The following is a 115,343-nucleotide window of genomic DNA, read 5'->3' as shown; positions in this document are numbered from 1 at the left end:
CACATGCACGACCCGTACGCCGCGCAGCCATGCCGCAGCGACCCATCCGCCGAGGTCCGTCACTGCGCCGCCACCGACGGTCACCACGGCATCATTGCGCGTGAACCCGGCGGCGCCCAGCGCCTCCCAGCACTCGCCCGCTACCGACAGTTGCTTACCGGCCTCGGCGTCCGGGACGACGATCGGGAGCACCTGGAAACCACTGCTGCGTAACGTGTCGAACACACCCGAGGCGTACGCCGCCAGCGAGTCGGTGTGCACGACGGCGACGCGGTCGGCGCCGCTGAGCATCTGCGGCAACTCGCGCATCAGGCCGTCGCCGATGACTACGTCGTACGGAGAAGCTCCATCAACCGTCACTCGAACGCTCACGATCGCGCCTCCAGGAAATCGGCCAAGCCTTCGGCGATTTCGTCCGCCGACCGCCCGGCCGTGTCGACCTCGATGGTGCTCACTTCGTCGTACAACGGTGTGCGCTGATCCAGCAGGAATTTCATCGTGGCGCGCGGGTTCATCGCCAGGACGGGACGGTTAGCACCCAAGCCGACCCGGCTCGCTGCGTCGGCGGCCGAGACCACCAGCCACACCACGGTGTGCCCACGCAATGCCTCGCGGGTGCGCTCGTCCAGCACCGCGCCGCCGCCGAGCGACAGTACGCCGGAGTGTTCGGCCAACGCGTCGAGCACGCCCTGGTGCTCCAATTCGCGGAAGTACGGCTCACCGTCGTCCACGAAGATGTCGCTGATCGGTTTGCCCTGCGCTGCCTCGATATCGTGGTCGACATCGCGGAACGCAACGCCAAGTCGCTGGGCCAACTTCAATCCCACGGTGGTCTTGCCCGAGCCGGGCGCCCCGACGAGTACGACGAGCCCGCTCACACGACGTCCATGTTCGCCAGGTACGTGGTGATGTTGCGGCGCGTTTCGCCCACGCTGTCGCCGCCGAACTTCTCCACGATCGCGTTCGCTAACTCGATCGCCACCATCGCCTCGGCCACGACACCGGCGGCGGGCACCGCGCACACGTCAGACCGCTGATTAATCGCGACGGCCTTCTCACCGGTGGAGATGTCGACGGTGTCCAATGCGCGCGGGACCGTCGAGATCGGCTTCATCGCGGCGCGCACCCGCAGTGGCTCGCCATTGGTCATCCCGCCCTCGATACCGCCGGCGCGGTTCGTGCGGCGCGCGATGTGCCCATCGGGCGACTCGATCTCATCGTGTGCGGCCGAACCTCGGCGGCGCGCAGTCTCGAAGCCGTCCCCGACCTCGACGCCCTTGATCGCCTGAATGCCCATCAGCGCTGCTGCCAGGCGCGCATCCAGTCGGCGATCCCAGTGCACATATGACCCGATCCCGATCGGCAGGCCGCTGACGACGACCTCCACGACGCCACCGATGGTGTCGCCGGCCTTACGGGTGTCATCGATTTCGGCGACCATCCGATCGCTGGTGTCGTCGTCCAGGCAGCGAGCCGGGCTCGCATCGACCTTCGCCAGTTCCGACGGCTGCGGAATCAACCCGTCGGGCGCCTTCACCGTGCCCAACTCGACCACGTGGCTGATCACCTCGACGTCGGCAACAGCGCGCAGGAACGACTTAGCGACGGTTCCCAGCGCCACCCGGGCCGCGGTCTCGCGCGCGCTCGCTCGTTCGAGCACCGGACGGGCGTCGTCGAACCCGTACTTTTGGATCCCCGCGAGGTCGGCGTGGCCGGGTCGCGGGCGAGTCAGCGGAGCATTTCGGGCTTGAGCGGCGAGCACGTCGGCGTCAACCGGATCGGCCGCCATCACCGTTTCCCACTTGGGCCATTCGGTGTTCGCCACGTGTACCGCGATCGGGGAGCCAAGAGTACGACCGTGCCGGACACCACCGGCGATCGTGACTTCGTCCTGCTCAAACTTCATCCGGGCGCCGCGGCCGTAGCCCAGTCGGCGCCGCGCGAGTTCGTCCTGAATCGCGGACGTCGTGATTGGCACGTCGGCCGGCATCCCCTCGATAATTGCCGTGAGGATGGGGCCATGGGATTCACCAGCGGTAAGCCAACGCAGCATTAGGGCATTCTCCCATTTACCGACGCGACGCGTCGTGCAGGGTCAGCGCCCACCGGCGGCCGCGGCCACCATCATCGTGATGTACACGGTCCACCACGCGAGAATGATCGGCGGACCGAAAGCGATGTGGCGTTTTAGCCACGGGACCTCCGGATCGGTGGCGCGATCCAGCCTCGGCGCGAGCACTAGCCACAGCAAGCTCGCCAACGCCAGCGCAAGCAGGAATAGCACCACGCTCGTCGGATCCAAGTGGCCGAGTCCGAGCCCGAGTACGCCGAACAGTTTCACGTCCCCCAGGCCCAGTCCCGTCGGTGCCAGCACCGCTAACAGGTAGCCGCCCAGCAACATCACCGCACCGGTCAGCAGCATCGGCCACCACCGCTGCCATGACCCCGAAACGAGCGCCGCGATGAACGCGACCAGCAGGATCAGCGCGGCGGCAGCACCGGTCAGGCGATTGGGCAGCCGGTGCTCACGCACGTCGTACACGATCAGCGGGATGCCGCAGGCGACCGCAACGCCGAACATCGCCACATCGGCGGCGCTCACGGCAGGGCGGCCCGCATCGCCTCAACGGACGGACGGAGTCCGGTCATCAGTCGGACCTGCTCGACGGCCTGATGCAGCAACATATGCACGCCACCGACCGCCGTAGCGCCGTCGGTCCGCGCCTGGCGTAACAGCGCCGTCTCGCCGCCGGCGTATACCGCATCCAGCACCATCTGACCGGCGCGCAGACCATGCCGAGCGATGGCATCGGCGACACCCGGCGGAACGGTGGAGGTAATGACATCGGCCTGGCGTATCGCCGCGGCCGCGGCGGCGAACGAGACCAGATCAACCCGAATGTCCAACTGCTCGCCGGTCGCCGACAACCCGGCCGCTTTCGCGAGGTTGCGAGCCACCACCGCGACAGACTGTGCCCCCATCGCGCGCAGCGCTGCCAGGGCGGCCGCCGCGGTGCCGCCGGCGCCGATGATGACGCATCGCTTCGAGGCGGCCTGCGTGAGCCCGTGCTGAGCGAACGCGCCGATGATGCCGTCGACGTCCGTGTTGTAGGCGCTCCACCCCACGACCGTCTCGTTGTCGAAACGGGGCACGAGCGTGTTTGCCGCGCCGAGCACCACGGCACGCGGATCACGCTCATCTGCGCGCGCTAGCGCTTCGGCTTTGCCGGGCATCGTGACCGACAGACCGCCGCACGCCAGGTCGTCGATTCCGTCGACGCTGAGCGCATCAACGAACCGCCCTAGTTCGCCGGCCGGAACGTCGCGACGCGTGTAACGCCATGGCAGCCCAAGGTCGGCGTACGCCGCCGTGTGCAGGGCCGGCGACAGCGAATGATCGATCGGTGAGCCGATCACCGCACACACCCGAGGCTGCATGCCGAATCAGCACCAACCCTTCTGCTGACAGACCTGCGCTGCCTCTTCGAACTCCTCGGCCGTGGTCACGAAGGCATGGTGCTGGTCATCGGAGTTCACCACGTAGTACAGCCACGACCCGTCGGCCGGATTCAACGCGCCGTCCAGCGACGGCAGCCCGACCGTGGCGATCGGCGTCGGCGGCAGGCCGGACACCACGCGCAGGTTGTACGGGTTGCTCTCGTCGTCCAAATCGGCCTGGGTGAGTTCGTTGCCCGGCTTGTCCAGGCTGTATGCGGTGGCCGCGTCGATCTGCAGCGGCATCGGCTTCTTCAGTCGGTTGTAGATCACTCGAGCGATCTTTGGCCGCTCGTCGTCCCAATACGCCTCCCGCTCGATCAGCGATGCGATCGTGAGCAGTTCGTACGGCGACTGGCCGACGGCCTTCGCGCCCTCGACGAGCCCGACCTGTGACGCGACCGCATTGAACTGAGCGACGAGCGTCTGCAGGATGCTCAGCGGCGTGTCCTCGGGGTCGAAGTTATAGGTCCCCGGCTGCAGGAAACCCTCGACGCGGCCTTTCTCCGGCGCCCACTCGGGAAGACCCAGGTTCGCGCGGTCTTCCTCGATCGCGGCCTCGAACTCCTCTGTGGTGATCCCCGTAGCTTCTTCGAGGGTGGCGAGGGTCTGCTCGACCGTCAATCCCTCCGGCAGCGTGACCTTGAGCGTCTGGATAGAGGTGGGATCGAGCATCGCCTCAAGCGCCAGGCTGGCCTTCATCTCCTTCTTCAGGGCGTACAAGCCAGGCTGCAACGCCTGCGACGCGGTGTTATCTTCCGCCGCGTCAAGGAAGGCCCGTTTGGACTTGACGACACCGGCCTCCTGCAGCGTGCCGGCGATGTCCGAGACCGTGTCGCCTTCCATGACGCGGACCGTCACCGCGTCGGTACCGGCACCGGCGTAGTCCTCAACCTCACCTATTCCGGAAAAGAGATCCTTGGCCAGGTACACAGCACCCGCCGCGATGGCAATCGCGATCAGCGCCGCGAGAATGGGCAAGATGTGCCGACGCTTCTTGCGCGGCGGCCGCCCGGATCGCGGGTGCTTTCCGTCGTCGATCTCGCCACGGATCAGCGCACCAAGGTCGTCGACCTCAGAGCCGGAATCGACGCCGTCCGCGTCGGATGGCTCGTCGTACGCATGTCGTGCCACGTGCTGATCACCGTGCTTTCGGATATCGGACCGTGGTGGGCCGGGCATTCAGAGGCCGGTGCGTAACACTAGCAACTGACCTGACGCCACCACCGGATATGGCCGCGTGCTCGTCGCGCTTACCCACGGCGCTCATCGAGCCAGGCTTGAAGCATCACCGCCGCAGCGGTCTGATCAATTACCGATCGTTGCTGCCGCGTGTTCATTCCCGCACGCTGCAATGCGCCGGCCGCGGACACCGTAGTGAAACGCTCGTCAACGCGACTGACCGGCACCGGCGCGATCGCGGCGGCAACCTGATCGGCGTACTCGTCGGCCACCTGCACGGCGCGTCCCGCGCCACCGGACAGACTCGTCGGGCGGCCGATCACGACCTCGACGGCCTCATACTCACTCACCAGCGCGGCGAGCTCAGTGATGTCGGAGCGTCCACGCTTATCACGCTTGAGCGTGGTGAGCCCGGTTGCCAACAGACCTTCCGGATCGCAGACCGCGATTCCGACCCGTACCGCGCCGGGATCCACACCGAGCCGACGTCCCCGGCTCAGCGGCACAGTGTCTGCGCCCCGATCACTCACGCGGATCCGGTGACTCGCTGGCCAACGTAGTGTTCGGCGGCCGCCAGACCGGCAGCTGCGCCAGACGGGTCAGTTCCGCCGCCCTGAGCCATATCGGGTTTGCCGCCGCCACGACCGCCCATCGGCTCGGCGAGCACCTTGATGATGTCGCCGGCCGCGAGTTGCCAGTCCCGGGCCTTCTCGTTCGTCGCCACCACGAACGAGGCGCCCTTGTCGTTGCTGGACGTCGCGGCGACCACGACCGGCCGATCTGCCGAGATACGGCCGCGGATGTCCTGTACGAGCGCTCGCAAATCGTTACCGCCGAGCCCCGCCGGAGCCTCCACTCCGACGAACGAGACGCCGAAGACGTTCTTGGCCGCATTCGCCAGTTCGGCGGCGTTGCCCAAAACAGCTTCGGACTTGAGTTTGGCGATCTCCTTCTCGGCTGCGCGCAGTCGCTCGAGTACGCCGTTGATGCGCTCAGGCAACTCCTCGCGAGGTGCCTTGAAACTCTCGGCGAGCTGGGACACCATCAGGTGCTCCTTTGCCAGGAACTGATATGCGTCGATGCCGACCAGCGCCTCAACGCGGCGAACTCCAGAGCCGATGGACGATTCCGAGACGACCTTGACCATGCCCAGTTGACCGGCGCGGGCGGCATGCGTTCCGCCGCAGAGCTCTCGGGAGTATGCCCCGCCGATCTCCACGACTCGCACCACGTCGCCGTACTTCTCACCGAACAGCGCCATCGCGCCCATCTTGCGAGCCTCATCCAGCGACGTCAGAAACGCGCCAACTTCCAGATCGTCCATCAGCATCGAGTTCACCTCGTGCTCAATGGTCTCCAGCGACTGCTCGGACACGGCGTTCGGTGTCTTGAAATCGAAACGCAGCCGGCCCGGCGCGTTCAGCGAACCGGCCTGGGTTGCCGATTCCCCCAGTTCGCCGCGCAGCGCACGGTGGATCAGGTGCGTAGCGGTGTGCGCGCGTGAAATCGCGCGGCGACGGGTCACGTCGACGATCGCGTGCGCGCTCGCCCCTCGCGCGATCTCGCCGTCGGTGACCCGGCCGCGGTGCACGATCAGCCCGCCGAGCGGCTTCTGCACGTCGGTGATCTGGATGTGCCCGCCGTCCACCTCGATCACGCCGTAATCGGGCTGCTGACCGCCGCCTTCGGCGTAGAACGGCGTGCCTTCCAGGACGATTTCAACCTCGTCGCCCTGTTTCGCGCGCTCGCTCTCGGCGCCATCGCGGATCAGTGCCGCAATCCGCGATTCTCGGGCGATCTGCTCGTATCCGCTGAACTCACTCGCGCCGAGGGTGTCGAGCAGTTTTCGGTACGCGGTCTGATCGACCGTGCCGAGTTTGCGTCCGGCCGCATCGGCCTTCGCCCGGCCACGCTGTTGCGACATTAATTCACGGAAGCCTGCTTCATCGACCTGAAGGCCCTGCTCAGCGGCCATTTCCAGGGTCAGATCGATCGGGAATCCGTACGTATCGTGCAGGGTGAAGGCCTGGTCGCCGGAAATCTGGCTGCTACCACTCTTCTTCGCGGCGCTGACCGCGGTGTCGAGGATCGTGGTGCCCTGACGCAGGGTGGAGGCGAACTGCTGCTCCTCGGCGAACGCGTAATTGGTGATCCGCTCGTAGTCGGTGGCTACCTCCGAGTACGACAACTTCATGCAGTCGCGCGCGGTGGCGAACAACTCGGGGAAGGCGTCGTCCTGGTATCCCAGCAGACGCATCGCGCGGACAGCCCTCCGCAGCATCCGGCGTAGAACGTACCCGCGGCCATCGTTCGTCGGCGTCACGCCATCCGACATCAGCATCAGGCCAGTGCGGATGTGATCGGCGACGACCCGCAACCGTACGTCGTCCTGGTGCCCGACGCCGTACCGCTTTCCGGTGAGTTCGGCGGCCTTATCGAGGATCGGGTACACCTCGTCGATCTCGTAGAGGTTGTCCACGCCCTGCAACTGGGTGGCGATCCGTTCCAGGCCGGCGCCGGTATCGATATTCTTCTGCGGCAACGCACCGACGATCTCGAACTCGTTGCCTTTGCCCAGGCCCTGTGCCGACGGCCCGCGCAGCGACTCCATGAACACCAGGTTCCACAGCTCAATGAACCGCTCATCGCCGCCGTGTGCCGGACCGCCGTCCGCACCGTGCTCGGGACCACGATCGACGAAGATCTCCGAGCTGGGACCGCACGGACCGGGCACGCCCATGTCCCAGAAATTGTCCTTGCCCAGGCGTTGCACTCGCGACGGGTCCACGCCGACTTCGCGAGTCCAAATATCGGCGGCCTCATCGTCCGAGGTGTGCACGGTGACCCACAGATCCCGCTCGGCGAACCCCAGCCCGCCCTCGGATTGCGGCTTGGTCATCAGCTCCCAGGCGAATGAGATCGCCCCAGCCTTGAAGTAGTCCCCAAAGGAGAAGTTGCCGCACATCTGGAAGAACGAGCCGTGTCGACTCGTCTTGCCGACCTCCTCGATATCGAGCGTGCGCACGCACTTCTGGACGCTCGTGGCGCGAGCGTACGGCGCGGTCTGCTCACCGAGGAAATAAGGCTTGAACGGCACCATGCCGGCATTTACCAGCAGCAGCGTCGGATCATCGCTGATCAGACTCGCGCTGGGCACGATGGTGTGGCCGTTGTTCTCGAAGTAGTTGAGGAACCGAGAACGTATCTGGGAGGTTTGCATGCTGGTTACTTAGATTTCCTTGATTGGATCGTTGCCGGTGACGTCGAGTCCGGCGCCCTCGCGGAGTTCTACCTCGCGCTGTTGCATTCCGGACTTCACATCGCGGGCGAACAGGCGCGCCTGCTCCATCAGGTCGGCCGCGCCGCGACCGGTGCGTTGCGCCAGGGCATTCGGCTTCATCGCTTCCGCGGCCGCATTCAGCCGGCGCACCACGAGCACTCCGATGGTGATCCCCATCGACAGCCAAAAGAGTCGACGCATCTAGTTCCTCCCGGACCGCTTCGCGGTGGCCCTGCGGACCCCGTAGGTAAACGACGCGACCTTGACCAGTGGGCTGCCAATGGTGCTGGAGACCAGCGATGTCACCGCCGCCGCGTTCTGCGAGATGTTCTCGGCGTTCGCGGTGATCCCGTCCACCCGGCCGAGGTTCGTGTTGACGTGTTTCACCGTGTCGACGGCGTTCTGCAGCAACGGCGTCGCTCCCTCATGGGCGATCCGCACCGCCAGGGTCGTCTCGTCGAGAGTACGGCCGAGCTTCAGGATCGGCACGGCTAACAGGAGCACCAGCAGCAGGAACGCACCTGCGGCGATTAGCGCTGCGATCTCTCCACCGGACACGGTGAACTCCTTCGTCGTACGACGGCATTGTCGGCGTCCCACACTACCGCGTGAGCGCGAGCGCCCCACCGGTGGCAAGATCGCGGGGTGTCACTCTTCATCGTGATCGCCTTGACCATCATCGCCGCCCTTCATTTCTGGTTCTACCGCCGACTCGCGCTCGCGCCACACTGGCCCCGCCGGGTACGCATTGGTATCGCGATCACGTTGGGGGTCCTCGGCTTATTGCTGATCGGCGCCGAATCGTCGGCGTGGGCTCCCGTGCTGTCGCCGGACGGAGCCCGCCCGTTCGCTTGGGTAGGCGTGATCTGGCTCGCTTTCGGTTTATACCTGGCTCTTGGGCTCTTGGTCGTTGCGATCGTCGCCGCGCTCGTGGCATGGCGAGGCGGGCCGCAATCACGTCCGCTTCGGCTGCGGATCAATCGCATCGGCGTCGTGCTCAGCGTCGCGGTTGCCGCGGCGACCACAAGCTGGGGCATCGTGGAGGCCGAAACCGTGGACGAGACATCGTTCGATGTCACCGCCGCCGATCTGCCCGCCGAGTTCGATGGAACCCGCGTCGTACTGATCAGCGATCTGCATATCGGAGCGGTGAACTCCGATCGCCTCGCTCAGCGCGCGGTGGACATGGCGAACGCCGCGGACCCCGACATCGTCATCCTCGCCGGTGATCTCATCGAAGGCTCGTCGGAGCGGTACGGCTACCAACTCGCACCGTTGAAAGACCTGCAGGCCGCTGACGGCGTGTATGCAGTCACCGGTAACCACGAGTTCATCAGCGGTGAACCGGAGGCGTGGATGCAACTGTGGGATGACCTCGGCGTGACGGTACTGCAGAACGAATCGCTGTCGATCGAGCGCGGCGACGCGAGCATCACCATCGCCGGCGTACACGACGCCAGCGGCGATGGTGACTTAGCCGCCGATCCGCAAGCCGCGCTCGCAGGCGTGGATCCCGATACGTTCATCCTTTACGTGGCTCATCAACCGTCGCAGGCCTATGACGCGCAAGGATTCGGGATCGATCTGCAAGTGTCCGGGCACACCCACGGCGGCCAGTTGTGGCCGATGCACTACGTCGTCGCCGCGAGCCAGCCGATGCTCGATGGCCAGGCCGACGTTGGCGACGTCCCGGTGATCACCTCACGAGGCGCTGCGCAATGGGGGCCGCCGGTGCGCGTCGGCGCGCCCGCCGAGATCCCGGTCATCACGCTGCACGCCGCGTAGCACCCGTTCAGTAGCAAAGTCGCTACCTGGTAGGAGACGCCAAGCAGAACTCGCGCACTTCGGCGTCCCCGCGGAAACTCGCAGCGTCAGCAGAAGTCAGCGGTCACGGAGGATGGCGCGGATCTTCTTCAGGCGCTGCCCGATGGCATTCTCCACACCCCGCGACGTCGGTTCGTAATAGTCCTTACCGTCGATCACATCAGGCGCGTACTGCTGAGCAGCGATGCCCTCATCAAGGGCATGCGGATAGATGTACTCCTGGGCATGACCGAGTTTCTTCGCGCCCGCGTAGTGACCATCGCGTAGATGCACTGGGACGGTACCTATCTTCCCAGCGCTGACATCGGCCATCGCGGCGTTGATCGCGGCGTACGCGGCATTCGATTTCGGTGCGCTGGCGAGGTGTACGACGGCCTGCGCCAGCGGGATGCGGCCCTCGGGCATACCGATGAACTGCACGGCCTGCATCGCCGCGATGGCGGTCTGTAGGGCCGACGGATCGGCCATCCCGATGTCTTCGCTCGCGGAGATCACCAACCGACGTGCGATGAATCGCGGGTCCTCCCCCGCCGTGATCATCCGGGCGAGGTAGTGCAGGGCCGCGTCGACGTCCGATCCTCGAATCGACTTGATCAGCGCGCTGGCGACGTCGTAGTGCTGGTCGCCGTCACGGTCGTAGCGCACCGCCGCGACGTCCACGGCACGGGCAACGGTGTCCGCATCGATGCTGTCCACCCCGGCGCCGTCGGCGATCTCCGCTGCTGCCTCCAGCCCCGTTAATGCGCGCCGCGCATCGCCGTTGGCGGTACGCACCACGTGATTGAGGGCGTCGGCAGCGATAGAAAATCGGCCGCCGAGGCCACGATCGTCACTCAGCGCTCGTTCGACGACCGAACGGATATCGGCGTCCTCAAGGGATTCGAGAGTGAGCAACAGCGAACGCGACAGCAGCGGTGACACGAGCGCGAAGAATGGATTCTCGGTAGTCGCGGCAATCAGCGCAACGGTGCGCTGCTCGACCGCCGCCAGCAGCGAGTCCTGTTGCGTCTTACTGAAGCGATGTACCTCATCGATGAAGAGCACCGTCTGCTCGTCGCCGCGACGGCGCCGCTTCTTCGCATCCTCGATAACCGCTCGGACATCCTTCACACCCGCGTTCAACGCGGACAGTTCGACGAATCGGCGGTTGGTGGCCCGGCCGATCACGTGCGCGAGGGTCGTCTTACCGGTGCCCGGAGGGCCGTAGAGAATCACCGACATAGCGGTGTCCCCCTCCACGACCCGGCGCAGCGCCGTACCCGGGCCAATCAGCTTGCTCTGCCCCACCACCTCGTCCAGCGACTGCGGCCGCATCCTGACCGCCAACGGCGCACCCGGATCGACCTGCATCGGGTCGTCGGGTTGATCGAGCTCGTCATGGATGTCGAACAGTGAGGCCACGGCGTCGATCCTAGGTCCGCTCGACGACAAAGGTCCGGTCAGGCGGTAACCCGCCCAACCGGACCTCTGAATTCCGTCATCGTTAGCACTCGCTGCCAGCTCGACAGCCGGCGGCTAACTCAACGGATCAATGACAAAAGCGACTACGCCGCCGAGTCCACACGCTCGATGATGATGGCCGGAGCCATGCCACCGGCAGCGCACATGGTGATCAAGCCGTAGCGGCCACCGGTGCGCTCGAGTTCGTCGAGGGCAGTGCCGATCAGCATCGAACCGGTCGCACCGATCGGGTGGCCCAGAGCGATCGAGCCACCGTTCGGGTTGACCTTCTCGCGCGGGACATCCATATCGCGGATGAACTTCTCGGTCACCACGGCGAAGGCCTCGTTGACCTCATACACGTCGATGTCGTCCTTCGACAGGCCGGCCTTCGCCAGAACCTTCTTCGCGGCCGGGACCGGCGCGTTCAGCATCAGCGTCGGGTCGTCGCCCATGTTGACGGTGGCGACGATGCGCGCACGCGGCTTCAGACCGTGCTTCTCGGCGTACTCCTTCGAGGACAGCAGCAGGGCGGCCGCGCCGTCGACGACACCCGAGGAGTTACCGGCATGGTGTACCGGAACGATGTCGACGTCGGGGAACTTGCGATTGATCTGCTTGCGGAAGGTGGTTCCTTCATCGTCAATCGGTGCATCCATCAACGCGGTGAATGCCGGCTTCAGCCCAGCGAGCGATTCCGCGGTCGTGTTGGGACGCGGGTACTCGTCGTGATCGAGCGCCACCGAACCGTCGTCGTTGATGACCGGAATGATCGAACCGTCGAAACGACCCTCCTCGATCGCGATCGCAGCGCGGCGCTGGCTTTCCAGACCCAAGGCATCGAGCGCCTCGCGGGAGATGCCCTCCATCGAAGCGATCGCGTCGCCACACACACCCTGGTGCGACTGCGGGTGCACCGCATCCAGGTGCGGGTTGTTCGAACCCATCAGGTTGGCCGGCAGGCCAGCCTCGCGCTTTTCGGCAGCCATGGTGCCGGTGAGGCTCATCATCTCAGTGCCACCAGCGATGACGAGGTCTTCCATCCCGGACATGACCTGCGCCGAGGCAAGCGCGACGCTGGTGATGCCACCGCCACAGAAGCGGTCAAGGGTGGTGCCGCTGACCGTGATATCGAAGCCGGCGTCGAGGGCAGCCATGCGGCCCATGTCGCCGCCCTGCTTGCCTTCCTGGGTCGAGGTCGACCAGATGACGTCCTGGACATCCTTGGTGTCGATGTTGTTGCGGTCGCGGATCGCGCCGAGCACCGTGCGCGCGAGGTGCTGCGGGTGCAGGTGCGCGAGCGAACCCTTGCCGACCTTGCCGATACCGCGCGGAGTGCGAACCGCGTCGATGATGTAGGCGTCTCCCATGTGTCTCTCCCAGCTAGAAGTTGATAGATGAGTCAACTTAAGAATACTTCGCACCGCCAACGAGTGCGACGTGACGGCGGTTAACCGTCGCTCCTAGGCTAACCCTGCGTGGTTGGCGCGTGTGGGCCGCCGCTTACTTCGTCGCGTCGATCGCATCGCGCAACGCGGCGAGGATGAGATCCACGCTGGCTTGGTTCGCGTTCGGCCCCATCAAACCGATCCGCCACACCGTGGACGCGAACTCCCCGACCCCGGCACCGATCTCGATGTCATAGGTCTCCAGCAGGTAGCCACGCACCTTCGCCGAGTCCACGCCCTCGGGCACCTTCACGGTCGTCAGTTCTGGCAGTCGGTAGCCCTCCTGGGCGAACAGTTCCAGACCCATTTCCTGCAATCCGGTCTGCAACGCGTCACCAGCTGCCTGATGCCGCGCCCACACGGTGGGCAGGCCCTCTGCGAGCACCCGCCGCAATCCGGCGTGCAGACTGGCGACCATGGCGACCGGCGCGGTGTGATGGTAGGTGCGCTTGCCCGTTGCCCCGCCGGTGTATCCACCGAGCATGCCAAGGTCGAGGTACCAGGACTGCGGCTTGGTGATGCGTCGCTCGAACGCGCGATCGTTGATCGTGAACGGCGCAAGACCAGGCGCGACGCCGAGGCACTTTTGGGTGCCGGCGTATCCGACGTCGATGCCCCAGTCATCGGCCTCGAGTTCGATTCCGCCGATCGACGTCACGGCGTCCACGAGTAACAGCGCATCCCCTTTACCGGCACCGAGCGCGGCGATATCCGAACGGACGCCGGTAGAAGTTTCGGCGTGTACGGCGGCGATCACTTTCGGTGACGGGTGCGCAGCCAGTACCCGCTCGGCATCGATCGGGGTACCCCACTGATGATCGACCCGAATGACCTCGGCTCCGGTGCGCGCCGCGACGTCACACATCCGCTCACCGAATAGTCCGTTAACGGCAATAACCGCCACGTCGCCTTCGCCGACGGTGTTGACGAACGCGGCTTCCATACCGGCCGAGCCGGTCGCCGATAGCGGCAAGGTACGAGCGTTGTCGGTCCCCCACACCGTGCGCAGGTGTTCGCACGCCTCGTCCATGATTTCGATGAACCGCGGGTCCAGGTGCCCCAGCAGCGGCAACCCGAGCGCAGCAGTGGCCTCGGGATAAGCGTTCGTGGGCCCAGGACCGAACAACCTGCGGTCGAGCACGATGTCAGAGGCAGAAGGAAGGCTCGTCATGCTTCCAATGTATCGGTGGTATTCCGCGTAGCGCCGACGGGTCGATAGTCGATCGTTGCGCGAGGAATATCGTCGTTCGAGGAACGCGCACGCACTACTTCGCTAGGGGGCGGCATGGTCGAGACCATCGCGATCGTCGTAGTCGGCGTACTCGTCGTAGCGGGCTCGGCCGTGATCTCGCCACGGCTCGGCGTCGCAGCGCCACTGCTACTCGTGCTGCTGGGCGTGGCCGCGAGTTTCACGCCCTGGGTCCCGGACATCAACATCGACCCCGAACTCATCCTGGCCGGGCTACTTCCGCCGTTGCTATACGCCTCAGCGGTATCGATTCCGACGATGAATTTCCGCCGGGAGATACGCGGCATCAGCGGGCTGTCGGTCTTGCTCGTGGTGAGTAGCTCGCTGGCCCTCGGGCTGCTGTTTCTCTGGCTGATACCCGACCTCGGGTTCGGCTGGGGTGTGGCTCTCGGCGCAATCCTGAGTCCGACGGACGCGGTTGCCACCTCGATCGTGAAGCAGACGCCCGTCTCACGCCGCGTCCTGGTGATGTTGGACGGTGAGAGCATGCTCAACGATGCGAGTGCGCTCGTCGTGCTGCGCACCGCGATCATCGCCGCGGGCGCTTCGTTCAACCTGTGGAGTGCGGTCGGGACGTTCGCGTACGCCGTCATCGTCGCCGTCGTCATCGGCGCCGTCGTGGGCTGGGGGAACCTCGTAGTACGTCGCCGCGTACTCGAACCGACCGTCAACACCATCCTGTCGTTCACGGTCCCATTCCTCGCCTCCGTACCCACGGAGTTACTCGGTGCTTCCGGGCTGGTCGCGGCCGTCGTAGCGGGCTTGATCACCGGCTACCGCGCCCCACGGGTATTGCCGCCTCAGCACCGCATGTCCGACTCGCAGAACTGGGCCAGCATCGAGTTAGTCGCCGAAGGCGCGATCTTCCTGACGATGGGACTCCAGATCTCCTCGGTCCTCGACACCGTGCACCGCGAGCACGCCGGGATCCCTTACGCACTCGGGCTCGCGTGCGTGGGTTTGTTCGTCGTCCTGCTCGTGCGGACGGCGTACGTCGCCTTGATGCTGTGGCGCACCGGTCGGCGCAACCGACGACACCGCGCGATTCAACCGCGGGTGGACGCCATCCACGCGGCGCTGACCGACGGCCAACCATGGCCGAATGCGCCCGCGACCGCCGGCCACCGACGAGCGCTGCGACGCCTCGACCACGAGGCGGTCACGCACCGCGTCACTCGGGTGAAGTCCGATATCGACTACTTCGTACGCAATCCGCTGACCGCAAAGGACGGTGTCGTCGTCGTATGGGCCGGCATGCGCGGCGCGATCACCGTCGCGGCCGCGCAGACGCTCCCGCCCGATACGCCGCACCGCGCGTTACTGGTCTTCATCGCCTTCGCTGTGGCGACGATGTCCTTGTTGCTGCAGGGCGGGACGATCAAGCCACTCGTCTCCAGGCTGACCACTGGGCAAGGAGCTAGTTCGCAGTTGACCGAGCGCGCCGCCATCCTGGCAATTCTGCAGTCCGCCGCCGATGAGGTCGACTCCGATGACGCGGACACGCCGCGACAGCACAAGATCGCCGTCCTCAACGCTCAACGATCTGCGCTGCTGGACGAGCGTGACAAGGGCGCCGTGGATGCCGACATGCTGACCCACGCCTTGTACAACCTCGATGCAGCCCAGATCGCCCTGGAGATGCGCGGTGATCCCGCCTGAGCATCTCCAGGCGGGATCGGACCTACTGATCACTGGTCGGCGGTGGCCTTCTCCGGCTTTTCCGACGTGTCCGCCTTGTCCGCCTTTTTCGGCTTGGCGTCCACGCCGGCCTCGCGGCGCTGTTGAATGGTGATGGGCGCCGGCGCCGCCGTCAGCGGGTCGTAGCCGTTACCGGTCTTCGGGAACGCGATCACGTCGCGGATCGAGTCCGAACCATGCAGCAGAGCGACGATCCGATCCCAGCCGAACGCGATTCCGCCGTGCGGCGGCGCGCCGTAGGCGAATGCCTCCAGCAGGAACCCGAACTTCTCCTCCGCGTCTTCCGGCGAGAGTCCCATCAGTTCGAATACGCGCTGCTGCACATCCTGGCGGTGGATACGAATCGACCCGCCACCGATCTCGTTGCCGTTGCACACGATGTCGTAGGCATTCGACAAGGCCGGGGCGGGATCGGTGTCGAAGGTGTCCAGAAACGCCGGCTTCGGCGCAGTGAACGCGTGATGGACGGCAGTCCACTTGCCGGAGCCCACGGCGACGTCGTCGGTCTCGGCGGCGAGCTCGAACATCGGTGCATCGACGACCCACAGGAACGACCACGCGTCCTCGTCGATGAGTCCGCATCGGCGCGCAACCTCGACGCGTGCGGCGCCGAGCAACTCGCGAGTCGACTTGATTGCACCCGCGCCGAAGAAGACGCAGTCCCCCGGCTGTGCGCCGACGTGTGCCGCCAGTCCCTGCCGCTCTGCTTCGGAGAGATTCTTCGCGACTGGACCGGATAGTTCGCCGTCATCACCGACGAGCACGTAGGCCAGGCCTTTCGCGCCGCGCTGCTTTGCCCACTCCTGCCACGCATCCAGGGTGCGTCGCGGCTGAGACGCGCCGCCGGGCATCACGACCGCGCCGACGTACGGCGCCTGGAAGACCCGGAACGGGGTATCGGCGAAGTACTCGGTGCATTCGACAAGTTCGAGGTCGGTGCGCAGGTCCGGCTTGTCGGAGCCGTAGCGACGCATCGCATCTTCGTAACTCAGCCGCGGGATCGGCTTGGGGATGTCGTAACCGATCAGTTTCCACAGCGCGGTGATGATCGATTCGCCGAGCTCGATCACGTCTTCCTGATCCACGAACGACATTTCGATGTCGAGCTGGGTGAACTCGGGCTGCCGGTCGGCGCGGAAGTCTTCATCGCGGTAGCAGCGAGCGAGTTGGTAGTACCGCTCCATCCCGGAGACCATAAGCAGTTGCTTGAACAGCTGCGGCGACTGTGGAAGCGCGTACCAGGACCCGGGAGCCAAGCGCGCCGGGACCAGGAAGTCGCGAGCGCCTTCCGGCGTGGATCGGGTGAGCGTCGGCGTCTCGATCTCGACGAAGTCGCGGTCGGCGAGAACGGCGCGGGCAGCAGCGTTTGCCTTGCTACGCAAGCGAAGCGCGTCACCGGACCGCTCGCGACGCAGGTCCAGGTAGCGGTGTCGGAGGCGGGTTTCCTCGCCGATCTCACCGGTGCCTTGCGCGTCGATCTGGAACGGCAGCGCCGCCGATTCGCTCAGCACGTCCAGGCTGTCGACGTACACCTCGATCTCGCCGGAGGGCAGGTTCGGGTTTTCGTTGCCCTCGGGGCGGATCTCAACCTTGCCGGTGATCGCGATACAGAACTCCGAACGCAGTCGGTGTGCGGCCTGCGCCATCTCCCCCTCGCGAAATACCACCTGGGCAACGCCACTGGAATCGCGCAGATCCACGAAAATCACGCCGCCGTGGTCTCGGCGCCGCGCTACCCATCCGGCGAGCGTGACGGTCTGCCCCGCATTCGCTGCGCTGAGGCTCGACGCGAGATGTGTTCGGATCACTTACTGCTCCTTGCGAATGAGGCGAGGCGTCTTGTCGTCCTCGCTCGGCGTCCAGGTCTGCGGGTCGACGTCGACCTGCTCGCCACTGCGAATGTCTTTGATCTGGTGACTGCCGTCGGCGTCGGTGAACCATACGAACGGAATGCCACGCCGATCGGCGTACTTGATTTGCTTGCCGAACTTGGCTGCCGATGGCGATACCTCGGCCGCGATCCCCCTGTGACGCAAGGAATCGGCGACCTGGCTGGCCTCGGCGCGGCGCTGCTCGTCGGCCACAGCCACCAGCACGCAGGTGGGCACGGCGCGGGATGCCGTAGCGATGCCGTCACGCACCAGCACCGCCATGATGCGCGATACCCCTACCGACATGCCGACGCCCGGGTAGGTCGTCTTACCGTCGTCGGCGAGTTTCTCGTAGCGTCCCCCCGAGCAGACGGAGCCCAACTCAGCGAAACCTTCGAGATTGGTCTCGAATACGGTCCCGGTGTAGTAGTCGAGCCCGCGAGCGATACTCAGGTCGGCGACCACGCCTGCGTCTGGGCGGGCCGTCACCGCGGCGATCAGCTCGGAGAGTTCGGCGAGGCCTTCATCGAGGAGTTCGTGCTGTACATCGAGCGCGCGGACGAGATCGACGAACGAGGTATCGCCGGTGCGAATCGCCGCGAGTGCCAGCACCTTCCGCGCGGCCTCGTCGTCCACCTCATCGGGTAACAGCGCGCGCACCTTATCGGGTCCGATCTTGTCGAGCTTGTCGACCGCGCGAAGCACCGCGGCCGTGTCCGCGATCCCCAACCCTCGGTAGAAGCCTTCCGGAATCTTTCGGGTATTCACCCGCACCGTGGCGACACCGAAATCCAGCCGGCGAAAAATATCGACGATCAGCGATACGATTTCGGCATCGAAGTGCGGTGCGAGGCTGTCGCGGTCGACGATGTCGGCGTCCGCCTGAATGAACTCACGAAAGCGACCGAATTGCGGGCGCTCGCCACGCCACGCCTTCTGCATCTGATAGCGCCTGAATGGGAACTCGAGTTTGCCGGCGTTCTCCAGCACGTACCGCGAGAACGGCACCGTCATGTCGTAATGCAGCGCCATCGGGTGCTTCTCGGCCTCATCGGCGTGAATGCGACTGACGCCGTAGACCTCTTTGTCGATCTCGCCCTTGCGCAGCAGGAAATCGACCGGTTCGACGGCGCGGGTTTCGATGCCGGCGAAGCCGTGCAATTCGAACGAATCACGGAGGACATCGAGGAAACGCTGCTCGACGATTCGCTCGCGCGGTAGCCACTCGGGGAAACCGGTGAGCGGGGTGATGCGGGACATGTAGACCTTTCGAAACGCGACTATTTGCCGCGCAAGTACTCCAGGATAAAGGGGTTCATCGCGCGTTCGGCGCCGATCGTGGTCTGCGCGCCGTGACCTGGCAGCACGACCGTCTCGTCGGGGTAGGTCAGGCACACGTTCTCGATCGAATGCATGATCGCCTCGTACGAGCCACCGGCGAGGTCGGTGCGTCCGATTCCTTGATTGAACAGCGTGTCTCCCGCGAGCATGACCGGCGCCTGCGGATGATCGAACGAGAAGATCACCGAGCCCTGGGTATGCCCAGGAGTGTGCCGCGCGGTGAGTTCCACGCCGACGATGCTGATCTTCTCGCCATCGCTGAGTTTGCGTACATCATCGATGGTCGGAATTTTCTTGATGTCGCCACCGACCAACTGCGCGATACCCGAACTGTGCCACCCGAGCGGATCGCGGACCATGTCCTCATCGTCGCCGTGCAGATACGCCGGGATGTCGTATCCGTCGACCAACGGCGTCACGGACCAGGTGTGATCGAGGTGTCCATGAGTCAGCGCGATCGCGACCGGCTTGAGTCGATGTTCCTCGAGTACCTGGGTGAGCGTCGGTACCGCTTCCATCCCAGGATCGACGACGATGCACTCCGCGCCCGGCTCACTGGCGAGCACGTAGCAGTTGGTTTGGAATACGCCTGCGGGAAATCCGGTCACTAACACCAGTCCAGGCTACCGGCGTGACACCAGGAACGACGCCGTGCCCCGCGCGTCCACCGGCGGCCGCTGCAGATGCAGGTCGTAGACTGACGTTGTTTTGTGCCCGGACCAGGAGATCGCCGAGTGTCGACAGCCAAGCAACGACGTGCCGCAGCCCATCGCAAGCTGGAAAAGCAGCTTGAGCGTCGCCAGGAACTCGAGCGGCAGCGCAAACAGCAAGGCATCGTGCTGAGCCTTGTCGCTGTCGTGCTCGTGATCGGGCTGGTGCTCTGGTTCGCTATCGCCAGTTCGGACGGCGACGAGGTTGCGGCGGCGGACTGCAACTACACCTCTGATGGCGGATCGTCGACCGTCGGCATGCCCGCCGAGGACGACGGTGAGATCGCCTCTACGGGCACCGTCAACCTGTCGATGGAGACCAACCGCGGCACCGTCGAGATGCAACTCGATCGCTCCGGCGCACCGTGTGCAGTCGAGAGTTTCGCGCACCTGGCCGCCGCCGGGTTCTTCGACAGCACCGTCTGCCACCGGCTCACGACCGGGAGCTTCGGGGTCCTGCAGTGTGGCGACCCGACCGGTACCGGCACTGGCGGCCCGGGGTACCACTTCAAGCAGGAACCGCCGACCGGTGATGACCCCTACCCCGCCGGCACGGTGGCCATGGCGAACAGCGGCCAGGAGAACAGCACCGGCTCGCAGTTCTTCATCTGCTACACGTCATGCTCCACGCTGCCACCGGACTACTCGAAGGTGGGCAAGGTGACTGGCGGACTCGATGTCGTCGAGGCGATCGGCGCCGACGGGACCGACAACGGCACCGATGACGGCGCGCCGGCCGAAGAGGTCAGCATCACCTCCCTCGCCCTCGCCTAAAGGTTCTCGATCGCTTTGTAGCCGGCGGTCGGCGGGCATCGCTCAGGTTCGCCAACGTGCTGCCGTGCGGCGGCGAAGTTTGCTCGCACCTCACGTGATCTCGGCGAGCATGGGTTTGGCCAGCGCGCGCGCCGTACTGATCCGCCCGGCCGCCAACGTGAGTACCGCGATGATGACGAGGATGAGCACGTAGGTGAGCGGGCCGGGCTCTATCGCCAGCGATCCGGTTCGACTGTAGGCGAACCCAGCAATCCCGACCGCGGCCGCAACGGTGCCCAGCACGATTCCGACGACTACCGCGCACACCGATTCCAGCATGGTCGAGCCTCGCAACTGGGCCGGCGTTGCGCCGATCTTGCGCGCTAGGGCGAATTCAGCGCGCCGCCCGAGCATGGTGGCGACACAGTTGTTGATGACCACGATCGCGGCAAAGACGGCGATCATGCCGACGATGATAAAGGTGAGGGTCTGCACGCCCTCGTCGTCGGCGCTCAGGACGAGACCATCAGCAACGTTGGCGCTGTTCTGGACTTTGAGGGTGTACAGCGAGACGGTGGCCAGAGCGGTGAAGATGATGACCGGCATCGTGATCGCCGCGGTCTGGTCCGTACGGCGTCGAATATTGGATGCGGCTAGGTATCCGGACGCTCCACTTACTCGACGGGTGAGGAAGTCGAGCGGGCCGATGACCGCGCGCAAGAAGACAGGTGACAGCAGCGCCAATCCGATCGCGCAGGCGATCCCGGCCTGCCCGGCGACACTCAGCGCCAGGAAGCCCTCCCCCTCGAGCACGGTCGCGGTCACCGCGGCGCAACTGATACCGACGAGAAGGATCGCGACCCCCACGACCACCCGGGTCTTGGTGATCTTCGAGCCGTCGGCGACAGGTTGGCTCAACGCGTCCTTGGCGCTGAGGTGTCGGGTTCGCCGCACAGTGATGACGGCGGCCGCGATCATGGCGAGCATGGTGATCGAGGGCCCAGCAGCTGTGGCGATCAGACCGAACGTGTAGTCAACCGACCCGGCGATCTGGCCGGTGGACTGGAGCGCGCTGAGGATGCCGCGACCGATCAGCACTGCGGGGCCGACCGCCAGAAGGGCAGCGATCAGCGCGACGACGATGGCTTCTCCGACGATCAGCCGCCCAATCTGCGCTGGCGTGGCGCCCGCAGCCTTGAGCAGCGCCAAATCACCCTGGCGCTGGCTGTTCGACAGACGCATCGTCGAGGCCAACCCGAAGACGACAATCAGCAGACCCCACCCGCCCACTGCAGCGGCGATCGTGTTCAGCGACGATGCGTCTGACGCCGAGACGCCAGATCCGGCTGCGGTGTCGAACAGCGAGGCGAACGCGGTGAGAATGACCGCGCCGAGGAATACATTGATGAAGGTCGCGGTGAATCTGCTCCATTGAAAACGCAATGAGTTCATTGCAAGGCCCAGCATGATCACGACTGACCCCCTTTCGCCCCGGACTTCTCGCGCGCTGCTTCCAACTGCAGCATCTGCTCGGAGACCTTTGCCGCGGTGGGTTTCTTCAGCGTGCCTACGATGTGACCGTCGGCCAGAAAAATCACCGAATCGGCATACGCGGCGGCGATGGGATCGTGGGTCACCATGACGACGGTCTGCTGATGCTCATCCACCGCTGTCCGTAGCAGCCTCAGCACTCCGGCGGCACTGGTGCTGTCCAATGCGCCGGTCGGCTCGTCCGCGACCACGATGGACGGCCTGGATGCAAGCGCACGTGCAATCGCGACGCGCTGCTGCTGGCCTCCCGACAACTCATGCGGCCGCTTATCAAGTTGACCTCCTAGCCCCACTTCCTTAAGCAAAGCGATGCACCGCGCGCGGTCAACTTTGGCGCCGGCGAGGCGCATCGGTAAGACCACGTTCTGCAGCACAGAGAGCGTCGGCAATAAGTTGTACTGCTGGAAGATGAACCCGATCCGGGTACGTCGAAAGCGGGTGACATCGGCTTCGCTGCCCTGTTTCAGTTCACGACCATCGACGTACACGACTCCGGTGCTCGGGCGATCCAGCCCGGACGCGCATTGCAGCAGGGTGCTCTTTCCCGATCCGGACGGCCCCATCACGGCGGTGAACCTGCCCCCGGGGAAGGACACCGTCACGTTATCGAGTGCCGTCACCGCGTTCGCGGCGGTCCCGTAGGTCTTGGTCAGGCCGCTTACGCTCAGCGGTGAGTGTCTGGTTTCCAGCGGCTGATAGCTGGCCACAATGTCCATCCAATCGTCGTGCGAATAAGTCGGCTCCAGCATCGGTGCGGTGCAACCGATTGCGACACCGTCACCCGGTGGACGATCAGACCGACTTTCGGCGGGGTCGATCGATCGACCTTTGACGGTGTGCGCATCGGTGAACCGCCAGTACCGTGGATAACCATGACGACGGTGGGCAGTTCACAGGCGCCGCCGACCGGGCGGCGTTGGCATCTACTCACCTATCCCGCTGCCCGCTCAGCGGGCCGAACAGCCCTGCGACGCCAACGGCTGGTGGACGTAGCGCTGATCATCAGCGCGCTCTTAGTGGGTCTGTTCATGCTGATCCCGACCGCTGAGATGCACAGCCCTCCGGCGTTGATTGCCGACATCTGCCTCGGACTTGCCGCGTGTGGATCGCTGGTCGTACGTCGGCGATTTCCCACGCACGTCGCAGCTTTCGCCGTCGTCCTATCAGCGGTCTCTGCCTTCGCCGCAGGTGCGTCACTCGTGGCGCTGTTCAATGCGGCGATACGGGTACGCCTCCGGGTACTCGCCGTGCTCACGCTCGGCGAGCTGGCCGCGGTGTTCTGCTTTCCGCTGCTGTATCCGGGCGCCGGGGACTTCAGTTACCTCGTCCAGGTCACGATCGGGAGCCTGCTGAATCTGGCTGTGGTGGGCTGGGGACTTATGGTTCGCGCGCAACGGAACTACCTACGTACGGTCGTTGCACGCGCCCGTGACCTTGAGGCCCGGCAAGAGATCCTTGCCGCGCACGCACGCGAGCAGGAACGTCGCCGGATCGCTCGGGAGATGCACGATGCGCTCGGGCACCGACTGTCACTACTGAGTGTGCATGCCGGGGCACTACAACTTCGTGCCGATCTAACGCCAGAACAAACCCGCACGATGGCAGGCGTCATCCGAGACACCAGCCACGACGCGCTCGAGGATCTTCAGGAGGTGATCGGGCTGCTTCGTGACGGCTCCAGTCACGGATCGACCCTGCTGGAACCGCACCGCGGTCTGGACGAACTGCCCGACCTCATCGCGGAGGCTCGCCGCGCCGGTACACAGGTGGAGTTCGTCCAGAATGCCCGATGCGAAACCTCCGGCAGCAAAGGCCACGCAGCCGCGACCACGGCATATCGGATCGTCCAAGAGGGCCTGACCAATGCGCGAAAACATGCACCGCATTCTGCGGTCAAGGTCGTGATTCAACAGGCAGCTCCGCACGAGATCATGGTGAGTGTGAGCACCTTCCGCGATCCGCAGTCCAGCACGGATCCAGCCATCCCGGGCACCGGCACAGGTTTACGTGGACTCGCCGAACGAGTCTCGCTACTGGGGGGAACGTTTAGCTCCACTACCGAGGGCAACCAGTTCGTGATCAGCGGCAGGCTTCCATGGACCACGTGAATAGTGAGACGCGGGTTGTCCTGGTCGACGATGACGCGCTGGTGCGGATGGGCCTGCGGGCGATGCTGGACGGTCTGGACGGTATACGCATAGTCGCGGAAGCTGCCGACGGTGATGAAGTGCCAGCCGCCGTCGCCCGTCATCGCCCGCACGTCATCCTGATGGATCTGCGGATGAAACGCGTCGACGGCATCACCGCGACCGGACGCCTGCAGGGCACAGCCGAGGTCCCGGCAGTCATCGTCCTGACCACCTTCGATGACAAGGAACTCGTCACCCGCGCCATCAGAGCAGGCGCCATCGGGTTCCTGCTCAAGCACGCCCCACCAGAAGACATCGTGCGCGCGATCGTGTCCGCGCGTCGTGGCGAGAGTCTCCTCTCCCCGGAGATCGCTTCCCAACTCGTCACCCTCGTCGCCAACAGCACCCATGATCTCTCCGAGCAATCCACCGCCCGCCACCGCCTGGAGCACCTCAGCGCACGTGAACTCCAGGTCGCGCGCGCAGTGGCACAAGGCAAGTCGAACGCGGAGATTGCGATTGACCTCAGCCTTACCGTCCCGACCATCAAGAGCTACATCAGCACCATCCTGAGCAAAACCGCCGCCGAGAATCGCGTGCAACTCGCGGTGCTTATCCACACCGCCAAGATTCCTATTCGGTGACCCGGTAGGCGTCGTACACGCCGTTGACCGAGCGCACATTGCGCAGCACATGCACGAGGTGCTTGGCGTCTGCGAGTTCGAACGTGAAACGGCTGGTGGCGATCCGGTCCTTACCGGTCTGCATGTGCGCCGACAAGATATTGACCTTCTCGTCCGAGATAACCCGGGTCATGTCCGTCAGGAGGCCTTGCCGATCCAGGGCCTCGACCTGGATCGCGACCAGGAACACCGCCTGTGAACCGGAGTCCCACTCGACGTCGATGAGTCGTTCGGGTTCGTTCCGCAGAGCCTTGGTATTGCTGCAATCGACACGGTGCACGCTCACCGCGCCGCCACGCGTCACGAACCCGAGGATCTGATCGCCCGGTACCGGCGTGCAGCAACGCGCCAACTTCACCCAGATATCCGAGTGGCCGCGAACGATAACACCCGAACTGCCCGTGTCGCGTCGCGGTCGACGAGTCGCGACAAGATCAGTTTCCTCAGCGGGCGCAGGTTCGGTGGCCTGATCGTCGTTCGCGATCTGGGCGACGATCTTCGCGGTCACGCTGGTCGCGGACACATGATTCTCGCCGATGGCCGCATACAGCGCGTTCGCATTGTCATAGGACAGTTTCTTGGCGACGGTATCCAGCACATTTCCGCGCGCCACCCGCTTGGTTGACACGCTCGCCTTGCGCATCGCCTTGCTGAGCGATTCGCGGCCGTTCTCGATCGCGTCCTCGCGCCGTTCGCGCGCGAACCAGTGCCGGATCTTCGTGCGGGCGCGTGGTGCCACCACGAAGTTCAGCCAGTCACGCGACGGTCCGGCCGTGTCGGACTTCGAGGTCAGGATCTCAACGACATCGCCATTGCTGAGGGTGGAGTCCAGCGGAACGAGCGACCCGTTCACGCGGGCACCGATACACCGATGCCCGACTTCGGTGTGCACCGAATAGGCGAAGTCCACCGGGGTCGCGCCACCGGGTAGGTGAATGACGGTGCCCTTAGGAGTGAATGCGAATACCTCGCCGGCGTTCAGGTCATCTTTCAGCGTCGAGATGAAGTCGCCGGATTCCTTGGTATCGCTCTGCCACTCCAGCATCTGCCGGACCCACTGCATATCGTCCGGGCCAGAGCCGTTCTTCCGATGCGACTTATACCGCCAATGTGCGGCGATACCGTACTCGGCGAGTCGGTGCATCTCATGGGTTCGGATCTGGATCTCTACCGGGCGACCCTTCGGGCCGATCAGCGTGGTGTGCAGCGACTGGTACAGGTTGTACTTCGGTGTCGCGATGTAGTCCTTGAAACGCCCGGGCATCGGTGTCCACAACGAATGCATCAGACCGAGCGTCGCGTAGCAATCGTTCACCGAGTCGACCATGACCCGTACGCCGACCAGGTCGTAGATGTCGTCGAACTCGCGCCCGCGTACAACCATTTTTTGATAGATCGAGTAGTAATGCTTCGGGCGGCCGGTTACCGCAGCGGTGATCCCGTTGTCCGAGAGTTTCTGCCGGATGTCATTCATGAAGGTGCTCAAGAAGCTATCGCGCGATGGCGTTCGATCCGCGACAAGGCGCGCGATTTCGTCGTACCGCTTCGGGTGCAGGGTCGCGAAGGCGAGATCCTCCAACTCCCATTTCACCGTGTTCATACCGAGGCGGTGTGCCAGCGGCGCCAACACCTCGAGGGTCTCGCGGGCCTTCTTGGCCTGCTTCGCCGGCGGCAGGTGCCGCAACGTGCGCATGTTGTGCAGCCGGTCCCCTAACTTGATGACCAGCACCCGGGGGTCCTTGGCCATCGCCAGGAGCATCTTGCGGATCGTCTCGGCCTGCGCCGCGTCCCCGTACTGCACCTTGTCGAGCTTGGTCACACCGTCGACGAGGTGAGCGACTTCCTGCCCGAATTCGTCAATCAGCTGCTCGAGTGTGTATTCGGTGTCCTCGACCGTGTCGTGCAGCAGAGCGGCCACGAGCGTGGTGGTGTCCATACCGAGGTCGGCGAGGATGACGCTGACGGCCAGCGGGTGGGTGATGTACGGGTCACCCGAGCGTCGGGTTTGGTCGCGGTGGTAATGCTCGGCGGTGGTGTACGCGCGCTCCAGCAACTGCAGATCGGCGTCCGAATGATGGGTCAGGTGCGCCCGGACCAGCGGTTCGAGGACCGATTGAACGCCGTAGCCGCGAGGGCCCGGGGAGAACGCGCGCGCCAACCGATAGCGCACTCGGCGACGACGAGTCGGCGGTACGTCGGCAGATGCCTCCGCGTGCGTGCTCATATCGCTCATGGTCACATCCTCGCCCGTGTTGCTGGGGGATCAGTCTACGACCTATGCTCTCCAGGCCGCGTTGAAAGGCACGCCGTGCTCACGCAGGAATGTTGCCCCGCCCAAAGCAGCGATCTCCAGCAACACCCACGAGTCGACGATCTCGGCGCCCAGACCACGTAATAACGTCGCCGCCGCGACCATTGTTCCGCCGGTCGCGAGCACGTCATCGACCAGCAGGATCCGCGATCCGGGATGCACCATTCCTTCGCGAATTTCGATCGTCGCCTCGCCGTACTCCAGCGAGTAGGACTGCGTCACCGTCGGCGACGGCAACTTGCCGGCTTTGCGAATCGGCAACACGCCAGCACCCAGGCGATACCCCAGCGCAGCACACAACAGAAATCCGCGTGCCTCGATCCCGGCGACGAGATCAATTCCGCCCTTCTCCTCGATCACCGAACACATCAGATCGACGGTTTCGGCGAACGCGGGCCCGTTGGCAAACAAGTCGGTGAAGTCGCGAAACAGCACACCCTCGGATGGGAAGTTAAGCGTCTCGGTGCAGTTCTCGCGAACTACCTGCTCCAACCGGCGTGCGGTCATCGCCCCTTCTTCCGGTCCCGCTGTGGTTTCGCGCCGGGCTTGGGCGCGGAGCCTGCCGTCCGCTTGACGACCGAGCGCGGCGCCGCGGCGCTGGACTCAGCCGTGCTGGACTGAGCGGCGCTGGGCTCAGCCTCGCCGGCCTCAGCGTCGGCACCGGCGCCCGGCGCAGCAGGCTTCGCCTTACGTGCGCGCCGCGCCTTCACCTTGCGAGCAAGTTCGATGTACTCCGGCTTGCGCTCGGCGAACTCAGCCGCGATCGGTGCGGCGAGGAACACCGACGAGTAGATACCGGCCGCCATACCGATCAGCAGCACGAGCGCGAGGTCTTTGAGGGTGCCGGCACCCAGGAGCCCGGCACCGACGAACAGCAACGCCGCCACCGGTAGCAGCGAGATCACGGAGGTGTTGATCGAGCGCATCAGCGTCTGATTGATGGCGAGATTAGCCGCTTCCGAGAACGTCATCCTGCTCCCGGCCAGCAGGGGCCGGGTGTTCTCGTCGACTTTGTCGAAGACCACCACCGTGTCGTACAGCGAGAAACCAAGGATCGTCAGCAGGCCGATCACGGTTGCCGGTGTGACTTCGAATCCCACCAGCGCGTACACACCGGCACTGATCACCAGATCGTGCAGCAGTGCGGCCATTGCTCCAACGACCAGACCCCATTGATACCTGAACCTCAAGAACACCGACACCACGATGAGGAAGACGATAAGAGCGATGATCGCCTGTCGCGAGACGTCGTCTCCCCAGGTGGGCGCGATCGACTGCGCGCTGACCTGAGCGAGGACTGACTCGTCCGTTATTTCGGTGCCGTTGGCGGTCAGCCGGTTCTCGATCTCTGGCCGGAACTCCTCGGCCAGGGACACTCGGATCGCTGAGGTGTATTCGGGATCAATCGCACTCGTCTTAACCAGGATCGAGGTGCTGCTACCGGAACCGACGACCTGCGTAGTGGCGATTTCGGCCTGCTCATCGCTGCTGGAGCGGTCCGCGTTGGCCTCGTCAAGACCCTGCTGGACGACATCCTCGGCCTCATCCTGTTCGTCCGCCGGCGCGGGCACCTCGAAAGTATTGCCGCCGGCGAAGTCGATACCGAAGGTGAGGCCCTTGGTAAACAGCAACCCGAACGTCGCGACCACGAGCAGGATCGAGACCACATAGGAGATCTTGCGCTTACCGACGAAGTCGTACCCAGACTCGCCGGTGTACAGCCGGTGCGAGAAACTGTTCCTGGCTTTCGACGTCACGGCGCCGTCGTCCCGCGTTGATTGCGCGTCGCTCATGTCGGCTCCTCGGTCGCCGCGTCAGCTTCTTGTTTCTCACGCGCGGCGGCCCGGCGGGCGGCAGCGCGCTCCTTGGCGGCGTCCTTGCTGGTGCGGTGCTCAGTGGCGACACGGCCGCTAGGCACGGCATGCCCGAGTCCGGAAATGATCGGCGAGGAGAAGATCGAGAATCTCGACAGCCACGACATCAACGGATGCGTGAAGAGGAAGACAACCAGCAGGTCGAGGATCGTCGACAGGCCGAGCGTGAAGGCGAAGCCACGCACCTCGCCCACGGTCATCAGATACAGGATCAGCGCTGCCAGGAAGCTGACGGCGTCGGCGGACAGAATCGTCTTACGAGCACGCGCCCACGCCCGCGGGACCGCGGAGCGCATGGTTCTGCCCTCGCGTACCTCGTCCTTAAGTCTCTCGAAGTACACGACGAACGAGTCCGCCGTGATGCCGATTGCGACGATAAAGCCGGCGATTCCCGACAACGTCAGGGTGAGCCCTATACCCCGCGAGAGCAACACCAGTACGGCGTACACCAGGACACCGGAGACGACCAGGCTCGCGACGGTCAGTAATCCGAGCAGGCGGTAGTAGGCCAGACAGAAGACCACGACCAGCGCGAGTCCGATACCGCCGGCCAACAGACCGGCCTCGAGCTGTTCTAGACCCAGCGTGGCCGACACCTGTCGCGCCTCGGACTGGGTGAAGCTCAGTGGCAACGCGCCATACTTCAACGAATTAGCGAGGTTGGTCGCCGACTCCTGATTGAACTGGCCAGTGATCTGGGTCGTGCCGTCGATCCGGTTGTTGATCGTCGGCGCGGTGAGCACACGCTGGTCAAGCACGAACGCGGTCTGCTTGCCGATGTTGGCGCCGGTGTAGTCGGCCCACGTTCCGCGCGCTTCATTGTTGAGGTCGAGCGATACGACCCATCCCTGACCGGTTTGGGTGTCGTACCCCGCGCCAGCGTCAGTGATCTGGGTGCCTTCGAAAATTACCGGCCCCAGGATGTACTTCTCGCCGGAATCACCACACGCGACCATGAACTGGTCGGCCTTCGGACGAGTCGCGTCGACGTTCACCTTCGCGCAGTCGAGTTCCGGCGCGATGGCCAGCGCACCCTCCTGCGTGTCGGCACCCTGGTTGATCGTCTGAGTGTTGCTGTCCTCGTCGACGACGTCACCTGCGTCGGGGACGTCGTCGGCGCTGCCCGACGCGGGCGCCTCGGAGGAGGGTGCCTCTGACGATTCGGGCGCCGGCGAGGAAGAGGCGTCGGCCTGCGACGGTTCGGAGGATGCGGCCTCCGATTCGTTGGACGCCGATTCATCGGATGCGGAAGCCTCAGAGCCCGATGCGGTTGCAGCGGCATCGGATTCGTCGCTCTGTTCGGTCGAATCAGGCGCCAAGACCTGCACGACGGAGCGCATCTCCAGCAGCGCGGTAGCGCCGAGCTGTTGCACCTGTTCGCCGCCGGCACCGGGGACCGAGATCACGATATTGCGATCGCCTTCGGTGGTCACCTCGGCTGACGCGACGCCCAGCCCATTCACGCGGTCTTCGATAATGCCGCGAGCGACCTCGAGATCTTCCGAGCGCGGCGCATCGCCGTCCTCGGTCAGTGCCCGCAGGGTGACGGTGGTGCCGCCGCGTAGGTCCAGGCCTAGTTTGGGCGTGTTGCTATCGCCGCCGAGAAACACACCGGCGTACAGCGCAGCGAGAAGAGCCATCAGCGCGAGGAAGTATCGCGCCACCGGCATATAACCGTGTGGTCGTGCCAAGAGACTGGTGCCCTTTCGTTAGGTCAGGGCTCAGCGCTCGTCGATTGGGGAGGCCGGTGGTTCGTCACGGCCAATAACATCGTCGCCGGGCAGCGACTCGCTACGGTCGATTCGCAAGATCGCGCGGGTGAGCACCGTGGTGACGACGCCGGGGGCGATTTCTACGTCAGCGCGATCGTCGTCAACGGACTGGATTGTGCCGAAGAAACCGCTGCCCAGCAGTACCCGCGTACCGGGGACCAGCTGAGTCACCATCGCGGCCTGCTGTGCAGCCTGCTTCTTTCGGCCGCGCATCATCAGAAAGATCATTCCGGCGATGAGCAGGAGGGGCAGGAGCAGAGTCAGGTTCGAAGCGAGTCCGGACTGTCCGTCGGCGGCGAGATACACAGGAGCTTCCTAGCGTGGATGGTCTACGTTGGCGGCATCCATCTGGGAGAACCGCCCAGGCCAGGATGCGCCGATTTCCTAGTCTAAGCCACATCGGTAACAGCTAGAACAGCGCGGATTCATCATTCGGCATGGCGACCCCCACATGTTCCCACCCCGAACGGGTCGCGATCCGCCCTCGTGGGGTTCGAGCCAGCAGGCCAGCGCGGACCAAAAATGGCTCGGCGACCTCCTCGACGGTCTGCATCTCCTCGCCTACTGCCAGCGCAAGGGTTGAGACGCCGACCGGGCCACCGTTGAACTGACGTACCAATGCCTCGATCACCATCCGGTCAAGCCGGTCGAGCCCTATTTCGTCCACGTCGTACACATCGAGTGCGGCGCGCGCCACCTCGCGGGTGAGGTGCCCGTCCGCGCGGACCTGCGCGAAGTCGCGCGCGCGGCGCAACAACCGATTGGCGATACGCGGCGTGCCGCGGCTCCGCCGGGCAATTTCGGCGGCGCCGGCGGACTCCATCGGGATCTGTAGCAGGTCCGCGCTGCGGGTGATCACCCGTTCGAGTTCGTCGTCCTCGTAGAAGTCCATATGTCCGACGAAGCCGAAGCGGTCTCGTAATGGACCGGTCAACAGGCCGGAGCGGGTCGTGGCGCCCACGAGGGTGAACGGTGCGACGTCCAGCGGGATCGCGGTGGCGCCGGGCCCTTTACCGACAACTACATCGACCCGGAAATCCTCCATCGCGATATAGAGCATCTCCTCAGCGGGTCGAGCGATTCGATGGATCTCGTCGATGAACAGCACATCGCCGGGCTCCAACGTCGACAGCATCGCAGCGAGGTCACCAGCACGCTGAATCGCCGGCCCGCTGGTTACCCGGATCGCCGCACCTAGTTCGGCGGCGATGATCATCGCCAGACTGGTCTTGCCCAGCCCTGGTGGGCCGGACAGCAGGATGTGATCCGGCGGTTGGTTACGCGCCTTCGCGCTATCTAGTACGACGCCAAGTTGTTCGCGAACGCGGACCTGACCGATGAACTCTTGCAGGACCGCCGGTCGAAGCGACGTCTCGACATCACGTTCGTCGATGTCGGCGTACGGCGATACGAGCTGCGGCAGCTCATCGGGGTGATCAGTCATCAGAGTCCAGTATGCCTAGTTGTCGGTCCTTCGACGTTGTCATTTGCTCAGTGCTCGAAGCGCGAGTCGCAGCAGCGCGCTGACCTCCACCCTGCCTTCAGTTTCCATCGCAGCGTCGGCGGTTGGTTCAACCACCGCGATCGCGTCCTCAGCCTCGGCGGAAGACCATCCGAGCCCCGTCAGCGCTCCCAGCAACTGATCGCGCCACGGCGCCACCGGCGCGACCTCGGCCGGCAGCGGCACCAGAGGGTCGCCGGATTCCGGCAGCATGCTGACCTTGTCGCGAAGGTCCAGCACCATTCGCTCGGCGCCCTTCTTGCCGATCCCCGGCACTCTGGTCAGGACCGCGATATCAGCGAGCGCGATCGCCGCGCGCACATCCCGTGGCGAGAGTGTTCCCAGCACGGCCTGCGCGACCTTGGGGCCGATACCGCTGGCGGTCTGCAACAACTCGAACAATTCCCGTTCGTCGTCGGTAGCGAAGCCGAAGAGCGTGAGCGAATCTTCGCGGACGACCAGGCTGGTGGAGATGTTGGCCTGCTCCCCCACCTGCAGTCGCGCCAGCGTGCCTGGTGTGCACTGCACCAGCATTCCCACCCCGCCGACCTCAACGACTGCTGAACTGGGTCCGAGACTGCGCACGAGGCCATGCACGCTCGCGATCATCGGGTCACCTTTCGGTGGGCCGACGCCACGGCGGCGGCAAGTTTGTCAGCGGTGCCGCCGCGCCAAATGTGGCAGCTCGCGATAGCTAATGCATCGGCGGCGTCGGCGGGTTTCGGCGCGGTTTGGAGTCGCAGGATGCGGGTAATCATCAGCTGCACCTGGGCCTTATCGGCGCGCCCAGAGCCGGTGACGGCGGCCTTGACCTCGGAGGGCGTGTAGAGCGCTACCGGGATGTCGGCTTCTGCGGCGCGCAGCATCGCTACGCCTGCGGCCTGGGCGACGCCCATCACGGTCCGCGTGTTGTGTTGGCTGAAGACTCGCTCGACCGCCACCGCCGCTGGCCGATAGACCTCGATGTGGTGCTGAATGGCGCGCGATAACAGTAGGAGTCGCTCGGCGACTTCCAGCGTGGTCGGGGTTCGCTCCACCGAGTGGTACAGATGGATGAGCGGCTTACCAGGTCGTCCTTCCACGACCCCGAATCCGCACCTGGTCAGTCCAGGGTCGACCCCGAGTACCCTCATCCGCGCCCCTCAACCCTCGCACACCTGTTCGAGGTCGAGAGTAGGCGATCGCCCGGTCATGCGCTGACAGCACACGCCGGGCGATCGGGGGTGGATCTATGACGCGTCGAGCTCGGCCATGATCTCGTCGGAGACATCGAAGTTGGCCCAGATGTTCTGTACGTCATCGCAGTCCTCGAGCGCGTCGACGAGTTTGAACACTTTCTGCGCGGCCTCGGCGTCCAACGGCACGTTGACGCTCGGTAGGAAGCTAGATTCGGCCGAATCGTAGTCGTATCCCGCTGCCTGCAGCGACGAACGCACGTTCACCAGGTCGGTGGCCTCGCTGACAACTTCGAAGGACTCGCCGAGGTCATTGACTTCTTCGGCACCCGACTCGAGTACGACCTCGAGGACGTCGTCCTCGCTGAGCTCGTTCTTCGGCACGATCACTACGCCCTTGCGGGCGAACATGTACGCAACTGACCCCGGGTCGGCCATCTGGCCACCGTTGCGGGTCATCGTGGTGCGCACTTCCATCGCCGCGCGGTTCTTGTTGTCGGTAAGACACTCGATCATCATCGCGACACCATTGGGGCCGTAACCCTCGTACATGATGGTCTGCCAGTCGGCGCCGCCTGCTTCTTCGCCGGCACCGCGCTTGCGAGCGCGTTCGATGTTGTCGTTCGGGACCGAGTTCTTCTTGGCCTTGGTGATCGCATCGTAGAGCGTCGGGTTTCCATCAGGGTCGCCGCCGCCAGTGCGTGCTGCGACTTCAACGTTCTTGACGAGCTTGGCAAACAACTTGCCGCGCTTGGCGTCGATCACCGCCTTCTTGTGCTTGGTGGTGGCCCATTTGGAATGCCCACTCATTCGATACGTCCTCTTTCCTTCGTACTGCGCTGTGATCTGGCGACCAGACTACGACGCCGCGCTCAACCTGACGAGGTCGACAAATGCGTCATGCACCCGAAAGTCAGCGGTGACCTCCGGGTGAAATGACGTCGCGATGATGTTGCCCTGCCGTACGGCGACGATTCTACCGGCTGCCGGGCCATCTTCGACACGACCGAGGATCTCGACCCCCTCGCCGGTCGCCTCCACCCACGGCGCGCGAATGAACACTGCCCGCATCGGCGAATCGCCCACGAGCGGCATATGCACCGTCGACTCGAACGAGTCGACCTGCCTGCCGAACGCGTTGCGACGCACGGTCATATCGATCCCGCCAATCGTCTGCTGATCCGATCGTCCGTCGACGAGACGATCGGCCAGCAGAATCATTCCGGCACACGAGCCGTACGCCGGCAAACCGCCCCGGATAGCCGTGCGCAGCGGATCCATCAGCCCGAAGGCCCTCAGCAATTTGTCGATCGTGGTCGACTCACCACCCGGCAGCAAGATTCCATCAAGTCCGGCGAGTTGGTTCGGGCGTCGTACGGCAACAACCTGGGCACCTGCCCGCTGCAGCGCCCCGCGGTGCTCGGCAACGTCACCTTGCAGGGCAAGAACACCAATAGTCGGTGAACTCATGAGTTCTCAATTCTGTTGTATAGCAGCGATTGCTACGCACCTACCGAAGCGGGGCGCCCCATTGAGTCTCGGCGCGTAGCGCCGGCTTGAGCACCTTGCCTCCTGGGTTCCTCGGCAACGCATCGGTCGTCAGGTGGATGAATTGCGGGATCTTGAAGTCTGCGAGCTTGCCCTGCAACTGCTCGACAATGTGCTCGGGATCAAGATCGGCCCCCGGTGTCGGCACGATCACCGCACCGACCTTCTCGCCCATCACGTTGTCCGGAACGGCGACGACAGCGGATTCGGCAATGCCGTCGATCGCGGCGAGCGCGTTCTCAACTTCGACGCTGTACACGTTTTCGCCACCACGGTTGATCATGTCCTTGGCGCGATCGGCGAGGTACACCAGACCTGTCTTCTCGTCGATGCGCGCGAGATCGCCGGTGCGTAACCACTCGTCCTCGAACGCGTCGAGCGTCGCGTCCGGTTTGTTCCAGTAGCCCGAGGTGATGTTCGGGCCGCGCGCGAGCAGTTCGCCGACGCCGCTGACCTCATCGGGAAGGTCGATCGCCAGATCGATCACTGGGCATGCGAAGCCGACCGAGTCAGCATGCTTGGCCGCGTACTCGCCCGACAAGACGGTCATCAAGGACGCGGACTCCGTCATTCCGAAGCCGTTCTTCAACACGGCCTTCGGGAACGTCGCTTGCAACTCATGCACCAGCGAGGGGGGAATCGCCGCGCCGCCGTACCCGACCCATCGCACGCCCGAGAGGTCGTAGTTCGTCCGATCCGGGTTGAGCATGATCAGTTTGTAGATGGCCGGAACGGTCGTCATGCTGCTGATCCGCTCTTCGCTAATCAAACCCAGTAGTTGCTTGACGTCCAGCTTGGGCAGGATCACGCTGGCGCCGCCGACGTACGCCGCGATCAGTAGTTGGCTGTTGCAGCCGGTGACGTGGAACAACGGTACGGAGATGAGGGTGCGGAACTCTTCACCGGCGTTGCGGTCCAACCCGGTGCAACGGCACATGTTCTCGCAGTTGGTCAGGAACGCCTCATGCGAGGTGAGGGCTCCCTTCGGACGTCCGGTGGTACCACTGGTGTAAAAGATCGCGGCCAGATCCTGCTGTTCGATCCCATCGGCCAGATATGCCTCGCCGTCCGGCAGCGCGCCCTCAGCGTCAAAGATGTACGCCGCGCCGCTGTCGTTCACGACGTACTCGACCTCTGGTGGAGCGAATCGAGTGTTCACCGGAACGACGACCGCGCCGGCCATCAGCGTGCCCCAGAATGCGATCACCCACTCGTTGCCGGCGGGCTTGAGGATCGCGGCGCGATCGCCGCGCTTCACACCGGCCGCGCGCAGTCCGCCGGCTACCCGGGCGGATCGGTCCCACAGGTCGCGGTAGGTCAAGCGTTCGCCGCCAACCTCGACCAGCGCCTCGACGTCGGGAGTGGCTCGCGTGACGTTCTGCAGCATATGCACGAGCGAGAGCGGCAGATCGTCGTACCGGGCGATCCCGTCCGGGCCCCGCGTCACGCCTGAATAGTCCCACGGGCTGTGGCCACGTTCGGCGGGAATGATCTGCTCGGTCATGGGTGAGACGCCTTCCAACGACGATAGGGGTGTGCGCCGATCCTACGACTCGACGCGGGCTGACCCGATCACCAGGAGCCGCCTCCCCCGCCGCCGCCACCGCCGCCGGAGAAACCGCCACCGCCGAATCCGCTGCCACCGGAGAAACCACCGAACCCGCCGCCGGAGAAACCACCGCTGGATCCAAGGGTGGACGGCGTCGGTGCGGGTGCACTCGCCGCGGAGTTGATGTGGTGGTTGAAGGATGAGACCCACAGGTAGGTATGCAGACCGTCCCATCTGCCCGAATACCACACGGGTTGGGCTGGAATCAGCCCTCGCGCGCTCAGGTCAGCGCAGATCCGGCTCCAGCGTTCGGTGACGTCGAATGCGACCGCCCACGGCAGATACTTCGAGAAGATGTCTTCGCCTTCCTCGAAGCGCAACTGGTCGGCCTCAGCAGTCCGCAGATATGTCTCGAAACCATCGACCTGATCCATGACCGCACGCCCCATCGCCGTGCGTCCCTGGCCACGACCGCGCTTCGACATCCAGATCAGGATGGGGCCGGCAAGTAGCGCGACCAGACCCCAGATGCCGAACCCGGAGCCGGTGGACTCGGTTTCGAACTGATACGTCGTGTACAGCAGTACAGCGATTCCACCGATGGCCAGAAGCCAGCCGAGCGCGCGCAGGCTCTTGCGAGCGCCACCGAGTTCTGCGACGAACCACTTACGTCGTTTGACATCACTGGCCAGCGCGGCCCGCAACCGATCGTTCGGCCGGTGCAGCGGCGGTGTGACGCCCGGCGGCACATCTTTGGTCAGCGAGACCGACGTACCGTCGGCGAACAGGTTATCCACGAATGCCTGCTCATGCGGATGCTCCAGCCGACCGCGCGATTGCAGCTCGACTCGGCGGCTGTCGCCGTACTCGTCGCCCACGATGCGCAACACTCCACGGTGCGCGAGGTCCAAGATTGTGGCTGCCAGTTGATCGGGGTCGTGGCCAGGGCGACGTAGATAACTCGCCTGTGCCGGGCTGATACCGCGTGGCGGCGAGAACGCGACCGGCGGTTCGATGGAGAGATCGTCGGCAACGACCTTCGCGCCCGAACCGATTCCGGCGACGCGGGTGCCCGGGTTGTCCGGGATGACCCCGGGCGGCACATTCGCGAACCGACGATCACGGCTACGTAACCGCAGGCGCCAGCCGAATACTGACAGGCCGATCAGCGCAACGCCGCCGAGCGTCATCGGCAATGGCGTAAACCCGTTCTGATTCGCCCAGGTGGGCCGATCGACGAAAACCGGGGCGGCATCGACCGCGTCGGCATTGATACCCACGTCGATGGTGACGCCCCAGTTGCTGCCGTAACTACTCGATGTGTGCTCGAAGATGGCCGCACCGCCCTCGATACTCGCGTTGTCACAGAGGTCAGAGGTGCCGGCCGGACCCGCCCAGCACGCGACTTTGGTAGGCCCGTCGGGTACCTCGACGCTGATGGTGACCTGATCGATCGCGGCGTCCCACTCGTTTCCGGTCGCGTTCCAGTAGAACTCGGTGTCCTCGCCGTCCTGGGGATTCAATGCGCCGTCGATGGTGTACGTCAGGACGTAGGTTTCGGATTCATCGACGGTCTCATTGGATGACCCGATCTGATACACGTCGTACCTGCTGCGGCCGTCCTCACCCACCTGCTGTTCGAGTTGCGTGCGCGTCGAGGCCCCGGTCGGGCTGCTCACGGAGAACTCGCTGATGTCGTACAGCCGGTCCTGCTCTTCGCCAGCGGCGCCGCGATACTGCAACCAACGGAAGATGCCGTGCCGCCCGTAGCTGGCGAATTGGTAATCGATGGTCTCGGTGACGTGCACCGATCCGTCGGCGTCCACGACGTACTGAATGTCGTACGACGTGATCCGATCGCCTGTCTCGGCGTGTGCCGCCGGTGGCGAGGGAAACACGATGATGGCCGCCATCGCTATGGTGCAGGCGATCACGCGAGAAAACAGCGCGAACGCGCGAGTGTGGGTCGGGGTCGTGCTGGACGTCAGCGCTGGGGAGGACACGAGGCCCACACTAGTTCTATCGCTGCCCGGTTAGCATCTTCGGTCCGCCTGCGCGGATGGGTTCGATGGTTCGCGGTCGGCGTTGTGGGAATTGGGCTCGAGGCCGCACCGGTCGCGCCCAGCCGCCGGCCGCCGAAAGTGGGCCAAGCCGGCGACGGCGGAGAAAGCCATCCAGAGTGGGGAAATTTCCCCACTCTGGATGCCGAGAACCACTCTGGATGCCGAGAACCACTCTGGATGCCGAGAACCGCTCTGGATGCCGAGAACGGCTCGGGAGCGCCGTCCCCGCTGCCGGGTTACCAGCCGCGTTCGGCGAGCCGGTGCGGCTGCGGGATCTCCTCGACGTTGATGCCGACCATCGCTTCCCCGAGCCCGCGGGACACGTTCGCGAGCGTGTCCGGATCGTCGAAGAACGTCGTCGCCTTGACGATGGCCTCCGCGCGCTGCGCCGGGTTGCCCGACTTGAAGATGCCCGAACCGACGAACACGCCGTCCGCGCCGAGTTGCATCATCATCGCGGCATCCGCGGGGGTGGCAATCCCGCCGGCGGTGAACATAACGACGGGCAGCTTTCCGGCGCGCGCGACCTCTGCAACCAACTCGTACGGCGCTTGGAGTTCCTTCGCGGCGACGTACAGTTCGTCCTCCCGCATCGAGGAGAGCCGACGGATCTCACCGCTGATCGTGCGCATGTGGGTCGTCGCGTTCGACACATCGCCGGTGCCGGCCTCGCCTTTGGAACGGATCATCGCCGCACCCTCGGTGATGCGACGCAGCGCCTCGCCCAGGTTGGTCGCGCCGCACACGAAGGGCACGGTGAACTGCCACTTGTCGATGTGGTTGGTGTAATCGGCTGGGGTGAGGACCTCCGACTCATCGATGTAATCGACGCCGAGGGCCTGCAACACCTGCGCCTCAACGAAATGACCGATGCGCGCCTTCGCCATCACCGGGATCGAGACGGCCTCGATGATGCCGTCGATCATGTCCGGGTCGCTCATCCGTGACACTCCGCCCTGCGCGCGAATGTCCGCCGGAACGCGCTCGAGCGCCATTACTGCGACGGCGCCGGCGTCCTCGGCGATCTTCGCCTGCTCGGGGGTGACAACGTCCATGATGACGCCGCCCTTGAGCATCTGCGCCATACCGCGCTTCACCCGGTCGGTGCCGGTTTCGCTCGCGGTGGTCTGCACGTTCTCGGAATCGTTGTTGGACACAGGTTCCTCATCGGGACGAAAGTTGATGGTGTGCCGGTAATTCTAGTCCCCCGGCACGTGCCCGGTCCCGGGACTGTCGTCGATATCGAAGTACGGCGGAACGGGGTCCGATGCGCCCATCCGAAACAGCCGGGGCAGCCGCTGCGCGCGCAACGAGCCGTACGCCCGTACCGCGTCGTTGTAGAACGTGCGGGCGGTCTGCACCTGTGTACAGGCGCGCCGCAGTTGATCATGCGTCTCGGCCTCGGGCAATGCGGCAATCTCGGCACCGATCCGGTTCTCGCGTGCGGCGCGCTCGTAACTGGCCACGTCCGAGGCGATCCCATCCCGCTGTGCGGCAGCCTCCACCTCGCTCGCGGAGATCGGACGGGTGGCGGGGAGTTCTTTGTCTTTCAACGCCGCCGCGGCGTCGATGGGACTGTGTGCCGACGGAGCAATGAATCCGGTGGCGATATCGGGCGGATCCGGATCGCCGCCGGCCTGAATGGCCATTAATTCGCTCGAGCGTTGCACCAACTGTGCGTCTAGGCTTCGCCAGGCCGCCGTCACGCGGGCATGCAGACGGTCGATTCGCATCGCTGTCCAGGTGACCCAGACCGCGAGCAGTACGAGGACGACGAGTCCGAGTATCAACCACAGCACAGTTTCACGGTACGCGAGTCGACGCCGGACATCGGTGACGCAGCGCTGCGCGGCTACGAAGCAATGACCGCGTGGTAGACGCCGAGCACGCGCTCGGCGACCACCGACCAGTCGTACTGCCGCACGATGCGCGACGCGCTACGTCGACGCGCCGCCGTTGCGTCGCTATCTGTCAGCGCGTGGATGATGCCGTCGGCGAGCGAACGCGAATCGCCGACTGCGGTCAGCACTCCGGCAGCACCGTCGGCCAGCACCCGCCGAAAGGCATCGATATCGCTGGCGACGACGGGGGCCTGCGCCGCCATCGCCTCGGTGAGGATGATGCCGAACGACTCGCCGCCGGTGTTCGGGGCGCAGTACACGTCCAGGCTCCGCAAGAACCGTGCTTTGTCCTCCTCGGAAAGCGGACCGAGGACTTCGACGCGATCGATGAGGGTCAGTGGTAATTCGTCACGCAGTTGCTGTTCGTTTCCGCGCCCAGCGATCAGTAACCGCACCTCAGGCACCGCTTCAACGACGCGCTCCATCGCCGGGATCAGTACCTGCAGTCCCTTCCGCGGTTCGTCGAAACGTCCCAGGAACCCCACCGCCGGGTGCGCGTCGGCGTACTCCGTCAAACAGGTCGCCTGCGCGAAATCGTCCACGAAAACGCCGTTCGGAATCAACACCGCATCTCCGCCGAGATGCTCAACCTGCAGGCGCCGCGCCAACTCCGAGACCGCGATCCGCCCTGAAATGCGTTCCAGGAATGGCTGGAGCAGCGCTTGGGTAGCCGCCAGCCAACGCGAACGCTCCGTCGCCGCGTGCACCGTGCACACGATGGGTGTCGTTGCCATCATGCACGTCAACAGCGACAAACTCGGCGTCTGCGGTTCGTGCACGTGCACGACGTCGAACGCTCCGTCGGCGAGCCACGACCGGACCCGCGCTCCGGAGACCGGGCCGAACTGGATCCGCGCCACCGATCCGTTGTAGCGGATCGGTACTGCCCTGCCCGCGTCGACGACGTACGGTGGCAGATCGCGCGCACGCTGCACCGGTGTCAGTACCGATACATAATGGCCCTGTCGTAGCAGCGTCTGCGCGAGGTCGCGAATGTGGAACTGAACGCCGCCTGGCACATCCCAGGAATACGGCGAGACCATGCCGATACGTAGCGGCGCATCACTCATACGTCCGGCCAGATCTTCTGCAACATGTGCCAGTCCTGCGGATTTCGCCGGATCACGTCGGTGAAGATCTCCGCCAGGGCGGTCATCCCGTGAGTCACGCGCTCGCGCAACCGTCCGTCGGTAGGCATCTCGATCTCGGGATGGAATCTCATCCGCCACCCGGTCTCGGTGTACCCCAGCTCCAGCGGCAACAATGCCGATCCGGTCTGCAAAGCCATCAGGCCCGGCCCGGTCGGCATCGTGGTACGCCGCCCGCACAACTGCACGGGAATACCGTTGGCCTGCAAGTCACGATCGGCGAGCAGGGTCACCTGCTGTCCCTCGTTCAGCGCGCGCTTCAACGCGACGACCGACGGCTCGGGTCCCCCGGTCAACGGCACGACGGTCATCCCCAACGACTCCCGAAAGCGCTTGAACCGCTCGTACAGCGATTCCGGTTTCAACCGCTCGGCCACGGACGTCATCGCATATCCGCGCACCTGACACAACTGCACGGCGGCAGCGTCCCAGTTTCCCGAGTGTGTCAGCGCGATCACCACGCCACGTCCGCCGTGCATCGCACGGTCGACGTGCTCACCGCCGAGGTACTCCGTTCGTCGCCCGACGTCGGCCGGATCCATTCCCGGCAACTGAAAGACCTCGCGCCAGTAGCGCGTGTAGGAACGTACCGATCGGCGAGTCAGCGCATCGAGTTGTTTTGCCGAGTACGACGGTCCGACGACCTCGCGCAGATTCGCGCGCAACTGGGCGTACGCACCCGGCCACATTGCGCTGACTGTGCCCACCGCATCGAATGCGGCACCCGCGACCCGTTCGGGGACCCTAGGTAGCACAGACCAACCCGCCGCAAAGGCCCTGTCGATTATCCGCGGTCTGATCGCGGCCCACCGCGCACTCAGTGTTGATTGCACTCCGGCGGTCGGGGTGCCGGCCTGCGGCAGCTCCGTCACGCCGCACCCGCCGATTCGTCCCGGCTATCGGTCATGAGTTCGGCGGCCGACTGAACATAGACGGTGCGCAGGCGCTGCCACACCGTGTACGCCGAGATCACCACCAGCACCCACAGGGCGACGGCGAGCACGTACGGCACGCCCAGGCCATCCAAACCGATCCCCACCAACACGATGATCAGTCGCTCCGCACGCTCGGCGATGCCGACGTTGCTGGTCAGCCCGACGCCCTCGGCGCGAGCCTTGACGTACGACGTCGCCTGGCCCAGTACGAGCGCGAGCAACGAGGCGGCAATCATCCACCCGTCCGGATGGCTGAGGCCAAACCAGAAGGCGAGCGCGCCGAAGATCGCGGCGTCCGACAGACGGTCACCGGTCGCATCCAGCACTGCGCCGAACTTAGAGACCTTGCCGGTGGCGCGTGCCATCGCACCATCAAGCAGGTCCAGGAACACGAAGAAGGTGATGGCCATGCAGCCGGCGAACAGGTGTCCGTTGCCGACCAGCAGCACCGAGCCGGCGATGGTGCCGAGCGTGCCGACGATAGTGACGACGTTCGGATGGACACCGGCCGAACCGAGTGCCTCACCTATGGGCTTGAAGATGCGCCCGAAAAAGTCGCGCGCCGGAGAGTCGTTGAGCATCAGCCGCCAGCGTACGGCTCGGCGACCCAGGCCTCGGCGAGCAATTCGCGAGTGTCCGAGAGCAATTGCGGCAGGACCCGGGTCGAAGCGATGACCGGCATGAAGTTCGTGTCGCCGCCCCACCGCGGGATGACGTGCTGGTGCAAATGCGCCGCAATACCGGCACCACTGACCTCACCCTGGTTCATGCCGAGGTTGAATCCGTGCGGTGCCGATACGGCCCGGATGGTGCGCATCGCGTGCTGGGTGAACGCACTGAACTCGGCCGTCTCGTCGGCATCGATATCGGTGTAATCGGGCACGTGTCGGTACGGGACGACGAGCAAATGCCCGGCGTTGTACGGATACAGGTTGAGTACGGCGTACACGTACCGACCGCGCGCGACGACCAGACCGTCCGTATCGGTCTTGCCTGGGATCACGCAGAACGGGCAGCCCGCGAGGTCCTCGGCATGCTTCGGTTTACCTTCACCCTTGATGTATGCCATCCGGTAGGGGGTCCAGAGCCGGTCGAAGCCGTCCGATTGCGGATCGTGGATCTCAGGCATCGTCAGCCACCAGCGCCGGCATCGGCTGAACGGTCACGGCGCGTATCGGCGGTCGGTGCGGCGTTGCGGCGCGAACGCACCCACTCGACGATGTCGGCGATCGCTTCGTCGACCGGTACGCCGTTGCGCTGCGTACCGTCGCGGAAGCGGAACGATACCGCGTTCGCGTCGACGTCCTTCGCTCCGGCCAGCAGCATGAACGGGATCTTCTGCAGCGTGTGGTTGCGCACCTTCTTCTGCATCCGGTCATCGGAATGGTCGGCCTCGGCCCGGATTCCTTCCCGCGCGAGCCGGTTAACGATGTCCTGTATGTAGTCGCCCTGCTCACCTGAGATGGGAATGCCGACGACCTGTACCGGCGCCAGCCAAGCCGGGAATGCGCCGGCGTAGTGCTCGACGAGCACGCCCATGAACCGTTCGATCGACCCGAACTTTGCGGCGTGGATCATCACCGGCTGTTGACGCGTGCCATCTGGCGCCTGGTATTCCAACTCGAACCGGGCCGGCTGGTTGAAGTCGTATTGGATCGTGGACATCTGCCATGAGCGGCCGATAGCGTCGCGGGCTTGCACCGAGATTTTTGGCCCGTAGTACGCCGCACCACCGGGGTCCGGGACCAGTTCGAGGCCGGTCTCACCCGCGACGTCCTCCAGCACGGTCGTGGCGACAGACCACTGCTCTTGCGAGCCGATGAACTTATCGGAATCGTCGCGCGTCGACAGTTCCAGGTAGAAGTCGTCCAGACCGAAGTCACGCAGCAGCCCGAGGATGAAGTCCAGCAAATGACGTACTTCGTCCGCCGCCTGCTCGGGCATTACGTATGAGTGCGAGTCGTCCTGGGCAAACCCGCGGACACGCGTCAGACCGTGCACGACGCCGGACTTCTCGTACCGATATACGTGTCCGAACTCGAACAACCGCAGCGGTAGCTCACGGTAGGAACGGCCGCGCGAGCGGTAGATGAGATTGTGCATCGGGCAGTTCATCGCCTTCAGGCGATACTCGTGCCCCGCTTTGGTGACGTTGCCTTCGTCGTCGATTTCCTCATCGACAATCAGCGGCGGGAACATCGTGTCGGCGTAGTACGGCAGGTGGCCGGACGTGTGAAAAAGGCCGTCCTTGGAGATGTGCGGCGTACCGACGTACTGGAAGCCTTCCTCAATGTGGCGCGCGCGGACATAGTCCTCCATCTCGCGCTTAATCACGCCGCCCTTGGGGTGAAATACCGGCAGCCCTGACCCGAGTTCGTCGGGGAAGGAGAACAGGTCGAGTTCGGCCCCGACGCGACGATGGTCGCGCTTCTCGGCCTCCTCGAGTCGATGCAGGTAGTCGGCGAGGGCTTCGGCGCTTTCCCATGCGGTGCCGTAGATCCGCTGCAACTGGGCATTGCCCTCCTGCCCGCGCCAGTACGCCGCCGAGGAGCGGGTGATCTTGAAGGATCCGAGGTAGCGGGTGCTCGGCACGTGCGGGCCGCGGCATAGATCGCCCCAGACGCATTCACCACCGCGCATCGCGATGTTGTCATAGATCGTCAACTCGCCCGAGGCATCGACTTCCATGACTTCATCATCAGCATCGGTACCGGTGCCCTTATCGGTGATCAACTCGATCTTGAACGGTTCGCCGGCGAGTTCGGCCTGAGCCTCGGCAAGGCTGGCGAACTTGCGCCGGGAGAACCGCTGCCCCGACTTGATGATCTTCTTCATCTGCTTCTCGATCGCCTGAAGGTCCTCAGGCGTGATCGGCTCGGCGACCGAGAAGTCGTAGTAGAACCCGTCGGTGATCGGCGGACCGATACCGAGTTTCGCGTCCGGGTTGATCGCCTGAACGGCTTGCGCGAGGATATGCGCGGTCGAATGCCGAATCACGTTGCGCCCGTCGGGCGTGTCGGCGAGGACCACTTCGACGTCCGCGTCGGCTTCCGGCACCCAGGCCAGATCGCGCAGTACCGCACCGTCACGTACGACGATCGCGGCCTTCGCGCCCTTCTGATCGAAGCCCGCCTCGTTCACCACGGTCTGCGCCGATGTCCCGGCAGGCACCTTCACGCGAGGGGCTGGCTGGGACGAGAAGACGGCAGATGACACGAAAGGCTCCGTAGCGCAGGATCGGTGTGCGGCGTACGCCGCGATAGGAACGCATCCGATCGTACCGACCGCAGCCACACAGTTTGCGCCCCGCGCTAGATGGCTCGCCAGCGGCGCCCTTCTGGCGTGGTGATGATCCGGCCGAACGCCATCTTCGGGAAGTGTGCGGGGACGACGTACGTGTCGGTGTCGAGGGCCTCGTTGGCGACGGCGTTGCGTACCGCTTTGGCGGCTTCCTTGTCGACGTCGTACACCGCTTCCCAGTCCGGTTCGGCCAGTTCGACCACCGAATGTGCGATATCGCCGATCAACAGGGCGCGTTCTCCTTCACTCGAGATGATGAACACGGTCGACCCTGGGGTGTGTCCCGCCGCTGGGCGCGCGTCGATTCCGGGGGCGACGGTGTGCTCGGAGTCGAACGTCTCCAGTTGGTTCTCGATCGGCGACAGCTTACGGACGGCGCCTGGCACGGCATCATCGGCGGTGACGAAATACGACCAATCGGCGGCATGCGCGCGGTAGGTCGCGTTCTCGAAGACGACCTTGCCTTTGGAGGCTGCCCAGCCGACATGGTCGTAATGCAGGTGGGTGAACAGCACGTCGGTGATATCGCCGGGTTGGACGCCGAGGTCGGCCAACGAGTTCAGCAGTCCACCGCCAAAGAGGTCCTCGCGTTCGAGTGCACCGACGCCGGTGTCAACCAAGACAACTCGGTCACCGGTGCGTACCAGGAATCCGCCCATCGGCATTTCAATGCGGCCGTGCGCATCGAGCACGTCCGGGTGACATGCCCAGGGGTCCTCGACTCCCGGACGATCCAGAATCCGTGCACCGTTCTCGATGCCATGTCCATCCAGCACCGGGTCAATCGTGATCCCACCGATTTTCATTCCATCTCCTCGCACGCGGCGTACCGCTCGTGATGTCGGCGTCGGACGCCGGCCGCTGCGTGCGATTGTGCCGCCATGTAGGCGAAAGCGAAAGGACCCGGCCTCGGGCCGGGTCCTTGATGGATCGTTCTGCTACTTACTTGGTGGGCGATACTGGGTTCGAACCAGTGACCCCTTCGATGTCAACGAAGTGCGCTACCGCTGCGCCAATCGCCCAAGTCCATGTGAAATTATCGATCTCGCCGTGGAGGTGGCGACGGGATTTGAACCCGTGTACACGGCTTTGCAGGCCGTTGCCTCGCCTCTCGGCCACGCCACCGCGTGCGACGCTGAAAAGTTCTCGGCGTCTTGCGAGCGGACGACGGGATTCGAACCCGCGACCCTCACCTTGGCAAGGTGATGCTCTACCAACTGAGCCACGTCCGCGTTGCTGCTCGGTATTTCAGCAGCGAGAAGAAACGTTACACGACTCAGACGACGCATCAAAGTTCGGGGTCTAGTTTTGGATCTAGATCACTTTTCGCACGTTGCGGTGCGTGGCTGGCTCCTGCAACGTTACAGATAGTGAGACCCGATTCGCCGCCGACGAGGAGCCACGACATCAACACGCCACCCCAGCAGCCGGTGCCCCAGAACCTGAGCGCCGCAGCGGACGAGAATGTGGAGCCAGCTCCCCCTGCCGGTGAGAAGACCGGCTTACGTCATCGGCTACGGAGCCACCCGAAGTTCAAACACACCTACAAGGTCGGCGTCGGCGTGGTGGGCTTCGTCGTCCTGTGCGCCGGCATCGTGATGATTCCGTTCCCCGGGCCCGGCTGGCTCGTGGTGATCGCCGGACTGGCGATTTTGGCGACCGAGTTCGCATGGGCCGACCGCCTGCTGAAATTCACGAAGAAGCACGTGTTCGCCTGGATGCATTGGATCGGGCGGCAGGCATTGTGGGTACGGATTCTCGTCGGCCTGCTGACCGCAGCGTTCGTCTACGGCGTCGTGGTCGTTGCCTTGCACTTCACTGGCGTGCCGGACTGGATTCCCTCCTGGATACCAATGTGGCGTTAACGACCCACGTCACCTCCCGCGCACCCCGACTGGTATCGTCTTAGGTCGCACGACACCCGGGCGATTGGCGCAGCGGTAGCGCACTTCGTTCACACCGAAGGGGTCACTGGTTCGAACCCAGTATCGCCCACCCGATCCCATTGGCGACCACTCCAGTTCGCCGCTGGCAGTCGCCTAATCGCACGTCCTGCCTCGTTGCGTCCACGCTGAATGCCCAACACAGCTTGTCGCGCCGTGCGCATACGTGCCTGTACGGTCGCGCCACAAGGCGCAGGTGTGCACATCGCTGACCAGGCACATGGGTCGCAGTCACGTCCGAACAACGTCCCTGAACACCACATCAGCTACTCACGACCCTGCCTAAAGTCAGGACATCCGAATCACCATCCCCTTTCTACAGGGGCGCAACCTGGCCCCACCCGATGTGTGACGCGGATTAGACACACCTAAGGCGTGTAGGTAACTTCCATTTCGGCGCGGTAATCCCGGCCAGCGCAGCCTCGAGGCCCGGTAGGTAATTGAACGAAACTGATGAGAATCGACGAAATGGGACTTTACGTGAAAACCACGATCCGAGGCATACTCACTGCCGTTGTGGCGGCAGCCCTCCTTTTTTCGAGCGTCCAGGTCGCATCTGCTTCACCGAGTGACACTGAGACGTCGACGAAACAAGATGCTCTGGCGGCGATCCAGGAAATCAAGGACACCGGGCAACTCAGCGACGCCGGGCGAGAGGCACTGCTTGCTGTTCCCGAACTAGCCGCTCAGGTGCTGGATCCGGGCGTGTATACAGTCGAAGAAACTCTCGGGCCGATCACACCTAGCAGTGTCTCGCCCATGGCGGGGGGTTGCGCGACTCAGTCGTTCTCCGTTAGTGGGAAGACTGTCGTCGGCCTGACCGCGTACACCTTCCATCACTCAGCAAATCTGTGCTGGAACGGATCCTCAATTACGTCAATAACAAATCGCCAAAGTTGGGTCACCAACGTTACTACGTTTATGTTTTACAGAGGGCTGGTATCCAATACGTTCACCGGAGTGGGTCAGGTTACCGGAGAAACATTCGCACAGGGCCATATGGAGAACTGTGTAGGTAGCCAGGGCTGCATTCAATCGGACTATCCGTGGGTTCGCATAAACGCCAGCGGAATCTGGGGTTGGAATGGCGGGTTTACGGGCATAGGCTAACGAGGATAGTCAACTAAAACCAACCGTCACGATCAAGAAGAGGGCGCGTTATGAGCAAGACCCAAGCGAAGGAAGCGGCCTTGGCAGCGATCGTCTTCGTCGTCACCGCCATTCTCGGGGTGGTTCTGCTGGCGACCGTTGGCCTTATCGGACCGATTGAACTGGCCCTGATTCTGCTCGTCGCGACCGGAACGACAGTGCTCTATGTTCGGTTTCGGGCCAGTCGCAGGACAGCGCGCGCTACACAGAATTAGGCTCATCCGCCCGGACGGGCTCCACGCACCAACGGCGAGTGCGTGTCAGTACCCCACCTGAGTCTCGCGACCAGGGTGGGGTACTGACAGTTCTGTCTCACCAACGCCTCGCTGCGGGATCACGCAATTCTCCTATGCGTCCCCGCTGCCATCGGTAGTACCAACACAGCACCGACGCAGCGTGGACTCTCGCGACTGCGCCTCTAGCCTGATCCCTGCTGGTCAATCCAGGTCGACCTGTCGGATGCCCCGGCAGACCGGAACACCCAGAACGTAGCGCTGACGCCCAGCCGCGACTACGATCGATGAGCCTAATGCCCAACTTCCGACGTGGCCGCGTAGACGGACCAAGGAGCGTCTATGGCGTGGGTGCCGCAACGGCACCGACGCAAACGCACTGATGTCCGCGGCCGCGACCTCACGGGTCCGCGGACGCTCCGGGCATGTCTCGGCTGTCGACTCCCAGTTCGATTCCGCGACCGACAGGAGACCGATCGGAGATCGCCAGGATCGTCCCGGGGGTCTGGTCGAACGCGACATCACCGGTCCCAACCTGAGCGACGAACTCGACCTCATCGCAATCGAAAGGCAGCACTCAGTCCCCACGCTGCGACAACGGGCCCGAGGGGCCTGCACCATCGCAGCCAGTGCGACCTTCCCGACGGCGACCCTCGGGTCTTACTCCTCGTCGTTGCCGCCGTTCTCGTCGAAAGCCATTTCGAAACTCGCGACCGAACTCGCCGGACCGGACTCGGTTGCGAACGGGAAGGTGACCGTGCACGGCGTACTGAAACTCTCCGGCTTCAGCGCCAAATCAACGGTGTAGTCCGCGCTGTCTCCGGCGGGCAGTGATTCCGGACCGCCGAGCTCATGGTTCGGGAACACATAGGTGCCGCCGTTCGGGCATTCCACATCCGTGTCCGATGCTGTGCTGCTGAGATCCAGCGCAGTCTCGGATTCGTTCTTGACGGTGAACTTCATCGTGAAGCCGACCTCGTCGCCGATGAGTCCACTCATGTTGGGGTCCGCGTCGTACCCGGTCAGGGTCACGGTGGTGCCGTCCTCGTAGACGTAGTCCTCGTCGGGAGCCTTGACGGTCTCCCCCTCGGTCGACTGGATAATCACCGGCGCCGCGGTCGCCGTCCCACCGACCGTTTTGGTGCAGCCGCTGGCCGCGAGCACGATCGCGCCGATGGCAACGATCCCAGCGAACGATCGCCGATGGTTCATGTTCGTCATCACGCCCTCATGTTCCCGTCAATGCGACTGCTGATTCGCTGCTTTTCCAGTTATTCCAGGACCATCGTGAACGTGGCGGTGTCGATCGCATCGCTCGAGACTCCCTCGGCCTCGAATGGAAGCTCGATGGTGCAGGTCTGTCCCTGGTTATCGGGGACAAGCGCGAACGAGAGCATGAACTCCGCCGTCTCCCCAGCGGGAACGGTCAAGTCGTCATCGGATCCGTCCGGCGTCTCCACCGCGAAGATGTACGGAGAATCCCCGTTGTCGCATTCGATATCGGCGTCGTATTCGGTCGATGAGTAGTCGAGTGTGGTGTCCGACTTGTTGTCGACCGAGAACGGAATGATCATGGCGACCTCATCGCCAATCGTTGAGCGTTCGTCAGCCTTCGGATCATCTGCAATCTTCTCGATCTTGACGCTGACCCCGTTTTCGTAGAGGTACGGCTCCTCGGGCGCCTTAGCCGGAACATTCTCATCGGTTCCGGTGCCCGAGGTCGACTCGCTGGTCGACTCTGTGGATTCGGTCGATTCCGTCGACTCGGTGCTTTCGGTCGACGAACTCTCTGAGGTCTGCTCAACCGGCGCGGCGCTCGCCTTGCCGTCCACGGTCTTACTGCAGGCGACGCCACCGAACAGTACGGCGCCGATCCCGATCACGGAAGCGACCTTTTTAGCGGTGGTGAGGTTTCCTGTCACGGGAACTGCCCTTCGATATCTGCGTCTCTGCCCTGCACGGTCTCACGCGCTCTGACGCAACAGTACCCGCCTAGGACCCATCTGTTTTCCATTAGGTCAGCGTGGTTCGTCCACGATATTGACACGCAGGACGCCGCCGGGGTCGGCCGGGGCTAATTCCGCATCGCCGAACCAGCCGGCGCGGTTCAATGCTGAGCGGATCTCTGCCGTTGCGCCACGGACGATCGCAGGTGCATCACCGCCGGTGTGTTGCTCGACGGTGGTATCCAGTTGCCCGAGCGCCCAGGCCAATCGTGCGTACTCACGCGCGACGGCACCGTCCCTCGCATTTACTCGTGAGGCTGCCGAACGGCCGGCGGCCAGCGCATCGGCGTACGGCGTGAGCCGATCGGCGTACACCTGCTCAATCTGCTCGCGCAGTTCTTGTGGACTGCCGGCGTTGTCGAGCACGACATCAGCGATCGCCAGTCGCTGTTCTTCGGTGGCCTGGGCCTTGATCCGAGCTAGGGCGTCCGCACGGTCCATACCGCGGTGGGTACTCAGCCGTTCCAGGCGGACCTCTTGCGGCGTCGCGACGATGAGCACGAGATGGAAGGACGGCGCCATCGTGCCTTCGGCTAGCAGCGGAATATCGTGCACGACAATCGCATCGTCCCCGGCGGCAGCCACGATCTGCTCGCTACGGCCGCGCACCAACGGATGCACTATTCCGTTCAGCGTCTGCCGGGCCTGCTCATCGTTAAAGACGATCTGAGCAAGCGCCGGACGATTCAGCGACCCATCGCTGTCAAGCACCTGATCCCCGAAAGCCTCCGCGACCCGCCGCAGACCATCGGTGCCCGGCTCGACGACCTCGCGGGCGATCTTGTCGGCGTCCACGATCGTCGCGCCCAGTTCGTTCAGCACGGTACTCGCGGCACTTTTGCCCGAGCCGATACCGCCGGTCAATCCCAGAGTCAGCAAGGATCCTCCACGCATCCATTCCCGTAACGGCTGTTACTCGCGTGACTCAGGCGACGTACGATGCCAGTGTTACGCGACATGCTCAGCGTGACGGAAGATAACAGTTTGTAACCAGTGAGGCGACACGGCGTGTTAGGCACGCTTGCGCCGCGCGTCATGCCTACTCTAGATGCTGTCCAGTATTTCCATCCGCAGACGTGGAGTTCCGATGTCGCGACACGCCCTTCCGCACGAGCGGGCAGGCCGCCATAGGTACGGTCGCGGTGACCGTATCTATTGTCGGGAACTGCCTGCTGCACGTGACTTCTACGCGATGTACGCCCGGCAGCGCCGCTGGTGGCACATGTTCACCTTCTCGCGCTCGCGTCACTCATTCGCGTGGCTGCGTCAAGCAGGCCAGCAGCCCCGACCCGCGATCGCACTGATCATGTCGCTCTGAGGAGTTGTCCGATTGGCCCCACGGGCCACATTGGCTGCTCACACGAAAAGCCACATATGAGTAGAGCCCCAACCCTTTCGGGTTGGGGCTCTACTCATATGTACTAGCGGTTACTCGCCACCGGCCAGCTTCTCGCGCAGCGCGGCCAGCGCCTCGTCCGAGGCGAGGGTACCGGAGCCACCCTCGTTGTTCGACGAGAACGATCCGCCGGTACCGGCACCCTGCTCAACCGCAGCCTGGGCGTCAGCCTCACGAGCGGCCTCGATCTGGCGAACGTGAGCCTCGTAACGGGCCTGGGCCGCGGCGTACTCACGCTCCCAGTCCTCACGCTGCTTGTCGTAGCCGGGCAGCCATTCCTGGGTCTCGGCGTCGAAGCCTTCGGGGTAGATGTAGTTGCCCTCGGCGTCGTACTTGGCTTCCATGCCGTAGGCCTCGGGGTGGAATTCCGGCTTGTCGCCGCCCTCGACCTCGTTGGCCTGCTTCAGCGAGAGGCTGATCCGACGACGATCCAGATCGATGTCGATGACCTTGACCATGATCTCGTCGCCGACCTGGGCGACCTGCTCCGGGATCTCGACGTGGCGCTCGGCCAACTCGGAGATGTGCACCAGACCCTCGATGCCGTCCTCGACGCGAACGAACGCGCCGAACGGAACGAGCTTGGTGACCTTGCCCGGTACGACGTGGCCGATCTGGTGAGTACGGGCGAACTGACGCCACGGATCTTCCTGAGTCGCCTTCAGCGACAGCGATACGCGCTCGCGGTCCAGGTCAACTTCGAGCACCTCAACGGTGACCTCGTTGCCAACCTCGACGACCTCGGACGGGTGATCGATGTGCTTCCAGGACAGTTCGGAGACGTGCACCAGCCCGTCGACGCCACCGAGGTCGACGAACGCACCGAAGTTGACGATCGAGGACACGACGCCCTTGCGGACCTGGCCCTTCTGCAACTGGTGCAGGAACTCGCTGCGAACCTCGGACTGGGTCTGCTCGAGGAATGCGCGACGCGACAGCACAACGTTGTTGCGGTTCTTGTCGAGCTCGATGATCTTGGCCTCGATCTCGCGGCCGACGTACGGCTGCAGATCGCGCACGCGACGCATTTCGACCAGCGACGCGGGCAGGAAGCCGCGCAGGCCGATGTCCAGAATCAGGCCGCCCTTGACGACCTCGATAACGGTGCCCTTGACGGGCTCGTCGGCCTCCTTGAGCTCTTCGATCTTGCCCCAGGCACGCTCGTACTGCGCGCGCTTCTTCGACAGGATCAGGCGGCCTTCCTTGTCCTCCTTCTGCAGGACCAGAGCCTCGACCTCATCACCAACCTCGACGACCTCATTGGGGTCAACGTCGTGCTTGATGGACAACTCACGGGAGGGGATGACGCCTTCGGTCTTGTAACCGATGTCCAGCAGGACTTCGTCGCGATCGACCTTGACGATCGTGCCGGAGACGATGTCTCCGTCGTTGAAGTACTTGATGGTGGCGTCGACGGCGGCGAGGAAGTCCTCAGCCGAGCCGATGTCGTTGATGGCGACCTGGGGGGTCGTAGCGCTCTCGGTGGTAGCGGTCATGTAGAAGGTTGCTCCGGACATGGATACTGGCGGGTGCGTTAGAGGTCTTTGGCGACCCACACCGCTGATCCGGAGCACGAACCGACACCGATCATGAGGTTCGCGCGAATACGACGAAGCGAGTCGAGCACGGCCTGCTCCATACCGAGGCAGCGCAGACCCATAGCGCACCCTCATGGTACGCAAGTTGTCGCCGCAGGGCTAGCCTGCTATATCAGGCCGTCGGTGCCCTGCCTCACAACATGCTCACCCACTTTAGGGTGGTGCCATGACTCTAACGCCGCCGAGTGGTCTCGGTCGACTCAACGGGGTGACTCAACGGCCGGCCGACCCGGCCGAAGCTCGACGTGCCGCGCGGCACTGGTGGGACATCGATGCCGACGACTACCTACGCGAACATGCCTCTGATATCGGCGATGTAGATCTCTTGTGGTGCCCGGAGGGCTTGCGCGAAACCGAGGCGCGACTGCTGGGCGCCGCCGAGCAGTTGCGCGGAGCCCTCGCCCTGGAACTCGGCTGCGGGTCCGCACCGGTCGCTCGATGGCTGGCTCGCCAGGGCGCACGCCCCGTAGCGTTCGACCTCTCCGGCGGAATGCTGCGGCACGCCCTGGCTGCCAACGACCGCACCGGCATCGACGTACCACTGGTGCAGGCGGACGCGACAGCGATCCCGTTCGCTTCGGGAGTGTTCGACCTAGCGGTGTCCTCGTTCGGCGCGATCGCGTTCGTCGCACGTCCGGAGTTGGTAATGCAGGAGGCGTTCCGGGTCCTGCGACCGGGTGGGCTGTTCGTATTCTCCACGAACCATCCGATCCGGTGGGCGCTGCCGGACTCCCCCGATCCGGCCGACCTTACGGTCCGTACGTCGTACTTCGATCCGAATGCCTACGTCGAACTCGACACCAGTGGACGCGCGACGTACGTCGAAACCCACCGCACGATGAGTGGCCGCGTCCGCGACATCATCGGCGCGGGATTCGTCCTGGAGGACCTCATCGAGCCGGAGTGGACGCCGGGGCGGGATATCGTCTGGGGCCAGTGGTCCCCACAACGAGGCGCTCTGGTGCCCGGCACAGTCATCTTCAGTTGCCGCAAGCCCGGCTGAGCTCAACCGCCCCCTGACCACCGACGACCGGCGCGAGGGGCCGACGGGTGAGAATGCGAACGGCGGCCGCACCCGAGGGTACGGCCGCCGTTGGCGGTGTTACTTGGACCTACTTGCGCGCGTTGACCGCTTCGGTCGCCTGCGGCACGACGCTGAACAGGTCGCCCACGACGCCGAAATCGGCGAGTTCGAAGATCGGCGCCTCGGGGTCTTTGTTGACCGCGACGATGGTCTTCGAGGTCTGCATGCCCGCGCGGTGCTGGATCGCTCCGGAGATGCCGCACGCGACGTACAGCTGCGGCGAGACCGTCTTACCGGTCTGGCCGACCTGGAACTGGTGCGGGTAGAAGCCCGAGTCGACCGCGGCACGCGAGGCGCCGACGGCTGCCCCCATCGAGTCGGCGAACGCCTCGATGACCGCGAAGTTCTCGGCAGAGGCGACACCGCGACCGCCGGATACGATGATGTCGGCCTCGGTCAGGTCCGGGCGCGAACCGGTGGACTCTTCGATCCGGTCCAGGATCGCCGACTTGCGAGCGTTGTCCGACAGCGCGACGGCGACGTCCTCACGTGCACCGGCGCCCGCCTGGGCAACCGCGGCGATCGAGCTCGGGCGAACGGTAATGATCGCGACCGACGTGGTGACCTTCGAAGTGACGTTCATGCCGCCGGCGAAGATCGACTGCGCGACCGAACCGTCGGCATTGATGTCGACCGCATCGGTCAGGAAGCCGTTACCGGTCTTCAGCGCCAGGCGCGCGGCGACCTCTTTGCCTTCCATGTTCGACAGCAGCAGAACGCCCGCCGGGGACTTCTCTGCCACGAGCTGCGCGAGCACCTCGGCCTTCGGGGCGACCGAGTAGCCGACGACCTCGTCGCTCTCGGCGGCGTAGATCTTCTCAGCGCCGGCCTCGGCGAGCGCACCGGCGATCGCGTCGGTGGTACCGGCGGGGCCGAACACGACGGCCGACGGTTCGCCGAGCGCGCGAGCGCCGGTCAGCAGTTCGGAGGTGGTCTTCTTCAGCTGCCCGTCGGCGGCTTCGACGACAACAAGTACTTCAGCCATGTCGTTTCTCTCTTCCTTGCCTAGACGAGCTTCTGGCTCACGAGGTACGCAACGAGCTTCTGGCCGCCGTCGCCCTCGTCGTCGACCTTTTCGCCGGCCTGACGCGGCGGGCGCGGCGATGCGTCAACGACCTGCGTCCACGAGTTAGACAGACCAACTTCGCTCGCGTCGACGCCGACATCGGCGAGGGTGAGCTCGTCGATCGGCTTCTTCTTCGCGGCCATGATGCCCTTGAACGACGGGTAACGCGGCTCGTTGATGGTGTCCCACACCGAGATGATCGCGGGCATCTGACCCTGGACGACCTCGAAGCCGCCGTCGATCTGACGCTCGATGGTGACCGTGTCGTCATCGATGCCGATGCTGCGGGCACCGGTCAACTGGGTGGCGCCGGTCAGTTCGGCGAGCAACGCCGGCATGGCCGAGACCCGACCGTCGGTCGACTCCGCACCTGCCAGGACGAGGTCCCACTCGAGCTTGCCCAGCGCAGCGGCGAGCACCTTCGCGGTGCCTACGGCGTCCGAGCCGGCAATGGCGTCGTCGGTGACCAGTACGCCCTTGTCAGCGCCCATCTGCAGCGCCTTGCGGACCGTGTCGGTCGCGGACGCGGGTCCCACCGACAGCACGGTCACCTCGCCATCGAAGGCCTCTTTCATTTTGAGGGCCTCTTCGATTGCGTACTCGTCCATCTCGTTCAGGACGAGGTCCGCGTTGGCGCGGTCGACGGTCTTGTCACTTTCATTAAGCGTGCGGGGGTTGCCCGAATCGGGCACCTGCTTCGCGAGTACGACGATCTTCATCGTCAGCCGAACCTCCTGTTGGGGCGGTGGACCGTGCCGGTGTACACCGGCTAGGGCTCAGCACACTGGGTGTGCGTTGGGTGCAGTGGCGCGAGTGCCAACTGATTGAAACTAGCGCTATTGGCGTGCATCAGCGACCCGGTGATGCCATACCTCACGTTCACCGGCCGGACGCAGCCCGACTAACGATACGCTTATCCGGCGCGGGGACTACCGCAGACCAGCAGTTTTACCTCACGTTCCCAGGATGTGGAAGTCTGTCGCATCTGCGGAGTGACATGACGCATACCCCACAACCTCGAGGCCATCGATGCTGCATCAGGAGCGGACGCTGACGCTGCTCGCCGTCAGTGACGTGCACGGTCGCGCGTTGGAGTGGGATTACCTCACCGATGCTCCGCCCGCCGAGCCCGGCAGCCTGGCCCGCATTGCCACCCTGCTGCGGCAGATCCGGCGAGAAGACCCCGCAGCGCTGCTGTTCGACGTCGGCGACACGATCGAAGGCACCCCGCTGATGTCGCTGGCCGCGCGGGAACAACACGTGCCGCATCCAATGGCCACCGCGCTGAACACGCTCGACGTCACGGCAGCCAGCGTGGGCAACCACGAATTCAACTTCGGTCTAGACCATCTGCGCCGGTACGCCGAATCCTGTGAGTTTCCGCTCCTCGCCGCGAACATCACCGGCGCGCACGGCGTCTGCTCGCGCATGACGCGCACCCTCGAGTTGGGCGAGTTCGGCGAAGTGCGCGTCGGTGTCCTCGGCCTCAGTACGCCTGGTTCGGCGATCTGGGACCACGCGCACCTGGATGGCAGGGTGACCGTCGATGGGCTCGTCGAGTCGGCGGCCGAGCAGGTGCAAGCGCTGCGTGCAGACGCCGCCGATGTCGTCGTGGTGCTATCGCACGCTGGACTGGGTCCGTCCTCGACGTACGGCGATACGCTGCCGTGGCCCGAGAACGACACGGCGCGGCTCATCCGCGAGGTGCCCGGTATCGACGCCATATTCCTCGGTCACCAGCACGTCGAGAAGGTCGGCCAGCTGACCTGTGCGGCGACCGGCACCGAGGTGCCGTACGTCGAGCCGCTGTGTTTCGGTCGCCGACTCGGCCGGATCGATCTGCGGCTACGTCGCGGTCCGGACGGACGCGTCAAGGTGCTGGGCGGCGTACCGCGTAGCCTGCCGGTCGCCGAGGTCAAGCCGGACGCTGCGTTCATCGCGCCGCTGCAGGCCGCGCACGAACGGACCCGTGCCTACACCGCGCGCCGCATAGGCGAAGCTGCCGAACCGATCGAGGCGGCGCCCGCCACGATCGGGCCGTCGGCGGCCCTCGATCTGGTGAACGTGGTGCAGTCCACCGTCGTACGGCGCGCACTGCGCGAACGAGGTGAGCGGCCTCGGCGGGTGCTGTCGGTGACGGCCCTGTTCGCCGAACACGGTGGATTGGGGCGTGGCCCGATCAGTATCCGCGACGTGAGTCGGATCTACCCGTTCGAGAACGAACTGCACGCCGTCGAACTCAGCGGTGATGACCTACTCGCCTACCTTGAGCACAATGCGCGCGGTTTCGGTGACTGGGATGTGCCGGCGTACAACGTCGATTCGCTCGGGTCGGCAGATCACGACGTGGCGTACGAGATCGACCCGATGGCACCGGTCGGGTCGCGCATCAGTGGGCTACGTATCGACGGTGAGCCGGTTCGAGGTGATGAGCACGTCGTGGTCGCGATGAGCAATTACCGCGCGTCGGGCGGCGGCGGTTTCCCGGGTACGGCAGGAAATCCTCCGCTATACAACAATCAACAACGAGTGCGTGATCTGCTGATCGACTGGATCCTCGAGCGCGGCACAGTGCACCGTAGCGACCTCCGGCCTGCCGCGTGGCAGGTGCGATGAACCCGGCCCGCCCCGATACCCACACACGATGAAAGTGAGCATGATGCCCGACGAGGTGCCTTTGTCGTCCAACTGGCGGATGACCGCCGCCGTACTCGGCATCGGCTGGCTAGGCAGCATGGTGTGTTTCGTGGTGTTCACCGTCGGCGGTACCACCCATCGACTGGCGGGCATCGGACTCATCCTGGTCATGCTCGCGGGGCTCACCACGCTGGCCCTACTGCGCAACCTGGGCAAGATAATCAGCGGCGAACTCGATGATCCCGGCCCATGGGAGGTGCGGTTGACCGCGGTCAGCGTGGTCTTGATGGGCACCGGATGGATCCTGTACATGACCTCGTAGCGGCTCAGGCCACAACCGCGACAGCTCCGTGAAATTCGCCTTCGACAAAGGCAATCTCCACGACATCGATCGACTCCAGACGGCGATGCCGGCACGCGCGCCCCGGCATGGCCGGCATCGGGAGCGCGGACCCGGTCATCGTCAATTGCACGCCACCGCTGACCGGTAGCACCGTCACCGTCAATCGATCGCCGGGCGCAGTAGCGGCGATGCCGTCGAACACAACCGTCGCGATCTCTCGTGCGGCGACATCATCTGGGGCGTCGACATCACCAAGGCGCAGCACAAATCGCACGCCGCGGGTTCGCGCGTAACGCAGGCTCGCGATAAGTTGTCGGCCCAGATGCGCCAGTTCGGGGCTGATCTGAAGGAGTTGTCGCAGATACCGTTCTTCGTCCGCGCAGCGCGCCGCGACCGCCGGTTCGGACGGATCGCGACGACCATCTGCGATTTGACGCAGCAATGCCATAGTCGTCTCCAACCCGGCATCCAGCCACCGTCGATAAGTCTGCTGCGAGGCGCGCGCGAGTTCAGCACTCATACTCGCGGCGAACGCCCGCTGTTGGTCGCCCCAAGCACCGTGGCTGACGTCCTCAACCACCGATTGGAAGATTGACCACACGACGCAGAAACCAACGCCAACGAACGCGGCAACTGCGACGATCGGAGCGGATCCGATACCACCCACCATTGCAACAAGGCACATCGTGGCTGCCACTAGTGCCCATAATCCGAATCCCCAGCGGACCACGACGCGCGGTGGCCGTAGCGACAGCATGACTACGAACGGCCCCGTGGCGGCGAGAGCCTGGGCATGGACCGCGCCCTCAGTACCGAAGGACGTAGCTGCCTGCGAGAGGAAGAACACGGCGCAGGCGATGATAGTCAGCACGGTTGATTGGATGCGTGGAACACGCAGCATTGCCGGCATAGCAGCGATCGCGCAGGCGAGAAGCATCAGCGCAAGCATCGCGTAATGCGCTTGATACCCGCTCGCGCCACCGTTGATGGTCAATGCCACGCCGACCGCAGTGACACCGAACGCCCACAGCAGACCAGCTCTTTTGTGCACGGTGTTCATCGCGGACTCAAGTTCCGCACGCGTGTACGCCGCCGGTGCGCTGCTGGGCGCTGCCGTCGACACGGTGAGCGTCACCCTTGTTCCACGACCCAGTTGGCTGGTTACCTCAGCATCGATTCCGCCGTCACGGGCGCGCTCCCGGATCGAGCGCTCGATCCCGCGTCCAGCGGGCTCGGGAAGCCGAAATCCGACTCCTTCGTCCAACACTGACACGATGGCCTTGGCATCGACGATACGTACGTCGACAGTGACGCTATCGGCGCCAGAGTGCTTGGCCGCGTTCGTGATCGCTTCGCGCACACATCCGAGGATGGCGCCGATCGTGGTCGGCGATAGTTGAGCCGACAGGCGCTCCAGCGCATCGTCATCCAATCCGCTGCGGCGGATCGGCATTCGCGTGTGTTCGAAAATCTCGATGAGATGACGCGATTTTGATCTCCCTTGCGCATCACGCAGCGCCTGCAACTCCTCAACGTCACGAGCGCACTGCTCGCGCACTCGGCCAGCGTCAATAACCGACGCACCGCCATTCGCAATCGCGCCGAGCGTGTTGATCGCCGTATCGTGCACGAGCCTCGATTGCTCAGCGATACGCGCGCTGATGTGCCGAGCCAGACGCGCCCCTCGAGTTGCACCCTCAGCGCGCCCGGACGCGGTGTCGGCCTCCGTTGCCACAGCAAGCAACTCCGGTAGCCCCCACCGCACCACGACAACAATCACGGTCTGCGTAAACACAATTGATACGGGTAGATGCGCGCCCCAGTCAGGATGTACCACGGCGAGCGTGAGGGCGACCGCGCCCGAGCACGTGACGATCAGCGGCAATAGATAGCGGCGCAGAATAATCAAACTCGCTACGCACGATGCGACATTTACTTGCCAACTAGCAGCGAACGTCAGAGTCGACTCGATGTCGGTCGCCGATGTGTACGACCACAGACCGAGTGCCATCAACGCAATCGGTATCAACTCGTCGGGCACACTGGTGTGGAGCGCCGTCAGCGCAAGAACGGCGAGGCACACGTTTGCGGCGATCAGGAACGCACCGTCCACGCCGACCGACACAGCACACACGATCACCATCAGCACTTGCCATGCTGCAGTTGCCCAGAAAGCGACCTGACGAATCGATGCAACGAGCGCCGTCTGCGCCCATACCGGTGCCCCCGTGGCCGGTCGGAGGTCGGCAACGATCCGAGTGCTAACACGTCGCGCGAAGGTTCCGATCACATCGGTCACACTAGCCATTCACTATGCGCGTTAGCGGCGGAACCGGTGATCACGCGTTCTTGGCGTCGATCCACTCGTCGAGGTCGATCCAGTGCTCGTTCAGCCAGCGCACTCGCTCGTCCTCCGTGCGCCCGATCCCCTCAGCGGCGTCTACCCGCCAGCGCGACCGCAGCACTTTGTCCTGTGGTAATTCGGCCCAGATGTCCGCGACCGTCGCCATGTGATCGAGGCCGGTATGGGCCACGAACACAGCGTCTGCGGTAGGCGCCGCATCCAGCGCGGCGCTGACGCCGGCCGGCCGCGGCGGAAGTACATGGCGCATCGACATGGCCAGTTCAGCTGCCTCGGTGCGGCCGGCTTCGCGCAACCGTCGAATCGCGCGCTCGCGGCGTTTCGGGGTGAAATTCCCGCCCTCCGGAAAGATCAGCAGCGCGTCGTCCCTGCCCATATCGCGCGCGAGCGCCGCGATCCCGTCGGTCATGTTCTCGCCCTCACCGGGATTCGGGTTGACGAACTTCGCCGGTAACCGGTTCAGGTAGAGGTCCACTGTCGGATCGAGTTGCATCGTGTCCTTCAGCACGACACGGGGACGCCGACGCGCCTGGCTCAGCAGTGCATCCATCACCAGCAAACTATCGCCAGGCCCGGCGTGCCGGCACAGCACCAGCATCGGGCGGTCGGGAGGCAAGGCGGCCTCGGAGGCCGGATCCGGGCCTTCGATCTCGACTTCCAGATGAAACAGCCGTTTCGCGGATGCGATCAGAGTCGCCAATGCCCAACGCAACACGGCGTAGTGCGCACGCTGGAACCGCGGTGACCGTAAGGCGAAGCCACATCCGCTGGCAAGCCAGAGAATTCCGGCCACCAACACGGCGACCGCTTCCACGAACAGTCCGGTCATCGCGAACCCAAACAGCCGCAACGCGCGCCAGCGACCAGGCATGCGGTACGAGGCGATCACCGCCGCGATCACCAACACCGGCGAGGCGAGCACAGTGATGGCGAACAACAAGTAGATCGTGAGGTAGGCGATTGGCCGCCGTACCCACTTCGGTGGCACTCTCATCTGCGCTCCGCCGAATCGAGATAACGCGCGGTCGCGTCGTACGCCGCGTCAATTCGTCGCGGGACGACGGAGAAGTCCCGAAACTTCAGTTGCTGACGCACTCCTGTGGGTACCGGCGCGCCGGTCGGCAACACGTGCACCCGATGTTCGTCGGACAGGCCGGCCATCGTTGTGGCGAACCGGTGCCGACGCGCTATCTCGAACGCGACCGTCGCGACCTCCCACGGCCGGCGCGGCGGACTCAACGGTGTCTCGATCCGACCGACCTGCAGCACGTAGACCTCCTGAGCCCCGAGCGCGATCGCGCGGGCTACTGGGATGCTGTCGACCAGTCCCCCGTCCAGGTAATGCACGCCGTCGATTTCCACAGAGGCGAACAACCCGGGTACGGCACTGCTGGCCAGCAGTGCCGGCACGATCGGTCCCTCGGTAAACCATCGTTCTGCCGAGGTCTCGATACCGGCCGCGACGCAGTTAAACGGCACCGCGAGACTTTCAATGCGCCGATCGCCGAAGTGGTCGATGAGCATGGCGCGTAGCGGATCAGAGCCGTACAGGTAGGTACGGTTGCGCACCAGGTTGCGCACCTGGGCGAGGAACGATTCGCCGAAGACGGATCCACCGCCGATCTGCTGCCACAGCTCCGTCATACCGGTGATCGTCGACACGCTAGGGTCGGCCGCAATCATCGCTCCGTTGATCGCACCGATCGACGTACCCAGCACCAGATCCGGTCGGATATCGCGCTCGAGTAAAGCGCGCAACATCCCGACCTCGCACGAGCCAAGAACTCCTCCGCCGCCAAGTACGAACGCGACGCGACTCTTTGGTTCAGTCACACGCTGATCCGCGCTCATCATCGGCGCAACCTATTGCTCAGCATCACGGTGATGCGGCCGCTCTCGGGTACCGCGTAGGCGCGTGATCAGGATCAACACACCACCAAGGAAGATCGGCAGGACGTACGTCAGCGCGCGGTACAGCAGCACACCTGCCACCACGCTCTCGTCAAAAACGTCGGCGACCATCGCGGTGAACACGGCCGCGTACCCGAGTTCCAACACGCCAACGCCGCCGGGCGTCAGCGGTACGGCCAGCAGCAACCGCGCCAAACTCCACGTCGCTAGCCCGATGAGGATGCTCATCGCGGAGTACGGCAGTCCACACGCGTACATACACGCGATCATCAGGGCACCATTGCCCCAATAGGCGGCCAGGACCGAGGCACCCAGTCGCCATCGCCGCTCCCGCACGATTTGTACCGTGTCCTCACGCCACTGCGCGACCGCCACTTCCCACCCGGATGCCTGCAGTTTCCCGGACAACCACGCCGACTTCGCGACGATCGCGGTGCCGGTGCGCGCCACCCACCGGCACACTGCAGCGCTACTGACCATCACGAGCATTACCGCGGCGATGACCAACGCGACCAGCGCGGCGATGAGCGCTAGTGTCCGCATATCGCGGGCATCCGGCGACTGCGACGCGAGCAAAAAGATGATCAGCCCGACCGACGGCATCACCAGCACGCAGGACGTCACCGAGAACGCGGAGGCCGCATACGTACGCGCGTACGTCGCGGGCTCGACACCGAACGGGCGCAGAAACACCGCGCGCGAGGCGATCGCCCCGCCCGGCACGATCGCCCCTATAGCCGATGACATCGGCTGGGTGATGACAGCCGGGAGGAACCGCAGACCCTCGAGCGCCGCCGCCAGTTGTAGCCCAGTCACCGCGATCAGCAGGAGACCACCGACGATCAGCGCGATCGCTGCAGCGACACTCATCGAACTGATGGCGTCCCAGATGTCTTCATAACTGGCGATACTCGGCAGCACCACAAAGAACACCAGGTACAAAATGGCGACCGTGAGCACAATCGATGCGAACCGCATCCAGGCGCTCTTCTTTTCGCTCGGCGTCTCGGCGCCATCAAGTTCGATACCGATGGTGGAGGCAATCAGCGGCTCAGAATCACTGCGCCCCTCCGTAGTATTCGGGTCGCCGCCGGGCACTCGGAACGTCGAGTCCATACTCATCGCCCCTCACAACGGTGGGGCATCCAGGTTGACTGATAGCCCGCCACAAAGTGCGCTAAACATAGCACCCGGATCCGAGGCAGTTTCGGATTGCGTTCACGCGACGATCCGGCCCTGTCGTGTCGCGGCCTACCGTAAACCTGGCCCACTGTTTCCGGTACGCGCGCTCCGTCGCAGGGTCTAGTCGCGGAGCATCTCGGCGACCAGAAACGCCAATTCCAACGACTGAGTGGTGTTCAGACGCGGATCGCACGCCGTCTCGTAGCGGCCCGCGAGGTCTGCATCCGAAAGATCTTCGGCGCCGCCGAGGCATTCGGTGACCGGCTCGCCAGTGAGTTCGACGTGGATGCCACCGGGGTGCGTGCCCAGTCCGCGATGCACCTCAAAGAAACCCATGACCTCGTCTAGGATGCGGTCGAAATGCCGGGTCTTGTAGCCGTTGGAGGACTCGTGCGTATTGCCGTGCATCGGATCGCACTGCCACACGACCTTGCGACCCTCTTCGGTGATCTTCTCGACCAGCGGCGGTAACGCGTCACGCACGTTCCCGTTGCCCATGCGAGTGATCAAGGTCAGTCGACCTGGCGTATTGCGTGGGTTCAGCTTGTCAGCGAGCGCGATCACGTCGTCCGCGCTCGCGCCCGGCCCAATCTTGACGCCAATCGGGTTTGCGATGCGGGAAAAGTACTCCACGTGCGCGCCGTCGAGTTGCCGGGTTCGCTCACCGATCCACACCATATGTCCGGACAGCGCAAACGGACGCGCGTCGTCCTCCACGCGGGTCAGCGCCTGTTCGTACTCCAGGATCAGCGCCTCGTGTGAGGAGTACAGATCGACTCGACGCAATGCATCGTCGTCCACCCCGCACGCCGCCATGAAGCCCAGCGCGCGGTCGATCTCGGTAGCGATCTGCTCGAACCGTTCTCCCGCCGGGGAGTTCCGCACGAAGTCTCGATTCCAGTCGTGCACTGCAGTGAGATCGGCCAGTCCCCCATTGGCGTAGGCACGAATCATGTTCATCGCGGCCGCGGAGTTGGCGTACGCACGCAGCAGCCGACCGGCGTCTGCCTCACGGGCGCGTTCGTCTGCATCAATCGAATTGACCATGTCACCGCGGTAGCTCAGCAGGCCGAGCGAATCACGATCCGACGAGCGCGGTTTCGCGTACTGCCCAGCCATCCGGCCAATCTTGACAACCGGAGTTCCAGCGCCGTACGTAAGCACGACGGCCATCTGCAGCAGCGTGCGCGTGGTGTCACGCAGGTGCGGCTCGGTGTTGTTGTCGAAGGTTTCCGCGCAGTCGCCGCCTTGCAGGAGGAACGCGCGCCCTTCACACACCTCGGCCAACGTCCCCGTGAGTTGATCAACCTCCGCCGGAGCCACGATGGGCGGCACCGACTCCAACGTGTGCAGCGTCTGCTGCAGGAGGTTCTGATCTGCCCAGACCGGCTGCTGCAGGATAGGCAGCGAACGCCATGCCTGCGCGAGATCGGCGAGTGGTGCGGACTGCTCGGTGCGTGCTGACACGGATCGGACTTCTTTCGCTCGGAGCGGTGCCGCTCGATTCTATGCCCGCCTACACCGGCTACTCGCCGTGGATCAACCGCCACCGCGTCAGGTTCTGCCGCGCATCCACCAGCGCGTCGTGCGCATTCACCTCAGCAGGTGGCAGTTTCGGGGACCCCCGGTCCTCCCATCGCTGTTTGAGCTCGTGGGTGAATCGCGGGATCTGTTTGGGCAGGCGCGTCATATCGCCCCACAACTGGCACAGCGCGACGTGGTCGTACGCCGCCACCCAGGCCCACAGTTCGATCGGCTCGCCGGGAGCCAGTAGGAACTCGAGCACCTCATCGCGGATCGTCGAACGGCTGCGCCACAGTTTGCTGGACGGCGACGGCAGCTGATCGAGCACATTGCGGCGTACCCACGGCCCGGCTTTTGACGGGTCGTGCTCAGCGGAGATGGCGTAATACTCGCGACCGGTCTCGTCGACGATGCCGATCGACACCAAATCGATGCCGACGCCGTCCTCGATGAATTCGGTGTCGTAGAAGAAGCGCACGCACCGAACCTAGTCGATGCGCGTTTGGTCGCGAGGCGGACCGCATAGCATCGATGAATGCCCGTTCTCGCCATCGACGCCGGCACGACCGGCGTCACCGCCCTGGTCATCGATGAGCACGGCGCGGTGACCGCGCGCGGCTACCGCGAATTCCCGCAACTGTTCCCTCGACCTGGCTGGGTTGAGCATGATCCGGAGTCGATCTGGGGAGCGATGCTCGCGGCCTGTCGCGCTGCCTTGGATGCAGCCGAGCAGCCGCCTACAAGTATCGGGATAACCAACCAGCGTGAAACTGTCGTGCTGTGGGACCGGGCTACCTTCGCCGCGCCGCGGCCAGCGATCGTCTGGCAGGACCGTCGCAGCGCAGCCATTTGCACCGAACTACGCGAGGCGGGACATGAAGCGCGCGTGCGCGACCTGACCGGGTTGCGCCTCGATCCGTACTTTTCGGCCACAAAACTGATGTGGATCGCTCGGAACGAACCCGAGGTTTGGGCGGGCGTGACGTCCGGTCGGTACGCCGTGGGCACCGTTGACTCGTACTTAATCGCCCGGATGACCGGCGGGCTGCACGTCACCGATGTGACGAATGCGTGCCGCACGTTGCTGTACGACACGTTCGCCGGGCAGTGGAGCGATGAACTGTGCGACCTCTTCGGGGCGCCACGCGCCGCGCTGCCGGAGGTCACCACATCGTCCGGCCGCGTCGCAACAACGTCCGTGCTCAGCCTCGACGGCAGTGCGTTGCCGATCGCCGGAATCGCCGGTGACCAACAAGCCGCGCTGTTCGGCCAGGCATGTTTCACTCCTGGATCGGTCAAGTGCACCTACGGCACCGGGTCGTTCATCCTCGCGAATACCGGAAACGATCCGGTACGTAGCGGATCCGGACTGCTGACCACCCTGGCGTGGGACCTCGGCGATGGCCCGACGTTTGCCCTCGAAGGCTCTATTTTCGTCACGGGCGCCGCCGTCCAGTGGCTGCGCGACGGGCTGGGAATCATCGGTAACGCCGCCGAGTCTGAGGCGTTAGCGCGCTCGGTGCCCGACAGCGGGTCCGTCGTGTTCGTGCCAGCCCTGACTGGTCTAGGCGCCCCGGACTGGGATCCGCTCGCGCGCGGCACCATCCTCGGCCTGACCCGCGGCACGACCCGAGCCCACCTGTGCCGGGCAACGCTCGACGCGATCGCGTTCGAAGTCCGCGATGTCATCGATCTGATGACCGGCGAGACCGGACTCACTCTGACCAGCGTGTCAGTCGATGGCGGCGCCAGCGAGAACGACCTGTTGTGCCAACTGCAGGCCGATCAGCTCGGCTGCGTGGTGCGGCGCCCGCAGGTCACCGACACCACGGCCGCCGGTGCGGGGTTCCTGGCCGGGTTGGCGAGCGGCGTGTGGGGATCCATGGCGGAGATTTCCGCAGCCTGGCGCGAGGATCGCGCCTTCGAGCCGGTCCGGGGCGTACGCGATGACGGCCGCCACGAACAATGGCGGGACGCCGTGCGCCGCAGCCTGGCTTGGGCCGAGGATTAAGGTTTCTCGACGTCCTCAAGGCGCCGCTGCGGCGCGTTGGAGGTGGCGACGATGTCACGCACAACCTGCTCGGCGGAATGCCCTGTCTTATCCATGACCGTCTTGACCTTCGCCGCGTACATGTCGACGTATTCCTGCTCGCCGAGCCGCTTAAGTTCGAGCATGATCCGGTCGGTGATCTGGCGTTCGGCGGGCGCGTTACCGGACTTGTCGTGCAGTTCGGTGAAATCCAGCGGTTCGCCAAAGCGAACCTGCACGTGGCCACGGCGCCACATTTTCGACCCGACGGGGTTCACCTCGTCCGTGCCGACCATCGCCACCGGGATCACCGGGACCCGCGCCTCGAGCGCCATCCGCGCCACACCGGTCTTACCCCGGTAGAGGCGACCGTCCGGCGAACGGGTGCCCTCCGGATAGATTCCCACCAGATCGCCCTCAGCCAGCAAACGTTTGCAGGTGATCAGAGCCGCGTTCGCCGCTGAGCCGCTGGAGCGGTCGATCGGAACCTGCCCCGCTGCGGAGAAGAAGAACTTCATTGCCTTCCCCTTCAACCCGCCGGTGGTGAAGTACTCCTGCTTGGCTGGGAAAGTCACGCGACGACGAATCATCAACGGCATATAGAACGAGTCCGCCACCGCTAGATGGTTCGAGGCGATGATTGCTCCGCCGCGCTTCGGAATGTGCTCGGCGCCAGTGACCTTCGGGCGCCCGAAGAACCGCAACAGCGGACCCATCACGATGAACTTCATCAACCAGTAGAACAAGCGCGTAACCCTTCCGATGGTGCCCGGCCATACCGCCGAAGCGGTGACGCCGTGACCGAACTCCGGCGACGTGCACTGACTCTAAGGCATCATGGGTGCCAGGAATTCCGCGCTCGCCGAGCGGACCTCACCAATGGCGGAGAGATTCGTGACATCCCAGCAAACAGCCGTGACACCGATGCCCGGCGCCGAGCCCATCGAGACCTTGGCCGACACCGGCGAGGGACGCCGGGTCGGTGTGCTGCTCGCGCACGGATTCACCAGCACGCCGCAGGCTATGCGGGGGTGGGCGGCCGAACTGCAACGTTCTGGGTGGTCGGTCAGCGTGCCGCTACTGCCAGGGCACGGCACGACCTGGCGAGATATGAACACGACCGGGTGGCACGACTGGTACGGCGAGCTCGAGGGTGCGTTGGCTCGACTGAGCGAGCACTGCGAGAAGGTCGTTATCGCCGGGCTCTCGATGGGCGGAACGCTCGCCATTCGGTTGACTCAGCAATACGGCCCCACGTCGCTTGGCGACCGGTTACTCGGCACGATGCTGATCAACCCCTCCCTGTCGACCGAACGCCGCGATGCCTTCCTGCTCCCGCTGCTGCAGCGGTTCGTCGGCTCGTTCCCCGGGATCTCGAACGACGTCGCGAAACCTGGCGTACGCGAGTTGGCCTACACCCGGTTGCCGTTGCGCGCGGCGTACTCCCTACAAGAACTATGGGGCATCACCCGCGGCGATCTGGGCATGGTGTCGACGCCCGTCGTGCTGTACCAGAGCGCGACCGATCACATCGTCGAACCGGCGTCGGCACGGATCTTGCTGTCGGGAATCGCCAGCACCGATGTCAGCCATCACGTGCTGCCGCGTTCGTTCCACGTCGCCACGCTGGATTACGACGCGCAATACATCTTCGATACGTCGCGGCAGTGGATTTCTGATCGGCTCGGGACGACATGAGCACGCTGGAAGAGCCTGAGGGACGGCCCGATCGCCACAACGGGCTCATCGCCGCGTCGTACACCCGACTCCGCAGCATCCAACGCCACGAGACCGAGTCGCTGCTCGCGGCGATGTCCGATGCCCGGATTGCCTGCTACGTCGCCCGGTCCGATTCCCCAGACATTCGAGAGGTGTACGTCGACGGGGAAAAGGTGTCTTATGCCGCCGCCGTCGCAGACGAGGCGCACCGCGAGTACGGCGCACGCCGAGTAACTCTCGACGCGCAGGAGGTTGATGCGCGGTTCGCCGAAATTATCGGTGCGCTCGATGGCCCCTCGCACGTGCCGGACCGCCCGGAACCAGAGGTAGCGCCGCGGCCGGCAGCACCTCAGGAACCCGAAGGGCCGTCGAGCGGCTGGCGTAAGGCGGACGGCGATTGGCTCGCCGAGATCGAGGCCGAAGAAGATGAGGGGTACGAGCCGCCACCTCCCCCACCGATGCCCAAACCTACGAGCAAGGTGGTCATCGGCATCGTGCTGTTGATCGCGGGCTGTATCGCGCTTTTCTCACCGACTGTGCTGCCGATTTCTTTCACGCTGTCGGTGGTGATCGGCGTCGTGCTGATTGGGGGCGGGGTCGGGTACCTACTGATGCAACTGCGCGACCGTCCGGACGATCCCTTCGACGACGGCGCTCGCGTCTAGCTGCCTCCACTGTCCGAGCAGGGGTTTGGGTGACCCTCCCTGACGACATCCGCTCAGGCGTACTGCCGCCCTATTCGGATGTCCCGACGCCTCGATAGCGAGCGAGGTCGGCCGCCCCGACGATGCCAGCATTCGCTCCCATCGTCGCCGCGACGATATCGGGGTGCGAGCGGTGACCGCGGCCAGCGAAGACCTGCCCGAACCTCGCGCGCGCCGGCGCCAGAAATAGCTCACCAACCTCTGCCACCCCGCCCGCGATGACTATCACGGACGGGTCAAGGATCGCAGCTATGTCGGCAATCCCTTGACCGAGCCAACGACCTGCCTCAGTGACGAGATCCACCGCGGCGAGATCACCGGCCGCCGCCGCGGCGGACACGTCCGCACCGGTGAGTAACTGTGCGCCGGATCCGACCAGTTCCGCCAGCCGACCGATCGTTCCCGGCGAGGTCTCGATGAGTTCGCGTGCGTCGCGGGCAAGCGCACTCCCGCTGGCGTACTGCTCCCAACAACCACGGTTGCCGCAGGCACATCGGCGGCCGTCCGGCACTACCCGCAGGTGGCCCCATTCGCCAGCCATTCCGAAAGCGCCCCGGAATAGCGTGCCGTCCACCACGATCCCGCCACCCAGGCCGGTACCAACCGTCACGCACAACGCAACTCGGTGCCCGCGCGCCGCGCCGAAGCGATACTCGGCCCAGGCCGCTGCATTTGCATCGTTCTCCAACCACACCGGTACGCCGAGGCGTTCGGCCAGTCGGCGCCCGAGCGCCAAGTCGCGCCACGCGAGATGCGGGGCATAGCGCACGAGATCGCGCTCCGCGTCGATCCATCCTGCAGCACCGATCCCCACCGCGGTGAGCGATCGACCGGCGCGTACGGTCTCGACCAACGCCACGACCGCAGACTCGATCGCCTCGCCGTCATTCATCGGGGTGGCGACGATCCGCGGAGCGTCGTACGTCCCATCGTCTTCGACGACAGCGGCCGAAATCTTGGTGCCGCCGACATCCACCCCGACGATGCAACTCATGAGAACTCGATGCGCTGAATATCTGGTTCCGCTCGCGCGGTGTGATCGATTCCGCCGAAGTACTCGCCGACGGTGCGTAACACGCTGCCGGGCGCATTCGGATCCTGAGCTCGTATCGCGAGCGCGAGCAACTTCAATTCTTCGGCCAGCGGGCCAACGTCGTCCTCACTCACGCCAGACGCCCTCCTTCGGCCGGAACCGCACCCGGATCCCGTCATCACGGACGGTACCGCCTACCACGTCACATCGTCGCAGTCCGCTCGGCAGCGCGATCGGATGCGCTATCCCGTCGACCGTCACGATCAGATCGTCGGTAGAACGCGCGACACTCATCGCGTCCTTCTCGATCCCCGGCGCTGACACCAGCAATTCGTACTCCTCACCGTCCTGTTCGACGTGGAGCCACGGACTGCTGAGTGCGCTTGGTCCCGCCGTCAACCCATCCACGAGCGCGGTCCCGGGTGCGAAAGCGGCGATACCGGTGAGCGCGAGATGTCGTGCAACGCGTCGCGCCGATTCCCCATCTGCGGCTACCAGCGCAGCCCATCTGGATCGGGTACGCAGCGCGGCAAGTAAGTCCCCAGAGACCGACAGCGCACTCGCTGCGGCAGAAACTGCGCGCAGTGCACGATTGAGACCGGCGAGCACATCCAACGGCATCGGTAATACCCGCGCCTGGGCGTACGTCAGGTGCGTGAGGGTCGACGTCAGACTCGTGAGCGCCGCAGGCTCGGCGATCAACGCCGTCCGCTGCGCCGTGTCGCGTAGCGCGAGCGATACGGCGATCGTAGATATACCGGGCATCGCCGCGGCTTCATCTGGGGCAGTGCGCGGTACGCCGGTCTGCGCGGTCAGCGCGTCAAGTACCGGGCCGATGCTTCCCCATTGCTCCTCGAGCAACCGGGGCCCGTCATCGGGCCACCGCAGCGCCTGGTAATCGTGCGCGGACGCCGTGCCGGCCGCCGAGGCCGGGTCGTCGGCGGCGATGAGAAGCCCCGTAGTGGTCGCGCTCAGAGCGACTCAACTCGCTTCTTGAGCTCTTTGAGCGCGGTGTCCATGATGACCTTCTCGGCCTTGCGCTTCATCATGCCGAGCATGGGGATCGCGAGATCCACCGACAGCGAGTAGGTGACCTTGGTGGTGCCGTCGCCGTTGTCCTGCAACGCATAGCTGCCGTGCTGCGACTTCTGCATAGATCCCTTGGTCAGATGCCAATCGACCTGCTCGGGGTAACTGTCCCAGTCGTACTCGAGGGTGTAGCGATCCTTGAGTACGCCGGCATCCAGCACGAAGTCGACGGTCCTTGCCCAGCCGTTCTCATCTGCCTCGACGACGTCCGCCGACTTCACCGACCCGGCCCAGGTGGGGTAGGCATCGAAGTCTGAGATGACCTCCATGATCTGCTCCGGTGCCGCGTCGATGACTATCGACTGGGTCGAATGCTCGGTCATTGGGTGTCGACTCCTTCAATCAGGGATACGCCCGACCAGCGTACTGACAATCGTGGTGCGGGCGCGTGGCCCTCACGCATCGCGCAACCTATTAGGCTCGTACATATTCTCGGCGTAGGAGGGCACGTGCACGAAGTCTCAGTTCCGTCCCTTTATGACTGCCCAGCGCAGGTGAACGTCGCTGACGTGGTGTTCGACTACGCGCAGCGCTACCCGACCGAACCGGCGTACGCGCGGCGAATCGACGGCGCATGGCACGACGTCACATTCGCCGAATTCGCCGAGGACGTGCTGCAGTTGGCGCGCGGGCTCGTCGCCGCGGGCCTCAAGCCTGGCGAGCACGTCGGTCTCATGTCGCACACCCGGTACGAGTGGGGCGTGATCGATTTTGCCGTGCAAGCCGCGCGCGGCGTCGTCGTCCCGGTGTACGAGACCTCAAGCGAGGACCAGATCGAGTGGATCCTGGGCAGCACCGACGCTCGCTTCGCGTTCGTCGAGAATGCTGAGCTGATGCGACGCGTCGACGGCGCGCGCCCGAAGCTCGGCGCGCTGGATCAGGTCTTCCTCATCGAGGACGACGCGCTGGCGGACCTCAGCGCCCAGGGCGCTGAGGTCCCCGCCGAACGAATCGCCGAGTTGCGTGCCGCCACTGCCGGCCAGGACGACGCGACCATCGTGTTCACCAGCGGCAGCACCGGGCGGCCGAAGGGGTGCCGGCTCACGCACGCCAACCTGGTCTCGAACGCCCGAAATGCCATCGGTGATTTGGATACGTTCATCAAGCCGGGTTCCTCAACGTTGCTGTTCCTACCGCTGGCGCACGTCTTCGCGCGGATCATTCAACTCGGCGCGTTCACAGCCCGCGCCCGGGTGGGACACGAAGCGGACATCTCGGCGCTCATGGAACGCCTCGCCGAGTTTCGGCCCACCTTCCTGCTGGCCGTCCCACGCGTCTTCGAGAAGGTCTATAACTCCGCAGAGCAGAAAGCGCGTGGTCGACTCAAGGCGAAACTCTTCGATCTCGCGTCACGAACCGCCATCACCTGGTCGCGGGCGAAGTCGACCGGTTCGATCCCACCACACGTGCGCCTGTTGCACGCCGTCTTAGACCGCCTGGTGGGAGCCAAGTTGCGCGATGCTCTTGGCGGGCGGTGCGCCTATAGCGTCTCCGGCGGGGCACCTCTCGGTGAGCGGCTCGGCCATTTCTTCCGGGGCGTCGGCATCGAGGTGATCGAAGGTTACGGGATGACCGAGACCTCCCCGGTGGCCGCGCTGAATACGCCACAGCACAACAAGATCGGCACCGTCGGTCGCCCAATACCGGGCGGCACGCTGCGCGTTGCCGACGATGGCGAACTGCTCGTCCGCGGGCCGAATGTGTTCAAGGGGTACTGGCAGAACGACGACGAAACGGCCGCGACGCTGCGTGACGGTTGGCTATATACAGGCGATCTCGCCGAGATCGATGCCGAAGGCTTCGTGACGATCACCGGGCGCAAGAAAGACCTCATCGTGACGGCCGGCGGTAAGAACGTCGCACCGACCGTGCTGGAGGACAGGCTGCGGGCGCATCCGTTGGTCAGCCAATGCATCATCGTCGGCGACCGCCGACCGTTCATCGGCGCGCTGATCACACTGGACGTCGAGATGCTTTCCGGGTGGCTCGCCGATCACGGTTTGCCGGCGATGTCCCCGGATGAGGCTATGCGCAACTCCGACGTACGCGCCGGGCTACAGCGCGCCGTGGACTACGCCAACAAGGCAGTCTCACGCGCGGAGGCGATTCGGAAGTTCGAGGTACTGCCGAATGATTTCACCGTCGAAGGCGGCCAGCTCACACCCTCGCTGAAGTTACGCCGTCCGGCCGTGCTGGCCGAGTTCGCGGACGACATCGACGCCCTCTACGGTTAGCGATCCGCGTCCTTACCCGCCAAGCAGTTCCTGCAGCACCCCGGCCTGTCGATTCCAGGTCCATTCGTCGATGACCCATTCGCGCCCGTGAGCACCCATGCGGGTTGCGCGCGCCGGGTTGTCCAGCAGTTCACCGAGTGCTGCGGCCACAGCCGTCGGCGACTGGGGTCGCTGAACGACGAGCCCGGTCTCGCCGTGCCGAACAGCCTCGGGCGCGCCTCCGGAGTTGCCGGCGATCACCGCCTTCCCCGTCGCGGCCGCCTCGAGATAGACCATGCCCAGTCCTTCGACGTCCCAGCCCTGGTTGCGGGTACGCGCCGGCATTGCGAACACGTCACAAGCCGCGTATGCCGACGGTAGTTCGTCATAAGCCAGCCCACCGGTGAATATGACGTGCCGTTGCAACCCGGCCCGGGCGACCCGGCGGCGCAGCGCGGCTTCATACCGCCCCCCGCCGACGATCATGAGCGCGGCGTCGCGATGACGCGCGATGATCGCCGGCATCGCCTCGATCAGCACGTCCTGCCCCTTGCGTGGCACCAGACGGGATATACAGCCGATCACTAGGCGGTCGGTGAGGCCGAACCGTTCGCGCAGCGGCGACCCATCAACGCTCGGCGAGAATCGCTCGACGTCCACTCCGGGCGAGAGCCGGCGCATGGTCGTCACCGGATCCAACAACGGAGCCAGCCTTGAACCGGTGTAGTTCGTGATGTACGTCGTCACGTCTAGCCCGCGGGCAATCGCGCGTAGGGTCTGACGGGTGCCTGGCGTGATCGCCCAGCCGGTCTCATGCCCGTGCGTTGTGCCAACCAACTGCGCCGCTCCCGCCGCACGTAATTTCGGCGCCATCAGGCCCAAGGGCGCCGCGGCCCCGAACCAGACGCGATCTGCACCGACCCGGCGCATCATCGCGGTGACCTCACGGGTGACGGCCCGGGTCGGCAGCAGGATGCGGGTGTTCGCCCGCACGGTTTCGAACGGCGCCTGAGCGTCGTACTGCGCCGCGCCGGGCGAACTCGAGGCGTATACCGCGATGTCGTCGGGGTCGAACTGATCGACGATCGCACGCACGAACGTCTGGATACCGCCCTGCCTGGGCGGATAGTCGTTCGTGACGACGAGCGTCTTCACCGTCGAGTGGATTCGTGCAACGGCGTCAATGTGAGCGCCTCAACTAGGCGATGCGGGTGGCCGACTGCCAGCCCATCTCGCCGACAGGAACGACGCGTACGACATCGCCGAACGTCGGCGCGTGCACTACCTGCCCATTACCGATGTACATACCGACGTGGCCTGGCATCCATAGGATGTCGCCAGGGGCAGCCTGAGAGACGGGCAGGCTTTGACCTGCCGCGGCCTGCATCTCCGACTGGTGCGGCAACGAAATTCCGACCTGCGCGTACGCCCACACGATCAGCCCCGAGCAGTCGAAGGATGACGGACCGGCCGCCGCCCACACGTACGGCGATCCTTGGCGCGACAAGGCGGCTTGTACCGCTTCCTGCGCCGTCGCGCTACCGCCGCTGCCGGATTCAACGGTGACGCTCTCCTCGTCGTCGGCGACGGCATGTCCGCCGGCCTGCGCCATCACCGCTTCGCGTTCCTGGGCGTCCAGCGACTCGAGTTGCTCCTCCAGTTTGGGCAGCTTTGCTTCGATATCGGCCTTCTTGTTAGCCAACTTCTTTTCTACCGCGGCTGCATCCGCAGCAGCCTGCTCGGCGGCCGCGGCAGCGGTATCGGCCTCGGCCTGTCCGGCCAACAACGCAGCAACGGACTGACCGTGATAATCCGAGACCTGCGCGAGCGTGGAAAGCTTGTCGATCACTTCCTGGGGCGTCGAACCTGAGAGGATCGTCGTCGCGCTGCCAACGCTCGATGTCTTATACAAACCCACACTCGTCTCGGTGAGCGCGGTCTGCTCGTCCTCAAGTTTGGCCAGCGCGTCGTCAGCGGCAGCCTGCGCTTGCTCGGCGGCGTCGCTCAACGTGGCGAGCTCGATCTTCGCGGCGTTGTACTCCTCGGCGATGATCCCCAGATCGTGCTGCGTCTGCACGATTTCCTGCTGGATCGCCTCGGCGTCCTTCTCCGGAACGGCGTGTGCCGCGCCGGGAGCGATGAGTAAGCCCACAGCACACGAGGTCGCGATCGCGGTCACGGACAGGGCACGACGCACACGTGGGGTCTTGGCAACCACGAAGACCTACTCCTCTTCCTCTGTCCGCCTACCGGGTTAGCTGACGGATTCGGGCGGGGAAGATCGCCCTACGGAGCACGGGCTCCGATTCACCCCAGAACTAACGCGGGTCCCCGGCACGTACATGACGTCTCGGCGGTGGCATCCAGCGGGCCGCGTTGCGGACCCCTAAGTTCTGAAGGCCACGCACAGGTTACCGTCGTCACCGGTTCGTGACAATTCCAACCGCCGTTATCCGGCGCGACGGCTGGAATCCGGATCGGTCAGCATCGGCACCAGCCGTAGCGGCGGCACCAGGCCGCCGTCCGCCAACGCCATCAAAGCGTTCGCCGAGGCATCGTCGATGTCGGTTCCCATCGGATCGGCCTCCACCAGCACCGTCATGATGCAGTCGCCGCACGCCTCCGGTTTGGCCTGGCAAGTATCGCAGTCAATGATCATGACAGCAGGCTAGGAACGGACACCGACAAATTTCCCGCCCGAACCGGCAACTCAACGAGGCCGAGGTTCGGTCGCAAAAATTGTCGGAGACTCGTCGTACGGTGCTCGCCATGCCGCACCTGCCCGCACAACTAAGCATTGATGAGATCGGTGAACCACTGAGTCAGGCCACGTTTCTGGTTGTCGACCTGGAAACCACTGGCGGGTCACGGGCAGCGGACGCCATCACCGAGATCGGTGCGGTGAAGTCGCGCGGCGGTGAAGTGCTCGGCGAATTCCATACCCTGGTCAACCCTCAGGCTCCGATTGACCCTTATGTGCAGGTGCTCACCGGAATCACCGATCGCATGGTCGATGCAGCCCCACCAATCACCGGCGTACTCCCCACTTTTCTTGAGTTCGCCGGTCTCAACGCCGGGACCATCGTGGTCGCGCATAACGCCGGATTCGATCTGGGATTTCTCAAGGCTGCTGCCCGCGCTACCGACCTCGCCTGGCCTCGTCATCGGACGCTCGACACGTTGCAGTTGGCGCGTCGCGTCCTCGTCGGCGGTGAGGTGCCCAACCACAAACTCGGCACGCTTGCAGCGCACCTCGGCGCGGCCACCACACCCACCCATCGCGCGCTGGATGATGCGCGCGCGACACTCGACGTGCTGCACGCGCTGCTGGAACGAATCGGCGGCTCGAATGGTGTGCACACCGTCGATGAGTTACTGGCGCTGCTACAGGAGACGACCCCGGCGCAACGCGCGAAACGCACCCTCGCCGACCCATTAACGACCGGCCCTGGGGTATACATCTTCCGCGATGCGCAAGGAGCCGCGCTGTACGTCGGCAAGAGTTCGTCGGTACGCCGACGAGTGCGGGCATACTTCACCGCCAGTGAACCGCGGGCTCGGATGCGTGAGATGGTGCAGCTCGCCACGAAAGTCGACGTCGTCGAGTGCGCGCACGACTTGGAGGCACAGATCCGCGAAGTGCGGTTGATCGACGCGCTCGCGCCGCGCTACAACCGACGGTCGAAGAACGCCCGTTCTTCGGTGTGGTTGCGCTTGACCAGTGAACGCTTTCCGCGACTGAGTATCGTCCACCGACGGCGGGACGGCGAGCTGGCGCAGATCGGTCCATTCGGATCCCGCGGCGCCGCAACCGCGGCGATGGATGCGATCCACGAATCGAACCTGGTGCGACGCTGCACTGACCGGATCACCACCACCACTGCGCCGACACCATGTGCTCTGGCGGAGCTCGGTAGGTGCTCAGCACCATGCACCGGCACCCAAACCCCCGAGCAGTACGCCGCTCAGATCTCACCCATCATTCAGTCCGCCCGAGCAGACCCGTCACCGTTATTGGAGCCGCTGCACCGCCGAATCCAACGCCTATCGGACGCCGAACGATTCGAGGACGCCGCCCAGGTGCGCGATCGTGCCCGTTCGCTGGTGAGCGGCCTGAGCAGAACACAGCAACTCGAGCAACTCGGCTCCGTCGCCCGAATGGTCCTGGCCGCGCCGGCCACCGGAGGGCGCTGGGACCTCGCCGTCATTACCCGCGGCCGACTGGCGGCGGCCGCGGTTGCCGACCGCACGTCCTCGGTGCTGCCTATCGCGCGCGAACTGCGCGCCACCGAGCAGCACTTCCCGGATGACGCCACCGAAGCGATCGCGCATGAGTATGAGGAGACCCGGTTGCTCGCACGATGGATGATCAGCAGCGGAGCTCGCCTCGTCGACATAGACGGCGAACTAGTGAGCCCCGCGTCCTCGGCACAGCGGTACGCCCACGCGTTCGGTACCCGCTGAGCGACGCCGACCGAGCGCTACGATTTGGGGACAACCACCGACAGCGAGGAGATTCCGGTGCTCACCGCGATCGTTATGATCACCGCCGCCACCAACGCGATCCCCGAGACGGCACAGCGCCTCGCCGATATCGAGGGCGTGAGCGAGGTGTACTCGGTCGCCGGCAATATCGACATGATCGCCATCGTGCGAGTGCGCGAGTTCGACGAGATCGCCAGCGTGGTCTCAGGTCGGATCAATAAGACCGAGGGGGTCATCGATACCGACACCCACATCGCCTTCCAGGCGTTCTCCCAGCACGATCTGGAGTCCACCTTCAGCATCGGCCTCTAACGCCACGCACCCTGCCGGGGCGAACCCTGGCGGTCGTGAACGATGGCGCTATGCGTTGCTGACGGCAATCCACCGCTCAAGCACACTGGCAGCAGCTCCTGAGTCGATCGCCTCACTCGCACGGCGCAGCGCCTCCGGGAACGCCGCTTGCACCTCGACCGCGGACGCCGGTACGCCGTCGTGCGCGATGATGGCCGCGGCCGAGTTCAGCACAACCGCCTCACGCACCGGGCCGGTCGCCCCATTGAGCAGATCGCGCACCACCTGAGCGTTGAACTCGGGTGGTCCGCCGCGCAGATCTTCGGGTTGGGCCGCTCCGATACCCAGTGACGCCGGATCGAGTTGCTGTTGTTGCACCGGCGAGCCATCGGCTGGTACCACCCATACCCGCGAGGTCGTGGTCGTGGTCAGTTCGTCCAGGCCGTCATCGCCGCGGAATACGAGCGCCGAGACGCCACGCATCCGCATCACGTCGGCCATGATCGGCGCCATCCGCTCATCTGCGCAGCCAACGGCCATGGCACTCGGTCGCGCCGGATTCGACAGCGGCCCGAGGAAGTTGAAGACGGTCGGAATGCCGAGCTCCTTGCGAGCCGGCCCGGCGTAACGCATTCCGGAATGAAAATTGGGCGCGAAGAAGAAGCCGATCCCGACTTCGTTGATGCACCGCGCCACACCGTCGCCGTCGAGGCCGAGTTTGACCCCGAGTTCCTCGAGAACGTCGGCCGCACCGCATGCCGAACTCGCCGCACGCCCACCATGTTTGGCAACCTGAACCCCCGCACCGGCGGAGACGATCGCCGACATAGTGGAGATATTTACCGTATGGGCTTGATCGCCGCCGGTACCGACGATGTCCACGCAGCCCGCCGGCGCGCTCGCGTCGGCCGCGTTCTGAAGCATCGTGTCCACCATGCCAGCCACGACCTCCGGCGTTTCGCCGGCAGCGCGCAACGCTACCGCGAATCCGGCCGTCTGCGCGTTCGTCGCCGCGCCGGCCATGATCTCGTTCATCGCCCACGCTGCTGCCTCGCGGGACACGCCGCGATCGCCCAGCAGTGCCCCCAGCACAGACGGCCAGGTGTGCTGCGCGCTCATCGCAGGACAGGCACGCCGGCAGTCCGGTTCCGCAGTTGCTCTGCGACAACCTCGCCGGCTGTCAGCGGATCAACCGGGTACACCAGGACCGCATCGGCCAGCGCCCATGTGGCCAGCCAACGGTCGGCCTCACGGGCCACAACGACAAGCGCGGACGGGCAATCCTCAAGCTCGTACTTCATCTGCCGAGCCAGGCCCATTCCGCCGGTAGGCTGCGCCTCGCCGTCCAGGATCGCCAGCGCGATTCCCCCGCGATCGACGTTCTCGATCACCTCGTCGTACGTCGAGCAGTCGATCCATTCAATCCGGCCGACGTCCTTGGCCGGGCGACGTCCGATAGCGGTGCGGACTGCGTCGCGGCGCTCGATGATCGGGCTGTACACCAGAACGGTGTGTACCTGCTCGGCAGCGTCGGGGTGATCGGCGTGGGTCATCGTGCTGGTCTCCGTGGTAGTACGACAGTGGCATTTCTGCCGAGTCGGCTCGGCGGGCTCGGGCTTAGGTTACTCGCCGGGGCGCGACGCGTCGGCGTCGGTCGCCCTCGCGGACCGACGGGCGGCTTGCTCCGCGCGATCCAGCTGCCGATCAACCCGAGCTGCTTCGCGTTCCGAGGCTTTCATCCACTGATACAGCGCAACGCCGAGCATCAGCAGCCCCACGAACTCTCCGGAAGACCACAGCAGTCCGCCCCCGACCCGCTGTTCGGAGAAGGGGTCACTCCACGCCAGGTTCAGCGATTCGTAGTAATCGCCGGCCAGCAACTCGGTCGACTGCATGATCGTCAGCCCTAAGAAGGCATGAAACGGCAACGTCGCGACCAGTAGTAGCGCGCGCATCGGGTGACTCACCCGGCCGGGCACCGGGTCGAGCCCGATCAACGGCCAGAAGAAAACGGCGCCGGACAGCAGGAAGTGCACGTGCATCAACTCGTGCAGCCAGACATTCTCGATCGAGGCCTCGTACCAACCGCTGAAGTACAGCACCCATGGGCTGGCGATGAAGATCACGAAGCCCACCAGCGGGAACATGAAGAACTTGGAGATTTTCCAATGCAGTACCGCGTTCAGCCGCTTGCGACCGCCTATCGGCAGCGCGCGCAGCGCTAGCGTGACCGGCGCCCCGAGCGCGAGGAAGATCGGCGTCACCATCGCCAGCGTCATGTGCTGCACCATGTGCACGCTGAACAGGGTCTCGTCGTACGCGCCGATCCCGGACATCGTGACGAACGACAGCGACCCCAAGCCGCCGAGCAGGAACGCCCACGTACGTCCGACCGGCCACCGCACACCACCACGACGCAACCGCGCGACGCCCCATAGGTAGAGCGCGCCAGCCAGAACAACACCTGTCAGCAATAGCGGGTCGACCGCCGGTTGGGTGAAGATGGTGGCGAAGGTAAATGGCGGGACGGTGCTGGGGTCGACCCCCACAGCGAGCAGGTAACGCACAGTTTCTGAGGGTATGCCGAAATATAGTTCGCGAAACGCCTACCCGGTTCACATAGAGCGAACGGAAGGGGCCATAATTACCGCCGTGACGACAGCAACCGATGCCTTTAGGTCAGAGAAGGTCCATTCGCTATCGCGACCGAACATGGTCAGCGTTGGGACCATCGTGTGGCTCAGCAGTGAGCTCATGTTTTTCGCCGGCTTGTTCGCCATGTATTTCACGGCGAAGGCGGTAACGGGTGCCGAGGACGGCTGGCCGCCGCACCCCACCCATTTGAACCACATATACGCGCTGATCTTCACGATCATCCTGGTGTCGTCGTCGATCACCTGCCAGTTGGGCGTGTTCGCCGCTGAACGCGGCGACGTGTTCGGGTTACGTCGCTGGTACGCACTGTCGTTCTTGCTCGGTCTGATCTTCATCGTCGGACAGGCTTACGAGTTCTACGTACTGGTGACCGAGCACGACACCACGATCTCGTCGAGTGTGTACGGGTCCGTCTTCTATATGACTACCGGCTTCCACGGGTTGCACGTCCTCGGCGGTTTGATCGCGTTCATCATCGTGTTGATCAAGTCCACGATGGGCCGATTCACCCCGGCACAAGCCACCTCAGCAATCGTCGTCTCGTATTACTGGCACTTCGTCGATGTGGTCTGGATCGGCCTCTTCTTCGTGATCTACATCATGACCTGGGTGTAGGCCGCCCGTGACCAACGAACAACCACTTTCATCCCCTGCACCCACGACCACGACCGGAGACAAGGTGAACCGATCATGAGTGCCAGTTCGCAGCCCTCGCCGCCTGAGAACAAGGCCGCGAAGACCCGCGCGAAGCGCAAGGGATTCGCGCGTCGCGCTGGCGCTCTGGCCGGCGCCCTGGCTCTCGTCGGCACCATGTACTCCATGGCCACGCCGGGAGCCCAAGCCGAGGAAGAGTCTGCGGCCGGCAGCGCCGACGCCATCGCGCTCGGTCAGGACATCTACGACAAGTCCTGCATCACCTGCCACGGCGCCAACCTTGAGGGCGTCGAGGACCGCGGTCCGGCGCTGATCGGCGTCGGCGAGGCCTCCGTGTACTTCCAGGTGTCCACCGGCCGCATGCCGATGGCGCAGCAGAATGCTCAGGCCCCGGCCAAGCAGGTCATGTACGACCACGAGCAGACGTTAGCGCTGGCCGCCTACATCGGTCAGTTCGGCGGACCGGAGATCCCTGAGGTCACCGATGAGGATCTCGCACAAGCCGACCTCGCCGAGGGCGGCGAGCTCTTCCGGCTCAATTGCTCCTCGTGCCACAGCTTCACGGGGCAGGGCGGAGCGCTGTCTTCTGGTAAGCACGCTCCGGACCTGATGAACGCATCGCCGACCCAGATCTACACGGCCATGCTGACCGGCCCGCAGAACATGCCGATCTTCGGCCCGAACCAACTGACGGACGAAGAGAAGAAAGACATCATCGCGTACGTCGACATGCTCCAGCAGAACCACAATCCTGGTGGCCACCCGATCGGCCGCACTGGCCCCATCCCCGAGGGCCTGGTCATCTGGCTGGGCGGGCTCGCTGTGCTGATCGTTGGAACAATTTGGATTGCAGGTAAGTCATGAGCGGGTTCAATCAACCGCCGGCAGAAGATTCGGGTGGTGTCCCCGAGCAGGAACCGGCCCGCGACGGTTCGCCAGCGAGCATCGCGGCACGTTATGCGGCGTCCAAGCAGAAGGTATCGGTGACCGACGAAGAGTTGGCCGCGATGTCGACGGACGAGCTAGCCGAACTCGGCGGCGCCATCGACGGTGTGCAGGTCCTCTCGCAGGAGTACATGTTCCCCCCGGGCAGCCGGGGCGAGAAGCGCGCTGAACGTCAGGTCGCGCTGTGCTTCACCCTCGCGGCGATCTTCGGGCTCGCCTTCGTCGCCATCTTCCTGTTCTGGCCGTGGCGGGTGAATGACGTTGCTCCCACCGAGAGCAGCGCCGCACTCTGGTACACGCCGCTGCTCGGCATCACTCTCGGCGGAGCGCTGCTGCTACTCGGCGCAGGCATGGTGATCTGGGCAAAGAAACTGATGCCGCACGAGGTCACCATTCAGGAGCGCCACGAGGGCGCGTCACCGGAGATCGAGCGGCAGGCCACCGGCGCCACGCTGGTCAAGGGTGCACAAGGCCTCGGAATCGACCGCCGCAAGTTGCTGCGTCGCTCGCTATTGGGCGCCGGCGGTGTTCTCGGACTCGCCACGATCATTCCGCTCGGCGGCTTGATCAATAACCCGTACCGCGACGACGCTCTGTTCCACACGGCCTGGAAGAAGGGCACTCGCCTACTTCGCGCTAATGGCACCCCGGTTCGCCCCGGCGATATGGAGCCAGGTTCGTTGGAGACGGTGTACCCGTACACCGAAGGACTGGCTCATCAGTCCGACACCCCCACGATGCTGATCCGCATGCATCATGACCAGGCCGAGAAGTTCCAGGCCCGGCCGATGAACGAGCGCGAGGACTGGGGCGGGCCCGCCCGCTGGAACGAGTACGTCGCGTACTCGAAGATCTGTACGCACCTCGGATGCCCGGTCTCGCTGTACGAGCGTGAGACAGGCCGCATCCTCTGCCCGTGCCACCAGAGCCAGTTCCAGATCGTCGACGACGCCAAACCGGTCTTCGGTCCGGCTACCCGCTCGCTTCCCGCGCTGCCAATCGATGTCGATGACGAGGGCTACTTCGTCGCACGCAGCGACTTCCGCGAGCCGGTCGGCCCGGCGTTCTGGGACCGTCAGCGAGGAGTGACCAAGAATGCCGAGTAACGCCACCACCACCGCCCGGCGTCCGGCCAACAAGGCCGCCGTAGTCGCTGGTGAGATCGACGACCGGATGACAATGGCGGCGCCCACGCGCCGCATGCTGAACAAGGTGTTCCCGGACCACTGGTCCTTCATGCTGGGCGAGATCGCGTTGTACTCGTTCATCATGCTGCTGTTGACCGGCACCTACCTGACGCTCTTCTTCGATGCCTCGATGAAAGAAGTCATCTACAACGGCTCGTACGTGCCGCTGCAGGGCATTCCGATTTCGGCGGCGTACGAGTCAACGCTGAACATCAGCTTCGATGTCCGTGGTGGTCTGCTGATTCGGCAGATGCACCACTGGGCGGCGCTGCTGTTCATGGCGTCGATCCTGGTGCACCTGCTGCGCGTGTTCTTCACCGGCGCGTTCCGTAAGCCACGCGAGACCAACTGGCTGATCGGTGTCGTCCTGGTCTTCCTGGGTATCGCCGAGGGCTTCATGGGCTACTCGCTGCCGGACGACCTGCTGTCGGGTACCGGGCTTCGCATCACCTCCGGCGTGATCATGTCGATTCCGTTCCTGGGAACCTTCATTCACTACGCGTTGTTTGGTGGGGAGTTCCCCGGTCAGCTGATCATCGGCAGGTTCTACATCCTGCACGTGCTGCTACTACCGGGCATCATGATTGCCCTCATCGGTGCGCACCTGTTGCTGGTGTTCAAGCAGAAGCACACTCAATGGCCCGGGGCGAAGGCGACCGAACAGAATGTCGTCGGGCATCGCTTCTACCCGATCTTCATGGCCAAGGGCGGCGCCCTGGCGATGCTGACCTTCGGCGTAATTACCGCGCTTGGTGGTCTGGTGCAGATCAACGCCGTGTGGATGCTCGGACCGTACAACCCCTCGCAGATCTCCTCCGGTTCGCAGCCTGACTGGTACATGCTCTGGTCCGAAGGTATGGCGCGTCTGTTCCCGCCGTGGGAGCTCAGATTCTGGGGCATTACGATCCCGGAGATCTTCCTGGCGATCAATATGCTGGCGCCGATCATCATTGGGTTCATTCTGTATCCGATGATCGAACGAAAACTCACCGGCGACAACGCATCGCACAACCTGCTGCAGCGTCCCCGCGACGTTCCGGTGCGTACGGCGTTGGGCGCCATGGCGATCTCGTTCTACCTCGTACTGTCGATTTCGGGCGGTAACGACGTGATCGCCGAGAAGTTCGACATCTCGCTGAACGCGATGACGTGGGCTGGACGTATCGCCTTCCTGATCGTGCCGCCAATCGCCTACTGGGTGACTTACCGGATCTGTCTGGGGCTGCAGCAACACGACCGCGAGGTGCTCGAGCACGGCATCGAAACGGGCATCCTAGTTCGCGCTCCGCACGGTGCGTACTTCGAACGGCACCAGCCGCTCGGTGAGACGGATGAGCACGGGCACACCCACCTCACCTACGGCGGCGCAGCAGTGCCGAAGAAGATGAACAAGGTCGGCGGCGCCGGACGCGGTATGCGTGGTTTCTTCCGCCCGATCGAGACCCCACCGGTCCCCCCGACTCCCGAGGGTTTGGCCGAACGTGGAATCGAGTACGACGACGACGAGGCGAAGACGCACTAGTCCTCACCTCGAAGCGGCGCCCCAGGTCAGTCGACCTGGGGCGCCGCTTCGTTGTAAGGAGCGCGTAGTCTGGGGCGCGTGACTAGCACCGTTGACTCCCAGAACCAGTCCGAGCTCGACTCGGAATCCCACGGCGGATGTGGCTGCGGCGCCGGAGGCTGCGGCGGGGTGTGCTCCCCCGCACCCGCGCCTGTTGATCTATCGACGGCCGCACCGGTCGACGTACATGTCTACGCCGACGTGGTGTGCCCGTGGTGCTACATCGGTAAACGTCGCCTCGACGCTGCCGCGCAGGCCTTCGCCGATGCTGGCGGCCAGGTACGCATCCGCTATATGCCGTTCCAACTCGATCCCCAGGCATCGACTGAAGCATGTGAGCTCATGCCGGCGATGGCGCAGAAGTTCGGCGGCGAGCAGCAGGCGGCCGAGTCAATGGCGCATATCGCTCAGATCGCGGCGACCGACGACCTGGAGTTCGATTTTGACGGTGCGTTGAGCGTGAACACTCTCGCGGCCCACCGGGTGCTCGCCCTCGCCGGTGAGCGGGACCTCGCCGTGCAATCGGATCTGATGGAGCGGTTAATGGCTGCTCATTTCACCTGCGGCGAAAACATCGGCGCGGACGACGTCCTGCAGAAACTGTGCGACGAGGCTGGTCTTGAGGTCAAGGTCGAGGAGTACCTCTCCTCCGACGCCGGCATCGACGTCGTCCTCGAGCAGCAGGACGCCGCACGCGGCGCTGGGATCACCTCGGTCCCGACGTACGTCTTCGCCTCCCGTTGGGGCATCTCCGGAGCGCAGGACGTCTCGACGTTGCTGATGGTGCTCCAGCAGGTCGCCGCCCAAGCGGACGAGCAGCCCGGCGGCGGTGGCGGTGGGTGCTGCGGCGGCGGGTGCTGCGGCTAGATCCTCATACGTAAAAGAGCGGCTTCAACGAAACGAAGGCCGGTCCAGTGATGGACCGGCCTTCGTCGTACGTCATCCGAGGATGACTAGTTGCCTGTGAACTGCGCCTTACCCGGACCGTTCTCCACGAACGACTTCATCCCGATCGCCCGATCCTCGGTCGCGAAGAGCGCGGCGAACAGGTTGCTCTCCAGTTTCAACCCCGTGGCCAGGTCGCCATTCAAGCCATCATCGACGGCCGCCTTGATCGCGCGGAGCGCCAGCGAAGCGCCCCCGGAGAACTGACCGGCCCACTGCTGCGCGGCGGTGTAGACATCGGCCGCAGGTACAACCTTGTCGGCCAGACCAACACGCATCGCCTCGTCGGCATCGACGAAGCGACCGGTGTAGATGATGTCCTTGGCTTTCGCCGGACCGACCAGGCGAGCGAGCCGCTGTGTGCCGCCGCCACCGGGGATGATGCCGAGCAGAATTTCCGGCTGGCCGACCTTGGCGTCCTCAGCGAGGATCCGGATGTCACAGCACATCGCGAGTTCCATTCCGCCACCGAGGGCGTACCCGGTCACGGCGGCAACCGTCGGCTTCGGAATCTGCGCTACGGCAGCGAAACAGGCCTGGAGCTCGTGCGCCTGCACGGACATCTCCTGGTAGCTCATCTGTTCCATTTCCTTGATGTCCGCGCCAGCTGCGAACACCTTCTCCCCGCCGTACACGATGACGGCCTTGACGTCGTCGTTGCGCGAGGCTTCGATCGCGCACTCGCGGATCTCTTCCTGAACCTGGCGGCTCAACGCGTTCATCTTCGGCCGATCCAGTCGGATGGTGCCGATACCGTCAGCGATCTCGAGCCTGACGAACTCACCCATGTGTTGCTCCTTGTGTACGGACCGTCCCACGCGGCTGTCGGACGGCGGTGGTGGTATGCGGAGGTGGTGCGTGATGCCTATTACCCGATTGACGCGAAGTAGCGCCCACGGCGCTGGCTGAGAAAAACGTCCAAGCCGAAGGTGTCCTTGATCGCCTGCTCGTTCATCTCCTGCTCCAGTAACCCTTGGCGTACGACGCCGCCTTCGCGAAGCATGAGCAGATGTGTGAATCCGCGAGGGATCTCCTCGACGTGATGCGTCACCATGACCATCGCCGGAGCGAACGGGTCAGCGGCGAACTCACTGAGCCGCCCCAGTAGATCCTCGCGACCGGTCAGGTCCAGACCGGCGGCGGGCTCGTCGAGTAGCAACAATTCCGGATCGGTCATCAGCGCGCGACAGATCTGGGTCCGTTTACGCTCGCCCTCACTGAGAGTGCCGTACTCACGATTGGCGAGACGCGCTATCCCCCACTGCTCCAGCAATTCCAGCGCCCGGTCAGTGTCCATGCTGTCGTAGCGTTCGCGCCACCGACCGATGACGGAATAACCCGCAGACTGAACAATATCGACCACCTGTTCCTGCGGCGGCACCCTCGCGTTCAGCGCCGCTGAGGCTAAGCCGATGCGCGGGCGCAGTTCGAAGACGTCGACCTTGCCCACGCGCTCGCCAAGCACGTGTACCGACCCTGAAGTCGGGTGCATCTGAGCGGCTGCCAATTGCAGCGTGGTGGTCTTGCCGGCGCCATTGCGCCCGAGCACCACCCACCGTTCGTCGAGCTCTACCTGCCAGGAGAGGTCGTGCAGCAACGTGGTCTGGCCTCGCCGCACCGACACGTCACGCATGTCGATGACGAGGTCGGGATCCGACTCGTACTCGTCCAGCGGACTTGGCGTAAACACATGCTCCATCAAACCTTAAGCGGGCTACGCGGGCACGATGGGGTCCGTGCTGCCGCTACGTGCGATATGCCACTTGAGCGCAGGTTCTTTTTTCATACCGCACCGGCCGACTAGAGTCTGCGGTGACAGTGAGGGGCGACGCATGCAACAGGACAACACCGGACATCCCGCGTTTGCGGTGAATCGGGTCGCCGATTTCGACGTCGTGCGAGCGCTCGGCAGCGGCGGGTCGTTCGTGCTGGCCAAGACACCACGACGGTTGGCTGTGCACGGCGAGCACGCTGTCCTGAAGGTTATTCCGGCCGACGCCGGCGCGGATGCCAACAGTACGTTCGAGACGATCACAACAGCATTGCGCGCGATCGCCGAGATTCGCTCGGACTTCCTGGTGCAACTGTGGGAGGTCGGTCGAAACGACGGTGTTGTCTATTGCGCGATGGAGCACCTTCCCGGCGGTAGCCTCGCAGCACCGGCTACTCAACTCAACTTCGCCGACGTGTTACGCGCGATCTCCTGTGCGGCCCGCGGAGCGCATGACCTGCACGAGGCCGGAATCGCTCATCGCAACATCCATCCCGGCGCGGTGGTCTTGCACCCGCACGGAGCGAAACTCGCCGACCCAGGGTTGTCAGGTTACCTCAGCCCCGGAATGACCCTCACGGGACGCTTGGGCCAGCCCCACCTGGCCTACTTGGACCCAGACGTACTGCGGGGCAAGGCCCCGAGCCGCTCCAGCGATTTGTTCTCCCTCGGCGCGACGTTGCATTACGCAGCGTCGGGCCGAACGCTGTATCCCAATCTGGATGAGAGCCAACCGACCGCCGCGTTGAGCACCATCCTGGACAATCAACCCACCGTCGCTACCGGACTTCCCGAGCCGATCGAACGTATCGTGCGCCAGTGCATCGAGCGGACTTCCGATGAGCGACCCAAGACCGCCGGTGATCTGGCCGACCGGCTCGATGCACTGTGGAAGCGATGAGATGACCCTGCGTTACGAAGTTGTTCCTGGCCACGGCATCGTTGCCCGCAATGCCGACAGCCTGCTGTGGGTCGGTGCCGAAACGACCTCCGCCGCCTGGGAGGCACTGGGGGGCGTGTTGCAACTGGAGCCGGGTACCGACCCGGGCGGCGCAGATCTCGCCAGCGCGCTCGGCTCGCTTCAGCAGGTGCTTCAGGAGCACCCCAGCACCGTCTTCGCCGCGTTGATCGTCTCGGGTGATCGCGCGCAAGGTCTGCTGCGTGGACCGGTCACCGTACGCAATCAGTCCGATGTCGCTCCTGCGACCGGGCACGGTGAACTCGGAATCACGGTGCCGTTCGCGATGTCCGAATCGGTGTACGTCGGCATCGGGCAGCCTCAGGCGAACCCGGAGCCGGTCCGTGAACTCCTCGACCTCGACGGCGGTGCCGTGCCCGGTGGTGGCGCTTGGGTCCACCCGCTGCCGACCGGACGGCGCCACGCTAGCGGCAACACCGGAAGTTACACGCAGGTGGCTGCGGCAGAGGCGGAATCGGCCGACGAATCGGCACAGGCGGTGTCGGGCGAGGCGGTATCGGCGGACGGTCCGCCCCAGGCGCCCGAGCCTGCCACAACTGTCCACGAGCCCGCTCATCACGACGCTGATGTGATCGCAGCCGGCGTCGAGCCAAGCGCGCCGGCCGGGCAAGGTGAGTCCGGAACGCACTGGGAAACGGCGGACGGCGACGCGGCCGACGCGGAGCGTGGCTCCGGATCGACTCCAAACGCACTGGGCGTCGCCGCGGGTGCCGCCGGCCTCGCGGCGGGGGCCGGTGGACTAGCCGCGGCCGCCGGTGCGGGCGCGAGCGCTGCTGCTGGTGCCGGCGCGGGCGGTGCTGCCGGCGCGAGCGGTGCTGCCGGCGCGGGCGGCGCAGTGGGGACCGGCATTGGCCTCCCCAGCACCGATGCGCCCACTGGCGGCACCGGTGAGTACGTGCACCAGGACGGGACGTCCGATTACGGCGCCGAGACCGGAGCGAATTACGCCGTACCTTCGACCGGTCCGCACCCGGCTCAGCCGTCGCCGGATGCGCAGCCCAGCGCCGGGCAGCCGCTACCTGAGGTTGGTGCACCAGGGTCCTGGGCTAGCCCGGCCGACGCCGCGTCGGTAGACGGGCAGGACGCCGGTGGGGCGCGGGAGTTTGTGCCGGCGCCCGATTACCAACTCGTCGATCTACGCGATGTCCGCCCGGCAGGACCGGCGCAGCCACTGCCCATCGACGAGGCGAGGACCGCGGAGCCGCCGAATGCACAATCGACACCAACCGTCGGTGCGATTGTCTTCGAGGACGGGTCTACGTTCGCGCTCGATCGCGATTACGTGGTTGGTCGTCGTCCCGAGAAGGATCCGCGGGTGCAGTCGGGGCAAGCAGCCGCGCTCACCGTCATCGATCCGGATACCGTGCTGTCCAGCGCACACGCGTTGCTGGCCATCCGCGGTGCGCAGGTGGTCCTGACCGACCTCGGCTCGCTCAACGGCACCCATATCGCACCCCCGGGAGCGCAGGACTGGACCCGGCTCGAGCAGTACCAGGAGGTGCTGATCACCCCCGGCACGCGTCTGCTGTTCGGCTGGACCGTGGCGACCTACTCAGGGAACGCCTGACGGCGCGTCGAGCGCCACACATCTCAACCTCCTGACGCCCTGGAGGCAACGGCCGGCATTTGCGAGGATGAGCGCATGGACGCTGCCGCGCGCATCACCACGGCCATCGAAACCGACAGGTTCGCCATCATTGATGTCTCCCCTACCGTCGACAGCGGACGATTTCCGTTACGGGGTATCCCGGGCCAGCGCATAGAGTTCGCCGCGACTGCGTTTCGGGAAGGCCACGACGCGTTGGGCGCGACGCTGGTGCTGCGCCGCGGCGAGGCGGAGCAGGTGACGGCGCGCATGCGCCCGGGAGCGCCTGGTACCGATCGGTGGCATGCGGCCGTAGATCTCCCCGGTGAGGGTGCCTGGGAATACTACGTCGAGGCATTCAGCGATCCGTGGGCGACTTGGCTACACGCCATCGAAGCCAAGCGGAACGCCGGGCAGGACGCGAGCGAACTCGCCAACGACCTGGCAACCGGGGTCGGCCTGTTGCGCCGAGCGGCAGAAGTACCCAGCGCTCACGCCGACGCCTTACGCGCCGCGGCCGACCAACTCGCGGACACGAGTCGCGCCGTCAGCGATCGGCTCCGCCTCGCGCTCAGTGAACCGGTGACCACCGCGATGTACGACGAGCCCGTGCGCGACTTCGTCACCGCCTCGCCGATGTATCGGCTATGGGTGGACCGCCCGCGCGCTTCCGTCGGTGCGTGGTACGAATTCTTCCCCCGCTCCACCGGTGGCACCGCCAGCGACGGCACCGTCGTACACGGCACGTTCGCGACTGCGGCCACCGAACTGGTTCGGATCGCGCAGATGGGCTTCGACGTGGTGTACCTGCCGCCGATCCACCCGATTGGCGAGGTCAACCGGAAGGGTCCGAACAACACCCTCGTTGCGGGCGCCGCTGATCACGGCTCGCCGTGGGCAGTCGGTTCACGATTCGGCGGACACGACGCCGTACACCCGGATCTGGGCGACCTGCAAGACTTCGACGCGTTCGTCAACCGCGCTACCGAACTAGGGCTGGAGGTCGCCCTCGACCTGGCACTGCAATGTGCACCTGACCACCCATGGGTAAAAGAGCACCCCGAGTGGTTCACCACACTCGCGGACGGCACGATCGCGTACGCCGAGAACCCCCCGAAGAAGTACCAGGACATATATCCACTGAACTTCGACAACGCGCCCGAGTCGCTGTATACCGAGATTCTGCGAATCGTCACGTTTTGGGTCGAGCGGGGTGTACGCATTTTCCGCGTGGACAACCCGCATACCAAACCAGTCGGTTTCTGGGGGTGGCTGATTTGGGAGATCAAACGTAACTATCCGGACGTCCTGTTCCTCGCCGAGGCATTCACCCGCCCAGCGATGATGAAGGGCTTGGGGATGCGGGGGTTTTCGCAGTCCTATACGTACTTCACCTGGCGGACGAGCAAGGGCGAACTCGAGGAGTTCGGCAAGGACCTGGTCTGCTCAGCGGGTTATCTGAAGCCGAACCTGTTCGTTAATACGCCGGACATCCTGCATGCGTCGCTACAGACGGGTGGACCGGCGATGTTCAAGATCCGCGCGGTCCTCGCGGCGATGATGTCGGGATCATGGGGAATGTACAGCGGATACGAACTGTACGAGCACACCCCCGCGGTCGATGGCAGCGAGGAGTACGCGAATAGCGAGAAGTACGAGCCCCGCCCCCGAGACTGGCAGCGAGCGCTCGAGGACGGCGCGAGCCTCGAACCTTTCGTGCAGCGGCTCAACGCGATCCGCCGCGCGCACCCGGCCGTCCTCAGCAGCATCGCCAACCTCACCTTTCACCACAGCGACAACGAACAGGTCATCGTCTTCTCGCGGCGTGAGCCGCGCTCCGGTGACGTCGTGCTCGTGTGCTGCGCACTGGATTCAGCCGCAACCGTGCAGACCACCGTGCGCCTGAACCTGCCCGCTCTCGGCCTCGACTGGCATGACCGGTTCACGGTCATCGACGAGCTCACCGGCGAGCGGTACGACTGGGGAGAAGCGAACTTCGTCGAGTTGTCCAGCGAGCGCGAACCGGCACACATCCTGCGGCTCGCTCCGTGAAACGTCCTCCCGACGGCGAACTGCGGCGATGGCTGGGCACTCAGCGTTGGTTCGGCGCACGCGACGTCGATCAGATCACGATCGACGAGTTCGCTGCCGCACCCGTTGAAGAGGGTTTGGAGATCGCCTGGTGGATCGTCACAGCCCACGGTGCGCACGGGCCGTCCGACTGGCTGCTGGCCATGGCTCGATGCCAAGGAGCGGGCCCGATCGAGGAGGTCATCCGCGCCGACGGACATCTCTGGTTCGATGCATTGGCGCACCCGGTCACCGCCGCACATGCCGTGGCCATGCTCGGCACCGGTCGCCATGCGTCGCTCACCTCGACGTGGCAGGACGACGAGCCGCTGCAACTTGATGACGTCGGCACTCAGCCGCGCGATCAGTCGAATACCACCCTCACCACGTCGCGGCACGTGCTGAAGGTGTTTCGCCGACTCCACCCCGGACGCAATCCAGAAATCGACATCGGCGCCGCACTGCGCGCGGCCGGGAACGCGCATGTTCCGGCACTCGTCGGGTGGGCGACGCTACGCACGGGCAGCGGTGAGTTCGACCTGCTCGCGGTGCACCGACATGTCAGTGGCAAGGACGGGTTCTCGTTGGCCGTCGCCGACGCTGCTCGGTTCGCCGACGGCGCCGCTGAACAGCATTTCCCAGGATCGGCGTACGAGCTGGGAATCGCACTCGGTGCTGTGCACGCCGATCTGGGCACGGCGCTCGGCGAGCACGCGGTTCCCGGTTACGGCGCCGACCTTTCTCGACGTTTGCTCGCCCGCCTGGAGGCCGTCGCGGACCTCACGCAGCTGACCCCGTACTTGGACACGGCACGCACGACGTTCGAGGACCTCGCCGGCGCGCGCGAGAGCATGAGTGTGCAGCGCATTCACGGGGACCTCCACCTGGGCCAGACGTTGTTCGGCGATTCCGGTTGGGCGCTGGTGGATTTCGAGGGCGAACCGCGGCGCCCGCTCACCGAACGGAGCGCGCCGGAGACGGTCATGCGGGACATCGCCGGGGTGCTGCGATCGTTCGATTACGCCGCGCGTTGGAATTCCGGTAGCGAGTCGCTGGCCAGCGAATGGGCCAGCCGCAACTGCCGCATGTTCCTGGAGGGCTATCACCTTCAGCAGCCGGACGCCGTACATCGCCGGGTGCTCGATGCACTGGTCCTGGACAAAGCCCTCTACGAAGTGGCGTACGAGGCGACGTATCGGCCGGAGCGAATCCGGATACCGCTCGCTGCGGTTGCGGCGTTGTGCGGGCGGTGAGTACCCGTGCTCACTAGGCTTGTCCGCACAGCGAAGGAGTCCCGATGACCGACGCCACGCCCGCACCGGCGATCGACGCGAACGATGTCGCGCGCCTGGTGAGCGGTACACATCATGACCCGCACTCCATTCTGGGTATCCATCGCCTCGATGACGCCCACGTGGTGATTCGTGCGTACCGGCCGCAGGCGAGCGCCGTGTCGGTGCTGATCGGCGATCAACGCGTGCCAATGACGTTGCTGGCCGATCCCGGAATCTTCGGCGCGGTCATCGCTGGCACCGTCGCCGACTACCGCCTCGAAGCGTCTTATCCGGACGCCACCCACATCACAGACGATGCCTATCGTTGGCTGCCGACTCTGGGTGAACTGGACTGCCACCTCATCGGTGAGGGCCGCCATGAGCGCCTCTGGGAGGTCCTCGGCGCGCACGTACGTCAGCTCGACGGCACCCGGGGCGTGTCGTTCGCCGTGTGGGCACCGAACGCTCGTGGCGTGACGGTCACCGGCGACTTCGATTCGTGGGGTGCTCAGCAGTACCCCATGCGGTCGATCGGCGCGAGTGGGGTCTGGGAAATTTTCATCCCGGGAGTCTCGGCCGAGGTGTACTACAAGTTTCAGATCACCGGCGCCGACGGTGTCGTACGTCAAAAGGCCGACCCGCTCGCGTTCGGCACCGACGTCCCGCCGGCATGGGCCTCGCGCGTGGTCGAATCCGCGCACACGTGGGGTGATGCGCACTGGATGCGGGAGCGTGCGCAGATCGCCTGGCATAAGGCGCCGATGAGCGTCTATGAGTTGCACGCGGGATCGTGGAAACCTGGCCTGAGTTATCGGGCCCTCGCCGACGAACTCGTCGACTATCTGGCCGGCACCGGCTTTACCCACGTCGAGTTGATGCCGATCGCCGAGCACCCGTTCGGCGGCAGTTGGGGTTACCAGGTGACGTCGTACTACGCACCGACCGCGCGTTTGGGCTCCCCCGACGACCTGCGTTATCTGATCGACCGGCTGCACCAAGCCGGGTACGGCGTCATCGTCGACTGGGTGCCGGCCCACTTCCCCAAAGACGCGTGGGCACTGGGCCGCTTCGACGGCACACCGCTGTACGAACACGCCGATCCGAACCGAGGTGAGCATCCGGACTGGGGCACCTACGTGTTCAACTTCGGCCGCCGCGAAGTACGCAACTTCCTGGTCGCAAACGCTCTCTACTGGGCCGAGGAGTTCCACATCGACGGTCTGCGGGTCGACGCGGTGGCATCGATGCTGTACCTAGACTATTCCCGCGAAGACGGCCAATGGACGCCGAACGAGCATGGCGGCCGCGAAGACCTCGACGCCGTCGCCTTCCTGCGCGAATTCAATACCGTCCTCTATGCCAAAGCCCCCGGAATCGTCACGATCGCCGAGGAGTCGACCGCCTGGCCGGGCGTAACCCGTCGCGTCGACGAAGGCGGGCTCGGATTCGGGTTCAAATGGAACATGGGTTGGATGAATGACTCGCTGCGGTTCGTCGAGAAGGATCCGGTTCATCGCTCCCACCACCACGGCGAACTGACTTTCTCCATGGTGTACGCCTACAGCGAGAACTACGTACTGCCGATCAGCCACGACGAGGTCGTACACGGCAAAGGTTCACTGCTGGCGAAGATGCCGGGCGATGACTGGCAACAGCGCGCAGGCGTGCGCGGTTACCTCGCATATATGTGGAGCCATCCGGGGAAGAAGTTGCTGTTCATGGGGTGTGAGATCGCGCAGCCCACGGAGTGGTCGGAGCAAAGCGGCGTTCGCTGGGACCTGCTGGCCGACCCAGGGCACGCGGGTGTGCAGCGTCTCGTATCGGACTTGAACGCGCGGTATCGCCGTACGCCGGCACTGTACGAACTCGACACCGACCCGTCCGGTTTCCGGTGGCTGGAGGCCAACGACGCTCACCGCAATGTGCTGGCTTTTCTGCGGTACGCCAAGGACGGCACTGCGCTGGCCTGTGTGATCAATTTCGCCGGCACACCGCACCACGACTACCGGATCGGACTGCCCTGCTCCGGAACATGGCGCGAGGTCCTCAATACCGATGCCCCCGAGTACGGCGGGAGCGGCGTGGGCAACCTCGGTTCGGTGCACGCCGAGGATGTGCCGTGGCACGGTCAGTCCGCATCGGCGGTAATCACCGTGCCGCCTCTAGGCGCCGTCTGGTTCGCGTTGGCGGCTACCACCGCATAACACCCGCGCACCTAGACTTTGTTGATGCGCGTCCGTGCACTACGGATGGCATATCGTTAGTTCCGCACCTATTTCACGAACACGCGCGAGGTCATCCGTGAGCACACGCCGTCCAGGCCGTCTATTCGGCCTCCTCGCACTCTTGATGGCGGTGTTCGTAGCCACGGGGTGCACCCACACCGTCAGCGGTTTCGCAAACCCGGCCACGGGCGGGGTCAAGTCGGACGCTCCGCCGTCCGATATGGAGATTGTTAATGGTGATGGCAGCGATATCGACCAACTCGTCGCGAACTCGCTCGACGACGTCATGGCGTATTGGGATGACACCTTCGAGAGTGCGTTCGGTACCTCGCTAGAGCCGCTCAGCGGTGGCGTGCACGCCTACGACGTGAACGGCACGATGGCCATCCCCTGCTTTAGCGATCAGGATCGCCAGCAGGCGGCGAACAACGCTTTCTATTGCCCGTCGGACGACGCAATCGGCTATGACCGAGCATTCCTGCAGCAACTCGCCGATCAGTACGGCGATTTCATCGTGCCGTTGGTGATGGCTCACGAGTTCGGCCACGCAATCCAGAACCGGGTCGGACAGCCCAGCAACCAAGGCATCGCCATTGAAGGGCAGGCCGACTGCTACGCCGGCGTATTCACCGAGCAGACGGTGCAAGGTACCCCGCACTTCCATGCGACCAGTTCGGACCTCGACACCGTGCTCGGTGGCTACCTGCTACTGCGCGATGAGCCCGGGGCCTCAGCGAGTGATCCGAACGCGCATGGTTCTGCGTTCGACCGCGTGGGTGCATTCCAGGAGGGGTTCAATGAGGGCCCGCAACATTGCCTCAACTCGTTCGGCCCGGATCGCGAGTACGCGGCAATTCCGTATACCTCCCAGGAGGATTACGCCAACTCCGGCAACATGGCGTATGACCAGATGCTGACCGATATCCCCGTGGAGATGAATACGTTCGCGGACGCGGTCGCCGATAACTGGAGCGATGTACCCACCGAGACTTTCCAGGGCTCGCCGCAATCCTGCGGCGGACAGAGTGTCGAACAGGTCTTTTATTGCACCGACGATAAAACCGTTCAAGCCGGTGAAGAACTCGTCAAACAGGCTTATGACAAATTTGGCGACTTTGCCGCAATGACGGCTATTGCACTCGGATACGGCGAGGCAATACAGGACGTCTCAGGCGTCGAAGAAGACAGCCCCGAAGGATTCGCCGCACGTCTATGCCTCGTTGGCGCTTACGCCGGTGCGGCATTCGAGACCACGGTGGCACAGGTTCAGTCACCGTTCGGCACGCTGCAACTCTCCGCCGGCGACCTCGACGAGGCGGTCATGTTGCTGATCGCGATCGGCCAGGATGACACGATCATCAACACGTACGGAATGGACTCGTTCGATCGGATCGATACCTTCCGTCAGGCCGTCCTCGACGCCCGGAACGACCCGGAAGGTACCGCTGCGGCGTGTCTGGCTGCCTAGTTCGTCAGCTCTCCGACCGGTAGAACCGCTTGCGGATCTCCAGTTCTACAGGGCAGCTCTAGAAGAGCGCCGAGGCTAGGTCTCGGCGGGCTGTGGCCACTGCCGGCTCAGCGTTTCCGACGATCGCGAACAGTTCGATCAGCCGCTCGCGCGCCTGATCCTTCGCATCCTGATCGGTGCCGCGCACGAACGTCAACAGCCGACCGAATGCCGAGTCATACTGCCCCGCCGCGATCTGCAGATCCGCGGCCTTGAAGGCTAACTGCAGGTCTTCCGGCGACGCATCGGCCTGCGCGATCACATCTGAGCCGTCGCTGTCCGCGGAGGCATCCAACCGCTTCATCAACTGAATCTGCGTGATGGCGTCCTTAGCCAGCGGGTGAGCCGGCTGATCAGCCAGCAGCGATTGGTACAACTCCTCGGCTCGGTCCAACTCGCCGGCAGCGACGGCGGCCTCAGCCTGCTCCACGCGAGGATCCTCCTGGGGACCGGCGCCTTCGGGCAGTGTTCCCCCGGTGCCTTCGACAACTGCTTTGAGGAACTCGCGAACCTGCTGTTCGGGCTGCAGTCCATCAAACTCGGCGACCATCTGCCCTTGGAATACGGCGCGAACAGCGGGCACGCCCTGTAGCCGCATCGCCTGTGCAACGCGCATCTGAGACTCGACTTCGACTCGCCCCAGAAGCCATGTGCCCTGACCCTCTTCAGCGAGTCGAATGAACGTGTCACCGTATTGCTGCGACTGATCGGCGTTCGCGATCCAGAACTCCAGGATCACCGGCACCTGCATGGACTGTTCGAGAACCTGCTGCAGGTTGGCCTCGGTCACCTCGACCACGAACTGGCCGCCGGCAGCGGGTGGCTCCTGGCCGCCGGGGGCCGCGCCCTCGGCCGTCGGCGCGGAGGCATCGTCGGGAGCCGCTGGGTTACGCGCCGCCTCGGCGCGGGCCTTCAGACCGCTGAGGTCGACAGCGCCAGACAATGCGGCGGAGAGTGCTGCGGCCTGTTCGGGACGGGGTCGGGTCACGTCAGATCCCTTTCATCGGTGGTTCGAGAAGTCCATTCCTCACGGAGTGAGCGATGAGTCCATCAGTTCAGTCAACACCGCAACATCCCCAGAGATTTCCCAGCCTTGGTACGGCGTACGCCGCCACATACCCGTGAGCAGAGCGTCCGCGGTCGCCGAGACGCGTACGGCAGCCTGCTCGGGTGCTGGGCCCTCAGAATATGTGTAGTCGACGACCGCGGGCTCGCTGGCCGGACGGATCAGCCAATGCCCGCCGGTGTCGGTGGCTGAGAACAGAATCGGCGCAGCCACGGCGACGCGGCGATCACGATTCATCCGCGGCACCATCACATCCAGTGTCTCGGACACGCCGTCCGCAGCCAGCGCCGGGCTGTGCGCGTCCACCTCACCGGCGGCGAGCGCGAGATCGAGGAGGTGCATCTCGGTCTCGTGCGCTTGACGCCGGAACCAGAACGCCGCCACCGGCTCGGCTGGGCGGAATGACCACGAAGACTGCTGGGGATCAACAGCGCGCATCGCTTCGAGCATGGCGGCTGCTTGGTCGGCGTACCAGGCAACCGGCTCTGCGCCGTTCAACAGCGGCTTCGGATCACGGGGGTTGCCGCCGGCAATCACGCTGCGTGACCACGCGTGCACACCACCGAGGTGCTCAAGCAGGTCCCGCACGTTCCAGTTCGGGCACGAAGGTATGTGGCTGGCGGTGTCCATACTGCTGGCGAGCGCCGCGATACTTGCGGTGGAGCGATCCAAAGAATCGAGGTACGCGGTATCGCTGAGGCGAGTCTGCATACGCTCAGCCTAGTTCCTACCCCGCACACGCGTGATGCGGTGGGTTCGGCCGCACTCACTGGGAGTGTCAGGCCGCACCCACCGCATCAGGACGGTAGATCTCAGAAGCGCGCCGGCTCGCGGTACACGCCCCACTCGTCGCGTAGCGCGTTGCAGATCTCGCCCAGCGTCGCTTCGGCCCGACATGCTTCGAGCATGGACGGGATCATGTTCTGTGACCCACGTGCGGCCGCGATCATGTCGTCGAGCGCCCCGGAGACCTTGGCTTCGTCACGACCGGCCTTACGGGCTTCCAGCACGCGCCGCTGCTCAAGCTCTACTTCGTGGCTGACGCGCAGGATCTCGAGCTCCTGCTCATCGGTGGAGGTCAGCGTGTTGACGCCGACAACCTTCTTGTCGCCCTTTTCCAGCGACGCCTGGTAGATGAACGCGGCGTCGGCGATCTCGGACATGAAGTAACCCTCTTCGATGCCACGCAGCAGACCCGAGGTGATCGGGCCGATCTCGTGCTGGGCATCCTTGCCGCCACCGAAGCGCATGATCCGCTCGAAGATCTTCTCGGCCTCGGCCTCGATCTTGTCCGTCAGCTCCTCGACGTACCAGGAGCCACCGAGCGGGTCGGCGACATTGAGCACGCCAGTCTCTTCCATGATGACCTGCTGCGTGCGCAGCGCGATCTGCGCGGCGTGTTCGGACGGCAGTGCCAGTACCTCGTCGAGCGCGTTGGTGTGCAGCGAGTTAGTGCCACCGAGCACCGCCGACAGTGCCTCGATCGCGGTCCGCACAATGTTGTTGTCAGGCTGCTGCGCCGTCAACGACACACCCGCGGTCTGGGTGTGGAAGCGCAACTGCTGCGCCTTCTCACTCTTCGCGCCGTACACGTCCCGCAGCCAGCGCGCCCAGATGCGACGAGCGGCGCGGAACTTCGCGATCTCCTCGAAGAAATCGACGTGCGCATCGAAGAAGAACGACAGACCTGGCGCGAACACGTCGACGTCCAGGCCGCGAGACTGACCGAGTTCGACGTATCCGAAACCGTCGGCAAGGGTGTAGGCCAGTTCTTGTGCGGCGGTCGATCCGGCCTCGCGGATGTGGTACCCCGAGACAGACAGCGGCTTGTACGCCGGGATGTCTGCGGAGGTGTACTCCATCAGGTCACCGATCAGGCGCAGGTGCGGCTCCGGAGCGAACAGCCACTCCTTCTGCGCGATGTACTCCTTGAAGATGTCCGTCTGCAGGGTGCCATTGAGTTTGCTGATGTCGGCGCCCTGACGCTCAGCGGCGACGATGTACATGCAGAACACCGGCACCGCTGGCCCCGAAATGGTCATCGAGGTGGTGACGTCCTGCAGGTTGATGCCGTCGAACAGGATGTCCATGTCCGCCGCGGAGTCGATCGCGACACCACAGTGACCGACTTCGCCGATGGACAGACCGTCGTCCGAATCGCGACCCATGAGCGTGGGCATGTCGAAGGCGACCGACAAGCCGCCACCGCCGGCGCCGAGGATCATCTTGTAACGCTCGTTGGTCTGCTGGGCGTTGCCGAAGCCGGCGAACTGGCGGATCGTCCATGGGCGACCGCGGTATCCGGTGGCGTGCAGGCCGCGAGTGAATGGGAACTGACCCGGGTATCCGATGCGCTCGAAGTCCTCGACCGCGCTTTCGTCGGCAGGTCCGTAGACCGGCGCTACCTCAACACCGGACAGCGTCGTGTAGTCGCGATCGACGTACCGACCCTTGGCGATCGCCTCGTCGTACGCCCGCTGCCAACGTGCGCGGGCGGGGTTCTCTGCAGTCATGGATTCCACCTATCTGCGATTAACTCGCGATATCAAGCCGTCGAGCCCATCAGGCCCTACACATAAATAGTAGGACTTCCTAGTACTTGAGGCTAGAGGTCACCTGATCACCGAATGCGACATAAATCACCCGCGGGTTGGGGTTAGCTATTCGAAGTCGCCCACGCTGTGCCTCAGCCGAGTGAAGGTTGCCACGACGGCGCCGACCTCGGCGTCATCGAGGGCCCCCAAGGAGAAATCGCGCTGCATCAGATCCTTGGCCGCAGCCTCCACCACCGTGCGACCATGATCGGTCAACTCCGCCAGCACACCGCGGCCGTCGCGCGGGTTCGGACGGCGCTCGACCAGCCCCGCGGCCGAGAGCCGCTCGACAATGTTCGTCACGGACGTCGGGTGCACCTGCAGCCGATCGCCGATAATCTTCATCGGCAACGACCCGGCGCGGGAGAACCGCAGCAGCGCCAACGCCTCGAACCGGGCGAATGTCAACCCATGTGGGCGCAGCACCTCGTCGTAGGAATTGATCAGCAACTGCTGCACCCGCATCACTGAGGTGGCCAGCCGCATCCGGGTCGCATCGCCCCACACCTGCTCCCAATTGGTAGCAGCGCGATCGATGGGGTCGAAAGGCAACGGCAACGTACTCACGAGAGCCACCCTAGCGGTGAGAGGATGCCAGCCAACGCCGAGCCGCGCGCGGTACCGTGCGCTACGCGCCCAGCTCCGCGACAATCGTGTCCGAGGCGAGGTACGGGTCGGTTTCACCCGCGGCAACCTGCTCGGACAGTTTGCGCAACGAAGCCCGCCCGGACAGATCACCCATCCGCTCACGCAGCGTGGTCATGGAGATCGCGAGGATCTCACCCGATGCGCGCGCAATGCGCCGCTCGGTCAGGACACCCTTGTCGATCATCCACGCGCGATGGTTCTCGATGGCCTCAACGACGTCCTCGACGCCTTCTTCCTTCTCCGCGATCGTCTTGACGATCGACGGACGCCAGGCGCCGGCTTCGGAGTGCCGACCTCCCAGACCCAGCATGTTGCGCAAGTCTCGCACCACATTGTCGGCGCCGTCACGATCGGCCTTGTTCACCACGAACGCGTCGGCGATCTCCAGGATGCCGGCCTTCGCGGCCTGGATTCCGTCGCCCATCCCCGGCGCGAGCAGGACCAGCGTCGTATCAGCCGTCGAAGCGATCTCCACCTCGGCCTGCCCGACGCCGACAGTCTCGATCAGGACGACGTCAAAGCCCGTCCCGTCCAGCACTCGCAGCGCCTGAGGAGTCGCCCACGCCAGTCCACCCAGGTGGCCGCGGGAAGACATCGATCGAATGAACACGCCGGGATCGGTGGCGTGATCCTGCATCCGGATCCGGTCGCCCAGTAGCGCTCCGCCGGAGAACGGTGAACTCGGGTCGATCGCCAGCACGCCGACCCGCTTACCTTGTTTGCGGAAGGCACGCACCAGCGCGGACGTCGACGTCGACTTTCCCACGCCCGGCGAACCGGTCAGACCCACGATGGTGGCGCGGCCGGTGTGCGGGGCAAGCTCGGCCGCGACCTCCCGCAACTTCGGCGAAGCGTCCTCCACGAGCGAGATCAACCGAGCGACCGCGCGAGCATTGCCCTCACGTGCACGCTCGACGAGTTCGGAGACGCTCGCCGTTCGAGTCAGAGCCGCCATTACTTGGCCGCGGGCGCCGGGACATCAACGATCAACGCATCGCCCTGACCGCCGCCGCCACACAACGCCGCGATGCCGGAGCCACCGCCACGCGAGCGAAGCGCGTAGATCAAGTGCAGCACCAGGCGCGCGCCGGACATACCGATCGGGTGCCCGAGCGCAATCGCGCCGCCGTCCACATTCACCTTGTCGGCGTCGATGCCCAGATCGCGCATCGACTGAATACCGACGGCGGCGAAGGCTTCGTTGATCTCGACCAGGTCCATCTCACTCAACGCACGACCCGACTTCTTCAGCGCGTTGTTGATCGCATTCGATGGCTGCGATTGCAGCGAGTTGTCCGGTCCGGCGACGTTCCCGTGCGCGCCGATCTCGGCGAGAATCTCCAGGCCGAGTTCGGTGGCCTTCTCTTTGCTCATCACGACAACCGCGCAGGCGCCGTCCGAAATCTGCGATGCGGTACCCGCGGTGATCGTGCCGTCCTTGGCGAAGGCGGCCTTGAGCTTGGCCAGCGATTCGACGGTCGTGTCGGCGCGCACGCCTTCGTCGGTGTCGAACACGATCGGCTCGCCCTTGCGCTGCGGGATCTCGACTGGGGTGATTTCCTCAGCGAAACGCCCTTGATCGATCGCGGCCGCCGCGCGCTGGTGTGAACGGGCCGCGAACTCGTCCTGCTCTTCGCGAGAGATGTTCAACTTTCCGTTGTGCGCCTCGGTCGACTCGCCCATCGAGACATGATCGAACGCATCGGTCAAACCGTCGTACGCCATCGCGTCGAGCACCTCGAACGCGCCATACTTGTAACCGGCACGCGAGCCGGGAAGAAGATGCGGCGCGTTGGTCATCGACTCCATACCGCCGGCAACGACGACATCGAACTCGCCGGCGCGCACCAACTGGTCGGCGAGCGCAATCGCATCCAAGCCCGACAAGCACACCTTGTTGATGGTCAGCGACGGGACACTCATCGGGATCCCGGCGGCGACGGAGGCCTGACGTGACGGGATCTGGCCGGCGCCCGCCTGCAGCACCTGGCCCATGATTACGTAGTCGACCTGCTCACCAGCGATGCCGGCGCGCTGCAGCGCGGCCTTGATAGCGACGCCGCCGAGTTGGGCGCCGGAGAAACCCTTGAGCGAGCCTTGCAGACGGCCCATAGGGGTGCGCGCCCCGGAAACGATGACGGACGTACGGGCAGACTTCTCGGCCATGTGGTGCTCCTTATGACGCATGGTTTGTCACCGAAGGCTACTTCCTGCCTCCACGGCGTGCAGCGGGCGCCGTAGGGTGAACCGCATCACGCCACGCAATCGACCGAACCTGATTCGGTTTTGCTATTTTCGATGAGCGATATTCAGCGCTGAAGGAGTTTTTTGCATGTTCACCGAGATCAATCACGTAGGCATCGCCGTAGCCGACCTGGATAAGGCGATCGAGTACTACTCGACGGTCTTCGGTATGCAGCTGGCGCATGAAGAAGTCAACGAGGAGCAGGGCGTGCGCGAGGCCATGATGGCCGTAGGCGATTCCGGTTCGAGCATCCAGCTCCTGGCTCCGCTGAACGAGAACAGCACCATCGCCAAGTTCCTCGACAAGAACGGACCTGGCATGCAGCAGATGGCGTACACCGTCGAAGACATCGAGGCGGTCAGCGCGACGCTGCGCGAGCGTGGCGTTCGCTTGCTCTACCCCGAGCCGAAGCGCGGCACCGCCGACTCCCGGATCAACTTCATTCACCCGAAGGACGCCGGCGGCGTACTCGTCGAGCTGGTACAGCCCGCCGAGGGCGCCCACTAGTCCGAGCGCGATCGTTCCAAACCTCCAGTACCGACCGCCACTGGTCGGTACCCCTGACCGCTACGCCCCATTTTCGACGGCCACCGTTATCGCCGTCCGCCCCAACGAGGAGCACCCATGTCCATGAACCAGATCCTCGACGCGATTCTCAGCGGCGACACCTCCGGCATCGGTTCCATCGAGGTTCCGAAGTCCTACGAAGCGATCGTCGTCCGCGAAGACGAACAGAACATGTTTGACGGCCTGGCCTCGTGGGACAAGGACCCGCGCCAGAGCCTGCACCTACAAGAAGTTGACACCCCCGAACTTGGCCCGGGCGAGGCGCAGATCGCGGTGATGGCGTCCTCGGTCAACTACAACACCGTGTGGACGTCGATCTTCGAACCGATGTCGACCTTCGGATTTCTCAAGCGGTACGGACGCACCAGTGATCTGGCCAAGCGCCACGACCTGCCGTATCACATCGTCGGCTCCGACCTCGCCGGCGTGATTTTGCGCGTCGGCCCGGGCGTCTCGAAGTGGAAGCCCGGCGACGAGGTCGTCGCCCACTGCCTGTCGGTCGAACTCGAAGACCCGCAGGGCCACGACGACACGATGCTCGACCCCCAGCAGCGCATTTGGGGCTTCGAGACCAACTTCGGTGGACTGGCTCAGATCGCACTGGTCAAGTCCAATCAGCTCATGCCCAAGCCCAAGCACCTCAGCTGGGAGGAGGCCGCCTCCCCCGGCCTGGTGAACTCGACCGCGTACCGGCAGTTGGTCTCCAAGAACGGCGCCAACATGAAACAGGGCGATGTCGTGTTGATCTGGGGCGCTTCCGGCGGTCTCGGCTCGTACGCGACCCAGATGGCGCTCAACGGCGGTGCGATTCCGGTCTGCGTCGTGTCCTCCCCCGATAAGGCCGACATCTGCCGGTCGATGGGCGCCGAACTGGTCATCGACCGCAAGGCCGAGGGCTACAAGTTCTGGAAAGACGAGCACACCCAGGACCCCAACGAGTGGAAGCGATTCGGCAGCAAGATCCGCGAACTCACCGGCGGTGAAGACATCGACGTCGTGTTCGAGCATCCCGGCCGCGAGACCTTCGGCGCATCGGTGTACGTCACCAAGCGCGGCGGCACCATCACCACGTGCGCCTCGACGTCCGGCTTCATGCATGAGTTCGACAACCGGTACCTGTGGATGAACCTCAAGCGCATCGTGGGCTCACACTTCGCCAACTATCGCGAGGCATGGGAAGCCAACAGGCTGATCGAGAAGGGTTTGATCCACCCGACTCTGTCAAAGGTCTACCCCTTGGCAGAGACGGGACAGGCGGCCCTCGACGTGCACCAGAACCTGCATCAGGGCAAGGTCGGCGTGCTGTGCCTGGCGCCCGAGGAAGGGCTCGGCGTCAGCGATCAGGAAAAGCGCGACGCGTTGCTGCCGAAGATTAATCGATTCCGTAACCTCTAGGCACGCCTCACCGTCTGGTAGCGCTCTCGGGCATTAGGGTAGGGGTATCGACCTCGGACCATCTCTTGCAATTGAGGGTTCTATGACTCCAGACAACAACGACCTCATCCCGATGGGCGCGCCGACCAGCGACTTTGCCGTAGTCATGCGTGGCTATGAGCGAAATCAGGTCAACGACGCGATCAGTCGACTCGAGGACGACCTGCGCACGCTGATCGCCGAGCGTGATCAGGCCGCGCAGCAGGCTACCGACGCGCATGTGCGCGCCGAACGGCTCGCCGGCGAACTCGACGAACTGAAGCAAGAGTTGCGCCACACCCAGGCGCCGACCTTCGAGACCATGGGCGGACGCATCGCGTCGATGCTGCGCCTGGCCGAGGAGGAAGCCGCCGATATTCGGGTCGAGGCCGAGAAGGATGCCGAGCAAGTTCGTGCCGCGGCCGCGCAGGAGCGCGAGTCCGCGGCGCGACAGGCGGCCAGTGACCGCGCCGAAGCCGACCAGTACGTCGCTGACCGGCACAGCGAGGCTGACGAGGTACTGGCTGAGGCGAAGAAGAATGCCGCGGAACACCTGGAACAGCACCGTAAGCAGGCCGAGGAAACCTTGGCGACCGCCCAGGCAGAAGCGGCGAAGCTGACCGCCGATGCCGAGGCCAGCCGCCAGGAAGCCGAGGACGATTTCACGATCACCCTCGCGGCTCGTCGCAAGGCCAGCGATCAGGAACTTGCCGAACGCGACAAGGCCTCGCGCGATGAGGCCGCAGAACGTGAACGCGTGTCCGTTGAAGATGCCGCACAGCGACTGCAGGCTTCCCGCGATGAAGCCGACGCGATGCTCACTCAGGCGCACGCCGACGCCACCGCGACTATCGCCGACGCCAACGAGCGTTCACGCGTGGCTATCACCGAGGCCGAGAACGAGGTGAACCGACTTCAGAACATCCGATCGGCACTCGCCCAGCAGATCGCACAGATCGGCCAACTCGTCAGCAACGTCCCCGCGTACCTGGCCAAGGCGCCCGAGGATCTACCCGTCGACCGGGACGTGGACGCCCCGACAGCCACTGCGCCCGAGGCGCCGACGCTGTTCGCCGATGGACGCGATGACACAACCGATGCTGATGGCGTTGTGTCAGCCGATGGCGCCGTATCAGCCGATGGCTCGGCATCGACCGATGTTGACGCCGATGCCGATACGCACGCCACCGACGAGCCTACCGCCGAGGATCCAGCCGCTGAGGATGCGCAGGAGACCGACGGTGCCGCACAGTTGTCGACAGACGATTCCGGCAGCGCGGACAGCGCAGAGGTAGCGCAGGATGCCGCAGAGACCGACTCCGGTAGTGAGCAGGCCTCCGAAGAGACCGCTCCCACCTCACCGGCTGACACCGATACGGAAGCGGCGGCGGCTACCAAGGACGCCGATTCACCGATCCTGGTGACCCGCCGCCGCGGTAGTTCGTCCCCTCAGGGGCAGGTGCAACTCAGCGCCATTCGGCGCCGCGGCCGACGCTAGGACCGCAACGCGCTGCGTCGCCTAACGGCGCGGCGCGTTGCGGGAACGCTTGACGCCCGGACCGCGCCGGTCGCGGGCACCCCAGCATGGCGAATGCCAGTGGCGACGATCGTCGCCGTCCACGTCGTATTGCGACCAGACGACTACGTGGCCCTGCCCGATCCGCACCACCTGATCACAGCCCGGGCAGCGGTACTCCTTGCGCGCCGCCGAACCGGTCACCGGCACCACGCGCCACCGCTCACCGTTCCACTCGACCTCGTTACTGGTCCCGAGGATGCCCGGGACCGAGGACGTACGCTGCGGCTCGCTACGGCGTCGGTTATGTCGAGGCATCGGCGTTCGGGGATTCCCGCAGCAACTCAGCCCGGACCCGCGCCCGCTGAATCTTGCCCGATGGTGTCTTCGGCAGCGTGCCCGGCGCGATGAGTACCACCTTCGATACGCGCACCTCTAGATCGGCGTACGCCGCCATCCGTACCTCGTGCGCGATCCGTTGCGAATGCTCTGCATCGTCGTGGTACGGCGATTCGGCGATCACCACAACTGTCTCGCGGCCACCGGCGGGCAGAGATACGGCGGCGCTATTACCCCGTCGGATCCCTGGTACGCGTTCAACCGCGCGTTCGATGTCGGTTGGAAAGATATTGCGACCGGCAAGGATGATCAGGTCCTTCAGCCGACCACAGACCACCACCTGGCCGCCGCACAGGTAGCCCTCGTCGCCAGTGTCCAACCAACCGTCGTCATCCAGCGCCGGCAGATACCCTTCACTGGTCAGGTACCCGCTGGTCACCGCAGTGCCGCGGATGGTGAGCCTGCCCACGTGTCGTTCTGGACAGGTGCCCCCATCCTCGGCCCGTACCTCGACTTCGATCCCTGGCAAGGGGTGCCCTAGCAGCGCGAATGCCGACCCGCTGTCGCGATCGACTGGTTCGGCCACCCGCCGCTCACTCAGCGCTCGCTCATCGACGTTGTCCAGTACCAGACCGGTATCCAACGGCGCGAACGATACCGCCAACGCGGCTTCGGCCATTCCGTACGCGCACAGCATCGCGCCCGGTCGCAACCCATGTGCAGCACCGGCATGGCAGAACGCCTCGACCGTCGCCGCATCGATCGGCTCAGCGCCGTTCAACGCAATCCGCAGCGATGACAGATCGAGATCTGTCGCCTTCTGCAACGATCGCGCCGCTACGCCGTACGCGAAGTTCGGCGCCGCGGTGATGGTCGCGGAATGCTCGCTGATCAGCCGCATCCATGACGTCGGGCTGGTCACGAAATCAGCAGGCGTCACCTTCACCAAGCGGAATCCGAACACCATCGGCACGCTCAAGAAACCGACCATGCCCATATCGTGGAAGGTCGGCAACCACGAGACCATGATGTCGTCATCGGTGATCTCGCTCGCGATAACCATCGCTTGCATATTCGCGATCAACGAGCGGTGCGTGATGGTCACAGCCTTGGGCGCCGCGGTCGAGCCCGAGGTCAATTGCAGGAGCGCAACGTCGTCCTCATCCGCAACCTGCACATCGACTTCTATCGATGCAGTGGAATCGAACAGGTCCGCCATCAGCACTAACCGCGCCCGCAGTTGATCTGCTGCGGGCGCGAAATGTTGCGCGAGATCGACGTATGGATCGCCCACTATCAACGCCCGCGCACCGATCATCCGCAGCACACCGACGGTCTGTTCGGCGTACGTCGTGAGGTTGGTGCGGGCGGTCGGCTGGTGCAGCATGGTGACGCTGGCGCCGATCAGCCATGACGCCTGTACCGCTACGGCTACGTCGGCCGGCGATCCCATGAACAGCGCCACTGCATCGCCGCGCGTCACGCCCCGTTCGCGCAGTCCCCCGGCGACCCGGCGCGCATCGTCATGCACCTGCGACCAGGTGCGACGGACGAAGGCGCCGTTAGGCGCCTTCGTCTCCAACCACCCGCGCGTCGGTTCCTCGCGGGCAGTGCGCAGCAGCGTCTGCAGGAACTCGCTCATAGGCTACTTACGGTAGTCCCGGAAGCCCTTACCCGTCTTGCGACCGAGGAACCCCGCCGTGACCAGGTGCTCCAGCAGCGGCGCCGGCGCCATACCGCGTTCGCGGAACTCGCGGAACAGGGTCTGTTCGATCGCCAGCGATACGTCCAGGCCGACCGTGTCGAGAAGTTCGAACGGGCCCATCGGGTAGCCACAGCCGACCTTCATCGCGGCATCGATGTCATCGGAGGACGCGTAGTTGGCCTCGTACATCTTGATTGCGTCGTTCAGGTACGGGAAGAGCAACGCGTTCACGATGAACCCGGCGCGGTCGCCACAGGTCACAGCGTGCTTCCCGGCGGCCTCGCACAGCGCCAGGGCCGTAGCCACCGTCTCGTCGTCGGTGGCAATCGTGTGTACGACCTCGACCAGCTTCATGATCTGTGCCGGGTTGAAGAAGTGGATGCCGACCACACGCTCGGGGCGTTCGGTCTGCGTCGCCAGATCGATCACCGGCAACGACGAGGTCGTGGTCGCCAGGATGGCCTCTGGCTTGACGATCTCATCGAGATTCGAGAAGAGCACCTGCTTGGGGTGCAGGTCCTCCACGATGGCCTCGATCACGATGTCGCAATCAGCCAGGTCGTCAAGTTGTACCGTGCCGCTCAAGCGCGCCAGCGCCGCATCGGCGTCCGCCTGCTCCAGCTTTCCCCGGCCGACGGCCTTGTCCAGTGACTTGGTGATGGCGGCCCGAACGTTGGCCACCTTCTCCTCGGCACGGGCGACATAGATAGTCGGGAAGCCGGCCTTGATCAACACCTCGATGATTCCGGTGGCCATCGTGCCCGAGCCGACGACGCCGAGCTTCTTGCCAGTCAGATCGATAGCGCTGCCGCCGTCCGCGGCCGGCCGCGGGGTCATCCGATCCTCAATGACCTTGGGCGATCCCGGCTGTTCGTACGTGTAGAACCCGCGGCCCGACTTACGGCCAAGCAGCCCCGCCGACATCATTTGCTTGATGATCGGTCGCGGCGCGTGCATCCGATCGCGACCTTGCTTGTACATGGTGTCCAGGATCTCGTACGCCGTGTCCGTACCGATCAGATCCATCAGAGCCAGCGGGCCCATGGGCAGGCCACAGCCGAACCGCATGGCGGCGTCGATATCCTCGCGAGTGGCGTAGCGGTCCTCGTACATGCCGACGGCGTGGTTCAAGTAGCCGAACAGCAGCGCGTTGGCGATGAACCCGGCTTTGTCGGCCACCGATACGCCCGTCTTGCCGATCTGCGCACATAGGGCGCGGATGTCCTCGACGACTTTTTCATCGGTGACCACGGTGCGGATCACCTCGACCAACTTCATCACCGGTGCGGGGTTGAAGAAGTGCATACCGATGACCTTGTCGGGGCGCTTGGTGGACACTCCGATCTCGGTCACCGAGAGGGACGACGTGTTCGTGGCCAGGATGGTGTCCGCCGGGCAGACCGCGTCGAGCTGGTTGAACACCTCGAGCTTGATATCCATCTGCTCGGGCACAGCCTCAATCACCAGTTCGCACCGAGCGAAGTCCTGCCAGTCGGTAGTGAACTGGATCCGCTCGAGCATCGCATCGCGGGCGGCGGCGTCGAGTTTGCCGCGCGACACGGCCCGCTCAATCGACCGAGTGATGAATCCACGCCCGCGCTCGAGACCCTCGGATTCGCGTTCGAATGCCACCACCTCAAGGCCGGCGCGCGCAAATACCTCCGCGATACCGGCACCCATGGTGCCCAGACCGACGACGCCGACAACAAAGAAATCCCGGGTCACTTCACACTCCAGCTCGTTATTAAATGGTTGGTGCTTGATTTTGGATCCACGACGCGCTCAGCCGCGGAGCCGACGAAGAATGTCGACAAACAATCTCACTGCGCTCGGTGTGCGCTCGAAGCTGGTGACGACGATGGGAATCGGTACACGGAGTTTAGCGACCGCCTGCGATCGCGCGAACTCGCGGAGGCCATCGGCGCCATGAACACGCCCGAAACCTGATTCACCCACGCCGCCGAACGGCAGCGCGGGGATCCCCGCAAACGCGATCACCGAATTCACCGCGACCATTCCGGTACGCAGTTCGCTGGCGATCCGCTGCCCGTTTGCGCCCGAGAAAACGGCCGCGCCGAGCCCGTACGGCGAACTGTTGGCCCGCGCGACCGCATCCTGCATCGAGGCAACGCTGTTGACGATCAGCACCGGGCCGAACGTCTCTTCGCGCATCGCATCAGAGGTCTCCGGTACGTCAGTCAGCACGACCGGGTGTACGTACGGTTCACGAACGGACTCCACACCACCGAGCACGGCGCGGGCGCCATCGGCCAGCGCGGTTGCGATGTGGCGGCGTACGACGTCGCTCTGGCTCGCGAGCGTCATCGGCCCGTACGACGCGCCGGCGTCACTTCCCGGCCGCAGCCCTTCGGCGATGCTCACCACGCGTTGCAGCAACTTCCGATACACGTCCTGGTGGACGTACACCCGCTCGGTGCCGATACAGGTCTGGCCAGCGTTCGAACAGCCCGCCCAGACGATCGACTGGGCAGCCAATTCGAGATCGGCGTCCGCATCGACGATCGCGACGTCCTTGCCTCCGCACTCCAGGATGGCCGGGGTCAAGCGCGGAGCGCACGCAGCGAGGATCTTGCGCCCGGTCGCACTCGACCCGGTGAACGCGATCTTGTCGACCTCGGATGCCGCGAGCGCGGCACCGGTGGCGCCGGCACCGGTGATCACCTGTAAGACGTGTTGTTCACCGACGACCTCCGCAAATGACTCTGCGAGCTGGGTTCCTACGGCGGGGCTGAACTCAGACGGTTTGAAGACGACGGCGTTCCCGGCCGCCAAGGCGTACGCGATCGCACCGATCGGGGTAAAGACCGGATAGTTCCAGGGGCCAATGACGCCTACGACGCCGTACGGCAGGTAGCGCACCGACGCGCCATGATTGCCCAGCAGCATCCCGGGTGACACCTGACGGCGCCGAAGCACCTTGGCGGCGTTCTTCGCTGCCCAGTCGATGTGCGCGACGGCCAGGCCGATCTCCAGGGTGGCGTCCTCGACGGGCTTGCCCACCTCTTCGCACACCAAGTGCGCGAGCTCATCGATCCGGTCCAGCAGAACAGATCGCCACGCCAGCAGTCGTTTGCGACGTTCCTTGAACCCGATCTCGCCCCACCAGCGAGCGGACTCACGCGCCTCGGCTACGGCTGCGTCGACATCCGCGGGCGCACAGTCGGCGAATGTGCCGACGACCTGGTTCGTCGCCGGATTCAGACTGTCGAACGTCATGCTCACGGCACCGCCATCCCGAGTTACCGAACAGTAGACTAGCGGGATCCATTATTCATCACCCTGGCGTCTGCCATCGTCCATTGCCGATCACAGGTACCCTCAACGCGCGCCGAAGTAGCCGGGAAGTACTGGAGAGTGGAATGCGTCTCGTGATCGCGACCTGCGAGGTCGACTACGCCGGGCGGCTGTCTGCCCATCTGCCCAAGGCGAAGCGCTTACTACTGGTCAAGAATGACGGCTCGGTCCTGGTGCATTCGGACTCCGGCTCCTACAAGCCGCTGAACTGGATGTCTCCACCGTGCAAACTCACCGAGGACGCCGATGAGTGGGTGGTCAAGGCGAAATCCGGCGACTCGTTGCACATCCGTATTCATGAAGTGCATTCCGATACGTCGCACGAACTCGGCGTCGATCCCGGATTGACCAAAGACGGAGTCGAAGCGCACCTGCAGGAGTTGTTAGCGCTACACGTCGATTCGCTGGGCTCGGGGATGCGGTTGGTGCGGCGCGAGTACCCCACGCCGATCGGTCCGGTGGACATCATGTGCAAGGACGCCACCGGATCGGTCGCGGTCGAGGTGAAGCGGGTCGTGGAGATCTCCGCGGTCGAACAACTCACCCGATACCTCGAGCTGCTCAATCGCGACACGAAGATCGCTCCGGTGCGCGGCGTACTGGCCGGCAACGTCATCAAGCCGCAGGCGCGCACCCTGGCCACGGACCGCGGGATCGACTGCGTGCTGACTGACTACGACGAGCTACGCGGGCTGAGCGACCCCACCGAGCGCCTGTTCTGATATGTAGCCACCGCTTGTCAAGGGCAGGGTGAGGTGCCGCCGGGTTCGTGTGGGCCGGCGGCGCCTCGTTGCTTCGTCGAGGTGGCTGGTGAGCGTGTCGTTGGCGACGCGCGGTCAGACTGATATG

At 64.6% G+C, this 115,343-nt stretch carries 107 protein-coding genes, 4 tRNA genes and 1 riboswitch (1 of these 112 running past the window's edge); of the genes, 33 read left to right on the top strand and 78 right to left on the bottom strand.

From position 1 onward, the window contains the following. From aroB to E1H16_RS07265, 10 genes are all read right to left on the bottom strand, one after another. Positions 1-372: the 5' end (the start) of a 3-dehydroquinate synthase gene (gene aroB, locus E1H16_RS07310; RefSeq protein ID WP_243837761.1), read on the bottom strand. 711 nt of this gene lie to the left of the window's left edge; 372 of the gene's 1,083 nt are visible here — the first part of the coding sequence; the start codon lies at positions 370-372; the stop codon falls past the left edge of the window. Next, a complete protein-coding gene (locus E1H16_RS07305) occupies positions 369-878 on the bottom strand; it encodes a shikimate kinase (protein WP_134323056.1) in 510 nt (169 codons plus the stop codon). The genes aroB and E1H16_RS07305 overlap by 4 nt, the downstream gene beginning before the upstream one ends. Then, on the bottom strand, positions 875-2,053 hold the full coding sequence (gene aroC / locus E1H16_RS07300) for a chorismate synthase (RefSeq protein WP_134323055.1): 1,179 nt from the start codon (positions 2,051-2,053) through the stop codon (positions 875-877). The genes E1H16_RS07305 and aroC overlap by 4 nt, the downstream gene beginning before the upstream one ends. Positions 2,054-2,095: 42 nt before the next feature. After that, positions 2,096-2,602 carry a prepilin peptidase gene (locus tag E1H16_RS07295; RefSeq protein ID WP_134323054.1) on the bottom strand — a complete coding sequence of 169 codons (507 nt, stop codon included), beginning with the start codon at positions 2,600-2,602 and terminating at the stop codon, positions 2,096-2,098. Beyond that, a complete protein-coding gene (locus tag E1H16_RS07290; protein ID WP_134323053.1) occupies positions 2,599-3,438 on the bottom strand; it encodes a shikimate dehydrogenase in 840 nt (279 codons plus the stop codon). The genes E1H16_RS07295 and E1H16_RS07290 overlap by 4 nt, the downstream gene beginning before the upstream one ends. A gap of 6 nt (positions 3,439-3,444) precedes the next feature. Next, complete coding sequence (gene mltG, locus E1H16_RS07285) at positions 3,445-4,629, bottom strand: endolytic transglycosylase MltG (RefSeq protein WP_166741661.1); 1,185 nt, start codon at positions 4,627-4,629, stop codon at positions 3,445-3,447. A 119-nt stretch (positions 4,630-4,748) separates the two neighbouring features. Continuing rightward, positions 4,749-5,207, bottom strand: a complete 459-nt coding sequence (gene ruvX / locus E1H16_RS07280) for a Holliday junction resolvase RuvX (protein WP_243837759.1) — start codon at positions 5,205-5,207, stop codon at positions 4,749-4,751. Further along, a complete protein-coding gene (gene alaS / locus E1H16_RS07275; RefSeq protein ID WP_134323051.1) occupies positions 5,204-7,897 on the bottom strand; it encodes an alanine--tRNA ligase in 2,694 nt (897 codons plus the stop codon). Before alaS ends, ruvX begins: the two co-directional genes overlap by 4 nt. Positions 7,898-7,906: 9 nt before the next feature. Beyond that, positions 7,907-8,158, bottom strand: a complete 252-nt coding sequence (locus E1H16_RS07270) for a DUF6167 family protein (protein WP_134323050.1) — start codon at positions 8,156-8,158, stop codon at positions 7,907-7,909. Next, positions 8,159-8,515, bottom strand: coding sequence for a DUF948 domain-containing protein (locus tag E1H16_RS07265; protein WP_134323049.1), 357 nt, complete (start codon positions 8,513-8,515; stop codon positions 8,159-8,161). An 87-nt stretch (positions 8,516-8,602) separates the two neighbouring features. Here E1H16_RS07265 and E1H16_RS07260 point away from each other — a divergent pair, with 87 nt between their 5' ends. Then, positions 8,603-9,742, top strand: a complete 1,140-nt coding sequence (locus E1H16_RS07260; RefSeq protein ID WP_134323048.1) for a metallophosphoesterase — start codon at positions 8,603-8,605, stop codon at positions 9,740-9,742. Between the two features lie 96 nt (positions 9,743-9,838). Here the strand turns inward: E1H16_RS07260 and E1H16_RS07255 are convergent, their stop codons facing one another. From E1H16_RS07255 to E1H16_RS07245, 3 genes are all read right to left on the bottom strand, one after another. After that, a complete protein-coding gene (locus E1H16_RS07255) occupies positions 9,839-11,182 on the bottom strand; it encodes a replication-associated recombination protein A (protein ID WP_243837753.1) in 1,344 nt (447 codons plus the stop codon). A gap of 143 nt (positions 11,183-11,325) precedes the next feature. Beyond that, positions 11,326-12,591 (bottom strand): acetyl-CoA C-acetyltransferase, encoded by a 1,266-nt coding sequence (locus tag E1H16_RS07250; protein ID WP_134323047.1) that lies wholly within the window; start codon positions 12,589-12,591, stop codon positions 11,326-11,328. A 133-nt stretch (positions 12,592-12,724) separates the two neighbouring features. Then, entirely contained in the window at positions 12,725-13,840 is a 1,116-nt protein-coding gene (locus E1H16_RS07245; RefSeq protein ID WP_134323046.1) for a pyridoxal-phosphate-dependent aminotransferase family protein, read from the bottom strand. Positions 13,841-13,954: 114 nt separating this feature from the next. Here E1H16_RS07245 and E1H16_RS07240 point away from each other — a divergent pair, with 114 nt between their 5' ends. Continuing rightward, positions 13,955-15,577 carry a cation:proton antiporter gene (locus tag E1H16_RS07240; RefSeq protein ID WP_134323045.1) on the top strand — a complete coding sequence of 541 codons (1,623 nt, stop codon included), beginning with the start codon at positions 13,955-13,957 and terminating at the stop codon, positions 15,575-15,577. A gap of 29 nt (positions 15,578-15,606) precedes the next feature. Here the strand turns inward: E1H16_RS07240 and aspS are convergent, their stop codons facing one another. The 3 genes from aspS to E1H16_RS07225 are packed head-to-tail and all read right to left on the bottom strand — an operon-like array spanning position 15,607 to position 19,436. After that, positions 15,607-17,424, bottom strand: a complete 1,818-nt coding sequence (gene aspS, locus E1H16_RS07235; protein ID WP_134323044.1) for an aspartate--tRNA ligase — start codon at positions 17,422-17,424, stop codon at positions 15,607-15,609. Continuing rightward, the gene (gene hisS, locus E1H16_RS07230) at positions 17,425-18,747 is read right to left on the bottom strand and encodes a histidine--tRNA ligase (protein ID WP_134323043.1); all 1,323 of its coding nucleotides are present in this window, start codon (positions 18,745-18,747) and stop codon (positions 17,425-17,427) included. It abuts the gene before it with no gap. A gap of 20 nt (positions 18,748-18,767) precedes the next feature. Beyond that, positions 18,768-19,436 (bottom strand): MBL fold metallo-hydrolase, encoded by a 669-nt coding sequence (locus tag E1H16_RS07225; protein ID WP_243837752.1) that lies wholly within the window; start codon positions 19,434-19,436, stop codon positions 18,768-18,770. A gap of 126 nt (positions 19,437-19,562) precedes the next feature. On the opposite strand from E1H16_RS07225, the gene E1H16_RS07220 reads away from it, so the two are divergent. Then, positions 19,563-20,312, top strand: coding sequence for a peptidylprolyl isomerase (locus E1H16_RS07220; RefSeq protein WP_134323041.1), 750 nt, complete (start codon positions 19,563-19,565; stop codon positions 20,310-20,312). Between the two features lie 90 nt (positions 20,313-20,402). Here the strand turns inward: E1H16_RS07220 and E1H16_RS07215 are convergent, their stop codons facing one another. Then, positions 20,403-21,758 (bottom strand): FtsX-like permease family protein, encoded by a 1,356-nt coding sequence (locus E1H16_RS07215; RefSeq protein ID WP_134323040.1) that lies wholly within the window; start codon positions 21,756-21,758, stop codon positions 20,403-20,405. 2 nt (positions 21,759-21,760) lie between these two features. Then, the gene (locus tag E1H16_RS07210) at positions 21,761-22,591 is read right to left on the bottom strand and encodes an ABC transporter ATP-binding protein (protein ID WP_243837750.1); all 831 of its coding nucleotides are present in this window, start codon (positions 22,589-22,591) and stop codon (positions 21,761-21,763) included. A 132-nt stretch (positions 22,592-22,723) separates the two neighbouring features. On the opposite strand from E1H16_RS07210, the gene E1H16_RS07205 reads away from it, so the two are divergent. Then, positions 22,724-23,950, top strand: a complete 1,227-nt coding sequence (locus tag E1H16_RS07205; RefSeq protein WP_166741660.1) for a sensor histidine kinase — start codon at positions 22,724-22,726, stop codon at positions 23,948-23,950. Next, positions 23,947-24,615 (top strand): response regulator transcription factor, encoded by a 669-nt coding sequence (locus E1H16_RS07200; RefSeq protein ID WP_243837748.1) that lies wholly within the window; start codon positions 23,947-23,949, stop codon positions 24,613-24,615. Before E1H16_RS07205 ends, E1H16_RS07200 begins: the two co-directional genes overlap by 4 nt. On the opposite strand, the gene E1H16_RS07195 is transcribed toward E1H16_RS07200, so the two are convergent. From E1H16_RS07195 to E1H16_RS07085, 23 genes are all read right to left on the bottom strand, one after another. Then, complete coding sequence (locus E1H16_RS07195) at positions 24,605-26,887, bottom strand: RelA/SpoT family protein (RefSeq protein WP_134323037.1); 2,283 nt, start codon at positions 26,885-26,887, stop codon at positions 24,605-24,607. The two genes, E1H16_RS07200 and E1H16_RS07195, sit on opposite strands and share 11 nt — an antisense overlap. Positions 26,888-26,929: 42 nt before the next feature. Further along, on the bottom strand, positions 26,930-27,472 hold the full coding sequence (locus tag E1H16_RS07190; RefSeq protein WP_134323036.1) for an adenine phosphoribosyltransferase: 543 nt from the start codon (positions 27,470-27,472) through the stop codon (positions 26,930-26,932). Continuing rightward, on the bottom strand, positions 27,469-28,758 hold the full coding sequence (secF, locus tag E1H16_RS07185) for a protein translocase subunit SecF (RefSeq protein ID WP_134323035.1): 1,290 nt from the start codon (positions 28,756-28,758) through the stop codon (positions 27,469-27,471). The genes E1H16_RS07190 and secF overlap by 4 nt, the downstream gene beginning before the upstream one ends. Beyond that, a complete protein-coding gene (gene secD / locus E1H16_RS07180) occupies positions 28,755-30,530 on the bottom strand; it encodes a protein translocase subunit SecD (RefSeq protein WP_208378911.1) in 1,776 nt (591 codons plus the stop codon). Before secD ends, secF begins: the two co-directional genes overlap by 4 nt. Before the next feature lie 30 nt (positions 30,531-30,560). Then, on the bottom strand, positions 30,561-30,917 hold the full coding sequence (gene yajC, locus E1H16_RS07175; RefSeq protein WP_134323034.1) for a preprotein translocase subunit YajC: 357 nt from the start codon (positions 30,915-30,917) through the stop codon (positions 30,561-30,563). Positions 30,918-31,020: 103 nt separating this feature from the next. Further along, positions 31,021-32,055, bottom strand: coding sequence for a Holliday junction branch migration DNA helicase RuvB (gene ruvB / locus E1H16_RS07170; protein WP_134323033.1), 1,035 nt, complete (start codon positions 32,053-32,055; stop codon positions 31,021-31,023). A gap of 39 nt (positions 32,056-32,094) precedes the next feature. After that, positions 32,095-32,721: a Holliday junction branch migration protein RuvA gene (gene ruvA / locus E1H16_RS07165; RefSeq protein WP_134323032.1), complete on the bottom strand. Its 627-nt coding sequence runs from the start codon at positions 32,719-32,721 to the stop codon at positions 32,095-32,097. Then, complete coding sequence (gene ruvC, locus E1H16_RS07160) at positions 32,718-33,245, bottom strand: crossover junction endodeoxyribonuclease RuvC (protein WP_134323031.1); 528 nt, start codon at positions 33,243-33,245, stop codon at positions 32,718-32,720. Before ruvC ends, ruvA begins: the two co-directional genes overlap by 4 nt. Before the next feature lie 96 nt (positions 33,246-33,341). Then, positions 33,342-34,097: a YebC/PmpR family DNA-binding transcriptional regulator gene (locus E1H16_RS07155; protein ID WP_134323030.1), complete on the bottom strand. Its 756-nt coding sequence runs from the start codon at positions 34,095-34,097 to the stop codon at positions 33,342-33,344. A gap of 48 nt (positions 34,098-34,145) precedes the next feature. Beyond that, entirely contained in the window at positions 34,146-34,757 is a 612-nt protein-coding gene (gene pdxT / locus E1H16_RS07150) for a pyridoxal 5'-phosphate synthase glutaminase subunit PdxT (RefSeq protein WP_134323029.1), read from the bottom strand. A gap of 40 nt (positions 34,758-34,797) precedes the next feature. Next, positions 34,798-36,339, bottom strand: a complete 1,542-nt coding sequence (locus E1H16_RS07145) for a class I adenylate-forming enzyme family protein (protein ID WP_208378910.1) — start codon at positions 36,337-36,339, stop codon at positions 34,798-34,800. 68 nt (positions 36,340-36,407) lie between these two features. Then, positions 36,408-38,387 carry a DUF2207 domain-containing protein gene (locus E1H16_RS07140; RefSeq protein ID WP_134323028.1) on the bottom strand — a complete coding sequence of 660 codons (1,980 nt, stop codon included), beginning with the start codon at positions 38,385-38,387 and terminating at the stop codon, positions 36,408-36,410. Between the two features lie 296 nt (positions 38,388-38,683). Continuing rightward, positions 38,684-39,604, bottom strand: coding sequence for a pyridoxal 5'-phosphate synthase lyase subunit PdxS (gene pdxS / locus E1H16_RS07135; protein ID WP_208378909.1), 921 nt, complete (start codon positions 39,602-39,604; stop codon positions 38,684-38,686). A 42-nt stretch (positions 39,605-39,646) separates the two neighbouring features. Continuing rightward, complete coding sequence (locus E1H16_RS07130; RefSeq protein WP_134323027.1) at positions 39,647-40,246, bottom strand: hypothetical protein; 600 nt, start codon at positions 40,244-40,246, stop codon at positions 39,647-39,649. 53 nt (positions 40,247-40,299) lie between these two features. Beyond that, positions 40,300-41,418, bottom strand: a complete 1,119-nt coding sequence (locus tag E1H16_RS07125; protein WP_134323026.1) for a glycosyltransferase family 4 protein — start codon at positions 41,416-41,418, stop codon at positions 40,300-40,302. Beyond that, positions 41,415-42,329, bottom strand: coding sequence for a phosphatidylinositol mannoside acyltransferase (locus E1H16_RS07120; protein WP_279586367.1), 915 nt, complete (start codon positions 42,327-42,329; stop codon positions 41,415-41,417). Before E1H16_RS07120 ends, E1H16_RS07125 begins: the two co-directional genes overlap by 4 nt. Before the next feature lie 35 nt (positions 42,330-42,364). Continuing rightward, positions 42,365-43,012 carry a phosphatidylinositol phosphate synthase gene (gene pgsA, locus E1H16_RS07115; protein WP_134323024.1) on the bottom strand — a complete coding sequence of 216 codons (648 nt, stop codon included), beginning with the start codon at positions 43,010-43,012 and terminating at the stop codon, positions 42,365-42,367. Continuing rightward, the gene (locus E1H16_RS07110; RefSeq protein WP_134323023.1) at positions 43,012-43,560 is read right to left on the bottom strand and encodes an HIT family protein; all 549 of its coding nucleotides are present in this window, start codon (positions 43,558-43,560) and stop codon (positions 43,012-43,014) included. The genes pgsA and E1H16_RS07110 overlap by 1 nt, the downstream gene beginning before the upstream one ends. Positions 43,561-43,562: 2 nt before the next feature. Beyond that, the gene (thrS, locus tag E1H16_RS07105) at positions 43,563-45,647 is read right to left on the bottom strand and encodes a threonine--tRNA ligase (protein WP_134323022.1); all 2,085 of its coding nucleotides are present in this window, start codon (positions 45,645-45,647) and stop codon (positions 43,563-43,565) included. Positions 45,648-45,742: 95 nt separating this feature from the next. After that, entirely contained in the window at positions 45,743-46,537 is a 795-nt protein-coding gene (locus tag E1H16_RS07100) for an MBL fold metallo-hydrolase (protein ID WP_134323021.1), read from the bottom strand. A 141-nt stretch (positions 46,538-46,678) separates the two neighbouring features. After that, a tRNA-Val gene (locus E1H16_RS07095) sits at positions 46,679-46,753 on the bottom strand. Between the two features lie 29 nt (positions 46,754-46,782). Next, positions 46,783-46,856, bottom strand: a tRNA-Cys gene (locus E1H16_RS07090). A gap of 34 nt (positions 46,857-46,890) precedes the next feature. Then, positions 46,891-46,963 (bottom strand) — tRNA-Gly (locus E1H16_RS07085). 138 nt (positions 46,964-47,101) lie between these two features. Between E1H16_RS07085 and E1H16_RS07080 the strand changes: the two genes are divergently transcribed. The 4 genes from E1H16_RS07080 to E1H16_RS07065 all read left to right on the top strand — a co-directional run bounded on the left by E1H16_RS07080 (position 47,102) and on the right by E1H16_RS07065 (position 49,038). Beyond that, positions 47,102-47,596: a TIGR02611 family protein gene (locus E1H16_RS07080; RefSeq protein WP_166741658.1), complete on the top strand. Its 495-nt coding sequence runs from the start codon at positions 47,102-47,104 to the stop codon at positions 47,594-47,596. Between the two features lie 58 nt (positions 47,597-47,654). Next, a tRNA-Val gene (locus tag E1H16_RS07075) sits at positions 47,655-47,726 on the top strand. A 401-nt stretch (positions 47,727-48,127) separates the two neighbouring features. Beyond that, on the top strand, positions 48,128-48,784 hold the full coding sequence (locus E1H16_RS07070; RefSeq protein ID WP_134323019.1) for a hypothetical protein: 657 nt from the start codon (positions 48,128-48,130) through the stop codon (positions 48,782-48,784). Positions 48,785-48,834: 50 nt separating this feature from the next. Further along, positions 48,835-49,038, top strand: a complete 204-nt coding sequence (locus tag E1H16_RS07065; protein ID WP_134323018.1) for a hypothetical protein — start codon at positions 48,835-48,837, stop codon at positions 49,036-49,038. A 418-nt stretch (positions 49,039-49,456) separates the two neighbouring features. On the opposite strand, the gene E1H16_RS18370 is transcribed toward E1H16_RS07065, so the two are convergent. The 6 genes from E1H16_RS18370 to E1H16_RS18900 all read right to left on the bottom strand — a co-directional run bounded on the left by E1H16_RS18370 (position 49,457) and on the right by E1H16_RS18900 (position 54,118). After that, entirely contained in the window at positions 49,457-49,633 is a 177-nt protein-coding gene (locus E1H16_RS18370) for a hypothetical protein (protein WP_166741657.1), read from the bottom strand. Between the two features lie 83 nt (positions 49,634-49,716). Beyond that, the gene (locus E1H16_RS07060; RefSeq protein WP_134323017.1) at positions 49,717-50,277 is read right to left on the bottom strand and encodes a hypothetical protein; all 561 of its coding nucleotides are present in this window, start codon (positions 50,275-50,277) and stop codon (positions 49,717-49,719) included. A gap of 50 nt (positions 50,278-50,327) precedes the next feature. Continuing rightward, the gene (locus E1H16_RS07055) at positions 50,328-50,978 is read right to left on the bottom strand and encodes a hypothetical protein (RefSeq protein WP_134323016.1); all 651 of its coding nucleotides are present in this window, start codon (positions 50,976-50,978) and stop codon (positions 50,328-50,330) included. A 96-nt stretch (positions 50,979-51,074) separates the two neighbouring features. Beyond that, positions 51,075-51,941 (bottom strand): dephospho-CoA kinase, encoded by an 867-nt coding sequence (gene coaE / locus E1H16_RS07050; protein ID WP_166741656.1) that lies wholly within the window; start codon positions 51,939-51,941, stop codon positions 51,075-51,077. A gap of 549 nt (positions 51,942-52,490) precedes the next feature. Next, positions 52,491-53,954 carry a 30S ribosomal protein S1 gene (gene rpsA / locus E1H16_RS07045; RefSeq protein ID WP_134323014.1) on the bottom strand — a complete coding sequence of 488 codons (1,464 nt, stop codon included), beginning with the start codon at positions 53,952-53,954 and terminating at the stop codon, positions 52,491-52,493. Positions 53,955-53,992: 38 nt separating this feature from the next. Then, positions 53,993-54,118 (bottom strand): hypothetical protein, encoded by a 126-nt coding sequence (locus tag E1H16_RS18900; protein WP_279586361.1) that lies wholly within the window; start codon positions 54,116-54,118, stop codon positions 53,993-53,995. Between the two features lie 104 nt (positions 54,119-54,222). Between E1H16_RS18900 and E1H16_RS07040 the strand changes: the two genes are divergently transcribed. After that, a complete protein-coding gene (locus E1H16_RS07040; protein WP_134323013.1) occupies positions 54,223-55,059 on the top strand; it encodes a class I SAM-dependent methyltransferase in 837 nt (278 codons plus the stop codon). A 109-nt stretch (positions 55,060-55,168) separates the two neighbouring features. Here the strand turns inward: E1H16_RS07040 and E1H16_RS07035 are convergent, their stop codons facing one another. Both E1H16_RS07035 and E1H16_RS07030 read right to left on the bottom strand, forming a co-directional pair. Continuing rightward, positions 55,169-56,125, bottom strand: a complete 957-nt coding sequence (locus tag E1H16_RS07035; RefSeq protein WP_134323012.1) for an electron transfer flavoprotein subunit alpha/FixB family protein — start codon at positions 56,123-56,125, stop codon at positions 55,169-55,171. Positions 56,126-56,145: 20 nt separating this feature from the next. After that, entirely contained in the window at positions 56,146-56,925 is a 780-nt protein-coding gene (locus tag E1H16_RS07030) for an electron transfer flavoprotein subunit beta/FixA family protein (protein ID WP_134323011.1), read from the bottom strand. Positions 56,926-57,235: 310 nt separating this feature from the next. Here E1H16_RS07030 and E1H16_RS07025 point away from each other — a divergent pair, with 310 nt between their 5' ends. Next, on the top strand, positions 57,236-58,822 hold the full coding sequence (locus E1H16_RS07025) for a bifunctional metallophosphatase/5'-nucleotidase (protein ID WP_134323010.1): 1,587 nt from the start codon (positions 57,236-57,238) through the stop codon (positions 58,820-58,822). A gap of 34 nt (positions 58,823-58,856) precedes the next feature. Beyond that, entirely contained in the window at positions 58,857-59,165 is a 309-nt protein-coding gene (locus tag E1H16_RS07020; protein ID WP_134323009.1) for a hypothetical protein, read from the top strand. A 4-nt stretch (positions 59,166-59,169) separates the two neighbouring features. Here the strand turns inward: E1H16_RS07020 and E1H16_RS07015 are convergent, their stop codons facing one another. The 6 genes from E1H16_RS07015 to E1H16_RS06990 all read right to left on the bottom strand — a co-directional run bounded on the left by E1H16_RS07015 (position 59,170) and on the right by E1H16_RS06990 (position 66,643). After that, entirely contained in the window at positions 59,170-61,494 is a 2,325-nt protein-coding gene (locus tag E1H16_RS07015; protein WP_134323008.1) for a sensor histidine kinase, read from the bottom strand. Positions 61,495-61,525: 31 nt separating this feature from the next. Continuing rightward, a complete protein-coding gene (locus tag E1H16_RS07010) occupies positions 61,526-62,542 on the bottom strand; it encodes a 1-acyl-sn-glycerol-3-phosphate acyltransferase (RefSeq protein WP_134323007.1) in 1,017 nt (338 codons plus the stop codon). After that, positions 62,539-63,381 (bottom strand): patatin-like phospholipase family protein, encoded by an 843-nt coding sequence (locus tag E1H16_RS07005; protein ID WP_208378908.1) that lies wholly within the window; start codon positions 63,379-63,381, stop codon positions 62,539-62,541. The genes E1H16_RS07010 and E1H16_RS07005 overlap by 4 nt, the downstream gene beginning before the upstream one ends. A 30-nt stretch (positions 63,382-63,411) precedes the next feature. After that, a complete protein-coding gene (locus tag E1H16_RS07000; RefSeq protein ID WP_166741655.1) occupies positions 63,412-64,575 on the bottom strand; it encodes a lysylphosphatidylglycerol synthase transmembrane domain-containing protein in 1,164 nt (387 codons plus the stop codon). Between the two features lie 186 nt (positions 64,576-64,761). Further along, entirely contained in the window at positions 64,762-66,108 is a 1,347-nt protein-coding gene (locus E1H16_RS06995; protein WP_134323005.1) for a class II 3-deoxy-7-phosphoheptulonate synthase, read from the bottom strand. Between the two features lie 58 nt (positions 66,109-66,166). Continuing rightward, entirely contained in the window at positions 66,167-66,643 is a 477-nt protein-coding gene (locus tag E1H16_RS06990; protein ID WP_134323004.1) for a polyadenylate-specific 3'-exoribonuclease AS, read from the bottom strand. Positions 66,644-66,700: 57 nt separating this feature from the next. Here E1H16_RS06990 and E1H16_RS06985 point away from each other — a divergent pair, with 57 nt between their 5' ends. Next, positions 66,701-68,176 carry an FGGY family carbohydrate kinase gene (locus E1H16_RS06985; RefSeq protein WP_134323003.1) on the top strand — a complete coding sequence of 492 codons (1,476 nt, stop codon included), beginning with the start codon at positions 66,701-66,703 and terminating at the stop codon, positions 68,174-68,176. Here the strand turns inward: E1H16_RS06985 and E1H16_RS06980 are convergent. Beyond that, the gene (locus tag E1H16_RS06980; RefSeq protein ID WP_208378907.1) at positions 68,173-68,925 is read right to left on the bottom strand and encodes a lysophospholipid acyltransferase family protein; all 753 of its coding nucleotides are present in this window, start codon (positions 68,923-68,925) and stop codon (positions 68,173-68,175) included. The two genes, E1H16_RS06985 and E1H16_RS06980, sit on opposite strands and share 4 nt — an antisense overlap. Positions 68,926-69,088: 163 nt before the next feature. On the opposite strand from E1H16_RS06980, the gene E1H16_RS06975 reads away from it, so the two are divergent. Together E1H16_RS06975 and E1H16_RS06970 are read left to right on the top strand one after the other, a co-directional pair. After that, positions 69,089-69,892 (top strand): alpha/beta hydrolase, encoded by an 804-nt coding sequence (locus E1H16_RS06975; RefSeq protein ID WP_208378906.1) that lies wholly within the window; start codon positions 69,089-69,091, stop codon positions 69,890-69,892. Continuing rightward, positions 69,889-70,578: a hypothetical protein gene (locus tag E1H16_RS06970; protein WP_134323001.1), complete on the top strand. Its 690-nt coding sequence runs from the start codon at positions 69,889-69,891 to the stop codon at positions 70,576-70,578. Before E1H16_RS06975 ends, E1H16_RS06970 begins: the two co-directional genes overlap by 4 nt. 70 nt (positions 70,579-70,648) lie before the next feature. On the opposite strand, the gene E1H16_RS06965 is transcribed toward E1H16_RS06970, so the two are convergent. From E1H16_RS06965 to E1H16_RS06955, 4 genes are all read right to left on the bottom strand, one after another. After that, positions 70,649-71,611, bottom strand: coding sequence for an ROK family glucokinase (locus tag E1H16_RS06965; protein ID WP_134323000.1), 963 nt, complete (start codon positions 71,609-71,611; stop codon positions 70,649-70,651). Further along, positions 71,608-71,784 carry a hypothetical protein gene (locus E1H16_RS18365; RefSeq protein ID WP_166741654.1) on the bottom strand — a complete coding sequence of 59 codons (177 nt, stop codon included), beginning with the start codon at positions 71,782-71,784 and terminating at the stop codon, positions 71,608-71,610. Before E1H16_RS18365 ends, E1H16_RS06965 begins: the two co-directional genes overlap by 4 nt. After that, the gene (locus E1H16_RS06960) at positions 71,777-72,511 is read right to left on the bottom strand and encodes an ArsA family ATPase (RefSeq protein ID WP_134322999.1); all 735 of its coding nucleotides are present in this window, start codon (positions 72,509-72,511) and stop codon (positions 71,777-71,779) included. Before E1H16_RS06960 ends, E1H16_RS18365 begins: the two co-directional genes overlap by 8 nt. 110 nt (positions 72,512-72,621) lie before the next feature. After that, positions 72,622-73,062 carry an SRPBCC family protein gene (locus E1H16_RS06955; protein WP_134322998.1) on the bottom strand — a complete coding sequence of 147 codons (441 nt, stop codon included), beginning with the start codon at positions 73,060-73,062 and terminating at the stop codon, positions 72,622-72,624. Between the two features lie 126 nt (positions 73,063-73,188). On the opposite strand from E1H16_RS06955, the gene E1H16_RS06950 reads away from it, so the two are divergent. Further along, on the top strand, positions 73,189-74,973 hold the full coding sequence (locus E1H16_RS06950; protein WP_134322997.1) for an AMP-dependent synthetase/ligase: 1,785 nt from the start codon (positions 73,189-73,191) through the stop codon (positions 74,971-74,973). Between the two features lie 12 nt (positions 74,974-74,985). Here the strand turns inward: E1H16_RS06950 and E1H16_RS06945 are convergent, their stop codons facing one another. The 3 genes from E1H16_RS06945 to E1H16_RS06935 all read right to left on the bottom strand — a co-directional run bounded on the left by E1H16_RS06945 (position 74,986) and on the right by E1H16_RS06935 (position 77,611). After that, positions 74,986-76,107 carry a glycosyltransferase family 4 protein gene (locus E1H16_RS06945; RefSeq protein WP_134322996.1) on the bottom strand — a complete coding sequence of 374 codons (1,122 nt, stop codon included), beginning with the start codon at positions 76,105-76,107 and terminating at the stop codon, positions 74,986-74,988. A gap of 43 nt (positions 76,108-76,150) precedes the next feature. Beyond that, the gene (locus E1H16_RS06940) at positions 76,151-77,170 is read right to left on the bottom strand and encodes a C40 family peptidase (RefSeq protein WP_134322995.1); all 1,020 of its coding nucleotides are present in this window, start codon (positions 77,168-77,170) and stop codon (positions 76,151-76,153) included. A gap of 10 nt (positions 77,171-77,180) precedes the next feature. Continuing rightward, positions 77,181-77,318: riboswitch (cyclic di-AMP (ydaO/yuaA leader) on the bottom strand. An 83-nt stretch (positions 77,319-77,401) separates the two neighbouring features. Then, on the bottom strand, positions 77,402-77,611 hold the full coding sequence (locus E1H16_RS06935; RefSeq protein WP_134322994.1) for a hypothetical protein: 210 nt from the start codon (positions 77,609-77,611) through the stop codon (positions 77,402-77,404). 110 nt (positions 77,612-77,721) lie between these two features. On the opposite strand from E1H16_RS06935, the gene E1H16_RS06930 reads away from it, so the two are divergent. Then, the gene (locus E1H16_RS06930) at positions 77,722-79,416 is read left to right on the top strand and encodes a DEDD exonuclease domain-containing protein (RefSeq protein WP_134322993.1); all 1,695 of its coding nucleotides are present in this window, start codon (positions 77,722-77,724) and stop codon (positions 79,414-79,416) included. Positions 79,417-79,473: 57 nt separating this feature from the next. Beyond that, positions 79,474-79,749 (top strand): Lrp/AsnC family transcriptional regulator, encoded by a 276-nt coding sequence (locus E1H16_RS06925; RefSeq protein ID WP_134322992.1) that lies wholly within the window; start codon positions 79,474-79,476, stop codon positions 79,747-79,749. A gap of 48 nt (positions 79,750-79,797) precedes the next feature. Here E1H16_RS06925 and trpD read toward each other — a convergent pair whose 3' ends face one another. From trpD to E1H16_RS06910, 3 genes are all read right to left on the bottom strand, one after another. Continuing rightward, entirely contained in the window at positions 79,798-80,847 is a 1,050-nt protein-coding gene (trpD, locus tag E1H16_RS06920) for an anthranilate phosphoribosyltransferase (RefSeq protein WP_134322991.1), read from the bottom strand. Beyond that, positions 80,844-81,281 (bottom strand): hypothetical protein, encoded by a 438-nt coding sequence (locus tag E1H16_RS06915; RefSeq protein WP_134322990.1) that lies wholly within the window; start codon positions 81,279-81,281, stop codon positions 80,844-80,846. Before E1H16_RS06915 ends, trpD begins: the two co-directional genes overlap by 4 nt. A 69-nt stretch (positions 81,282-81,350) precedes the next feature. Continuing rightward, positions 81,351-82,295: a cytochrome c oxidase assembly protein gene (locus E1H16_RS06910; protein ID WP_208378905.1), complete on the bottom strand. Its 945-nt coding sequence runs from the start codon at positions 82,293-82,295 to the stop codon at positions 81,351-81,353. An 85-nt stretch (positions 82,296-82,380) separates the two neighbouring features. Between E1H16_RS06910 and ctaE the strand changes: the two genes are divergently transcribed. From ctaE to E1H16_RS06885, 5 genes are all read left to right on the top strand, one after another. After that, the gene (gene ctaE / locus E1H16_RS06905) at positions 82,381-82,998 is read left to right on the top strand and encodes an aa3-type cytochrome oxidase subunit III (RefSeq protein WP_243837742.1); all 618 of its coding nucleotides are present in this window, start codon (positions 82,381-82,383) and stop codon (positions 82,996-82,998) included. A 75-nt stretch (positions 82,999-83,073) separates the two neighbouring features. Then, a complete protein-coding gene (gene qcrC / locus E1H16_RS06900) occupies positions 83,074-83,901 on the top strand; it encodes a cytochrome bc1 complex diheme cytochrome c subunit (protein ID WP_134322987.1) in 828 nt (275 codons plus the stop codon). Next, positions 83,898-85,088 carry a cytochrome bc1 complex Rieske iron-sulfur subunit gene (gene qcrA, locus E1H16_RS06895; RefSeq protein ID WP_134322986.1) on the top strand — a complete coding sequence of 397 codons (1,191 nt, stop codon included), beginning with the start codon at positions 83,898-83,900 and terminating at the stop codon, positions 85,086-85,088. Before qcrC ends, qcrA begins: the two co-directional genes overlap by 4 nt. After that, positions 85,078-86,691, top strand: coding sequence for a cytochrome bc1 complex cytochrome b subunit (gene qcrB, locus E1H16_RS06890; protein WP_134322985.1), 1,614 nt, complete (start codon positions 85,078-85,080; stop codon positions 86,689-86,691). The genes qcrA and qcrB overlap by 11 nt, the downstream gene beginning before the upstream one ends. 78 nt (positions 86,692-86,769) lie before the next feature. Continuing rightward, on the top strand, positions 86,770-87,597 hold the full coding sequence (locus E1H16_RS06885) for a DsbA family oxidoreductase (protein ID WP_166741653.1): 828 nt from the start codon (positions 86,770-86,772) through the stop codon (positions 87,595-87,597). Between the two features lie 86 nt (positions 87,598-87,683). On the opposite strand, the gene E1H16_RS06880 is transcribed toward E1H16_RS06885, so the two are convergent. Then, a complete protein-coding gene (locus tag E1H16_RS06880) occupies positions 87,684-88,463 on the bottom strand; it encodes an enoyl-CoA hydratase/isomerase family protein (RefSeq protein ID WP_134322983.1) in 780 nt (259 codons plus the stop codon). 80 nt (positions 88,464-88,543) lie between these two features. Then, the gene (locus E1H16_RS06875) at positions 88,544-89,374 is read right to left on the bottom strand and encodes an ABC transporter ATP-binding protein (protein ID WP_134322982.1); all 831 of its coding nucleotides are present in this window, start codon (positions 89,372-89,374) and stop codon (positions 88,544-88,546) included. 133 nt (positions 89,375-89,507) lie between these two features. Between E1H16_RS06875 and E1H16_RS06870 the strand changes: the two genes are divergently transcribed. The 6 genes from E1H16_RS06870 to E1H16_RS06840 all read left to right on the top strand — a co-directional run bounded on the left by E1H16_RS06870 (position 89,508) and on the right by E1H16_RS06840 (position 99,047). Next, positions 89,508-90,347, top strand: a complete 840-nt coding sequence (locus E1H16_RS06870; RefSeq protein WP_166741652.1) for a serine/threonine protein kinase — start codon at positions 89,508-89,510, stop codon at positions 90,345-90,347. Continuing rightward, positions 90,286-91,992 carry an FHA domain-containing protein gene (locus E1H16_RS18585; protein ID WP_208378904.1) on the top strand — a complete coding sequence of 569 codons (1,707 nt, stop codon included), beginning with the start codon at positions 90,286-90,288 and terminating at the stop codon, positions 91,990-91,992. The genes E1H16_RS06870 and E1H16_RS18585 overlap by 62 nt, the downstream gene beginning before the upstream one ends. A gap of 75 nt (positions 91,993-92,067) precedes the next feature. Continuing rightward, entirely contained in the window at positions 92,068-94,062 is a 1,995-nt protein-coding gene (locus E1H16_RS06855) for an alpha-1,4-glucan--maltose-1-phosphate maltosyltransferase (RefSeq protein ID WP_134322979.1), read from the top strand. Continuing rightward, a complete protein-coding gene (locus E1H16_RS06850) occupies positions 94,059-95,333 on the top strand; it encodes a hypothetical protein (RefSeq protein WP_134322978.1) in 1,275 nt (424 codons plus the stop codon). Before E1H16_RS06855 ends, E1H16_RS06850 begins: the two co-directional genes overlap by 4 nt. A gap of 44 nt (positions 95,334-95,377) precedes the next feature. After that, the gene (glgB, locus tag E1H16_RS06845; protein ID WP_134322977.1) at positions 95,378-97,558 is read left to right on the top strand and encodes a 1,4-alpha-glucan branching protein GlgB; all 2,181 of its coding nucleotides are present in this window, start codon (positions 95,378-95,380) and stop codon (positions 97,556-97,558) included. A gap of 97 nt (positions 97,559-97,655) precedes the next feature. Further along, positions 97,656-99,047 carry a neutral zinc metallopeptidase gene (locus E1H16_RS06840; protein ID WP_134322976.1) on the top strand — a complete coding sequence of 464 codons (1,392 nt, stop codon included), beginning with the start codon at positions 97,656-97,658 and terminating at the stop codon, positions 99,045-99,047. Between the two features lie 58 nt (positions 99,048-99,105). Here E1H16_RS06840 and E1H16_RS06835 read toward each other — a convergent pair whose 3' ends face one another. The 6 genes from E1H16_RS06835 to E1H16_RS06810 all read right to left on the bottom strand — a co-directional run bounded on the left by E1H16_RS06835 (position 99,106) and on the right by E1H16_RS06810 (position 105,560). Then, a complete protein-coding gene (locus tag E1H16_RS06835) occupies positions 99,106-100,074 on the bottom strand; it encodes a tetratricopeptide repeat protein (protein WP_134322975.1) in 969 nt (322 codons plus the stop codon). Between the two features lie 39 nt (positions 100,075-100,113). Next, complete coding sequence (locus E1H16_RS06830; protein WP_134322974.1) at positions 100,114-100,863, bottom strand: maleylpyruvate isomerase family mycothiol-dependent enzyme; 750 nt, start codon at positions 100,861-100,863, stop codon at positions 100,114-100,116. A gap of 101 nt (positions 100,864-100,964) precedes the next feature. Further along, on the bottom strand, positions 100,965-102,665 hold the full coding sequence (gene icmA, locus E1H16_RS06825) for a coenzyme B12-dependent isobutyryl-CoA mutase large subunit (protein ID WP_134322973.1): 1,701 nt from the start codon (positions 102,663-102,665) through the stop codon (positions 100,965-100,967). Between the two features lie 147 nt (positions 102,666-102,812). After that, positions 102,813-103,313, bottom strand: coding sequence for a MarR family winged helix-turn-helix transcriptional regulator (locus tag E1H16_RS06820; RefSeq protein WP_243837741.1), 501 nt, complete (start codon positions 103,311-103,313; stop codon positions 102,813-102,815). 61 nt (positions 103,314-103,374) lie between these two features. Then, complete coding sequence (gene meaB / locus E1H16_RS06815; RefSeq protein WP_134322972.1) at positions 103,375-104,349, bottom strand: methylmalonyl Co-A mutase-associated GTPase MeaB; 975 nt, start codon at positions 104,347-104,349, stop codon at positions 103,375-103,377. Continuing rightward, positions 104,349-105,560 (bottom strand): acetyl-CoA C-acetyltransferase, encoded by a 1,212-nt coding sequence (locus E1H16_RS06810; protein WP_134322971.1) that lies wholly within the window; start codon positions 105,558-105,560, stop codon positions 104,349-104,351. The genes meaB and E1H16_RS06810 overlap by 1 nt, the downstream gene beginning before the upstream one ends. 166 nt (positions 105,561-105,726) lie before the next feature. On the opposite strand from E1H16_RS06810, the gene mce reads away from it, so the two are divergent. The 3 genes from mce (at position 105,727) to E1H16_RS06795 (ending at position 109,117) form a co-directional block, all read left to right on the top strand. Beyond that, the gene (mce, locus tag E1H16_RS06805) at positions 105,727-106,146 is read left to right on the top strand and encodes a methylmalonyl-CoA epimerase (RefSeq protein WP_134322970.1); all 420 of its coding nucleotides are present in this window, start codon (positions 105,727-105,729) and stop codon (positions 106,144-106,146) included. 117 nt (positions 106,147-106,263) lie between these two features. Beyond that, positions 106,264-107,601 (top strand): crotonyl-CoA carboxylase/reductase, encoded by a 1,338-nt coding sequence (gene ccrA, locus E1H16_RS06800; protein ID WP_243837739.1) that lies wholly within the window; start codon positions 106,264-106,266, stop codon positions 107,599-107,601. Between the two features lie 82 nt (positions 107,602-107,683). Continuing rightward, positions 107,684-109,117: a coiled-coil domain-containing protein gene (locus tag E1H16_RS06795; RefSeq protein WP_134322969.1), complete on the top strand. Its 1,434-nt coding sequence runs from the start codon at positions 107,684-107,686 to the stop codon at positions 109,115-109,117. A gap of 21 nt (positions 109,118-109,138) precedes the next feature. On the opposite strand, the gene E1H16_RS06790 is transcribed toward E1H16_RS06795, so the two are convergent. From E1H16_RS06790 to E1H16_RS06775, 4 genes are read right to left on the bottom strand one after another with little or no spacing between them, the layout of a single operon-like run. Further along, a complete protein-coding gene (locus tag E1H16_RS06790) occupies positions 109,139-109,453 on the bottom strand; it encodes a hypothetical protein (RefSeq protein ID WP_134322968.1) in 315 nt (104 codons plus the stop codon). Beyond that, positions 109,440-111,116 (bottom strand): fatty acyl-AMP ligase, encoded by a 1,677-nt coding sequence (locus E1H16_RS06785; protein WP_134322967.1) that lies wholly within the window; start codon positions 111,114-111,116, stop codon positions 109,440-109,442. The genes E1H16_RS06790 and E1H16_RS06785 overlap by 14 nt, the downstream gene beginning before the upstream one ends. A gap of 3 nt (positions 111,117-111,119) precedes the next feature. After that, positions 111,120-112,904, bottom strand: a complete 1,785-nt coding sequence (locus tag E1H16_RS06780; protein WP_134322966.1) for a 3-hydroxyacyl-CoA dehydrogenase family protein — start codon at positions 112,902-112,904, stop codon at positions 111,120-111,122. 57 nt (positions 112,905-112,961) lie between these two features. After that, entirely contained in the window at positions 112,962-114,416 is a 1,455-nt protein-coding gene (locus E1H16_RS06775; protein ID WP_134322965.1) for an aldehyde dehydrogenase family protein, read from the bottom strand. Between the two features lie 143 nt (positions 114,417-114,559). On the opposite strand from E1H16_RS06775, the gene nucS reads away from it, so the two are divergent. Beyond that, positions 114,560-115,216 carry an endonuclease NucS gene (gene nucS, locus E1H16_RS06770; RefSeq protein WP_134322964.1) on the top strand — a complete coding sequence of 219 codons (657 nt, stop codon included), beginning with the start codon at positions 114,560-114,562 and terminating at the stop codon, positions 115,214-115,216. Positions 115,217-115,343 lie beyond the last annotated feature (127 nt).

Origin of the sequence: Cumulibacter soli (genome assembly GCF_004382795.1) — a bacterium.
Classification (GTDB): Bacteria; Actinomycetota; Actinomycetes; order Mycobacteriales; family Antricoccaceae; genus Cumulibacter; species Cumulibacter soli.
This window is presented reverse-complemented; position numbering and strand designations above follow the sequence as displayed.

Coding starts and splice junctions, on each gene's coding strand:
- aroC (WP_134323055.1), bottom strand. CDS start 2,053: ATGCTGCGTTGGCTTACCGCTGGTGAATCCCATGGCCCCATCCTCACG.
- E1H16_RS07290 (WP_134323053.1), bottom strand. CDS start 3,438: ATGCAGCCTCGGGTGTGTGCGGTGATCGGCTCACCGATCGATCATTCG.
- alaS (WP_134323051.1), bottom strand. CDS start 7,897: ATGCAAACCTCCCAGATACGTTCTCGGTTCCTCAACTACTTCGAGAAC.
- E1H16_RS07270 (WP_134323050.1), bottom strand. CDS start 8,158: ATGCGTCGACTCTTTTGGCTGTCGATGGGGATCACCATCGGAGTGCTC.
- E1H16_RS07250 (WP_134323047.1), bottom strand. CDS start 12,591: ATGGGAGACGCCTACATCATCGACGCGGTTCGCACTCCGCGCGGTATC.
- E1H16_RS07245 (WP_134323046.1), bottom strand. CDS start 13,840: ATGACGAGCCTTCCTTCTGCCTCTGACATCGTGCTCGACCGCAGGTTG.
- E1H16_RS07240 (WP_134323045.1), top strand. CDS start 13,955: ATGGTCGAGACCATCGCGATCGTCGTAGTCGGCGTACTCGTCGTAGCG.
- hisS (WP_134323043.1), bottom strand. CDS start 18,747: ATGTCCCGCATCACCCCGCTCACCGGTTTCCCCGAGTGGCTACCGCGC.
- E1H16_RS07215 (WP_134323040.1), bottom strand. CDS start 21,758: ATGCTGGGCCTTGCAATGAACTCATTGCGTTTTCAATGGAGCAGATTC.
- E1H16_RS07210 (WP_243837750.1), bottom strand. CDS start 22,591: ATGCTGGAGCCGACTTATTCGCACGACGATTGGATGGACATTGTGGCC.
- E1H16_RS07195 (WP_134323037.1), bottom strand. CDS start 26,887: ATGAGCGATATGAGCACGCACGCGGAGGCATCTGCCGACGTACCGCCG.
- E1H16_RS07190 (WP_134323036.1), bottom strand. CDS start 27,472: ATGACCGCACGCCGGTTGGAGCAGGTAGTTCGCGAGAACTGCACCGAG.
- secF (WP_134323035.1), bottom strand. CDS start 28,758: ATGAGCGACGCGCAATCAACGCGGGACGACGGCGCCGTGACGTCGAAA.
- ruvB (WP_134323033.1), bottom strand. CDS start 32,055: ATGACTGATCACCCCGATGAGCTGCCGCAGCTCGTATCGCCGTACGCC.
- ruvA (WP_134323032.1), bottom strand. CDS start 32,721: ATGATCGCGAGCGTGCATGGCCTCGTGCGCAGTCTCGGACCCAGTTCA.
- ruvC (WP_134323031.1), bottom strand. CDS start 33,245: ATGAGGGTACTCGGGGTCGACCCTGGACTGACCAGGTGCGGATTCGGG.
- E1H16_RS07155 (WP_134323030.1), bottom strand. CDS start 34,097: ATGAGTGGGCATTCCAAATGGGCCACCACCAAGCACAAGAAGGCGGTG.
- pdxT (WP_134323029.1), bottom strand. CDS start 34,757: ATGAGTTCACCGACTATTGGTGTTCTTGCCCTGCAAGGTGACGTTGCC.
- E1H16_RS07145 (WP_208378910.1), bottom strand. CDS start 36,339: ATGACCGAGCAGATCATTCCCGCCGAACGTGGCCACAGCCCGTGGGAC.
- E1H16_RS07125 (WP_134323026.1), bottom strand. CDS start 41,418: ATGAGTGATGCGCCGCTACGTATCGGCATGGTCTCGCCGTATTCCTGG.
- pgsA (WP_134323024.1), bottom strand. CDS start 43,012: ATGCTCAACGACTCTCCGGCGCGCGACTTTTTCGGGCGCATCTTCAAG.
- E1H16_RS07110 (WP_134323023.1), bottom strand. CDS start 43,560: ATGCCTGAGATCCACGATCCGCAATCGGACGGCTTCGACCGGCTCTGG.
- E1H16_RS07100 (WP_134323021.1), bottom strand. CDS start 46,537: ATGAAAATCGGTGGGATCACGATTGACCCGGTGCTGGATGGACATGGC.
- E1H16_RS07070 (WP_134323019.1), top strand. CDS start 48,128: ATGAGAATCGACGAAATGGGACTTTACGTGAAAACCACGATCCGAGGC.
- E1H16_RS07065 (WP_134323018.1), top strand. CDS start 48,835: ATGAGCAAGACCCAAGCGAAGGAAGCGGCCTTGGCAGCGATCGTCTTC.
- E1H16_RS07060 (WP_134323017.1), bottom strand. CDS start 50,277: ATGACGAACATGAACCATCGGCGATCGTTCGCTGGGATCGTTGCCATC.
- rpsA (WP_134323014.1), bottom strand. CDS start 53,954: ATGACCGCTACCACCGAGAGCGCTACGACCCCCCAGGTCGCCATCAAC.
- E1H16_RS18900 (WP_279586361.1), bottom strand. CDS start 54,118: ATGGGTCTGCGCTGCCTCGGTATGGAGCAGGCCGTGCTCGACTCGCTT.
- E1H16_RS07040 (WP_134323013.1), top strand. CDS start 54,223: ATGACTCTAACGCCGCCGAGTGGTCTCGGTCGACTCAACGGGGTGACT.
- E1H16_RS07035 (WP_134323012.1), bottom strand. CDS start 56,125: ATGGCTGAAGTACTTGTTGTCGTCGAAGCCGCCGACGGGCAGCTGAAG.
- E1H16_RS07030 (WP_134323011.1), bottom strand. CDS start 56,925: ATGAAGATCGTCGTACTCGCGAAGCAGGTGCCCGATTCGGGCAACCCC.
- E1H16_RS07025 (WP_134323010.1), top strand. CDS start 57,236: ATGCTGCATCAGGAGCGGACGCTGACGCTGCTCGCCGTCAGTGACGTG.
- E1H16_RS07015 (WP_134323008.1), bottom strand. CDS start 61,494: ATGGCTAGTGTGACCGATGTGATCGGAACCTTCGCGCGACGTGTTAGC.
- E1H16_RS07010 (WP_134323007.1), bottom strand. CDS start 62,542: ATGAGAGTGCCACCGAAGTGGGTACGGCGGCCAATCGCCTACCTCACG.
- E1H16_RS07000 (WP_166741655.1), bottom strand. CDS start 64,575: ATGGACTCGACGTTCCGAGTGCCCGGCGGCGACCCGAATACTACGGAG.
- E1H16_RS06985 (WP_134323003.1), top strand. CDS start 66,701: ATGCCCGTTCTCGCCATCGACGCCGGCACGACCGGCGTCACCGCCCTG.
- E1H16_RS06980 (WP_208378907.1), bottom strand. CDS start 68,925: ATGAAGTTCATCGTGATGGGTCCGCTGTTGCGGTTCTTCGGGCGCCCG.
- E1H16_RS06970 (WP_134323001.1), top strand. CDS start 69,889: ATGAGCACGCTGGAAGAGCCTGAGGGACGGCCCGATCGCCACAACGGG.
- E1H16_RS06965 (WP_134323000.1), bottom strand. CDS start 71,611: ATGAGTTGCATCGTCGGGGTGGATGTCGGCGGCACCAAGATTTCGGCC.
- E1H16_RS06955 (WP_134322998.1), bottom strand. CDS start 73,062: ATGACCGAGCATTCGACCCAGTCGATAGTCATCGACGCGGCACCGGAG.
- E1H16_RS06935 (WP_134322994.1), bottom strand. CDS start 77,611: ATGATCATTGACTGCGATACTTGCCAGGCCAAACCGGAGGCGTGCGGC.
- E1H16_RS06930 (WP_134322993.1), top strand. CDS start 77,722: ATGCCGCACCTGCCCGCACAACTAAGCATTGATGAGATCGGTGAACCA.
- trpD (WP_134322991.1), bottom strand. CDS start 80,847: ATGAGCGCGCAGCACACCTGGCCGTCTGTGCTGGGGGCACTGCTGGGC.
- E1H16_RS06915 (WP_134322990.1), bottom strand. CDS start 81,281: ATGACCCACGCCGATCACCCCGACGCTGCCGAGCAGGTACACACCGTT.
- qcrC (WP_134322987.1), top strand. CDS start 83,074: ATGAGTGCCAGTTCGCAGCCCTCGCCGCCTGAGAACAAGGCCGCGAAG.
- qcrA (WP_134322986.1), top strand. CDS start 83,898: ATGAGCGGGTTCAATCAACCGCCGGCAGAAGATTCGGGTGGTGTCCCC.
- qcrB (WP_134322985.1), top strand. CDS start 85,078: ATGCCGAGTAACGCCACCACCACCGCCCGGCGTCCGGCCAACAAGGCC.
- E1H16_RS06880 (WP_134322983.1), bottom strand. CDS start 88,463: ATGGGTGAGTTCGTCAGGCTCGAGATCGCTGACGGTATCGGCACCATC.
- E1H16_RS06875 (WP_134322982.1), bottom strand. CDS start 89,374: ATGGAGCATGTGTTTACGCCAAGTCCGCTGGACGAGTACGAGTCGGAT.
- E1H16_RS06870 (WP_166741652.1), top strand. CDS start 89,508: ATGCAACAGGACAACACCGGACATCCCGCGTTTGCGGTGAATCGGGTC.
- E1H16_RS18585 (WP_208378904.1), top strand. CDS start 90,286: ATGAGCGACCCAAGACCGCCGGTGATCTGGCCGACCGGCTCGATGCAC.
- E1H16_RS06855 (WP_134322979.1), top strand. CDS start 92,068: ATGGACGCTGCCGCGCGCATCACCACGGCCATCGAAACCGACAGGTTC.
- glgB (WP_134322977.1), top strand. CDS start 95,378: ATGACCGACGCCACGCCCGCACCGGCGATCGACGCGAACGATGTCGCG.
- E1H16_RS06830 (WP_134322974.1), bottom strand. CDS start 100,863: ATGCAGACTCGCCTCAGCGATACCGCGTACCTCGATTCTTTGGATCGC.
- icmA (WP_134322973.1), bottom strand. CDS start 102,665: ATGACTGCAGAGAACCCCGCCCGCGCACGTTGGCAGCGGGCGTACGAC.
- meaB (WP_134322972.1), bottom strand. CDS start 104,349: ATGGCGGCTCTGACTCGAACGGCGAGCGTCTCCGAACTCGTCGAGCGT.
- E1H16_RS06810 (WP_134322971.1), bottom strand. CDS start 105,560: ATGGCCGAGAAGTCTGCCCGTACGTCCGTCATCGTTTCCGGGGCGCGC.
- mce (WP_134322970.1), top strand. CDS start 105,727: ATGTTCACCGAGATCAATCACGTAGGCATCGCCGTAGCCGACCTGGAT.
- ccrA (WP_243837739.1), top strand. CDS start 106,264: ATGTCCATGAACCAGATCCTCGACGCGATTCTCAGCGGCGACACCTCC.
- E1H16_RS06795 (WP_134322969.1), top strand. CDS start 107,684: ATGACTCCAGACAACAACGACCTCATCCCGATGGGCGCGCCGACCAGC.
- E1H16_RS06790 (WP_134322968.1), bottom strand. CDS start 109,453: ATGCCTCGACATAACCGACGCCGTAGCGAGCCGCAGCGTACGTCCTCG.
- E1H16_RS06785 (WP_134322967.1), bottom strand. CDS start 111,116: ATGAGCGAGTTCCTGCAGACGCTGCTGCGCACTGCCCGCGAGGAACCG.
- E1H16_RS06775 (WP_134322965.1), bottom strand. CDS start 114,416: ATGACGTTCGACAGTCTGAATCCGGCGACGAACCAGGTCGTCGGCACA.
- nucS (WP_134322964.1), top strand. CDS start 114,560: ATGCGTCTCGTGATCGCGACCTGCGAGGTCGACTACGCCGGGCGGCTG.